Here is a 112725-nt window from a genome sequence, read left to right on the forward strand (position 1 = left end):
CGACCGATCCCATCAGCGCCGCATATTCGCGGTGGTCCGGGGTAACGGCGGCGCGAATGTCGTTCTTGTCATCGCCGTTGCTGTCGGTGCCGACATCGATGCGGGCGACGAACTCCAGTCCGTCGAGGTCGCCGAAGCCGCTGATGCGGCGTGCCGCCTGGGCCTGCGGGCTGTTGTCCTTGTCGGAAATCCCTCGCGCCGAGTTCAGCATCGAGCGCACCAGGCCGCGCCCCATATTGGCCCAGTCGGGACCCTTCGGGCTGTAGAGCCCGATCATGCTGAAGACCTTGCGCTTGGCAAAGGGGCCTTCGACCACCGTGTACTCGGTGTTCAGATAGACTGAGCCGGTGGTGCCGCGGGTGGCATAGCCGCCCGTCCAGCCCTGGCTGGGATCGTCATGACCACCGGGCCGGATGGTCACACGAACCTTGGCGAGCGTGCCCTTGGGGATGATGTTCGAGGTCTGTTTGGCGTCGTTAAAATCGTTCCAGCTACCCATGATGGGGCTCCTTGTTCAGGTCAGTTTGGGGGGATTGCGTGTCAGTGGCCGGCAGTGCAGGCAGGCCGAATTCCAGCCGTTCGCCGGCGGGCATCACGGGGCCGCGGATCTTGGCCATGAGGCGGCCCAAGTGCGGTTCCTCGACCAGTGCGAGGCGGCCGGACCGGTCCTTGGCCGGGTAGGACCAGGGGTTGATCGTCTGGCAGATGAAGGCACGCGAAGCGTTTCCGGCCTCGTCCTTCACCTCGGCCATCGTCAGGACTTCATCGACGATGCCCGGCAGCTCGAGTCCGGTCTTGGAACCGTCGATCTGCGGCTGGAAAACCTTGCGATTGAAGTCGTCCAGCTTCTCGTCGAGGATGCCGACGAACCAGACATTCTTCGTCCGGGTGTGCTGAAGGTGGGTCAGCCAGGCGATCATTTCCCGGCCGTGCAGACCATAGGCACCGCGCATGTCAGGCTTGCCGGTCTTGTCGGAAAATGCCTCGGGCTGCCCCTTGCACCACTGGAAGCACAGGCGCCCGGCAACCGTGATCGAGTCGATGAAGACTGTCTCGTACCGGTCGATCGCCGCGGCATCGCCGAACCGGGCGCACACCGCATTGTAATGCGCCTGGCTGTAGACCTGATCGTCGCGCAGTGCCGGGTTCGGCCCGCCGATGAACACCGCAAAGTCCCGGCATTCCTCCCAGGTGCGGGGACGGATGCTGTCGCCGGTCCACCCTTCGATGGCGAGGTCACCCGCCTCGAGGTCGAAGAACAGGGTCGTCGTTGCAGGAAGCGTCCAGAGCAGACTGGTCTTGCCGATGCCGGATTTGCCGAAGATCACGCCCTTGATGCCGCGGTTTTCTGCGAGACGCTGATCCGCCGAAATGATCGGGAGAGTCATGCTGCGCCCTCCAGCTTGAGCTTGAAGCTGGGGGAGCCGTTGCGCACCGTCCGGGCGGTAGTGAAGGCGCTGCGAATATGGCTGGGCCAGGCCGCAAACTTGCGCTCAGAGACCTTGAAGCTGATGTCGACATATTCGCGAGGGTCTTCGCCGTCGGCCTTGATACGCTCGACCAGCTGGGCCAGTTCGAACTGATCCCAGTCGACCTTCTTCGGCAGGTCCGCGACGATCGTTACATCGCCGTCGGTAAAGCGGGCAGCGCCAAAATCCTTACCGGCATCGCCGCGCGCCTGCTGAGCGCGATCGGCATATTTGAGGGCAAGCGCACCATTGAGCCAGTCGCTGGCCAACTTGGCAAAACGCAGGCGCTCCTCGATCTCCTGCTGGAGATTGGCGAGCACCTCGGCCGGCAGGGCGACGATCTCGCCGACGGCCATGTGAACGAAATCGTCCACGCCGATGTAGTTGGGGATGGTCATGTCGGCCGCCCTCACGCCACGGCCGGCGCATCAGCGCGGGCGGTGTTGTGCCGGGCCTGGGCAGCTTCGAACGCCTCGACATCTTCGAGGCGATAAACGACGCGACCGCCGAGCTTGATGAATTGCGGGCCTTCGCCCGTCCACCGCCAGCGCTCGAGCGTGCGGTGGGAAAGGTTCCAGCGAGCGGCAAGCTCGATCTGGGAAAGGTGTCTGGTAGCCATTGGCGTCTCCTTGGGTTCGGTTCGAAAACCTGCGGAGACATTGGCGCTGGCGAAGGTAGGAGCCGGGAAGGAGAGAGGTAGGGCTTAGGGTAGGAATCAACGATTGAGCCCGCCGGACACAAAAAAGCCGCCCGAAGGCGGCTTTCGATGACGGATTCTGCGACTGGTCAGCACTGGATCCAGCAGCGACCACCCTCCACCTTGATGAACTCCTGCCAGTCCTTTCGGCCGGAAAAGGCCTTGGTCAGCGTGTTCACGCTATTAGCGCATTCGGCCGCCTCCAGCACCGCTTCGGTCAGGCATTCGGGTTCCCCGTTCTTCCAGGCGTCATGGAGATGTCGAATAATGGCCCGATGCTTCTGGCCGGTGAATGTGTAGCGTTTCCCGCGCACCGTGACAGATCCTCCGTCTGCGGACACGGCAATTGGCACATCGGTCTGTGGCGATCCGTTTGTGATCCGAGCTGCCAACAGCGCAGGATCGACGGCAATCCCGGCCGCGTGGTCGGCCACATCGCCGATGCTGATGATCTCATGACCCTCGAACATCTGCTTTTGAAGGCGGCTGGTCGGCGTTGTACTCAACACGATTCTCAGCCCCGGCGCCGGACGCAAGCGCGTAGCGGCCACGAACGCGGACCAGCAATCTGGATCAGACAGGCGCCGCGCGACCCACAGCGGAACGGGCTTACTGCGCCCGGGCAAACGGACATTGCCGATTTCCCAGACGGCATCAGGCACCAAAGCAAGAGGTTCGGCCCCGCCCACGACCTCCAGCTGCGCCAGCATCCGCGCCAACAGCACCGGCATATTGACGCTGAACATGGTCAGGCTTTCCAGGGGCACTGTGATCCAGACCGCGGCCGGGTTGTAATAGCCAAAACAACCGTGCTCGCCCGACCAGATCAAAGGTAGCGGTTCATCACCGTGATCCAGATCCAGTGGCGCCGCGAAGGTATTTCCTAGCGGCGCCAGCAGATTGGTCTGCATCAGTTGCTTGCCTTGACGGGGATAAAAGTCGTCGAGGACCGAACCCGCGATTTTTCCGCCCGGCGTTTCAGCAATCGTCATCAGCAGCCGGGCAGCAGCCTGATCAATCATCGCCGCCGGTATCCCCGGACAGGATGCCCCAGCGGCGCAGATACTTCTCGCCGATCAACTGCTCTTCCGGCGTCAGGTCCTTGAGATTGCAGCCGTGCGGCATCGTGATCGTCAGCGCCAGCACACGCCCACGCCGCGCATCCCCCTTGGGTTGGAAAGCGATGCTAAGCTTTGCCTGGGTAACCACCCAGCCGCCGAGAAGCGGATTACGGTCGCCAAAATGCCTCGCGGCCATCTCCCAGATGGTCTCCTCACTGCCGCGCATGCACTCCAGAGTCACGCGCTGGCCCTGATTGTCCATCGGCATCAGGCGCAGCTGTTTCAAAGTGACGGACTCGATCCCGTCGGAAGCATCCCGGGGGAAAGCATGGGGCTGCTGAAGCGAGTTCAGATCATAATTGCGGGACGGCATTTTTTCGCTGGTGAACTCGATCTCGAGCAGATCACGCACCATGATCCGGGCCATGGCTTCACGGCTCTTGCTGTCGTTCGCGACCACCTCGACCACGCCGGTGGCGGGTTCATACGTCAGGGCGGCCTCGAACACCGGGCTGCGCACGCGGCGAACCAGATCGCCTGCGTCAAACTCCAGAACATCATCCGGCAAGCCCTCGCGGTACACCGCGATCTGGATCAGTTCGCAATCCTCACCGTCGAAGGTGGGGCGGCGGCGGTCAAAGATATCGATGTGGATATTGGGCGAGGCGAAGCATTCGCGCAGCGCCGCCTTGAATGCGTCGAGAGCGGCTGGATCCTTGTTCAACGGCTGATCGGCGGCAACAATGAAACCCGCCCATGAACGCCCACGGCGACGTTCATCGGTGTAGCGGACCTCCTCGGCACGACGGAAGCGGTCCGGATGATTGAGAAACATCCAGAAAGCGCGGTCGTGCGCGCCGCCAAGGCTATCCAGAACGGCCTTGTCTTCGGCAACGCTGTAAAGTGCAATCTGGCCAACGTCGCTGACCAGCTCGCCAATCCGACCGGCGTCGAGCGCCAGGCGGGCCTTTTCGGTATCGGTCAGTTCATCGACCGCCTTCAGAAGGGGCGGCAGGATTTCGGGCTCGGGGACCGCCCAGTCGATATTTGCAGGGAGGCCAATCCCGCTGTGCTCAAAATAGGCACGGAGGGTGGGGGTGGAGGTTTTCCGAATGATGGTGGCAATCGAGGTCATGGGGGACTCCTTGAGCAGAATCAGGCGTCATTGCACGCCGATCTGCTAAAGAGCGTATTTGCGCCCATGTGGCGGGTCAATCGAAAATCTACGCAGATTAGCGGATTTGCTGTGGATCACCCGAACAGCGATCCCTGACGATCAGATTCCCCAAGTAGTTTGAGTACCTTGAGCCTGACTTGAGCAGCCTCCTCGGAAACCTGAAACGTCTCCATCACTGCACCAACGATCTGTCGACCATGGTCTGACCGCACTGCCACGGCAGCGTGGAGATCACGCTCCTGGCAATAATCGGACACCAGCCGGCGTATGGATGTGACCGGCATCAGTATCGCGCCGCTCACATAACCGGCTTGCCACTCCATCCAGTCATAGTTCGCGGCTTGAATGATGGTGTCGCGCTTGCAGATCGCCTTGTTTTCATGGCTGCTGCGGTCGAACAGTTGGCCATGCTGAAACTTGCCCGCCCACAGGTGCCGGTGGAAATGCACATGGCCAAACTCATGGGCCAACGTCGTGCGCAGCCGGTTCTCGCGGCGGGAATCGTTAGCCAGCCGGTCTGAGATTGCGACTTCGGGATCCCTGTCTGGATGGAAGGCGGTCACGCCTTCGACATCGTCGCCATAGATTGTCAGGTCGGCAGAGGAATCCAGGCTGGCGTCGTTGAGCTCGATCAGCAGATGGAGTTCATCGGTCGTGATACGTGGACGTGCTTCCTGGTTCCGCTTGCGGTGCAGATCCCTGACAAGCCGCTCACACTCCCGATCGAGCTCGTCGTTCGTGTAATAGGGGCGCTCTGGAAATCGGCCTTTTGGATCCCGTATCATCCTCATCGCCGTCGATCCGTCAGTTGGTAATGGCGCGACGGAAATTGACGAATGCCTCGGCCGCCTTGGCTGGGTCACTGACCTGGCTGCGGAGGTCGTCGGGAATCTTCCCTGCCAGCAAGAACAGAACGCCTTCGTCGATGTTCAACACCTCCGCAAACTGCCGGATCAGGTGATCCGAGGTGGGACTGCGCCGGTCATGCTCGATGTCGTTGAGGTATTGCGGCGAGATCGGTGTGCCGTCTTCCTCTTTCATGATCCTTGCCGCCAGCTCCTTCTGGCTGAGAGCCATGGCCTTCCTGGCTTTGGAAATCTGACGTCCAAAACTCGTCCCGTCAGTGGTCATCGGTTCATCATGGCTTGGGCCAACCCTCAAAATCACGCATCTATGCGGATCAGCGTAGTTGCGAGGATTTCCGGGGTCAAGAACGCATTGCCGTGAACTCCGGCCGCACACTCGGGCGCCGAGGTCAGATGTAGCCGACCGGCGACCCCGCGCGAATCAAATTACGAAGAACTTCGCAGGCGTTCCGAGCGACTTTTCAAAGGCCCGGATCGCATCACCAAGCAATGCTCATGATTTCGCAAGACTACGATAAACTCATGATTTTGCTTGTTTAAAGATAGTTCTCAAACCTACCGTGTCGCCACCCACCCAGTATTGCGAACGGTCTCCATGTCCACCGACACATTCAACCCAAACGGGCTTTGCCCATCCAAGATGTCGCCAGAAGCCCGACTTTCAGAGTTGGGCCGCATCGTCGCCACCGGCGTCCTGCGGCTGCGCGAACAGTCCAGTTCTTTATCTGCCTATGGTGGAGATAGTTCACTCGCAATCTCGCCGGCCAAGAGCGTCAGTCGTCCCCGGGCAAAGGCCCGGATCGGAGGACGATAATGCACAAACAGGATGACAATGCGCAGGTGCTGGCCAGGCTGGCGGCGCTGAAGGACATGCCGGTCAGGGAACTGAAGGCCGAATGGGCAAAGCTGTTCGAGACAGAGGCGCCCAACAACAGCCGGTCGTTCCTCAAGCAGCGGCTGGCCTACCGGATCCAGGAGCTGACGTTCGGCGGCCTGTCAAAGCCGGCACGCCAGCTGCTCGATGCCCTGGCCGACGAGGTCGAGGGCAAGAAGGTCAGGAAGTCGGTGATTTCCGACCCGCGCAACCCGGTGATCGGCACCCGACTGGTGCGCGAATGGAACGGGACTGAGCACGTCATCACCGTGCTGAAGGACGGGTTCGACTGGCAGGGGCGCCGTTACAAATCGTTGTCGGCCATCGCACGGGACATCACCGGCACGCAGTGGAATGGCTACAGGTTCTTCGGCCTGCGGGAACGGAAGGACGCGGCATGACCGATACAGCACCCCGGCGCCGCCTGCGCTGCGCCGTCTACACCCGCAAATCCAGCGAGGAAGGGTTGGACATGGAGTTCAACAGCCTCGACGCCCAGCGCGAGTCCTGCGAGGCCTATGTCGCCAGCCAACGCGCCGAAGGCTGGGTCTGCATGCGCGAACGCTACGACGACGGCGGGTACTCGGGTGGCACTCTCGACCGCCCCGGCCTCAAGGCCCTGCTGGAAGACGTCGAGGCCGGCCTGGTCGACGTGATCGTCGTCTACAAGATCGACCGCCTGTCGCGCTCGCTGATGGACTTCGCCAAGCTGGTCGAGGCCTTCGACCGCAATAACGTGACGTTCGTGTCGGTGACGCAGGCGTTCAACACCACGACCAGCATGGGCCGGCTGACGCTCAACATCCTGCTGTCGTTCGCCCAGTTCGAACGCGAGGTCACCGGCGAGCGCATCCGTGACAAGTTCGCTGCCAGTCGCGCCAAGGGCATGTGGATGGGCGGGTTCGTGCCGATGGGCTACGATGTCGTCGATCGCAAGCTCGTGATCAACGAGGCCGAAGCCGCCACGGTCCGGCACATGTTCCAGCGGTTTGTCGAGCTGGGATCGGCCACCCTGCTGACCCGGGAGCTGGTGGCGGGCGGCACCCTCAACAAGCGGGGCAAGCCGATCGACAAGGGGTTCCTCTACAAGCTATTCCGCAACCGGCTCTATATCGGCGAAGCGGTGCACAAGGGCACCAGCTATCCCGGCGAGCATCAGGCCATCATTGACCAGCCGCTGTGGGATCAGGTCCATGCCATCCTGCAGGAGAGCCCGCGCCAGCGGGCGGCCAACACCCGCACCCAGACCCCGGCGCTGCTCAAAGGCTTGATCTTCACGGATCGCGGCATCGCCATGACGCCAACTGTCACAAAGAAGGGCAGCCGGCATTACCGCTACTACACCTCGATGGATGCGATCAGAAACCGAGCCTGCGAAGGCCGGGACAGCTTTGTACGATTGAATGCCGGCATGGTGGAAACGGCCGTCGTCCAGCACATCCGGTCGCTGCTGCGCACGCCGGAAATCGCGGCGCGGGCGATGGAGGCGATCGGCCGAACGGCACCGGATGTGGATGAGCACGACGTGGTCAACGCGCTTGCTGGGTTCGATGGCCTATGGGAATCGCTGTTCCCGGCCGAACAGGCCCGCATCGCCCGCCTGCTGATCGAGCGGGTCACGGTCAGCGCCGATGGCCTTGCGGTTGACCTGCGCACCGAGGGCCTTGGATCGGTCATCCGCGAAATGGTCACACCGAAACAGGAGCTGGCGGCATGAGCGCGCCCACCACCATGCGGGTGTTCATCCCGCTCACCATCCGCAAGCGGAACGGGCGGCCGAAAATCGTCCCGCCCGCCGATTTGACCTTGCGGGATGGGCGGGCGCAGGATCCACATGTTCTTCGCGCCATCGCCCGTGCTTGGAGCTGGCGGCGGCAGTTGGAAACGGGCGCCGCTTCTACGATTCAGGACATCGCGGCAGCCGAGAAGGTCTCCGACCGGTTCGTAAGCCGGATGATGCGGCTCGCCTACCTGTCGCCAGAGGTGCTTGAACACCTCGTGATCAGACGCGAGCCGCCGGCACTTTCGTTGAACGACCTCGTTGCGGTGTCCGACCGACCATGGATGGAGCAGATGCAAATGGTGTTCGAACGGAGCCCATCAGACCGAAAAGGACTCAGACATGGCGGCTAGTGCCTGGAGCTGAATATTTCTTCGAGCCTTTCGCACATCCAATCGAATGCTTCGTGGGCCATCATGCCGGTTGGCATCTCTATACCCGGGTCAAAAATGGCTTTCAGTATGTATGTGGCGTTCTCCAATCCGGCGCTTCGGGCACCCATATTGAAGTGGGCAATTGCATCCCGAAACCGCAGTATCGCTGCGGGGTGATCGGATCCTTGACCTTTGGCCTGCTCGTGGAGGAACAGCCACGCTAGGGCGACTGACACTGCGAGAACCCGGAACTCTCGTTGTAAGCCGTTCCCCGCATCATCGAGGACCCACATAGTAGCAAAGGCGTCGGCCTGATACTCTTGACCTACTTTCATGGAGGCGGGGATCAGGTGTGTCAAACGGCGTTCAAAAGGGACCCCCGATCGGCGTCGAAGAGGGACCCCCTTTTCGGATAATATGATGCTGGTTTGTTGAAGATGGCCTTGCGCTGCGTGCGGCGGAGGGCGGGCGTAGCCCGACCGGAGGCGCGCGCAGCGCAAGATAGATTTTTGAAGGCGCCGAAGGTGGCTGTCAGCTGCGGTTTTTGAAGCGCCAGCTGTCGTTGCCCGTCTCGACGATATCGCAGTGGTGGGTGACGCGGTCGAGCAGCGCCGTGGTCATCTTGGGATCGCCGAACACGGTCGGCCATTCGCCGAAGGCGAGGTTCGTGGTGATGATGACGCTGGTCCGCTCATAAAGCTTGCTGATGAGGTGGAACAGCAACTGCCCTCCCGAGCGGGCGAACGGCAGATAACCGAGCTCGTCGAGCACGATCAGGTCGAGCCGCGACAGCTGCGCCGCCAGGGTCCCGCCTTTGCCGATCCGGGTCTCCTCTTCGAGGCGTGTCACCAGATCGACGGTGTTGAAGTAGCGGGCGCGAGCGCCCCTTCGCACGACATTGGCGGTGATCGCGATGGCGAGGTGGGTCTTGCCTGTCCCCGTGCCGCCGACCAGCACGATATTGCGGCGAGGCGGGAGGAAGGAGCCATCGTGAAGGGAGCGGATCATCTCCTCATTGATCGGTGTGCCCTCGAAGCTGAACCGCTCCAGGTCCTTCACCACGGGCAGCCTCGCAGCCGTCATCCGATAGCGGATGGAGGCTGCATCCCGGTGGGTCGCCTCAGCACGGAGCAGGTCGGTCAGTATCTCCATGGTGGTGCGCTTGCGCTGGAGGCCGGTGGTGACCGCCTCGTCGAACGCCGCCGCCATGCCCTTGAGTCCGAGGCCGCGCATCGTGTCGATCATATCATGCCGCTGCATCATAGCCTCGCAGCAGATCATAGCGGGCACAGTCGGCGAGCGGAGGATGCTGCAGCATCCGGTCTTCCGAAGTGACGATGCTGTGGGGTGTCGCCGGCTCGCGGCGCCGGGAGAGGATGTTGAGGATCAGCTCGTCGCTGGCCGTTCCGTTCGCCAACGCTTCGCGCACGGCAGCCTCTACCGGCTCCAGGCCATCGGTGAGCACCGCCGAGAGGACCCGCACGAACCTGCGATCGGCCTCGTCCCCGGTGCCGAGCCTTCGCCGTAATCGGTGCAGGGCGGGCGGCAGATCCCAGTCCTGGAACGGTGCGCCGTTACGCAGCGCGCCGGGCTTGTGCGCGAGGACCGGCAGATAATGCCAGGGATCGTATATCGTGCGGTTCCGACCGAAGTGGCGCTCATGCTCCCCGACGATCGCATCGCCGCAGCGTATGACGATGCGATCGGCATAGGAGCGCACCTGAACGGTCCGGCGTGCGGCCGTCGACATGACCGAGTAGCGGTTGCGATCGAAGCTGATGAGGCAGGTGCCGGTGACGGCATGCTCGCTCTCATGGAAGCCGTCGAACGGTGCCAGGATCGGCTGCAGGGCCGGTCGCTCCATATCCAGCGCCTCGGCGACGGTAATATCCCCGCGTTCGGGATGGGCATGATGCTCGGCCCAGCGCCGGCACTCGGCCTCCAGCCACCCGTTGAGCTCGGCCAGGCTGGCGAACCGGAGTCGCGGCTGGAAGAAGCGGCCTCGGATCGTCTGGACCTGCTGCTCGACCTGGCCCTTCTCCCATCCCGCCGCCGGCGAGCAGGCGGTCGGCTCGACCATGTAATGATCGGTCATGATCAGGAAGCGGCGGTTGAACACACGCTCCTTGCCGGTGAACACGGCCGTCACCGCCGTCTTCATATTATCGTAGATACCGCGTCGCGGCACACCGCCGAAGAACGCGAACGCCCGGGCATGGGCATCGAACAGCATCTCCTGGCCCTCGCGCGGATAGGCTCGGACATAGGGTGCGCGCGAGTCGCAGAGACGCATATGCGCCACCTTCACCCGCATCGGCTTGCCGGCGATCTCCACATCCTCGTGGCTCCAGTCGAACTGGTAGGCCTCACCCGGCTGGAAGGTCATCGGGATGAACGCCGGTGCGCCTTCGCCAGCATCCTTCCGCCGCGCAGCACGCCAGCGCGCCGCATAGCGGCGCACCGCATCATAGGATCCATCGAACCCCTCGCGCACCAGCAGGTCATGGATACGCGTCATCCGTAGCCGATCGCGGCGGCCGCGACCTTCGTTCTCCTCAAGCAGCGCATCGAGACGATCCTGATAAGGACCGATCCGCGGCAGCGGCTGGACTTTGCGCTGATAGTTGAACGCCGCCTCCGGCGACCGGATCGCTTTGCGGACGACCTTCCGCGACAAACGAAGGTCACGAGCGATCGCCTTGATCGCCTTACCCGCTGCATGCTCACGCCGAATCCGAACCACTGTCTCCACGATCAACATCCCGTTCTCGCCAACTGATCAAAACCAGTCGGCCGACTAAATCCCCGGGATGAAGGGGTCCTTTTTGCACGCCGATCACCCCACGAAGGGGGTGCCTATTGCACGCTGATCCTCAATCAGGTGCGAGTGGCCGTGATGGACGTGAGCGATTTCGTGAAGCAAGATCCAGCTCAGCGCACCAAAAAACAGATTGTTGATCCTGCCTTCCATGGAGGCGAGGTCCGCGCCGGGCTTGGGCTCGCACATGTTTTCCGGCCACGGTTCATCCGCATGAAATAGCCGTCGAGCATAATCCAGGTATGCCTGCAGGTTCATTGATGCCCATTGGGCGCCGATGTCTATTTGCTCGCCCTTGAGTTCGACTGATCGAGCAGCACGGGACGAAAGGTCCGCCACGCAAAAAGCTACAAAGCTCAAACACCATAAGCTCGCCAAGCCCGCGTACGACGCATAAATGGCTCGATCAGGAACCACAGCATAAAAGTTTGCTTCGGTTCGGCTGTCCCGCAGTTCCCATCTTTCGGTCCCGAACACCTCCTCCGCGAGAGCTCGTGCTTTCTCTGGCGCGATGTTGATGGGTGTGCGCCGAGCTAGTGAAAGCATCAGTCGGGTAGCATCTTCAGTGGTGGCCATTCGAGGATCCCTGATTTGATCTGCGATAATGAAGACTTCCCATCACCGGCGCTCATTCTTCAGGACTACGCGAAATTGCGTGGCGCTTCACGGGGAAACGCCTACTTCGCGTTCTCTGGCAGCCATGCCAACCGGAGGAACGCTCGCTGAATGCATCGTAGAGCGATCTCAGTTACCTATTGAAAAAACTGCCATTCGCAAAGCCGAACCGGACTGGACGAGGTTCGCTCGGTTTGAGACAAAAGCCGATCAGAGACTGATTTTTGGCAATCCGGCAGTCTCCGAAGTTCGGGCGCGAACCGCAAAACCGCGCGGAAGCTAGGGATTTTCTGGCCCCGTGAGGCCCATCTCATTGATTCGCATTGAGATGTTGGCGGAGAGGGTGTCCGCCAAAAATAAGAAAATATCGTTTATTTTCCGATACTTTTATATGAATTGGGCGAATTTTGCTCCCACATTCACTCCCACACGACGCGGATCAACATCCAAACTACGCCTGAATTTAGGGCATCCGAAAGCGGAAAAAATCGTGAGCATCGCGAACTCGTCAGACCTGTTCTCATACGATGCAGTCAACGCATTCGCAATCGTGATGCCGTGAAACGCTATGCCGCTTCACGAAGCTGCACGATCCGCTGAAACTCGGCCAGCAGTTCGGGATGGTGGCGGGCCAGATGGTGAACCACGCGCACGTTCTCCGTCAAGCGGGCGAGATAGCCGGTCGCCAGCACCAAATCGAGGTGGTCCATGCCGTAGCTCTGTTCGATCATGCGGAACTCGCGGTCGATATTGGTCGCCTCGCGCTCCATATGCTCGATCTGTTCGTCACTGAGGCCGCGCACCGCTTTGCGCTTTTCGCTGGTCAACAGGTGCTGCGGTGTGGCGGCAACAAGCGATTTGGCATACGTCCAAGAAAACCGGTTCATCGCGATCATGGTTTCGGCGACTTCGATCTGGCGCATCGGGCGTAGCTTCTTCATTTCGCGAAAGGTGTTGAGCGGCACCATCCGGTCTTGCAGCAGCTTCGCCACTTCATCGCAAATGCCGTCCAGCAAGCGCCGTTTGCTGCGAATGCTCGAAATGTTGACGTTCAGCGCACGCGCAAGGCGCTCCTCCGAAACGCCCTTCTCAAGCGCCTTCAGGATCATCTTGTGCTCCTGAACGATAGCCATGCGGCTGATGCGCTTGTTGTAGGTGATGGCTTCATCATCGGTGGCCACAAGGCAGACAACATCGTCGTCACCGCGCGCTTTCAGAACGTCGATGCGGATATGTCCATCAAGCAGCCGGTATCGCTCCGCGTCTCCCGGCACGCGAACCACGACTGGCGGCTCTATGATACCGACTTCGCGGATAGACGCTGCGATCTGGCCATATTTGGGCGACTTCCGCGTTGATTCGGGAATTGTGCGCAGAAGCTCGATTTCGCCAAGCGGAATCCGCAGGCTGGTCGGCTCGAATGCCAGCTTGATTTTGCGCTGTCTATTGGCCCGGCTCATTGCACGCTGATCCTGACTTTCTGAATCCGATCCGCGAGGCTGGTCGGTATCGTCGCCAGACCTTCATCTTCGAGCAGCGCGACGAAACTTTCGTCGTTCGATAGCTGGCTCAATGCCTCGACGATAAAAACGAGGCGATTGCGGGTTGCCTCTGTCTTTCGGATCATCATGCGCTTGCGTTCGGTGTCTTCCTGAAATGCCTTGACCAGCCCCTCGGGCGTCGTTGCCGCATCCTTGCCGACAAGCCGGTTTAGCTTGGCCGCTTTGCCAGAGCGTTTGCGAACCTCGACCAAACGGCGTGCTGCGATAAGTGCGCGTCCGCGTAGCAGATTATCTTCATAAGCCTTGTGAAGCGCCGCCTGCACGCCCTGATCGTCGGCTTCGCAGATTTCGAGGGCGACGGATATGGGAAGATAGCCCGCCTCCACGGCGGCAACGAGTCGCCGCTCGCCGCGTTCCAACAGCCTTCCCACTATATAGACATAGTTGGCGGAAAGGCCGGTCATGGCGGCGATTTCGTTGTCGGAATAGCCGCGCCCGCGCATCCCGAGGATGTCTTGCAACAGGTCCACGGCCTGATGCTGACGGCGGGCGCAATTCTCGACGAGACTGGCAACGAAGCAATCTTCCTGATCGGCGGTCACGATCAGCGCGGGCACTTCGGCCTGACCGAGTTGGCGGAAGGCTTCAAGGCGGCCCTGACCACAGACAAGATCGTAGAGCGGTCCATCGTCTCCATGGCGGCTGGTGACGGTTATCGGGCGCTTGAGGCCGACTTCGGCGATGTTCTCGACGATGCCCTTGAAGACCTTCTTGTTGCGAAGGCGCGGATTGACGACGGTGATCCGGTCAATCGGGATCATCTCGACGCGCTGGGCGGGCAGTGCCACAGCTATGCCGCCTGCCGGAATGGCACGCGCTGCGCCAAGGCGAAAAAGCCGTCCAGCGTGTCGAAACGGAAAGCGTCAAGCGACAGGCCATTATGATCGGCCAACCGCAGGACGCCTTCGGCAAGGGTCATGCGCGGCAAAACATAGAAGTCGTGCGCGGTCATGTTGTCCTCATCCATCCTGACGCAGATAGTGAGGTCGGGGCGCAAGCTCTCGTCGAGTCGGATTTTCCAGCGACGAAAGCCGCCGCGGGTCAGCTTGCACCGGGCGATGACGATGGATGCGGAGATCTCATCGTTGATTGTCAGCGTGTCATCTTCGAGATTCTGGATCGCGCTGCCGCCAATGGCGCGCACGCCCTCGATCACGTTCCGAACAATCGACGGGTGCATCCGGCGCAAGGCGCGGTTGATCTCGATGTAGCGATAATCGTGGTCGGGAATGAACCCGACCAGCGAGTAGGCGCGCAACAGGCTGCCAAAGCGGGACTGATAGGCGCTGCTGGACGGCCCATCCTCGAACTCGTCGATGATAAGGCCTGACAAGTATCCGTTCTTTTTCAGAATCTCCGACAGCATCGCCAGCAGTTCATCGTCAGTCAGACGCTTCGACCGCCCCTCTATGATGCTCCCGGCTTGGTCGAATAGCTCCTGCGACACGATGGCGGGAAAAGCTTGGTCGTGCCTGATCCAGTCCGATGGATCGTTGCGAACGTGCCGGTTCTTCAGCTTGAAGGATGTGCGGCCCCAGACGTTGTGACCGGCATATTTGTCGTTGATGAGGATTTGGTGCACCGCACCGCGTGTCCATTCACGCCCCAGGTCGGACATGATGCCCTGCCCATTGAGCCACTCGGCAATCTGCCTTTCCGAATTGCTGTCCTCGACAAACAGGCGATAAATTTCGCGGACGGTGGCGACTTCCTCTTCTGGCCCATGCACCAGCACGACGCGATCCGTGGCAATGCTCTTGTGTTCGCCCCGCTCAAGCACGCCCTTGTGCTGGCCGCGCTCATCGACAAGCATTCGACGAAAACCGAAGCCGGGCGCGCCACCTTGCCGATAGCCAAGGCTGATGAGGCGGCATTGGCCCGCGAAAACCTTGACCGACAATTCGCGGCTATATTCCCCGGCCATCGCTCGCTTGACGGTCTTGATGATCGACGAACCTATGGTGCCGTCATTCTCGAATTGCTCGGCGATGTAATGAACGGTGATCCCGGCGCGCTTGCAGCGCAATTCGTAATAGGCGGCTTCGTCGGGGTCTTGGAAACGGCCCCAGCGGCTCACGTCATAAACAAGGATCGCCTCGAAATCGACGTTGCCGCTGTCAATATCGGCGAGAAGCTGTTGCAGGGAATCGCGCCCGCCAATCTGGAGGCCGCTTTTACCTTCATCGGCATAGGTGCGGACAATCTCGAATCCGCGCTTCTCGGCATAGGCGCGAATTGCTGTCGCCTGATTGTCAGTCGAATATTGCTGATGATCGGTGGACATACGGACATATTCAGCGGCCCGCTTTGGCGTCTGGCCGTCTGATTGAATATCGCCGGTTGTCCTCCATTCTATGACCATCACGGTCGCGCCTTCATTTTGCCCAGTTATTTTCTCGCTGTCTGCTCGGGCCTCCCTAACAGCAAATGGGTGGCAACATGTTTCCAAAGAAGGGCAGTTCTTTTCCGGTCGGGCGCGACGCACTGACCGATTCCGAATTCGCGCAAGTGATCGCCTCGGCTTTGAAGATCGAGTTCGGATCGACACGCAACGGCGCGAAGATGATTATGAAGTGGACAGGTGTTAGCCAGCGCACGGCAAAAAACTGGCTGAACGGCACCAACGCGCCGAACGGCGTGCATCTGATTCTATTGGCACGAGAATCCAATGCGGTGCTGAAAGCCATAATGCTTTTGGCCGAAAGACCTGAAATGTCATTAGGGGCCAGCCTGCTATCGTTGAGGCGCGTGCTGGCGGAAACGATGACCGCGCTCGATCAGATGATATGACCTGACCAAACTTCTTGCCGTAGGCGGCGACCAAGGGCCGCAGCCCAAACAAGGGTTGGGTGGGTGGGGCAAATGAAGTGGCCGCCCTTTGGGGCGGCCTCTATCATCGGCAGCGTTATGCCGCCTGTTGCACTTCCTCTGGGCTTGCAAGCTGGTGAAGATATGCAACGGCGCGTTCGGCGTAGGCGGCTGCCTGCACAATGGCGCGGGTGTCGTTTTGCAGCACCTTGATCCAACTCGCGATATAGCTGGCGTGATCCGGGCGCGGCTCGATGCAAAGCCCAAGGTCGGCAGCAAGATATGCCGCGCCAAGCTCAGCACAAAGTTCTTCGCGGGCATACCCTTCATCGCCCCATTTCTCGCGGCCAAAACTGCGATCAAGACGGCTCTCATGGCGAGTCCAATGCACTGTTTCATGGCCCCTTGTGGCGTAATATCCGTGGGCGTCATGGAAAGCTGCAAAGGGCGGTAGCTGGATGCGGTCGGCTGACGGCATATAATATGCCTTGTCGCCGCCGTGGTTCACGGTCGCGGGGATGCTGGCAAAGAATGCCTCGGCGGCTGCAATGCGCCCCACTTCCGGCGCGGGTTCCGGCACGATATGAAACCGTTCGGGCAAGCCGTCGATCTGCGCCACGTTGAACACGGTGTAGGTTTTGAGGAACCGGAACGCCTGTTCGCGATCCTCGCCGCTGGCATCATCATGCACGGTCTTGGTGCTATCGCCATAGTAGACCACGGTTGCCCCCGGTTCGCCCTTGCGCACCTGTGCGCCCAAGGCTTGCGCCTGCTTGTAGGTCATCCATGACGGGCTGACAAAGCCGGCCGCCTGCGCCTCTATCCACAACAACAGGACGTTGATTCCGCGATAGGGCTGGCCGGTGGCGCGCAAAGGGCGGGTCCGCCCCGATGCGGCCATATCGCCGCCGCTCCACGGTTTTGCCCAAGGGCACGTGCCCTGCTCAAGCTCGGTCAAAATGCGGTCGGTGATGCGGCTATGGGGGTCTTGCTTGGTCATGGTGTTTACTCCCTTCCAATCCGCGCAGCGGGTTATGCCGCGCATGACCCCTGCCGACCCGGCGAGGGGCGGAGAGAGAGGGAGCAAGGTCCGGTGCCGGGGGTGGTGCGGGCGCAGCGCAGCGAGCCACGGCCCCAAGGCGGCACCTTGCAGGGAGAGAGAGGCAGCGCCTCTTTCTTCCTCTGGTATGGGAAAGTTTGCGCCGCTGGCGGCGCTCAATGCAGGGCGGGCGTGCCCGCCCTATCCCGCGTCAGGGATGGCAACCCGCATGGGCGGAAACGGCACAGCCGGTTCCGTTGCGCCAGCGATACAGCCCGGCCCGAAGGGGGCGCTCAAAAAGCTGCTGAACTGAAATCCAGATTCAATCCGCAGCATCCGAAGTCAGCGAATAGCTCGTGCTGCGCCCGCCAGCAGCGTCTTTGACAAGAACGCCACGCTGCACCAGATCATTGATGTCCCGCAAGGCCGTGTCGGACGATGCCTTGGTGATCGCCGCCCATTTGGCATTGGTCAGCTTGCCCTCGAAGCCATCGAGTAGCCGGTTGATGACCTTGCGCTGACGGTCGTTCAAGGGCTGTCCCGCGACCGATTCCCAGAACCGCGCCTTACGCATGACGCTGGCAAGGATGGTTTCGGCTCCGTCGAACGCCCGATCAAGGCAGCCGATAAACCACAACAGCCAGGGCGTAATGTCCAAACCGCCCTTCTGCGTCGATTCCAACATATTGTAGTAAGCTTTGCGCTCGGTGCGGATTTGCGCGGACATGCTGTAGAATCGCTGCGCAGTGCCCTCCGCGCGTGCCAGTGCAAGATCGGCGATGGCCCGCGCGATGCGTCCGTTGCCATCATCGAAGGGGTGGATGGTGACAAACCATAGATGCGCGATTCCGGCTTTCAGGACCGGATCAGGCGTTGCCGTCTCAAACCACTCAAGGAAGCGCGCCATTTCATCATCCAGCCGGTCGGATGCCGGGGCTTCATAGTGGACGCGCTCACGGCCAATCGGCCCCGAGACAACCTGCATCGGCCCCCCTTCGGGTTTGCGCCACGCGCCCACGGTGATGCGGCTCATGCCGCTACGCCCGGTGGGGAACAGCGCCGCGTGCCAGCCGAATAGCCGTTCGGTGGTTAGTGGCTCGGCATAGTTCTGCGTAGCGTCCAGCATCATTTCCACGACGCCTTCGACATTGCGATCCGCTTCGACCAAGCCGCCGATGTCCATGCCGAGACGGCGGGCGATAGAGGAACGCACCTGCTCCCTGTCCAGCACCTCGCCCTCGATTTCGCTGGATTTGATAACGTCCTCGGTGAGCGCATGAAGCACGGCTTCCTCGCGTAGCGGGAAGCCAAGCGCCTCCATGCGTCCGATCAACCGCCCCTGCCGGTGACGCACGGCGGCAAGCGGCTGAGCAAGCTGCTCGTCGCTCCAATGCAGGTTAGGCCAATCTGACAGTTCATGGATATATGCCATTATCACCGCGTCCTTTGCGGTGATTGTAGCGGTCATTCACTGCAAAAGGCAAGAATATTCACCGGATAATGTGCGGTGAATAGATAGACTAATCGCCGCAACAAAGGTATCAAGATGACCTGCGCTGGAAGCCTGTCCTACCCCTTAGGGCAATCGGACCGAATTTTGCCGTTGTCGCAGATCGTTGGCCCAAACGGCCAGTGCGTTGATTTCATCGGCAAGGGCATCTGGTCTTGGAAGGGGCCGGTTCAATGCCGGTGCAGCGCTGTGCAGTAACTCCGAACACCGCTGAAATCCGTCGCGCATGGATTCACAGTCGGCGACTGTGATTGCGGTTAACTTGACGAGGCCGGGCGTTTTAACCTCGTTGGACAGACGGCGGATCACATGGCCGACGGCTTCCTCAACCGCGATTTCCCATGTGTCTCGCAGTGATCCGGCAATGGATTTCACTGTTTCACGCCACTTGTCCTGATCGCCCTGATCGAAGTGATAGCGTTCGTTGCCAAGCTGGTTGGTCAAGCTGGCGGTAATGTCTGTGACGCGCCGCGCCTTGAATGGAGGCTCACTGCGACAAAACCCGGCCTTGTCGCTCCCACGACTGACAGAACTGACCGCAACCTGCGGCGTCGGGTCCATCTCTTTCGCGGCTCGATCTAACTCGAACAGAAAAGCAAGGTCATGCGTGAACACGATAACCTGTCGGTTCGCGGCCTCCGCGATCAGCCGCTTGGCGACGGCCTCGCGATGCATGTGGTCGAGCGAAGACACAGGATCGTCAAAGACGATGCCAGATTTGTTCTCGGTCGTGGCGAGTTCCGCCATGAACGCGGCCAAGGCGACGCATCGATGCTCGCCCTCGCTCAAGACCTGCCCCACCGATGCAGTCGGTTTGCGAGTCAGTGCAACCTTGAAGCGTGGCACGCCCTGCACGCTGTTCTGCTGGCGCAACTCGACGGCAAGCCCTGCAATCTCGAAACTCGCCACCTCACGTGCAAACTGCGCGCGCAGCGCATCCGTTACCAATGCCTGCGCAACTTCCGTGCTTTTAGTGGTGATGCGGTTGGTTGCGGTATCGCGCTGTGCTGCTTCAAGCGCCTTGATCTGTTTCAGGCGCTCGATCTGCGCCAGCACGTCGGCCTTGATGCCGTTGAGCCATTGACGGTCGGCAAGCTCGGTGCGCTCGGCGATCAGCGCCGCGCGCGCTGGGGAATCGGCCTCTGCCACAAGTGCTTCGCCGCGCGCCTCAAGGTCTGCCACCTGATCGACCAACGCCTGACGCGGCAAGGCGACCAGTTTCACATTGATGATAGCGGTGGGGTCCGCATGACGGCGACCGATCTGGCGATGACGCCAGAGGGCGTGCAGGCCCGCACGTCTGACCTCGGTTGCCAGCGCATCCTGACGCAAATCGTCACGGATGGTCGCCACGATGGCGGCAAGTTCGGCCAGCGTCAGTCCGTTTCCTGCGAATGCCGTAACGGCGTCGTCATAGGCTGTGCGCGCGGTATCAGCTCGCTGCTGACTGTCGTCGCGCACGAAAGTCTCGAAGCGATTGAGGCGATCGGCGGCTTGTGGGGTCAGTTCCTGCTGGCACAGGACGCAAAGGCTGCCGGGATCGGTGACGGGAAAATCCCGCTCGGGATAGGCCGCCTCAACCGAAAAGGCCCGCGCGCTTTCCCACAGCGATTGCCACACCTCGGAGCCGATATGGGGTAACGGCTCGCCCGCAAACAGTGCACCGGAAGCGGCCTCCGCCGCTCGCCGCGCCGCTTCACTATCGGTCGCCAGTCGGCGCAGTGCGGCGGCGCTGTCATCACCGATGGCGGCAACCAGTCCGTCCAGCCGGGCAATGTATCCCTCGACCTTGGCTTTCAACGCGGCAAGCTGGCGGGCCGCGCGCGAGGGATCACCGGCCAGGTCGGCGGTGAGTTGCGCGAGCCTGTCCTGTTCGGCCTGCGTGAGAGTCGCTAGCGCTTCCACGGCGGTTGGATCGGTGTTTGCGGCAAGGCGCGCCAGAAGCTGACCAACTTTGCTGGTGGGGCTGCATGTCGGGGTCTTGATGCTCTGCGGCGTCTGCGCCTGTAGCTGGGTGATTTCAGCAGCGAGTTTGTCTTTGACCGACTTACAGAGCTGAGCCAGCGCGCTCAGCAGTTTGAGCGGGAACGGCGTGTAGGCCACGTCGTTGGTTTCATCGACGTGGATGTTGGCGGTGCGGGAATCAAAGACGCTTACAGCGGACAACGCCGTATCGGCAGGCTGGCCAAGCTGCCATGCGCATGTGCGGTTCTGTCCGCTGATCGCGTATTCAATGGTGGCGCTCGGGGTGCCGGGCTGAGCGTCGTAGATGTCGGGGATGATTTCCTCGCCACGCCCCGAGATGCGCGCCCTGCACGCGCGTTTCAGGATACGGGCGTAGCCGGATTTTCCGGATCCATTATCGCCATAGATGATGGTCAGACCAACACGGTGAAGGGACAGCCTCTGATCGGGAGCCAAGGCGTTGACATGGCGCACGTCATGCACCTGCCGCAGATAGACTTCGCCCTGATCGCGGTTGGGGTCGCGCAAGTGTGCCGCTTCCAACGGCACTGCGTGACCGCCGCCTTTGCAGATCAATACAAGTTCATCGAGCCCGGCGGCATCAACACTGCCCTCTGCCGCAAGCCTGCGCAACGCATCGCGTTGCCAGCCCGGACTGTCTGCGGTCCATGCAAGGATATTGGCCAGCGCCTCGGCTTCGGTCGTCATGCAGCCCCCAAAATCCATTCACTCCTTCGCCACCACAGTGTCATACAAGCCATAATGCGTCAGACCTTCGTGGCTTTCGATGCCGGTATAGCGCAGCGAAGCATCCTCGTAGCGGCGGAACGCGAACACCGCTTCGTTCATCCGCTCGGTGTTGAATACGCGTAGGCGAACCAGCAGGTGGAAATCCGCTACAGTCAGGCCGGTGACTGGATGGAACAGGTCCGGTTCCAGCTTGGTAATCACGTCCTGTAGCTTGTTCTCTCGGAAGTCGGTCAGATACATGAAGGCCGGGATGCGGGTGGCGAACTTTATCAGCTTTTCCTGAACCAGCTTCCGCTTGGATTTGAACTCCTTTTCCTCGGCTGTCAGTTCCTTCTTCTCTTTCGGGGTCAGCTCCCCGTCATTGGCTTTGGCCTTGTCCTTGATGTCCTTGATCTTCTCGCTTTTGTTGATGATCGTTTCGATGATGTTGTCGCCAAGGGCGCGCCAACCTTCGATCCGCTCCACAGCGGCCATTGCTTCGGGGTTTTCGAGAACACGGCGCAACGTGTCGTTGTCCACGTTGACCAGCATGGCAGATTCCCATTTACGGGCCAGCAGGGTCGCGGACGTTCCCGCCATCGCAATATCAAGGATGCCGCCCGCGTCGATCTGCATCATCTTCGCGCCGTCATAGGCGAGCACGGGCAGGAACGAGACAAGTTCCTTCACCGCGTTTTCCGGGTTTGCCTCTCTCGGCGAAAGGCCGATGCCATATTCCGACAACTGCCGTAGCGCCCTAGTCGGGGCGAAGTCGAACACGAAACAGACCGGCTTGATGATCTCTTCCTCGTTCGGATTGTCTCCGTTGGGGTTCTTGATCGACCAAGGCGACTGCACCCGGAACGCCGCCTGAAAATACGTCTCCGGCGATTGGAGATTGCGGAGCATCAGGATCGACGACCATTGCTTTACCGTGACCCCCGTGGTCAGCTTGCCGCAGGAAAGCGTGATGGTCTTGGTGTCGAACCCGCTGCCAACCTTGTCCCGAACGGGCGGCAAGGCATCAAGGCCAATGCCCGCCGATGCGCCCGCCGCCACGATCACCTGATAATCATGCCAAAAGGTATTGTGCTTCTCTTCCAGCAGATTCGCCATCGCATGGCAGGCCGCGACGTTGGGCAGGAACCAGAAGCTGTGCTGCAAATGGGGCAGAAGCCGAGTGTCCGAATAGGGCCATGGCGGCACAACGCCAGTCTTGATGCTGTCGAATGATCGCGGTGCATCGGGCGAATTGCGAATGACGTTCAGCCATTTCTGCACCTCATCCTTGTGCTTGAACTGCGCGAGAACGCCCGTGCCGTTGGCCGCGAAGAACTCGTTGAGGTCAAATTCGTCCAGCTCGCCGCCGCTAGCGATGTGGGTGATCTCAGGCGGCATCTGGTAAGTCAGCAGGCGCATTTGCGGCAACGCGCCGTAGGGATTGCGCTGCCCCGGATGCTGCGAGGCAAACTCTTCCTTGGCCCGCTGCTCGTCGGTGTAGGTCCAGTTGAATATCTGCTCTTCGATGAACTCGCCCGTGGCCAGCGCCTTGAACGGGGTTCCGGAAAGATAGAGGTAAGCCCGCGTGGTGATCGGCAGGAAGTCGGTTTCGCTCTCCGACATAACGCCAAGGTCTTCGTTCACATCGTCCAGACCATCGGCGTATTCCAGCTTGGCTTCCTTCTTCGCCTCGCCTGCATCCTCGCCCTCGAAAAGCTCCTTTGCCGTCTCGCGCCATGCGCCGAAATGGTATTCGTCGAACACGACCAAATCCCAGTTGATCGTGTGGAGCCATTCGTTGCGGGCCTTGATGTTCCCGGCCTTGTCGCGCCCCAGAAGGTCCTGGAACGAGCCGAAATAGACCACGGGCTTGTCACCATCGATCTGGCTTGGATCGCGCCCGGAATTGCGGGAGAGATACTGCCACCCGTCAAAATCGACATGAGATTCAAGGTCCGTCTGCCACGCATCTTCGACGGCAGGCTTGAAGGTCAGCACCAGCACCCGCTTCGCGCCAAGTTTCTTGGCAAGCTGGTAGCTGGTGAAGGTCTTGCCGAAACGCATCTTGGCGTTCCACAGAAAGCGGGGAACGGCATTGGCATCCTGCTGCCAGCGCGAATGGTAATAGGCGTAAGTTTGCTCGACCGCTTCCAACTGCTCCTTGCGCGGCGGAAAATCCTCGTGATGCGTGCCGGTGAATTGCTGTCCGCTGCGCAATTCGGCCAGCACGGTTTTTACATCGGACAGCGAACATTGCATCCATTCGAGTTGCGGATTGGCAAAACCCTTGCGCTTGAGCGCATCGCGCACGGCATGATCGGTGATGATCGACCCGTCATCGGCTTCGCCGGGTTCGTCGAGTTCGATGGTGTAATTGGCAATCGCCGCCGTCTTCAACTGCTCGGCAATCCGCTGCTTCACATCGCGCGTTGTCTGGCCAACCTTGAGCAAGCCGTCGTGCGCCTCATCCGCGATGGAGTAGGCGTAGATGCGCGGGCGCGCATCGGGCTTCGGGGTAAGGATGTCGTCGATTGACGGCTTATTCGCCATCGTCCGCGCTCATTGCTCGCACTTGAGATTCTATATAGGCCCGCTCGTCAGCCGATAATTCGTATTTCTCGTAAAGCGCCTCATCGGTCCAAATTTGATCCCAAGTTTGCATCGGAACCCATGCATATGTTGAGTTCAAGGCGTGCTGGGTAATTTTGCGTTGCGAAACAAGAAACCTGAAAAACCGGGTCATGTAATATGACTGGATGCTTTCGGCTTCGTCGCATGAAGCAACATCAAACACGAGAAACGACTGCGTGCAGACTGATGGTGCTGGTGCGATCACAGGTTTTCCCAGAATCTGGTGAGGAATCCCATCGCCACCATTGTAAGCTTCGGGAACGAGCAGCTTCCAACGGTCAATCAAATGAGTGTTTTTCGATATTGCGGCGCGCTGAACGTAACCGACACCCCTCTTCATCCTGCGAATATAGAAAAGTGGTATGTCACTCGGCTTCTCAGTTGCAGAATATCCGTCAAAGTTTGAGGCTAAGCCAAATGTCGTATCGCGGGAAAGTATGGAATTAATCGGTGCCTCCTCGCGCCCCAGAACCTTATGCAATATTGAGATCGCACGACCATCACGGACAAAAATGTCATACTCATCCAGCCTGCGCGAAAATGGGCCAAGCACTTCCCCGCCGCGAAAAGTGGTTACATTACAATCGCCTTTGTGCGCACTGTCCCAGAGGAAATAGCAAACACCCGCCTTGATCTCGACTCCCGGAAACACTTCGCTCGATGCAGGGAAATCCGATAGTTCCCGCAGATGTCCGCCACCAAGAAAAGACTGCCGAAATTCATCCATCCCTCGCCCGCCCGCCATCCAGCGGGAAGGGATAACCATGCTGACAAAGCGCGGTTCAAGTTTTGAAGCCTGCTCGACGAACAAGTGGTAGATTGAGGAGTCGCTTGTGCCGCCTGCGCCGCCAGTCATCTGATATGGTGGGTTTCCGATGATTACGTCGAATTGCATTTCGGCTCCGAACAGCTCGCCGATGCGAGCTTTTACGTCGTTGGTGTGGATGAAGGCGTAGGCATGGTTTTCCAATTCCGGTTCGCGATCAAAGATCGCGCGGGGAGCACCGCAAAATTGGCATTTCGAACCATCCCAAGAATGCTCGGTGCGCTCGAACCAGATATTGCCCTCGTCATTGGTAAATCCCGTGGCAACGGAATGCTCCCCTGTCGCGTGCTTGGAGCAGTAGAGGCTGCGACGTGCTAGCAGGCTGGTCAGCCGGGTGATGCCGATTCCGAAAACCTGCTGCGTCAGAATATGGTCAACGCGGGTCTGCAAATCCGGGATTTCGGTTTCCAGCCCAGCGATCAACCGCTTGGCGATCTCCCGCAGAAAGACACCGGATTTCGTGAACGGGTCCAGAAACCTGACCGAACTGTCCGCCCAGATGTTCGCGCCATCATTGTCCGCCGCCCATGCCTCCGCCAGCGTATCCAGCATCCGGTTGGCGAATTCCGGCGGGGTGAACACCTCGTCGTTGGACAGGTTGGCGATGCAGGTCAGCACATCGGGGTTGCGCCCGCGCAGTGCGAAGCTGGCCTGTTCGATCATGCGCTCGCTCCCGTTCCGTCATTCGCCGCCGCAAGATCGCGCACGCTCGTCGGCGGATATGTCTGCGCAGGCGTGAATATCTCGTGCTTACCCAGAGTCGAAAACAGGGAATCCTCTGCGCTGAAACTCGCCATTCCGGTCAGCACATCAAGCCGGAAATCGCGGCGCTGAAACTTCCCTTTGCCCAGATAGCCCCATTCGACCACGCGGATCGGCGCGTCATCAATCGCGCGCATCGTCATCGCATCGCCATGAACGAGGTTCAGCGAAAGGACGTGAGAGGCGGCGCGAAAAAGATCGTCGTCCGCATCCAGCGCCAAATAGGCCGCGAAAACCTCCAGCATATTGGCGCGGCATTCCGCGATATTGTCGGCCAGCAATTCAATGCCGTAGCAGCACATCAGGCCCAGCAGGGCGTGATGCCGCTTCTCGAAATCCGACTTGCCGAATTTCAATTCCACGGCGGCCAGCTTGCGTTGCAGGATCGGCACGAGGAAATTGCCGCTACCGCAGGCGGGTTCAAGGAATCGGGAATCAATCCGTTCAGTCTCACCCTTCACAAGGTCGAGCATCTTTTCGACCAGCCAGGGCGGTGTGAATACCTCCCCGTGATCGGCAACACGCTGTTTGGATTTGATAAGGTTCATGTGAGGTCAGGCCGCTGCATATGGCTCCAACGGCTTGCCCTTGAACGGCATCACCTTGATTTCCGCCTCCCGCTTGCGGGTCTGAGCGATGTCATAACTGTTCTGCATCCGCATGAGCGTGTCCATCGACACGCCGAATGCTTTTTCAATGCGCAGCGCCATTTCCGGCGAAAGGTGCGCCCGTTCGTTGAGCAAGGTGGACAGGGTTGCCCGCGTCACGCCCAGCGCCTGCGCCGCCGCCGTCACCGAAAGGCCCAGCGGTTCGACAATCTCATATTTGATGAAGCTGCCCGGATGCGCCGGGTTCTTCATGCGGATTCCTGAAAGCGCGGCCATCGCCACCTCCTAATGGTAATCTTCATAGTCGAGGTCGATGATCTCGATCTCGTCACGATCAATCCGAAACGTCATCCGCCAGTTCTTGGTGACAAACAGGCTCCACGTCCCCTTGCGGTTGCCGGTCAGCATATGCGCCTTCCAGCTTGGCACGGTGCGCAATTCCTCTTCGCGCTCCATATCCTGAAGGAAAGTGACCATACGCCGGACCTTGGCGACAACGGCAGGTTGTATGCCGCTTTCATCGTCATTCTCGATGAATCGCCGCAATCCCTTGTGGATCACGTTTCTGATTTTCATGGGTTTCCCTACTTTAATTTCTCGTTCGGCGTCAAGTGACGCCATACGATTTAGCCCAGCCCCGCACCCGCAGCTTTGCTGGCTGCTGGCGTCGGCATTGCCGCCTGCGCGATGGCGGTCTGCACCTGTCCGGCCCGTTCGTTGATCGCGGATATCAGCTTGCCGCGATCATTGGTGAAGATGGTGGCTGATTCCTTCGCACGGGAAATCCCGACATAGAATGACTTCTGATCGACAAGGTTTGTCGCCTTGCTGTCGGCATGGATCATCACATGATCGGCGGTGCGGCCTTGGGCGGCAAAGGCGGTATCGACATAGGCATGGGCAATGTGCTGGTCGCGGGCGGCATCAAGGTTCAAGGTCTGGGTCTGGCCGCGCGGATTGCGAATCTCCGCCGTGCGGGCCTGTTCGTCAATCGCCGTGACCTCGCCCCGCGCGCCGTTGATCCGGCCCGCTTCCCGGTCGTTGCGGGTGAACCGGATGCTGTCGCCGGTCTTGAGTTCGAGCGATTGCGGCGAGAATGTCTGGCTGTTGCCCGCGCCCCATTGCCGCAAGCGCCAATCCACCTCGCGCCCGTCCTCGGATTTCAGGGCGATGGCAGCTTTGGCCGGGTCGATGCCATCGACGCGGTAGGCTTCGCCGCGCACAACACCCTTGTCGGCATAATCGCGCGTAAACCGGACAACATCGCCCTTGTCGTAACTCAAGGGGTCGCGCGCCTCGGCACGGGTCAGCCCCTTGTTGGCAAGGCTCTGCATGGTGACGGCGGGGCCGGTAAGCGCCCCCGACTGTGTGAGTGCGGCGCGAATGTCGGCGGTCAACGCATCGCGCCCCTCGCGGGAAGGCTCGACAACAAGGGTGCGGGCACGGCTCGCCTTGTCCAGTTTGGCATATTGCTCGGCGATGGCGGCGAACCGTTCGGCACGGTCGGCATTCTCGACAATCTGGCCGCCGCCCCGGTCCAGCGCGACCAGCGCCTTGCGGGCGTCTCCTTCGATGGAGGCCAGCACCGCGTCCTTGGTCGCCGTATTGGTTTGCCGCACGATCTCGCCCAGCTTGGCGGTTTCCATGCCTGCGCCCTGCAACTGCGCGAAAGCCGCGCCCGCCTCGACCGACCCAAGCTGCTTTACGTCGCCGACAAGCACGATGCGGGCGTTCTGCTTCTCGGCCAGGTCGAACAGCCGCGCGGTATCGCGCGCCGATAACAGCGATGCCTCGTCCACGATCCATGCGGCGGGCCGGGTGGGATCGGGCCGCTCTGGCGATAACAGGTGCCGGGCAACGGTATCGCCGCGCGTGCCCAGCGCATCGCCCAGCACCATCGCTGCCGATGCGGTTGGCGCAAGCGCGACCACAGAAACCCCTCGCGCCTCGGCCTCGCGGGCAATGGTCGCCAGAACGGTCGTGGTCTTGGCCGTGCCTGCATAGCCCTGCAAGGCGGTGACGCGGTTGCGGCTGGTCAATAGCTGTTCGGTCGCGTTGCGCTGATCGCCGTTCCAGCCAAACCCCGCGCGCTCCGCCTGAGCCGATGCGCTGGCGACGGCCTTGGCGGCGGCAAGCGGTGTGGCAATCGGGGACAAGGTGCCGCGCCCCTCCACCTCGATCCGCAGCATCTTGGCTTCGGTTTCGACATTCTGGCGGGTGGTGAACCCGGTAAACTCCGCGCCGCGCCGGTCGATATGCGTGCGGTCGATCAAATCGCCCTGCTTGGTTGCCGCCGCGATGGCTTCGCCGATCTGCACATAACTGACCTTGCCCAGCCCGATCCGTCCGGCTTCTTCGTGCAGGGCCGCAACGGAAAACACCGATTGCCGCTCGCCGAGCTTGTCGGCGGCATGGGCAACGGCGCGGCTCGCGGCGCTGTCACTCTGCAATTCCGTGTTGGCGCGATGGTCGGCACTGACGGCTTTGGCCTCGGCGTCCCGAACCAATGTTAGCCTTGCCTCCGTGCCAAACCCGGCCTTGCCTGCGGTATCGCGCCAGTCCGCAACAAGGGAGGCAGGATCGGCGGCGATCTTCGCCTGCCGCGTGTCGAGCGCGGCAATCTGTTTTTCGACTGCGCTCGCAGCATCGCGGGACGTGCCGCGCTCATCAAGCGCGGCCTCGATCTCGGCGCTACGGGTGCTGAACGCGGCCAGCACGTCGGCTGATACGCCCTTGATCTCGAACATCGAGTCCTTGGCCGTCTCGATCTCATAGCCCAACTCGCGCACCTTCAACGCCAGCTCCTGCCGGTAGATCGCGCCGATCTGCTTTTGAAGCTGATAGATCGCGCGCGGTTCAAGGCTGCGCCATGTGCCGTCCTCGTGCCTAGTCGCGTTCAGGATGACATTGTGGGTGTGGAGTTGCGGGTCTTGGGCGCGGCTGGTGCCGTGCTGGAAGCTGGCGATCACCAGATTGCCGGTGGCTTCGCGGTTCACCGTTCCGCCATCCCGGACGCGGGTGGCGGCCATATGCTGCTCGACATGGGCAAGTGCGGTTTTCACCGCCGCACCGTGCGCCGCAATCAACCGCCGGTCGCCCGCCACCTCGGCCATAATCGATACGGACTTGGGCGCGCTCAAGGTCACGTCCCATCCGGGGCGGTGTTCCAGCTTGCCGTCGCGAGTGGTCCCAAGCTGCTGGTCGGCAACCTTGCCGTCCAGCAAATCGCGGAACTGGTCGCGGTCAACATCGCCGGACAGCCCAAGCGCCTCCGCGCCCTTGCCCTGCCATTCGGACGGGGACTGGCCGCCGTCCGCATAGTATTCGCCTGCGGATTCGTAGTAGCTGGCGGCCTGACCTGAACTGGTCAGCGCGGACACGGACGCAACCATCAGACCGGCCCCTCGTTGCTGGAAGATGATGTGGGCGGCGGTGATACCTTTGGCGCGACGGTTGACGCCTGTTCCCAAAGGGTGGTCTTGGGATCGCCGGGAAGGAAACCGGGCTGACGCGCTGGCCCGCGCCGTGCGACGTGATCGGCGGTCAACCTGATCGGCGCCACGGGCAGGCTATCCGGGAGCAGCAAATAGCCCTCGAACTTGGGCAAGCGCAGTTCGCTTTCGAGAATTGCAGGGCGCATCTTGCGGATTTTGCCAAGCGTGGTCCGGGGCTTGTCGTCACCCTCGGCCAGCGCATCGGTCATGGTCTGGATTTCGACCTCGCATTCCCCGATGGTCTGGCTGGCCCACGCGCGCGTTTCGGCGTCGATGGTTTGCAGGAACAGCTTGGTATTGCAGCAGCCCAGCATGGATTCGGCGATCTGCGGGCCGTAGCGGTGCCGCATCTGGCCCAGCGCCTGAAAGGTCAGCACGACCGCCGCGCCGAATTTGCGGCCTTCGGGCAGCAGGCGCGCCAGATTATCGACGCGGGGAAGATCGGCCAGCTCGTCGAGCACGAACCAGATGCGCCGGTCGGGCGATGGGGACAAGCCCAGCACGGCGCTGGCCGCGCATTCCAGCCAGCAGGCGAGCAAGGGCTTCGACGCCTCGAAATAGTCCTCCTTGCGCGGCACGAATATCCAAGGTTTCGCGCCCGCCCGCTTATCCAGCCCATGAATGAAATCCCGAAAGGCAAAGGGCGCGCTGCCGCTGTCTTCGGTGCGAAGAAACTGGATCAGGTTCGCGGCCTTCGACAGCATGAACAGCACGCTGCCTGTCGCCCGGTCGGCATCTTCGGCGAATGTCCGCGCCGACGAACTTCCTGCCAGCCACGTTTTGAGGTCGTCCTTTGTCCGGTCCTGCAAGGCGTTGAGCAAGTCGGGCAATGTGCATTTGCCCTCGCGCCACAAGGCCCGGATCATGTTGGCGACAAGGATGCGGCTGGTGTCCAGCCAAACGTCGCTGTCTTGCTGTCCGGTCTCGGTGATAAGCTGGTGCGCGATGCGGTCAGCATCGGCGGGGTGGGCGATTTCTGCGAACGGCGACCAGAATGCGCAGCGGGCATCAAATGGGTTGAGGATCACGTCGCCGCGTTCGGGGTTGTAATACTGCGCGATGAACTCGCCGGATGTATCATAAACCAGAGCCGCTTCGCCGCGCGCCTCGATCCCATCGAGCAACTGGCGCAAGGCTGTGGTCTTGCCGCTGCCAGTGGTGCCGATCATCGCCATGTGCCGGGTTTCCAACCGGTTCGGAATGGGAACCGTGCCAACGGCAAGCGCGCGAGCGTCGGCCTCCGCGCCGGTCAGATTGGCAAGCTGCTTCTCGGTCGTGACTAGGGTTCCCGCGATCACCCTGTCTTGCAAGGCGCGCTCGCGCCGCCGGGTCATCGCTCCACGCAGCAGGAACAGGCTCGCCAGCCATCCGGCAAAACCAAGCGCACCACCCCACATCGTGTAGGTGAGGATGCCGGATGCCGGATCGGCATAATAGGGATGCTCGACAACGGCGCGGGCTGGAACGGCATAGGTTTGACCGTCCACGGTGATCGTCATTGCCGGATCGACCACCGATCCTTGGGCAAACCACAGTTTCGCCTTGGCGACGGCATAGGTGCCTGCTGCCTTTATGGTCTGCTGGTCCAGCATCACATAGGGCGTGGCAACCGCGCCCAGGGCGATAGATGCCAGCATGATGCCGGTCTGCCGCCTGAACCGTGCGAGCTGATTGTTGCGGTTGTGGCGGCGCAAGGCATCGGCATGGGCGCGCCGGTCGTGGGACTGGTTCATTTGCGCCCCTCCTGCGAAAGCCGCCGCTGCCGATCATAGGCCGCGTTGATCTCGGCGGTGATGACTTCATCGCTTTTGCGCGTGGCTTGCGCCGCGCTGCGGGCGTAGCAATAGGCGGCGCAAGCGGTGAACAACGCCCGGTCCAGCATCCGCTCGACATCGACAATGCGCGTGCTGACCGACGCCAGTTCGGCGACGATCTCGCGGGTGTCAATGCTGGGCGCAGGTGGATTGGCGAGCGTGGCGATGCCGGTTTTCACGCTGCGCTGGAGCATCGCGTAAACGCTGATACCGTGCCGCTCGGCCAACGTCCGAAGCGCCTTGTCGTGCGAAACGGGCAGGCGAATGGAATGGTGGATCGGTTTCATCAGACCGTCTCCGTGAGGGTGCGCGGCGCACCCTCGAAAAGCGGCGGAAATGCGCCATTTCCGCAAACGGAAAATCCCGCGCACCCTTTGCGCACCCTCAAAAAATGGCAGAAAAGCTGGATGCACCCGTGCGTGAGGTGTGTATCCAAATTACTGGCTCGATGCGTAGCATCGCAGCCCCACAACATTGCCTTTTGCATTGCCGGTTCAGTCATTGTCCGAACCTTTCCGGCCACCAGTACATGGGGCATCGGTGGCCTCGTCCGAACAGCACTCGCCAGTATCGGCGCGACCGCTTTCGGGGGCGGAACCAGCTTCTTGTTCAGCCGCCCATGCGGCGATCATCGCTTTGGCTTTGCGGTCGGCCTTGCGCCTGTCGAACTGTTCCGGGACCGGCGGCAAGGAATAGAGGTCATGTTCCCTGACCCACACGACAATGGCATCTTCAATCGCCTGCTGCATATGATCGCGCAGCGCACCCGCCTCGAAAGGGTTGAGGTGCGCTGTCACGCCGGGCGAAAGGATCAACCCGCCCAAAGGCAATGGCGTATCGTCCGCCCATTGGAGCGGGCCGTCGATCCGGCAGAAAGATGTATGACCCTGAAAGATGTCGAGCGGCGGGCGCTCGGCGCGATGCCAAACGACAATCGCTGTCCGATAGGCGTCGCCGTCTTCGTCCTCGGCAAGCAACTTGTTGATGAGCGGCACCGCGTAGCAGGCGGTGCGGTATTCGGCGGAAAAGCGCAGAGTGACCTTGCGGCCTGTCCAGATGAAATCGGCAAGCCGGTCCATCGCGCGAAGGAAAATGGACATGGGAAATCCTTTCGTGAATCCACGATTGCGGTTGTTCGTGAGGTTGAGGTTGGGACGCAGGCGCGGAACGCTTCACCCGGTAATCAGGCTGGGTCCGTTGACCGTTTTCTGGTCAGGCGTATCGCTGGGTGGGTAAGCCCTGTAGCCACTGTTCGATCTCGCCGGATCGCCAGCGGACCCTGCCTCCCCCAATGACAACGGGCGGCGGACAACGGTTCTGACGGACGAGGCGATAAATGCTCGACCGGCTCTTGTAGCCGGTGAGGCGCATCACATCGTCAATAGTGAGCAATTGAGTCTGGGGATCGTGGGGCAGCATCGGGCATTTTCCTGTATGAGGGAGATGCCCCAAGCTGCACGCGCTCTGCCGCCACACGCAATTTGGCTACCGGAAAACTTGGCCTTGGTAATCTGGATGCCGTTGAATCAATTCGTATTATTTTCAATCATCCTACCTGATCGCTACCAAGTTGGGCCGCCTCCGCGCTTTTGCGCACCCAGTCGTAATCATGCTCGCCTGACTTCGCGATCAACTTGCGGATGGTTTCAGCGGAAAGTCGCGGCGTTTTGGCGTTCCTTGCAAAGCCATTGACGTTGAATTTCTTACCCGCCTGTGCGTCGCTTTCCGCCCTTCTGCGGGCGGCGTCCAGGACTTGCCCAACCTCGATCTGCGTCAGCACATCCCAAGGGCCGCGCTGCTGCACACGGGCGTTCCAATCCGCAAATCGATCTGACGGGATTTTTGCAATCCAGTGCATTTCGATCTTTGGCTCCGATGGCGACGGTTCCCGTTGTTCTTCGTCCGGCGCTTTGACCACGTAGATCGGTCGATCCAACGTGCCACCCCAAGGCATCCATAAGGCGGCATAATCTTTGGGATTGGCCAGCAACAGGATCGGCGCGAAACGATTGCCAAATGTGCCGGGCGCGATTTCCGTATCGAAGAGTTGGCCATCGTTCGCGCGCAGCGCACTCGTGCTGACTGGCCCATATCCTTTTGACATCACCGCCCGCAAGCGCCCGGCAGCAAGGTCGGTCAGCAACGTCTCTATTTCTGGCGGCAGGGGGGTGTCATAGGGACGCTTGGCGACGAAACGCCTGCGCCGCTGGATCAATCGTCCGCCCAACCAGCTCATCATGACCGTGGTTGCCCCGCCCACTGCCAAGGCTTGCGCGCCCCATTCGCTGGAATGCGGCGGGGAACCGGCGACAATGGCAAATCCCGCAACCGCCGCAATCGCGCCTATCGTTCCGATTACAGATCGCCCCGCATTGATCGCCCCCAGCCTCCGGCGAAGCGGCCTCACCAGCCTTTCAATCTCGGCCCGCCCGGTTTCGATATTGTCAGGCGCAAGGCGGAGCGCGGCGACATCGCTAAGCAGATCGACCTCGATCACGAGGACGGTTCCTGCGATCCCGGCAAGCAATACGCTCCCCATGCGTTCATAAGCGCCCGCCGCTTTTCCAGCAGATTGCCGCGCCGGTAAGCAGCTTCAACCTTGTTCTCGATGGTGTGCGCCAGCGCCATTTCCGCAACGTCACCGTCGAAGTCGGTTTCCTCGGCAACCCAATCGCGGAAGCTGGATCGGAAACCATGCGGCACGGCAGGGATTTCCAAGTCGCGGCAAATCTTGGTCAGAGTCATATCCGACAAGGGCTTGCCGTAGCGAGCGCCCGGAAACACAAGATCGTTGCGAACCTCCCGATAGGTTTCGGCCCGCAGGAAAGCACTGACGGCGGCATCCGACAGTGGCACCACATGTTCGCGCCCTGCCTTCATCCGGTCCGCCGGGATCGTCCAGAGCTTCTTTTCAAGATCAAGCTCACTCCATGCCGCACCGCGAATTTCGCCCGAACGCGAAGCGGTCAGAATCAACGCCTCGAAGGCGAGGCGGCCAACCGATTCTCGTTCACGCAACTTGGCGGCGAAGGCCGGAACATCGGCATAGGGCAAGGCACTGTGATGAACCGGCTTGACCTTCACCTTGGGTAGCGACTTGTTCATGGCCGCAATCGGCAAGGGCAAGTCCCGATAACCCTTGGCGATAGCCCAGTCGATCACGGCAACGATCTGCTGGCGCACGCGCCGGGCGGTTTCCGGCTTTTCGAGCCAGATGGCGACGAGCGCATCGCGGACATGCGGCCCCTCCACCTTGCTCACCGCCATGTCACCAAAAAAGGGAAAAGCATATGTCGTGAGGGTCGAAAGCCACTGATCGCGGTGCTTGGCGTTGCGCCAGTTCTTCTTGTTCTCTGCAAAGACGATAGCGGCGGCTTCGCGGAATGTCGGGATACCCGCTTCCTTGCGCCGCTCGGCGATGGGGTCGAGGCCGACTTCCACCTGACTGCGCACCTTGGCCGCGCGCTCGCGCGCCACGGCCAGCGAAACCTTCTTCGCGCTGCCAAGGCCGATGTCGCGTCGCTTGCCGTCTTTCTGCACCCGGCAGACCCATGAGCGGGCACCTGCGCGGCTGACCAGCAGATACAGACCGTCGCCGTCGCCATAGCGTCCGGGCAGCTTCGCCGCCTTCACCGCCGTAGCCGACAACCGGCCCATGATTTTTCTCCCACATTTATTACCACACGATGCGTGGGATACCATGCAATTCGGGAATACGCAATCAAACACGAATCCGCAGAAAATCGACTAAAAACAGCCGATTATGCTACGGTTTGGGTTATGGTGAGATAGGCTGCTGGCGGAGAGGGTGGGATTCGAACCCACGGTACGGTTGTCCGCACAACGGTTTTCGAGACCGTCCCAATCGACCTCTCTGGCACCTCTCCGCACCGGGTGGTGCAAGCGGCATGGCTGGCACCGGATCGACGAAGGCGGGCATATAGGCGAGGTTCCGGGGTCTTGCCAAGCCCGCAATCGTCGGTTTCGTCAGTTCAGCACCACGGTCTGGTTTCCGTTGCCGAGAATGCGGTGTTCCGCGTGCCAGCGCACGGCGCGGGCGAGGACGGAGGCTTCGACCTCGCGGCCGATGGCGACCATTTCTTCCGCGGTCATGGCGTGGCTCACGCGGCGTACGTCCTGCTCGATGATGGGGCCCTCGTCGAGGTCGGCGGTGACATAGTGCGCGGTGGCGCCGATCAGCTTCACGCCGCGCGCCTTCGCCTGATGATAGGGCTTCGCACCCTTGAAGCTCGGCAGGAAGCTGTGGTGGATGTTGATGCAGCGGCCCGCGAGCCTGCCTGCGAAGTCGTCCGAGAGAATCTGCATGTAGCGTGCGAGCACGGTGAGTTCGGCGCCGCTTTCCGCAATGATCTCGAGGAAACGGCGTTCCTGCGCGGCCTTGTCGGCGCGGTCGACCGGCAGGTGATGATAGGGGATGCTGTGCCACGCGACGCGCCCCCGCTCCTGCTCGTGGTTCGAGACGACGCCGACGATGCGGATCGGCAGCGCCCCGATCTCGACCTTGTGGAGCAGGTCGACGAGGCAGTGGTTGAACTTCGAGACGGCGATCAGCACCGGCATCGGCGCCGTGATGTCGTGGACCTCCCAGTCGAGCCCCAGCGCGGCGACGGCCGGGGCGATGTGCTGCGGCAGGTCGGCGATGCGGGCGCGGCCGCTCGCCAGTTCCATGCGCACGAAGAAGGTGGCGCTGTCGGGGTCGCCGTAGATGGCCGCCTCGCGGATGTCCCAGCCGTTTTCGGCGAGGAGCGGCGTCAGCCGGGCGAGGATGCCGGGCTGGTCGGGGCAGCGGAAGCGGAGCACGCAGCGGGCGTGGTTCGGTTCGGTCATGGCGGGGATTTCCGTTCTGGTGGGGGTCAGGCGGCGTTCGCGGCGTGGCCGATCAGGTGCAGGACATAGTCGGTGTAGCTCTGGTCCACGATCAGCAGGAACGCGGGCGCGTCGCCGGTGCGCGCGACGAACGCGCCGATGTCGCCGAGGCGGGTGCGGACCGCGGCGCCCACCGGAAAGCGATCCGGGCGGAGATCGAGCGGAGTGAGGGCGGCAAGGCACGCCTGCCCCGCAGGGCCTTCGAACCGCAGCGCGGTACGTCCGTGTGTCAGATCGAGCGCGAGCACGACGTCTTCCTGGAACGTCTCGTCCACGTACCCGAGGGCGGTCGCGACGGCATCGGCGGGGCCGGTCAGCAGCCATTCGCCCGGCGCGATCGCCGAGAGGGCGATGCTGCCGTTCTCGCTGTAGCGGTTCGGGGCGGGTGCACCGAGGCCGAGCGCCGCGGCCAGCCGTTGCGGCGTGTCGGCTCCGCCGCCGATCTGGACCTTGGCGACGCCGAGGTCCGCGTCGATACGGCACCCGGCCGGCATGTCGAGGATGTCAGGCATCGAGCCGGGCTCCTTCCGGATCATAGCGGCAAAGGCCGGTGATGCGGGCTTCGCGCCACGCCCCGAGGTCCCAGACGCGCACGCTTTCGCCGATCCGGTCCTGTCCGCGCGCGACAAGCGCGAGCGCGAGCGGGGCCTCCAGCGTGGGGGACCATGCGCTCGACGTCACCCAGCCCTCGCTCGGCTTCGGCGCGGCTGCCATTTCCGGGAGGACGTGCGCGCCCGCGACCAGCGGCGCGGGGTTGCCGTCCGTCACTTCGAGGCCGACGAGGCTGCGCCGGTCGCCCCTCAGCCCATCCGGGCGGAGCGCGGAGCGGCGGCCCACGAAATCCTGCGTTTTCTTCCGCATGATCCCGCCGAAGCCGATGTCCTGCGGCAGCGTGGTGCCGTCGGTGTCGGAGCCGACGTGCAGGAAGCCCTTCTCGATGCGCATCGTCATCAGCGCCTCGACGCCGAACGGGGTCAGGCCGTGGGGGGCGCCGGCTTCGACCAGCGCCGTCCAGAGCCGTTCGGCATCCCGCCACGGCACGGCGATCTCATAGGAAAGCTCGCCGGTGAAGCTGACGCGCGCGACTTGTGTGGGGATGCCGCAGATTCGTCCGGCGCGCGCGCTCATGTGCGGGAAGGCATCGCCGGAGATGTCGATGTCCGGCTCCAGCGCAGCGAGCACGTGGCGCGCCTTCGGCCCGGCGATGTTCGCGACCGCCCGGCAGGTGGTGACGTCCTCGACGAGCACGCGCATCTGCGTCCATTCGCATTGCAGCCATTCGCGGAAGGCTTCCGCGACAGCGGCGGCATGACCACTGGTCGTGCCGACGAGGAAGCGGTCGTCCGCCAGCCGCGTGACCACGCCGTCGTCGAACACGGTGCCGTTCTCGGTCAGCATGATCGCGTAGCGGCAGCGGCCGACCTTCAGCGTGCTGATCGTGTTCACGTACATGCGGTCGAGGAAGGCGGCGGCGTCCGGCCCCTTCACCTTGATCTTGCCGAGCGGCGAGGCCTCGAAGAGGCCGACGCCGCTGCGCACGGCCAGCACCTCGCGGCGGACGGCGTCCGCCTCCTGCTCACCGGGACGAAGGTAGGCCGCAGGGCGCATCCAGCCGCCGTACTCGTCGAGCAGGGCGCCGCGTTCGACATGCCAGTCGTGGAGCGCGAGGCGGCGGCGCGGGTGCAGCCCTTCGCCGACGCGGTGCCCGGCGAAGACGCCGAACGGTGTCGGGTCATAGGGCGGGCGGAATTTCGTGGTGCCGATCGCCTCCATCGGCTTGTCCAGCAATGTGCCGAGGATGCCGATGCCGTTGACGTTCGAGGTCTTGCCCTGATCGGAGGCCATGCCGAGCGTCGTGTAGCGCTTCAGGTGCTCGACCGACCGGAAATTCTCGCGCGCGGCGAGCGCGACGTCTCCGGCGGTCACGTCGTTCTGGAAATCGACCCACGCTTCGGGGTCGGGCTCTCCGGTTTCGGAAATCGACCAGAGCGCCGGGATCGGCGATGCGGCCTTACGGGGCGCGTCGTCTCCGCGTGCGGCGGCAAGCGTACCGTCTGGCGTGAAATCGCCCGCTGCGCCGCCGATGCTCCTGTGTCCCGCAGCGGCGAGGGGAACGAAGCTCTGAAGGTTCGGGTCGAGCGTCAAACGCCCCGCACCATGCGAGTGCAGGTGGACGGCAGGGTTCCAGCCGCCCGACACGAGCAGCGTGTCGCAGCACAACTCGATCGTCTGGCCCTCGATCCGCCCGGCGGCGTTCACGCGCCCGAGGCGCACGCCCCGTATGATCCTGCCGCCGATCGCCGCCGATGGCGCCATGCCCGCGTGGACGGGGATGCCGAGGGCATCTGCGCGCGCTGTCAGCGCGGCGGAGGGAGTCCCGCGCGCATCGGCGATGGCCGCGATGCGCGTGCCTGCCTCGGCCAGATCGAACGCCGCCTGCCACGCGCTGTCGTTGTTGGTGGCGACGACGATCTCCCGCCCGGCGACGACGCCGTAGCGATGGAGATAGGCGCGTGCGGCGCCCGCCAGTATCACGCCCGGCCGGTCGTTGCCCCGGAACACCAGCGGGCGTTCGATGGCGCCCTGCGCGAGCACCAGTTCGTTCGCGCGGACCCGCCACAGCCGTTGGCGTGGGCCGGTGCGCTGCCCAAGCGGCAGATGGTCGGTCAGCCGCTCGCACAGCGCGACCATGCCGTGGTCGTAGTGCCCCGTGGCGAGCGTCCGCGTCTTCAGCGTGACGTTCGGCAGCGCCGCGAGCGCGCGGAGCGTATCCTCGATCCAGACGCGCGCGGGCTTGCCCTCGATCGCATCGCTCGTCCCGGCGAGCCTGCCGCCCCAATGCGCGCTGCCCGTCACCAGCATCACTGATTTCCCGGCCTGCGCGGCATGAAGCGCCGCCGCGAGCCCGGCGATGCCGCCGCCGACGACCAGAACGTCCATGTGCACGGAGACCTGCGCGTAGGTATCCGGATCGGGAAGGTCCGGCGCCTTGCCGAGGCCCGCGGCCTTGCGGATCGCGGGCTCGAACAGCAGCCAGTCCGGCCACATGAAGGTCTTGTAGTAGAACGCCGCCGGGATGAATCGCTTGAACAGGCCGTTCACCGCCATCAGGTCGAAGCGGAGGCTCGGCCACGCGTTCACCGGGTTCGCGTCGAGTCCCTCGTAAAGCTCTACGTAAGGCGCCTTGAGGTTCGGGATCGTGCCCGCGCCCTGTTCGAGCTGGACGATGGCGTTGGGCTCGTCGAGTCCTGCGGCGATGAGGCCGCGCGGGCGGTGGTATTTGAAGCTGCGCCCGACCATGCGCTCGCCGCTCGCGAGCAGTGCGGAGGCGAGCGTGTCGCCCGCGAACCCCGAATGGGTCCTGCCCTCCCAGCGGAAGGTGACGGGTCGGCTGCGGTCGATGTCGCCGCCGTGTTCGAGGCGATAGCCGCTCATGCCTCGCTCTCCAGCACGGGGCGGGGATCGGTCATGCCGTAGACGGCGAGGATACGATGCGAAACCGTGTCGCGCGCGACGTTGAACCAGAGGCCGCAGCCGAAGCGGTGGTGCCAGCGTTCGAAGCCGAGGCCCTTCACGTTGTCGCGGTAGAACATGTAGTCCGCCCATGCCGTGTCGTCGGTGGACGCCGGGGCGGCGGGGCGGACGATCGGGCTCTCGCCGCCGCAGCGGAACTCGCTCTCGGCGCGCGGCCCACACCAGGGACAGTCGATCAGCAGCATGGCATCCTCAATGGGCAATGCCGGAGGCGGCGGCTTCGTCGATGAGCGCGCCGGTCCGGAAACGGTCGAGCGAGAAGGGGGCGGCAAGCGGGTACGCTTCGCCGGTGGCGATGTGGTGGGCAAGGCAGAAGCCGCCGCCGGGGATCGCCTTGAAGCCGCCGGTGCCCCAGCCGCAGTTGAGGTACAGGCCCTTGACCGGGCTTTCGCCGAGGATCGGCGTCGAATCGTGCACGACATCGACGATGCCCGCCCATTGCCGGAGCAGGCGCACGCGCGAGAAGTGCGGGAACAGGTCTATGAGGCCCGCCGCCGTGTGTTCGAGCACGGGCAGGCTGCCGCGCTGGGCATAGGAGGGGAACAGGTCGAGCGTGCCCCCCACCACGATCTCGCCCTTGTCGGACTGGCTGAGGTAGGTGCCGGTGGAGGGCGCCAGTACCACGGTGTCCAGAACCGGTTTCATCGGCTCCGAGACGAACGCCTGAAGCGCGTAGGAGACGATCGGCAGGCGGAAGCCCGCGCGTTTCGCCATCACGCTGCTGTGTCCCGCGACCGCGAGGCCGACGCGCTCCGCCGCGATGTCGCCGAGCGAGGTCTGGACGCCGGTGATGCGTCCCTCGCGAATGTCGAAGCCGGTTACTTCGCAGTTCTGGATGATGTCGACGCCGAGCCTGTCCGCGGCGCGTGCGTAGCCCCACGCGACGGCGTCGTGGCGGGCGGTGCCGCCGCGCGGCTGCAGCAGGCCTGCAAGGATCGGGAAGCGCGGGGTGGGGTTGAGGCCGGGAATGCGGCGAAGCACGTCCGCGCCCTCGTGATATTCGGCGTCGGCGCCGTTGAGGCGCATCGCGTTCACCGAGCGGCGCAGCATCTCCACGCCGTGGCGGTCGTGCGCGAAGGTCCACATGCCGCGCCGCGAGAACATGATGTTGTAGTTGAGCTCGCGCGATAACCCCTCATAGAGCGACAGCGAGAAATCGTAGAAGCGCGTGCTTTCCGGGAAGAAATAGTTGGACCGGATCACGGTGGTGTTGCGCCCCGTGTTGCCGCCGCCGATCCAGCCGCGCTCCAGCACCGCGATGTCCTTCATGCCGTGCTTGCTGGCGAGATAATAGGCCGTCGCAAGGCCATGCCCGCCGCCGCCGATGATGACGGCCTGATAGCGTTTCCGGGGTTTCCCCTCGCGCCATGCGGGCGTCCACGTCCGCTGCCCCGAAAGGCCCGCGCGCAGCAGCGACCACGCCGAATATCGTGTCACTTGCTCCGTCTCCCGCCTCTCGACCCTCGTTACGCCGTCCGGGAAGCAATAGATACACTAGTGTTTGGAATCAACCCTTCGGAATGTATGGTGATCGAAAGAATCACGGTCCTGGGCGCTGATGCCCCCGGGATGACGGTACAGGTTTGCACTGTGGAGCGGCTAGCCGGCGGCCTTGCGCCCCGCGCGCCTGGGGGCGGGCGTTTCGCGGACGAGATCGTCGAGGACCTTGATCAGCTTCGCCGTCGGTTCGCGTCCGGTGAGGACACGGTAGTACAGCGGCACGAGGCGAAGCCGCTCCGCGTGCGGCTCGCGGAAGCCGAGCGCGTAGTAGCCGATCTGGTGGAAATGGGTGATGCGCGCCCGGACGAGGCTTTCGTCGCTGTCGTAGCCGCTCTTCTCGAACAGCTCCTGCAGCAGCGCGATCCACGCGGCATCGGCGCGTTCGACTGCCTCGGCGACCTCGTTGCTCTTGCGCGCCCACGCGCGCACGGCGACGTCGAAGGAGGGGAAAGCGGGGTCGGCTTCCAGCCAGCTCGCCACGACCTCGGTGAGATCGGGCGCGTTCTTCGCCCAGCGCGCGCGGATCTGCGCGATCTCGAAATAGTTGCGCGCTTCCCAGTCGGTCAGCAGCGCGTCGAGAAGGTCGCGGCGGTGCTGGAAATGCCAGTAGAAGCTGCCGCGCGTCACGCGCATCTGCTTCGCCAGCCGATCGACCTTCACGTCGTCGACGCCGCGTTCGACCAGCGTCTTGCGCGCGCTCGCGATCCAGTCCTCCCGGGTGAGACGGCGCGGCGCGCGCGCCTTGGGCGTAGCGGTCATGGGCCGAAGCGATGCGCGTTGCAGCCCGGATTGTCCAGTGCTTCCTTGCAGATGCCGGGCCTCACACCCAGCCTGCCGTCTGCGCGACCACCCATATGCCGATCGCGAGGAACAGGAGCGCCGCGGTGCTATGAACGGCGCGCATCGGCACGCGGCGGATCAGCGCGTCGCCGAGGAACACGGCGGGCACGTTCGCGATCATCATGCCGAAGGTCGTGCCCATCGTGACGGGGACCACGCTTTCGAAGCGGGCGCCGAGCGCGACGGTAGCGACCTGCGTCTTGTCGCCCATCTCGACGAGGAAGAAGGCGATGAGCGTCGTCAGGAAGGCGCCGAAGCGGGCGGGCCTGTTCTCGATGTTGTCGAACTTGTCGGGGACGAGCGTCCAGATCGCCATGGCGATGAACGAGGCGCCGACCGCGTAGCGGAACCACGGGCCGTCGAGGATCGAGGCGGCCTCGCTGCCGACGAGGGCGGCGAGGAAGTGGTTGGCGAGCGTGGCGGCGAAGATGCCCGCGATGATCGGCCAGGGACGCGCGAAGCGGGCGGCGAGGACGATGGCGAGCAGCTGGGTCTTGTCGCCGATCTCGGCGAGCGCGACCACGGCGGTCGAAACGAACAGGGCTTCCAAGGGACATCTCCGGGGTCGGGCGGAACGCAGATCCAACGACATCGCTCCCCCCGCCCGACCGGACGGGAAAGCGACGTCATTGGTCTCGCCCGAACGGTGGTCCCGTTCCCCTCGCGCCACGGCCTCTCGACCGAGTATGTTGACACGAAGGCCCGCCTCGTCGGCGGCTGGCTACTCCCCAGATGACGGTGTGCTGCTAGCCCGGTTCGCGCGCGGGCGCAAGCCGATCAACCGCACAGGCTGGAAAATCCCGCGAGCCAGAGCATGGCGCCCTCGCTCTCCCAGAGCGCCCAGCCGCCGGCCGCTGCCAGCACGCCGAGCGCGACGGCGAGGAGGTGCGCGCGGCGGGTCATGCGGGCTGCAACCGCGCGACCGGAACGGCGCGGATCGGCAGGTGCAGCAGCGCGGCGATCACCGCGAGCGCGATCGAGGCGCCCCATGCGGCATCGTAGCTGCCGGAGAGGTCGTAGAGCGCGCCCGATAGCCACGCGCCGAAGAAGCTGCCGACCTGATGGCTGAGGAACACGATGCCGTAGAGCATGGAGAGATAGCGCACGCCGAAGATCTGCCCGATGAGGCCGCTCGTCAGCGGCACGGTGCCGAGCCAGAGGAAGCCCATCGCCGCCGCGAAGACCAGAGTCGAGGCGGGTGAAACCGGTAGCAGCAGGTAGACGACGATGATGAGGCCGCGCGCCGCGTAGAGGCCGCTCAGCAGCAGCTTCTTCGGCGCATGGTCGCCCCACAGGCCGAAGACGTAGGAGCCGAAGATGTTGAACAGGCCGACGAGCGCCAGCACCGTCGCGCCGATCGACGCGCCGAGGCCCTTGTCGGCGAGATAGGCGGGGAAATGGGTGGCGATGAACGCGATGTGGAAGCCGCAGACGAAGAAGCCCGCGGTCAGCAGCTGGAAGCTGCGGTTGGACGCCGCCTCGGCAAGGGCGCTTCCGAGCGGCTGGTCGGGACCCTCGCCGCGCGCCGGCTGCGGCTTTCCGGCGACGCCGACCGACAGCGCCGCGGCGACGGCGACGACGCCGGCGAGCACCATGAGCGCGGTGCGGTAGCCGAAGTCGCCGAGCAGCATCTGCCCGGCGGGCACGACGAGGAACTGACCGAGCGAGCCGCCCGCCGTGACCATCCCGAAGGCGAGCGAGCGCTGCGCCTCCGGCACGACGCGGCCGACTGCGCCCAGCACGACCACGAAGGTCGTCGCCGACTGCGCCATGCCGACGATCACGCCGAACGTGATGTGAAGGCCGAGCGCGCTGCCGGTCATCGCCGCGCCGATCAGGCCGAGCGCATAAACGAGCGCACCGACGGCGACGACCCGCCCGGCACCGTGGCGGTCGGCTATGGCGCCGACGAACGGCTGCACGAGCCCGAACAGCAGGTTCTGGATGGCGAGCGCCAGCCCGAAGGTGCCGCGCCCGATGTCGAGCGCGGCGCTCATCTCGGGAAGGAACAGCCCGAAGGTCTGCCGGACGCCCATGGCGAGCGTGACGATCAGCGCCCCGCAGACGATGACGACGGCGGGGCGCTTCATGCGCGCACCGCCGATTCGACGCGGTCGAGCAGCGCGAACAGCGTCTCCGTGTCGACCTGCCGCGCCATCTCCGCCTGCGCGCGTTCCCAGAGCGGCGAGGCGCGGTCGATGGCGGCGCGGCCCGCATCGGTCAGGGAAACCATGCGCCGGCGCTTGTCGTCGCCCGCGCAGGATTGCACGAGGCCCTCGCGCTCGAGCGCGCCGACGGTGCGGTTCAGCGTCGTCCGGTCATGGCCCGTGGCGGCGCCGAACGCCGTCAGCGAGCAGGCGCCGGTGCGCGCCAGCGTGCGCAGCAGCGCGAACTGCGGCGTGGTGAGACCGGCCGGTGCCAGCGCGGCATCGTAGAGCGTGTTCGCGGCGCGCGCGGCGCGGCGCAGGCGTGTGCAAACGCAGGGGGAGGACATGATACGTGCATATGCACGCATCTGCCGTGCCGATCAACCCGTCTTATTCGGCAGCGGGCTGGGCGCTGGGTTGGGCGGCGGGTCCGGCCCCCATCGGGGTGCGGTACAGCAATGTCACGCTGATGCGCCGGTTGCGCGGATCGTAGGGGTTCGCCTTGTTGAAGGGCTCGCGGTCGGCGACGCCTTCGAGGCGCGAGAAGCGCGTCGGATCGACGCCGCCCGCGGCAAGGGCGGCGCGCGTCGCCTCGGCGCGCTGCGCGGAAAGCACCCAGTTGTTCATGCCGCCCGCTGGTCCGCCGATCGAGCCGCCCGCATAGGGCAGGCTGTCGGTGTGGCCGCGCATGGCGATCGGGTTGGGCATCGTCTGCACGGCCGTGGCGACGGCGCGCACGAGGTCCTGCGCCTGCGGCGAAAGCCGGTTGGTGCCGACCGCGAACATCGCGAAATCGGCTTCGTCGAGGATGTCGATGCGCAGCCCCTCCGGCGTCACCGACAGGCGAATCTGGTCGCGGAGCCGGGCGAGGTTCCTGTCGCTCGCCATGCGCTTCTCGAGGTCCTCTGCGGCCGCCTCGAAGCGTTTCACGTCTTCCCTCTGCAACTGGTCGGCGAGCGCGCGTTCCTCGGGCGTCGGCGGGGTCACGCGCGAGAAGCTGGTGACGGGCATCAGCCGCTGCGTGCCCTTGGGCACGGCGTTCGGCGCGTTTCCATCGGGCGCCAGCATGGCGCGGCCGCCCATGACGCCGTTGGAGCCGCCCGCCTTGGTGTGCTGGACGAGCGTCGGCGAGAAATAGTCGGCGATGCCCTTGCGCTGGTCCTCGTTGGTGGCGCCGACGATCCAGAGCAGCAGGAAGAACGCCATCATCGCGGTCACGAAGTCGGCGTAGGCGACCTTCCACGCGCCGCCGTGGTGGCCGCCGTGCGCCTCTATGGTGATCTTCTTGATGATGATCGGCGGCGGGACTTCCGCCTCGGCGACCAGCGGCTTGATCGGTTCCGCGCTCATCGGCCGCGAAGCCCGTCGAACACCTCGGCGAAGCCGGGCTGGTTCTTGATGCTGATGCTGGTGCGCGCGGCCTCGATGACCATCGCGGGCGCGTTGCCGTGCAGCGAGGAGATGATGATCGCCTTGGCGACGTGGTAGATCTCGCCGTCTTCCTCGAGAATCTGCTCCAGCCGGTTCGCCATCGGCGAGACGATGCCGTAGGCGAGCAGCACGCCGAGGAAGGTGCCGACGAGCGCCGAGCCGATCATGCCGCCGAGGATGGCGGGCGGCTGGTCGATGGAGCCCATCGTCTTCACGACGCCGAGCACGGCGGCGACGATGCCGAGCGCGGGGAGGGCGTCACCCGTGGATTGCAGCACCTTCACCGGCTTCATCGCCGTGTGGTGGTGGGTCTTCAGCGCGTTGTCCATGATCTCCTCGACCGCGTGCACGTTGAGCGTGCCCGAGGAGACGACGACGAGGCGGATGGCGTCGGCCATGAAGTCGATGAGGAAATGGTCCTTCAGCAGCTTGGGATACTCGGCGAAGATGCTGCTCGACTTGGGGTCCTCGATGTGCGCTTCCATCGCGACCGGGCCTTCGACCTTCATGGTCTTCATCAGCTTGGAGGCGAGGAAGATCGCGTCGAGATAGTCCTTCCTGTTGTAGGTCGCGCCCTTGAAGATCTTGCCGACGCCGCCGCCGACCTGCTTCAGGACGACAAAGCTGTTGCCCAGCAGCAGCGAGCCCGCGGCGGCGCCGCCGATGATGAGCATTTCGTGCGGAATCGCATGGAAGACCGGCTCGAGATTGCCCCCGGTGATGGCGAAACCACCGAAGACCATCGCGAATAGGACAATGAGACCGATCGCCGCCAACATCTAACGCACAACTCCATTGCCTGCCGGTATCGCCGGATCCTTGCGACGCCGCCCGCCCATCTTGCTTAACGACCCCGACTGACGGTCATTTAGGCACCCAAAGGTTGAGAAAGGCTTCCCCCGGCACAGATTTGTTGCGGTGCAGCACATGCGCCGCCGCCAGCCTACAAGTAGCTGAACAGCGACAGTTTCTTGATCTGGGCGAAGCTCTGCTGGGAAGCGTCGAGCAGCGTCATCGCGCTCTTCAGCTGGACGATGGCGGCGGCGACATCGAGGCTCTCGATATTGCTCTTCGCGGTCGTCATCGTGGTCTCCAGCGCCTTCAGCCGATCGGTTTCCGTTCCCACCTGCGCGAGCCGCGAGCCGAAGGTCGCGCGCTGGTCGGCGAGGCGGTCGACGCCCGCGGTGGTGTCGCGCAGCGCCTTCTCCATGCCGCTCGCGAAGGTCGCGGCATCGACGGCGGGGTCGTCGAGCAGCGCCTTGAACTCGGTGAGCGCGGCAAGGATCGTCTGGCGGCCGCCGCTCGTGTCGATGGAGAGCATCGAAAGGCCGTTCGCGCCCGTCGAGACCGCGACGTCGGCGCTGATCGGCACCTTCGGCGGCTCGCCGCTGCCCTGCCAGACGATGGCGCCGGCCGCATCGCGCACGAACGGCGCCGTGCCGACGGACGCGCCTGAAAACAAATAGTTGCCCGCCGCGTCGCGCGTGTTCGAAAGCGACAGCATCTGGTCGATGATCTGCCCGAGCTCGGTGCTGATCACCTGCCGGTCGGCATCGGTGAGCGTGGCGTTCGCGGCCTGTATGGCGAGCTCCTTGGCGCGCACCATCTGGTTCGACATGGCGTCCACGGCGCTGTCGGCGAGCGAGAGCTGCGTGGTGATCGCGTCCATGTTGCGGATGAACTGCTGGTTGTCGTCGATGCTGCGCTGAAGATCGGCGACGCGGCTCGACCCCAGCGGATCGTCCGACGGATCGAGGATGCGCTTGCCCGAGGCGATCTGCGCCTCGAGCTGCGCGAGCGTCGATTGCAGCGCGCCCATGCGGCTGATCTGCGACTGGAAGGACTGGAAGGTGCCGACGCGCATATGCGGTTCCCCGAAAAAGCTCAGCGGATGTCGATGATGGTCTGGAAGATCTCGCGGGCGGCCGCGATGATCTTCGCCGAGGCCTGATAGGCCTGCTGGAAGCGGATGAGATCGGCGGCTTCCTCGTCGAGATTGACCGCGGACGCCGCATCGCGCGCTTCGAGCGCCTTGTCGCGCATCGCGAGCGTCGCGGAGGCAAGCGCCTTCGTGTCGTTGAGGCTCGTCGCGACGCGCGTCACCTCGCGCGCGAAACGGCCCTCGAAGCCGGGGCTGCCGAGGCGCGTGTCGATCATACGCAGCATGTTGGCGTTGTCGGCCATGCCCGCCGCCGTCGGCACGACGACGAAGCTGTCGCCTTCCGCGACGGCGCCCGAAAGCTGCACGTCGAAGCCGTTCACCGGGATCCATGCGCCCGGCACGTAGGGGCCGCTCGCCAGCACGGCGGGCGGCACGGCCGTGTCGGCGGTGTCGATGATCTCGTAGGTGTTGCCCGCGCCCATGCGGACCGTGAAGCTCGTCGGCACCGGCGCGGGAATCGTCGCGGCGGCCAGATTGCTGCGGACCGCGGCGGTGCCCGTGCCCTGATTGGCCGCGGAAATATCGGCCGACCACGGCGCTGCGGCGGCGACGTCCGCGCCGTCCCCGACGAGGACGCGCATACCCGCGGCGCCGCTGACGCCACTCACCTGGAACCAGTCGCCGCCCCTCGGCGCGCCGCCGAGCTCGAGGTGGATGCCGTCGAGATCGAGCGTGCCGCTGCCGGTGACGGAGGCGCTGCCGTCGGCGCGCGAGAGCGTCCACTGGCTGGTCGCGCCGTCGTACCAGAGCTCGTAGCCGCCGGCGAAGACGAGGGATTCGTCTGTCACCTGCATGTCGAGCGTGGCCTGCCCGGTGTTGGTCCGCGACGGCGTCGCCACCAGCGAGCTTGCCGCGAACAGGTCGCCGCCGGCCACGCCGTTCAGGTCGACGCCCTGCCGGTGCGCGGCGTTGACGCTGGTGATGAACTGCTGGGCGAGCGTGTCGATCGCCGCCGTGCTGTCGCTGTTCTGCGTGTAGGCGTCGGAAAGGCCCGCGAGCACGCCGCTGCCGGGCACCGGGATCGTGCCGCTGCTCCCGAACGGATCGAGCGTCAGCCTGATCTTGCCGTTCGCCTCGGTGGCGCCGAGCAGCTTCGCGCCCATCTGGTCGAGCAGGATGGGGCCGTTCGCATTGTCGAGCCGCAGGTCGACCGTGCCGTCGCCGCGCACGGTGACGTCGATCTTCGTCAGCGTCGCAAGCTCGTTCAGCAGGCGGTCGCGCTCGTCCGCGAGGCTCGCGGAGGCGGAGGTGCCGGCGGCCGTGCGGCGGATGGTGCCGTTCAGCGTCGAGAGCGCGCTGGTGAGGTCGTTGATGCGGTCGACGGTCTGGTCGACGTCCTGCTTGATGCCGACGCGCGTCGCGTCGAAGGATTGCGCGAGGCTGCGGAACTGCGCGGCGACCTCTCCCGCCGCCGACAGGAAGGCGTCGCGCGCGGACAGCGCGGTCGGATCGGCGGCGACGTCCTGCGCGGCGTTGTAGAAGGCGGTCAGCCGGCCGGAAAGGCCCTGCGAGCCGGTGTTGAGGAACGACTGGATCTCGCTCAGCCAGTATTGCCGCGTCTGGGCGCGGGCGTAGTCGCCCGAGGCGGTGCGCGCATCGCTGGCGAGGAAGGCGTCGTAGGCGCGGGCGACGCCGCTCACGTTGACGCCGCTTCCCGCCGCGGTCTGCCGGACCAGCGGGAAGCCGCCGCCCGCGGACGGGTTTTCCGTCACCATCGCGGTGCGCCGCGAGTAGCCCGCGACATTGGCGTTAGCGATGTTCTCGCCGACGATGTCGAGCGCGGTCTGGTAGGCGCGGACGCCCGATGCGCCGAGGCTGAGGAGGTCGCTCATTTCGCTTCGCCTTCGTTCGTCGCGGTCGCCGCGGTTTTCTGGCCGCGGGCGAGAAAGTCCTTCAGCGCCTCGGCGATGCCGAGCGGGCTGTGCTTGGCGAGGGTTCCCGCAAGCTCGCGGTCCTGCATCTCGCGGAAGGTCTTCAGGGCCTCGCTCCGGAACAGGCCGCCGTCGGGCACGGACTGCCGCGCCTGCTTCAGCATCAGGTTCACGAACACGGCCTCGAACTGCTGTGCGGCCTTGTCGAGGTTCGCCTGCGTGTTCCGGCGGCTGTCGTCGACAGCCGCGGTTCCGCCGTTCTGAAGGCCGCCGATCGTACTCATATCACGATCAGCTCCGCCTTGAGCGCGCCCGCCTGCTTCAAGGCTTCGAGGATGGCGACGAGATCGGCCGGGGTGGCGCCGAGGGCGTTCACCGACTTCACGATGTCGTCGAGCGCGACGCCGGGATTGAACAGGAACATGTGCGCGCCGCCCTGCTCGACCTCGATGCCGCTGTCCGGCACCACGGCGGTCTGCCCGCGCGAGAAGGGGCCGGGCTGGCTGACCTGCGGGTTCTCCGTCACCTTCACCACCATGCTGCCGTGGCTGACGGCGGCGGGCGAGACGCGGACGTTGGCGCCGATCACCACCGTGCCGGTGCGCGAGTTGATGACGACGCGCGCGGCGGGGGCGGCGGGCTGCACCTCGATGTTCTCGATGATCGAGACGAGGCTGATGCGCTGGTCGGCCTGCATCGGCGCGGTCACTTCGATGGAAACCGCGTCGATCGGCGTGGCGGTGCCGCCGCCGAGCGTTTTGTTGATGGCGTCGGCGACGCGCTGCGTCGTCGTGAAATCGGCCTCGCGGAGGTTGAGGACGAGGCTCGGCGAAGTGGCGAACGGCGTGTCGACCATGCGCTCGACGGACGCGCCCTGCGGGATGCGGCCGGTGGAGGGCACGTTCACCGTCACCTTCGATCCGTCCTGCCCCTCGACGCCGAGGCCGCCGACGGCGAGGCTGCCCTGCGACATCGCGTAGACCTCGCCGTCCGCGCCGACGAGGGGCGTCAGCAGCAGGTTGCCGCCGCGAAGCGACTTCGCCTTGCCGATCGCCGAGACGGTCACGTCGATCTTCTGGCCGGGCTTCGCGAACGGCGGCAGGTCCGCCGTCACCATCACGGCGGCGGCGTTCTTGAGGCTGGCCTTTACCCCCGGCGGGATGACGACGCCGAAGCGCGCGATGGCGCTCCTCATGCTCTGGATCGTGTATTCGAGGTTGTCGTCGCCGGTGCCGTTCAAACCCACGACGATGCCGTAGCCGACGAGCTGGTTCGAGCGGATGCCGGCGAAGTCGCCGAGGTCCTTGACGCGCTCCGCAGACGCCGGTGCGGTGAAACCGCAGGCGAGGACAAGAGCGATGAGGAAGCGGCGAAGGCGCATAGCGAGTCCTTTGGACCTAGAAGGGTGTAATTGCGGTGAAGAAGCGTTGCAGCCAGCCCATGCGGGTCTGCTGCGCGAGCTCGCCGGTGCCCGAATAGGCGATGCGGGCGTCGGCGACGCGCGTGGAGGCGACGCGGTTCTCCGGCGTCACGTCCTGCGGGCGCACGATGCCGGAGATCTGGAGGTACTCCTCGCCGCGGTTGAGCTTGATGAGCTTCTGGCCGCGCACGAGCATGGTGCCGTTGGGGTAGACCTGCGCCACGGTGACGGTCATCTCGCCGGTCAGCTGGTTCGACTGCGCGGCCGATCCCTGTCCCGCGAAGCTCTGGCCGCTGCCGCCCGAAAGCAGCCCGTCCGGCACCCACGAGAAGGGCTTCGCGTTCGGCAGGGTGAGCGCCATGTCGCTGTTGCGCGAGCTTGCGCTCGACACCGACTTCGCCGCCTGCGTCTTCTCGACGAGCACGATGGTCAGCACGTCGCCGACACGCCGCGCGCGGTTGTCCTCGACGAGGCTCGCGAAGCGGCCGGACTGGTAGATCGCGCCCGTCGCCTGCACCGGCTGCTGCGGCGTCGGCGCGTAGCTCGGCGAGAATTCCGCCATCGGCCGCTCGTAGGGCGCCGCGCACGCCGTGGTGGCGGCGAGCAGCGAGAACGCCGCGGCCTTAAAGGTTCTGCGTGACATACTGCATCATCCCGTCGACGGTGGAGATCACCTTCGAGTTCACCTCGTAGGCGCGCTGCGTCTCGATCATGTTGACCATTTCCTCGACCATGTTGACGTTCGAGGTTTCGAGCATGTTCTGGTTGATCTCGCCGAGGCCGTCGACGCCGGGCGTGCCGACGATCGGCGCGCCGCTCGCCGCGGTTTCGGCGAAGAGGTTGTCGCCGAGCGGCTGGAGACCGGCCGGGTTCAGGAAGTTGGCGATCTGGATCTGGCCGATCTGGCTCGGCGTCGCATCGCCCGGATTGACGATGCTGACGGTGCCGTCCTTGCCGATGGTGAGCGACTGAGCGCCTTCCGGGATCGTGATGTCGGGCTGCAGCGGATAGCCGTCGTTGGTGACGAGCAGGCCCTCGCTGCTCACCGTGAACGAGCCGTCGCGCGTGTAGGTGATCGTGCCGTCCGGCTTCAGCACCTGGAAATAGCCGTCGCCGTTGATCGCCATGTCGGTCGGGTTGTCGGTCGCCTGCATCGAGCCCTGCGTGTTGATGCGCTCGGTGCCGACGACGCGCACGCCCGTGCCGATGTTGAGACCGGTCGCATACTGCGTGGCCTGCTCGCTGTTGGCGCCCGCCTGGCGGTAGTTCTGGTACATCAGGCTCTGGAATTCGGCGCGGTCGCGCTTGAAGCCCGTGGTGTTCACGTTGGCGAGGTTGTTGGAGATGACCCGCATACGCATGTCCTGCGCGTCGAGGCCGCTCCGTGCCGTGTGCAGTGCCGAGCTCATGTGCCGGACTCCTTCCTTGCTATTCCAGACGCAGCAGCGACGTGCTGCTCATGTCCATGTCGCGGACGCTAGTGACGAGCTGCATCTGCACCTCGTAGGCGCGCGCCTGCTCGATCATGTCGACCATCGAGGCCATCATGTTGACGTTCGAGCCTTCAAGCCCGCCGGTCGAAAGCCGCGCCGCGTCATCCTGCGCGATCTCGCCGCCATTCGCAGTGCGCATCAGGTTGTCGAGGCCCTTCTTCAGCGCGCCCTGCTCGGGCGTCACCAGCTTGATGCGGCCGATCTCGGTCATCTCGTTGAGCTGGCCGCCCTGCGGGCGGATGCTGACCGTGCCGTCGGCGCCGATCTCCACCGTGTTCGCAGGCGGCACCGTGATCGGTCCGCCCTCGCCGACGACGACGAGGCCGTCCCCGGTTTCAAGAATGCCGGTCGCGCTGATGCGAAGATCGCCGCGGCGCGTGTAGGCCTCGGTCCCGTCCGGGGCCTGAACCGCCATCATCGCCTCGCCCGTCATCGCGACGTCGAGCGCGCGGCCGGTCTGGTTCACCGTGCCGGGGGCCTGATCGGCGGCAAGCGTGCCTTCCGCCGCCTGGATGCGGCTGGCGAAGCTTTGCCCGCCGACGAGGTGGCGGCTCTGCGCTTCGCTGACGTCGCGCTTGAAGCCGATCGTGCTCGCGTTCGCAATGTTGTGCGCCGTCACGTCCTGCGCAGCCATGGCGCTGCGCAGGCCGGAGAGGGCGGTGTAGACGAGACGGTCCATCGGCGGTTCCGGTCAGATCAATCCGCTTAGCTGCGGATGTTGATGATGGCGCTGGTCATGACGCTGTCCGTCTCGATCGCTTTCGCGTTCGCCTGGAAGTTGCGCTGCGCGGTGATGAGGTTGACGAGCTCCTCGGTGATGTCGACGTTCGCCATTTCGAGCGCGCCCGAACGGATCGTGCCGACGCCGCTCGCGCCCGCCTCGCCGAGGATCGGCTCGCCGGAGAGGCCCGTGGCGGTGTAGTGCGCGTCGCCGGTCTGCTTGAGGCCGTTGGCATTCGCGAAGGTCGCCACCGCCACCTTGCCGAGCGCCTGTGTCTGGCCGTTGGTGAAGCTGGCGCGCACGACGCCGTTGTTGTCGACGGTCACGCTGTCGAGGCGGCCCGAGGGGTAGCCGTCCTGCGTCAGCGAGACGATCGAGAACGGGTCCGAATACTGGGTGGTCGACGTGCCGTGGTTGATCGAGACCAGCAGCGGATCGCCGCCGGGAATGGTCAGCGGGTCGAAGGCGACGCCGCCGGTCGGCGAAACGATCTGCCCGAAGTTGTCGAAGCGGAGCTGCATCGGCGACGGCCCCGACGAGGGCGTCAGTTCCGTGCCGTCGACGATCACGTGGACATTCCAGTCGTTCGTCGTCGCTGACGAGTTGGAGCTCGACATGCGCACATAGTAGATCTCGGCCGCCATCGGATTGCCGAGCGAATCGTAGACGGTCGTCGATGTCGACCGGTTGTACGTCGCCGGGTTGCCGGGGTTGAACGCGTAGGGGTTCGCAGGCGTGAAGATCGGGTTGTTCGGGATCACCTCCGCATCCGACGGCAGGTTGAGCGCAAGGTTGATGCCGGTCGTCGCGCGCGGCTGGCCCGAGGTTAGCGGCAGGCGCAGCGCGCGCGTGTCGTTGATGCTCGTCGAGATCACAGTGCCCGAATCGTTCACCGGATAGACCTGAAGCGCCTGGCCGCCGCTATCCACGACGAAACGCTCGTTGTTCACGCTGAACGATCCGTTGCGCGTGAACTGCATGTCGGTGGTGCCCGAGGTCGACTTCACCATGAAGAAGCCTTCGCCCATCATCGCGAGGTCCATGACGTTGAGGCTCGACTGGATCGCGCCCTGCGTGAACTGCTGCTTGATGGTCTTGAGCGCGGTGCCCGAGCCGGCGACGCGGCCGGCGCTCTGCAGCGCGGAGCTGGAGATGATGTCCCCGAACTCGGCGCGCGAGCGCTTGAAGCCGACCGTGCCGACGTTCGCGATGTTGTTGGACGTCGTCGAGAGATCGGTCTGCGCGGCGTTGAGGCCGGTGAGCGAGGTGTACATGGCCATGGGTAGGGTCTCCTGTCGAAACGGTGAAAACTAGCTGCTGACTTTCTGAACCTTGTCGAAGGTGACGGAGCCGATGCCGAGCAGGTCGAGCGTCATCGGGCTGTTCGCCGTCGCCATGCTGACGGACTGGACGAGGGCATAGACGGAGGTGGAGAGCGCTTCGCGCTTGCCGCCGACGCTCGCCGTCGCCTCGATGGTCACGGGTCCCGGCTCCACGGCTTCGCCCGCGTCGTTCTTGCCGTCCCACGCGAACTCGTGGATGCCGTCCTCGACGGCGCCGAGCTTCAGCGTGCGGACCGTCGCGCCGGTGGAATCCTTGATCGCGATCGTCGTGTCGGTCGCGCCCTCGGGGATCGCGATGGCGCCGTACACGGCGCCGGTCGCGTCCGGCACCGCCTTGGCGCCCGAGGTCAGCACGTATTTGCCGACAAGGCCGGTGGCGGTCGAAAGCTGGTTGTTGTTCAGCGAATCGAGGATGCTGCCGAGCTTGGTGTTCATCTCGGTGATGCCCGCCAGCGACGAGAACTGCGCCATCTGCGCGACGAACGCCTCGTTCTCCATCGGGTTCAGCGGGTCCTGGTTCTTGAGCTGCGTGGTGAGCAGCTTCAGGAAATCGCTCTGGTCGAGCTGGCTCTTCTGCGTGACGGTGCTTCCCGTCTCGTAGCCCTTGATGCCGAGCGCGTTGAGATCGAGGCTGCTGCCGGTGCCGGTCGTTGTCATGCCCGCCTCACTGTCCGAGTTTCAGCGTGTTCAGCATCAGCGACTTCGCGGTCTGGATGACCTCGACGTTGTTCTGATACTGGCGCGAGGCCTCGAGCAGCTCGACCATCTCCTGCGTCTGGTCGACCGCGGCCTCGTAGATGTAGCCGTCCTTGTCCGCGAGCGGGTGGCCCGGATCGTAGCGCTTCACGGGCGTGCCGCCGGCGGAAACGACATCGACGACGTCCACCGTGGCCGCGGCCCCGCCGCTCGCCTGATCGAAGTAGGTCTCGAACACGGGCTTGCGCGCCTTGTAGGCTTCCGCCTCGCTGCGCGCGACGGAGCCCGCGTTCGCGAGGTTGCTCGCCGTGGTGTTGAGCCGCACGAGCTGCGCCGACATGGCGCGGCCGGAAATGTCGAAGATCGAAAGGCCGGCCATCGTCATTCGCCTTTCAGCGCGCGGGTGAGGGTGTTGATGCGGCCGTTCAGGAACGCCAGCGTCGTCTGGTACTGAACGGCGTTCTCGCCGAAGCGCGTCTGCTCGGTGGAAAGCTCGACCGTGTTGCCGTCGAGCGACGCCTGGTTCGGGATGCGGTAGAGCGCGCCGCCCGCCGGGCCGGGGCCGCCGACGCCGATGTGATTGCTCGTCGTGACGGTGAGCGCGCCGCCGCTTTCGGCCGCCTTCAGCTGCGCGGCGAAATCAATGTCGCGCGCCTTGTAGCCGGGCGTCGCCGCGTTGGCGATGTTCGAGGCGAGCAACTCGAGGCGCTTCGAACGCAATTCGAGCGCTTGCGCGTGCACACCGAAATAATTGTCGAGTACGTCCATTGCGGCACGTCCTGATGCTTTTGTCCGCTGCCGCTCCAGCAAGCCGCGTGCCAGATCGGTAAGATCATGATTTTCATGGAGATATTTTGCGCCCAAACGCGCCTTGTCGGGGCCTTGACGGCCTTCCGTCGGTTTCCCGACGCGGCGGCGGCGCCCACTTAATCTTAACCCGAAGCTGTCGTTATTCCTGCCATGAGACTCATGACGTCCCGGTCCGTCCTTGCGGCGCTTGCCCTGTTTGCCCTGCCCGCGCGCGCGCAGGAGGCGGTGCCCGCCGTGCTCACCGGCGTCGGCTTCGCGCCGATCTCGTCGCAGCCCGCGAAGACGGACGAGGAGCGGCGCCTGCTGGCGATCCGCGCCTCGCACCTCGCCGCGCTGCGCAACCTCGCCGAGCAGGTCTACGGCGTGAAGCTCCAGTCGCAGTCGTCCGCGGCGAACACGTCGCTCCAGTCGGATTCGATCCGCGCGACCGTCAGCGGCACGGTCGCCGGGGCGCGCATCGTCAAGATCACGCCGAAGGGCGACGACACCTACGAAACCATCGTCGAGATGAAGCGCCCGGCGGGCGGGGCCGACTGATGCGCCGCGGGGCCGTTCTTCTTGCCGCTCTCGCGCTTGCGGCCTTTCCCGCCGCCGCGGACGTGCGCGTGGACGTGGAAGGCGCCGCGCCGCTCGGCGCCGATGCGGCGCGCGCGCGGCGCGCGGCGATCGGTGACGCGCTCAGGCAGGCGGTCGCGGCGGGGGGCATGGATGTCGAGGCGCGGACGGTCATCGACCGGAACATCGTGCGCTCCGATACGCTCTGGGCGACCGCGCGCGCGAAGGTGACGGGGTTCGAGGTGACGGACGAATGGCGCGACGGCGGCCTGCTGCGGGTTGCGGTATCCGCAACGCTTGCACCGCTCGAAGCCCACAAGTGCAACGCGGCGGTGCGGCCGGCGATGCACGTCGGCGCGCTCCGGGTGGAGATCGACCCGGCCATTGATCCCGCCATCGCGGAGCCGGTGCGCGCCGATGCCGAGCGCGCGTTCCGGCGCGCCTACGGCGATGCCGCCGCGCCGCCGCTCGTCGCCGCGCGGCGATCCTCCGAGCGTTACGCGGCGCTCGCGCACGGCGGCGCGCCCGGCTACGGCCTGTTCGTCCAGCCCTTCGTCGAGATACGGCCGCGCCGGGTCGAAGGCATCGGCCTCGTGACGGGCGAGCGCGCCGAGGCGGTGCTCGGCGTCGAGGTGTTCGACGCCGTGCGCGGCACGCTGCTTGGGCGCATCACGCGGGGCAGCGACTGGACGCTGGCGGCGCGGACGTGGGAATATGCGCCCGCCGACTACCGGCCGTCGCGGCGCGCCGTCGCGCCGGATTTCGGCGGCAAGCTCGCCGATCTCGTGGAGGAAGCGGGCGCGTTCGCGCGCTGCCGCCCGCTCGAAGTGGCCGTGAACGGGGCCTCGGGCGACGAGCTCCTGATCTCGGCGGCGGGCGGCGATCTCGTCGTCGGCGATCTCCTTGGGCTCGGCGACGTACGCGTCGCGGCGGGGGCGGGGCCAGAGGCGATGCTGGGCTGGACCTTCGCCGAGGTGGTCTCGGTGTCGGGCAGCGCCGCGCGGGCGCGCGTGCTCGGCGACGGCGTGCCGCCGGGGACGCGGACGGCGGTGCGTCTGCGCTGATTTCCGGCGCTCGTTTCCGGCCTTGGCATGGACATTGCTTGGAAATGTGTCATGCAAGGCTGGATGAACAAAGCGACGGTTTCCCGACGCCGGTTGGCATTGGCGGCAATGATTGCCGTCGCCGCGCCCGCGGCTGCCGCGCAGCCGGTGATCTTCGAAAACCTCGATCTCCTCGAAGCGCACATCGGCGCGTTCACGGGGCCGGAGCGCACGCCGCGCGTCGACAGGCGCCTGAAGCTTGGCGCCTGCGCGGTGCGGCCGGAACTCGTCTGGTACGGTACCGGGCAGACCACCGTGCTCGTCCGCTGCGGCGGGCCGAACGGCTGGCAGATCTACGTGCCCGTGCACATGAACCCCGCAGGGCAGGGGGCCGTGCAGGGCGGCAGCGGCAGCGTGGTCGTCGTTCGCCCGGTGCCGCGCGGCGGCACGATCACGGCGGGCGACGTCGATTTCCGGCCCGATACCTACGTGCCCGGCGGCGTCACGGCGGTCGACCAGGTGGTCGGCAAGGTGGTGATCCGCGCGCTGGGTCCCGGCGAGGCGGTGCGCGCCAACATGCTGATCGCCGCCAATGCCGTGAAACGCGGCGATCCCGTGCAGATCAAAAGCGGCGGGACGGGGATCGAGGTCGCGGTCGAGGGCGTCGCCGAGCAGGACGCGCCCGTGGGCGGCCGCGTGCGGGTTCGCAACGTCGCGTCGGGCAGCCGGATGCAGGCGATCGTGGTCGGACCGGGAATTGTTGCGCTTCCGGGCTATAAAAATCCGGAAGACGGTCGTGAATGAATTCATAACGGGCTTTTTGCGCTGCTCAGGCGATGATGAGGCGATAGGATGGTAGACGGAATTTCTGGCCGCCCGGCGGGGCTGAACGGAGCATCGGTGCTGCTTGACCCGGCTGCGGCGAAGGCGGCGGGCGCGGCGAAGACCGCGAAGGCCGAAACCGCGCCGACGCCTGCGCGCGCCGAGCTTTCCGAGCTTGCCACCGCCGCGCGGGACGCCGCCTCCGCGCCGGTCGATGCCGCGCGCGTCGCCGAGCTTCGCGCCGCCATCGCCAATGGCAGCTACAAGGTCGACCCCGAGCAGATCGCCCGCAAGATGGTCGATCTCGATTTCGGCTGGGCGGCCGAATGACGGACGCCCCTGCCTACCGGCAGACGCTGAAGACCCTGAACGACACGCTGCGCGCAGAGATCGCGGCGCTGGAAAGCGGGGACATCAGCGTCCTCGAATCGTCGACGCCCGCGAAGCTCGCCGCCATTTCGGCGCTCCAGCTCTCGCCGATCGTCGCCAGCGACGCCGAGACCGACGCGCTGATCCGCGAAGGCGCCGAGCTTTGCGAGCAGGCGGCGCTGCGCGTGAACCTGCTGCTCGCGGGCGTCGAGCGCCGCCTCGCCGTGTTGTCGCGCGCGGCCGGACACGCGCCGCAGGTCCGCTACGGCCGCAACGGCCGCATGGACGGCGGCTACCGCACACTGGACCTCGACTGCGCCTGAGGGTGTGTGAAGATTCAGCCCATGCCGGGCTGCAAAAGGCGGCTTTCTGCGCTTCCGGTGCTCACGTACCTTGAGTACGCTGCGCTCCGGTTCTCGAAATCCACCATTTTCGCCTCGCCCTGAGCTGAATCTCCACACACCCTTGATCTCTGCCACCTGAACACTGGCACGGCCCTTGCTTCGTCCCCTTCGAAGGAGACGAAGCCGTCATGAATCCGACGCCCCTTTCTACGATCGCTGCAGGCGCTGATCGCGTCCGCACGGCGATTGCCGAGGCGAGCCGGCGCACCGGGGTCGATTTCGACTATCTCTACAACCAGGCGAAGGTCGAAAGCGGCCTCAGGCCCGATGCGAAGGCGCGCACGAGCAGCGCCACCGGGCTTTACCAGTTCATCGACCAGAGCTGGCTCGGCGCGCTGAAGCGCCACGGCGCGGAGCACGGCCTTGCGTGGGCCGCGAACGCGATCAGGACCGACGCGCGCGGACGGCTCACCATCGCCGACCCCGGCCTTCGCACGGCGATCATGAACCTCAGGAACGAGCCCGAAGCCTCCGCGCTGATGGCGGCGGAGACGGCGCGCGAGAACGGCGCGGCCATCGCGGCGGCGACGGGGCGCACGGCGAACGCGACCGACCTCTACATGGGCCATTTCCTCGGGCCGCGCGGCGCCGCGAAGTTCCTCGGCGCCATGGCCGCCGACCCCGGCCAGCGCGCCGACCGCGTGATGCCCGCCGCCGCCGCCGCGAACCGCGCGGTGTTCTACGCATCGAACGGCACGCCGCGCTCGCTGTCGGACGTCTACGAGCGCTTCGCCGCCAAGATGGGCGACGATACCCCGGATCAGGCGCTTGCCGCGGCGACGCCCATGCCATCCCCCGAACCGCCGCTGCCGATGAGCCTTGCGCTCGCGCTCGCCGGTGAGGACGCCGCCGCGCTCGACGGCCTGCTCGGGACCACGAAACCGGAAGCCGCCCGGCTTGCCTATCTCACGCTCGCCAGCCTCGGCTGAGCGCCTTCACATGGAGTTTGACGTCTTGAAGACCAGCGCCCGGAGCCGTTCGTGACCGCCGCAACGCTCCAGATGAACCGCTCGATCTGGGCCGGCGCGGGCCGCGCGGCGTTCCTGCCGGTCGGCATCCTGCTGCTCGTCGTGCTGATGGTGGTGCCGATCCCGCCGTTCATGCTCGACACGTTCTTCATCTTCAACATCATGATCTCGCTCGCCGTGCTCATGGTGGCGCTGAACACGCAGAAGCCGCTCGATTTCTCGTCCTTCCCGACCGTGCTGCTGTTCGCGACGCTGCTCCGCCTCGCGCTCAACGTCGCCTCGACGCGCGTCGTGCTGGTGAACGGCCACGAAGGGCCGCACGCGGCGGGCCACGTCATCGAGGCGTTCGGCAACTTCCTCGTCGGCGGCGACTACATCGTCGGCATCTTCGTGTTCTCGATCCTCGTCATCATCAACCTCGTCGTCATCACCAAGGGCGCGGGGCGCGTCTCCGAAGTGTCGGCGCGCTTCACGCTCGATGCGCTGCCCGGCAAGCAGATGGCGATCGACGCCGACCTGAACGCCGGCCTGCTCAGCCCCGACGAGGCCAAGGCGCGGCGTCAGGAGGTCGCGACCGAGGCGGATTTCTACGGCTCGATGGACGGCGCCTCCAAGTTCGTGAAGGGCGACGCCATCGCGGGCATCCTCATCCTGTTCGTGAACATCATCGGCGGCCTGATCCTCGGCACGGTGCAGCACGACCTCACGCTCGCCGAAGCCGGGTCGAACTACATCCTGCTCGCCATCGGCGACGGCCTCGTCGCGCAGATCCCCGCGCTGCTGCTTTCGATCGCGGCGGCGATCATCGTCACGCGCGTGTCCTCGCCGCTCGATCTCACCGGGCAGGTGTCGAGCCAGTTCGGCTCGGCGGGCGCGTGGATGCCGGTCGCGGTGATCCTGACGCTGCTCGGCGTCGTGCCGGGGATGCCGCACGGCATCATCCTGCCCGCCGCCGCCATCGCCGGTGTCGTCGCGTGGCGCCTGAAACGGGCCAAGACCATCGCCGACACGGCCCCGGTCATCGAGACGCCGGTCGTCGATCCCAACGCGGAATCGCAGATCAGCTGGGAGGACGTCACCGACAACGTCCAGATCAGCGTCGAGATCGGCTACGGCCTCATCGGCCTCGTCGACGAAAAGCTCGGCGCGCCGCTGATGGGCCGCCTCACCGGCATCCGCCGGCAGCTCTCGCGCGAGCTCGGCTTCGTCATCCCGATGATCCGCGTGCGCGACAACATGGCGCTGCCGCCGCACGCCTACCGCGTGCTCGTGTCGGGCGTCGTCTACGGCGAGGACGAGGTGGCGCCGCAGGAGCTGCTCGCGCTCGATTCCGGCCTCGTCCACGCGTCGGTTTCCGGACGCGCCGTCAAGGATCCGACGTTCGGGCTCGACGCGCTGTGGATTCCGCCGGAGGAGAAGGACCAGGCGGTCGCCAACGGCTACACCGTCGTCGACCCGTCGACGGTGATGGCGACGCACGTCAACCAGATCCTCAGCAGCCAGTCGCGCCAGCTTCTGGGGCAGGACGAGGTGCAGAAATTGCTCGACACCTTGCAGACGTCCGCGCCGCAGCTCGTCGGCGCCGTCACCAAGACGCTGTCGTTGCAGACGATCACGCAGGTCTTGCAGAACCTGCTCGACGAGGCCGTGCCGGTCCGCGATTTCCGGCGGATTATCGAGGCCTTGTCGGCGGTCGCGCATCGCACGCAGGACGCGGGCGAGCTGACCGAACTGGTGCGCCCGGCGCTCGGCGGGCTCATCGTCCAGAAGCTCTGCGGCATCCGCGAGCAGCTGAAGATCATCACGCTCGACGGCGAGCTGGAGCAGCTTCTCGTCGCCTCCGTACGCGCAGATCCCACCGGCGCCTATCCGCTCGACCCGGCATTGTCGCAGCGCATCCTCACCGCGCTCGGCGAGGCGGCGCGTCCGCTGCTGTCGGATGGCACGACATTTGCAGTCGTCACGACGCCGCTCGTGCGCAGGCCGCTGTTCCAGCTCCTGCGCCAGCATCTGCCGGATGTGACGGTGCTGTCCTTCTACGAGATCCCGGACAGCCGTCAGGTCCAGGTGGTGGCCGTCGTCGGCCGCGGCAACGAACAGGGAGTTTAAGGTAGCGTCATGCAGACCACGACCATCGTAGCGCCGAGCAGCCGCATCGCGCTTGAACGCGTCGCCGAGATGTTCGGCCCAGACGCCGTCGTTTACGAGACCCGCCGCACCCGCCACGGCGTCGAGATCGTCGCGGGCGGCATCGAGCGGCAGGCGCCGCGGATGCCGCAGGCGGCAACGCCTGCGCCCGCGCCGCAGCCCAGAGGCCGCGATCCGATGGTCCGCTTCATCGCGCAGGCGCGGGCGGTCGGCATCGACCCCGAGTTCCTGACCGGCGAAATGGCCGCGGCCGGAACCGACCTCGCCGACGCGTGGTCGCGCTTCCTCATCCGCGTCGAGCGCGAGGTGAAGATCGTGCCGCCGCCGCACACCGACCTCGCGCACGTCTGCGTGGTGGGGGACAGCGGCAGCGCCAAGACGACGACGCTGGCGCAGCTTGCCGCGATGGCGCGCGCCTCCCGCCCCGGCGAGCGCATCACGCTGCTCAGCGGAGACCGCCGCCCCGGCGCGCGCGAGCAGCTTCGGGTGATCGGCGCCCTGCTGAAGATTCCGGTCGCCGAACCGGCGCGCGGCGAGAGCCTCGCCGAAGCGGCGCGGCGCCTCGCGCGCAAGGAGCGCCTGTTCATCGACATGCCGAGCGACCCCCGGCTCGCCGCCTGCGAGGTGGAGGAACTGCGCGCCTCGCTCGAACGCGCGGGCAGGCTCACCGTGCTCTGCACGGTGCCGCTCAGCGGCCAGCTCGCCCGGCATCGCCAGATCGCGGAGATGTTTTCGCAAGGTTTCGATGCCTATGTTCTCACCCATGCGGGTGAAACCCTGCCGCCGGGGGCGGTGTTGACCATGCTGCTTTCGAGTGGAGTGCCGCTCGCCGGGATCGGGCGTTCGGCCGATTTCGCAGGCGGCTACGATGCCGCGCGGGCGACGGGCCTCTGCCGCATGGTCGCGGCGGCGCTCTCCACCGGCGCGACGGCGACCCTGCAATGATCGCCGCCGTGCAGCGTGCGCCAACCGAAGGCTTTTCCCACATGACATCGTTCGCGCCGACCGGCCAGGATCTCCGCAACCGCCCCGTCGTCGTGGCGGTGGCGAGCGGCAAGGGCGGCGTCGGCAAGACGCATGTGTCCGTCAATCTCTCGGTCGCGCTCGCGCGGTCCGGCAAGCGGGTGATGCTGTTCGACGCCGACCTCGGCCTCGCGAACGCGGGCGTCATGCTCGGCCGCCCGGCGGGCCGCACCGTGCGCGACGCCCTGAAGGACGGCGTGCCGCTCACCGAGATCGTGCAGCCGGGACCGGCGGGGATCGGGCTCGTCAGCGGCGGATCGGGCGATGCCAGCCTCGCGGTGATCGAGGACGAGGTGCTCGACGGCTTCTGCCGCGAGTTCCGCGTCTTCGAGGATGCGCTCGACTATCTCGTCATCGACACCGCCGCAGGCATCGCGCCCAACGTCACCGGGCTCGTCGAGAAGAGCGATTTCGCGGTCGTCGTGCTCACCGACGAGCCCGCCTCGTTCATCGACGCCTACGGCCTCCTGAAGGCGCTCGCGCAGCGCGGCCGCTGCCGGGAGGTGCTCGTCGTCACCAACATGGTGGCGAACGCGCTCGCGGGCCGCAGGCTGTTCGCGCGCTTCAAGCAGGTCGCGGGCACGTTCCTCGACATCGGCATCGAGCATCTGGGCTCGATCCCGCACGACAACCACGTGCACAGCGCCGCGATGCGCAAGCGCTGCCTCGTGGAGGCCTATCCGCTGTCGGCGGCCGGGCGGGCGGTGAGCAGCCTCGCGCTCGACATCGCGAAGCGCACGCGCACGGACATCCTCGCGGCGCCCAACACCGCCTTCTTCGGAGAGGACCGCGATGCACGCGCGGGCTGAGCTTGCCGGAGGCCTCGTCTATGGCCGGCGCCAGGCGGCGCCGACGCCGCAGCAGCTCGTCGAGGCCAATCTCGGCCTCGTCCGCAAGATCGCGTGGCATGTGTTCGGACGCGTGAGTTCGGCGATCGAGATCGGCGATCTCGTGCAGATCGGCACGATCGCGCTGCTCGAGGCCGCCCGCAATTTCGAGGAGCGCGGCACCGCCGCCTTCTCCTCCTACGCCACCACGCGCATCCGCGGCGCGATGATCGACCAGCTCCGGCGGCAGGCGAACATGTGCCGCAGCGCGCTCGTGCGCCGCAAGCAGCTGAACGACGCGCGCCGCGAGGCGGAACTCGCGCTCGGGCGCCCGCCCGCGCAGGCGGAGCTCGCCGCGCACATGGGCATCACGCGCGAGGCGTTGCAGGCGGAAATCGACGCGACGCAGGGCGTGCGCTACGAGAACATCGACGAGGTCTATTCCGACCATTCGCAGTGGTTCGCCGACGAGGGCGAGACGCCGGACGAAACGCTGGAGCGCAAGGACCTCGAACGCGCGCTTGCCGAGGGTATCAGGAACCTCCCCGAGCGCGAGGCGATGGTGCTCCAGCTCTACTATGTCGAGGAGCTGAACCTCGACGAGATCGGCGCCGTGCTCGGCGTCGGCGCCGCGCGCGTCTGCCAGATCAAGAAGGCCGCGCTCGACCGGATGCGCCACGGCCTTTCGGAGTGGGCGGAATAAGTTGCCGCAAGGCGGCGCGTTGAGTGTTCGCGAAATACCGGCAGAATGGTCGCGGGACTTTCCCGAGTCCCGATGGATCCTTTCGGCGGGAGCGGGCGTCATGACCAACGGCTTGCGGGACCAGGGTTTCGAAGGCGGCTTCGTCTATGTGGCCATGAGCGACAGGCTCACCGAATGGGCGCTTGCCAACGATCGCCTTCATCTGTTCAAGATCGGCTATTCGGCGGGCTGGTCCGATCGGCTCGCCTATCTGAACGGGGTCGCCCCCTGGCCGAAGCGTGTTCGGCCGTGCCTCAACTGCACCGACTGGCGTTTCGTGGGGCAATGGTCGTTCCCGGCCCTCGGTACGACAAAAAGCACCGAGAAATGGCTGAAGAAGATCTTCGATCGGGTGTTCGAAAGTTTCGATCGGGACGAGCTGGTCAAGGATTTTCCGGCCGGCAATGGCGAAACCGAGATCTACCGGCTACGCCTCCGCACACTACCGCGCTTGCCCGAACTGTTTCAGACGCACGGCATCAAGGGGCCGATCGCAGACAAGGCGCTGCGCGTCATCGAGACGGCCGTCGTCGAGATTTCCCGTCAGCGGTCCGAACGGTGGGCGGCGCTGCTTGCCGAACAGCCCGGCGGGTACGGCGACACATGGGAGGACGATTGGCCGGAAGAGGATTTCGAGCGCGACTGCGACGACGATTATCGCCGCCTTGTCGAACAGCTGGACGAGGATCTGGAAGCCATTGCGCGTGCCGATGAAGAGGGCTGGCCCTATTGAAAGACCGCGCGTCTCACGGATAGCTGATCGCTTCGCCTGCGGGTCGTTTCTTCTCGACCGGCGCGGGAACGATCGGCGTGCTGAGGACTTTCGTCGCTTCGGCGGTCTGCTCCGGCGCGCGCTTCGGGGCTGCGCTGCGCTGCACGGCGGGGCGGGCGGCTTGCGGCCGGGGGCCCGGCGCGGGCGCCGCGCGGCGGGTCTCTACGCGCGCGAGGCGGTCGTCGACCTGCTTCATCACGACTGAAGGAAGCTGCTCGGCCATCTGCTGGTTGGCCTTGACCGCCGCGGCGAGCGCATTGATCTGGCCGTCGAGCGACTGCGGCGATGCCGATGCGGCGGCGAGGCCGGGCCGCGTCGCCAGTTCGTCGATGGCGTCCCGCTGCTGCTCCATCAATGTCTGGAGCGCGTTCAGCTTGGCGATCACGTCCTTCGTGGAACCGCTGCCGCCGGCCGCCGCGGCGAGGCTCGCGGCGCGCCATGACTGCACGGCCGCAAGGGTGGAGGTGATCACGCAGATGCCGAGACACGCGGCGATCGCCATGCCGGAACGCGACGGCTTGCGCGACGGCGCGGCGGCGGCGGATTCGGCGGGCTTCGCTTCGGCATCGGGCGCCGCTGTCGGCGCGGGTTCCGGGGCCGGGGCCTCTGCCTCGGCTTCGGTCTTGGCGGGCGCCGGTTCGGGCTGCGGTTCGGCTTTCGGCTTTTCCGCCTGCGGCTGCTCGGCGTCGAACGTCAGCTCCTCGTCGTCGTCTTCGGTCGCCACGGAAAACCCCCAACTTGTCTCGTCTTCAGGAAAACGGCCCCGGCGTTCGGATGAGCGCCGGGGCCGAACCCGTACTACTTTACGACGCTAACCCTTAACGAAGCAGCGACAGCACGTTCTGCTGCGTCTGGTTCGCCTGGGCCAGCATGGCGGTCGCCGCCTGGCTCAGAACCTGCGCGCGGGCGAGGTTGGTGCTCTCCGCCGAGAAGTCCGCGTCTTCGATACGCGAGCGGGCTTCCGTGAGGTTCGTCGAGGTCGTCGACAGGTTGCTGACGGTCGATTCGAGGCGGTTCTGGAGCGCACCGAGATCGCCGCGGCTCGACACGATCGAGTCGATCGCCTTGTCGAGGACCGTGAGCGCCGCCACCGCAGCTTCCTGGCTGCTGATGTCGAGCGTCGAGGTCATGTTGGCGCTGCCGCCCTGCTCGACGAAGCCGATCGCCGCTGCGCCGGCGCCTTCGACGCGGACGCCGCTGCCGTCAACCGAGGTCAGCACGAGGCTCGTGCCGCTCACCGTCGCTTTGACGCCGGTGTTGCCGGTCTGGGCGTTGATCGCCGTCGCCTTGTCGGCCGCCGAAGCTGTCGCCGAAGCACCGATCTTCACGCCGTTGATGACAAGTGCGTCGGCTGCCAGAGCCGCACCCGAAACCGCGCCGCCCGAGAAGGACACGCCGTCCGAAGCCACGTTGAGGCCCATCAGCTGCACGTCAGCGATCGCGGTCGCAGCCGTCGAGTTCGTACCGACGACCTTGATGTCGCTGCCGTTGATGCTCTGGAGGCTCACGAAGCCCTGCTGGGGACCCGCCGGGAAGCCCAGCGCGCCGCCGACCTCGATTGCCTTGCCGGTGGTGTTCGACAGGGTGATCGTCTTGTCGGCGTTCAGCGTCGCGGTGACGCCGAAGTCGTTGCGGTTGATGTTGGCGACCAGTTCCTCGACGCTGGCGGCCGCACCCACGGCGACGCCGCCGATGGTGATGTCGCCGACCGCAAAGGTCTCGGCTGTGATCTTGGCGCTGGTGACGTTGTTGGAGGCAGTCGCCTTGACGCCGTGCTTGTCGCTGTTCTCGTTGATCGCGGCGGCAAGCGCTTCGGCGGTGTCGGCGGTCGGCACGCTGCCGAGCGCATTGACGCCGTTGAACGTCACGTCGCCGACGGCGAGGCCGGAGACGGCGCCGACGCGGCCCGTCGTGATCTGGCCCGGCGCGCCGCCGCTGGTGAGGCCGAGGGCGTTCGACGACACGTTCACCATCGAGATGCCGACGGTGTCGCCGGCGTTCACGCCGGTTTGCAGCTTCAGATCCTTGACCGAGCCGTCGAGCAGCTTGAGGCCGTTGAAGTTCGCCGTCTTCGCGATGTTGTTGACTTCGGCGAGCAGCTGGTTGGTTTCCGCCTGCAGGCTCGAACGGTCGGCCGTGCTGAACGTGCCGTTCGCCGACTGCACGGTCAACTCGCGGATGCGCTGCAGGATATTGGTGACTTCGCCGAGCGCGCCTTCCGCCGTCTGCGCCATCGAGATACCGTCGTTGGCGTTGCGGATGGCGACGGCCATGCCGCGGATGTTCGCGGTCATGCGCTGCGAAATGGCGAGGCCGGCGGCGTCGTCCTTCGCGGAGTTGATGCGCTTGCCCGTGGACAGGCGCTCCATGGCCTTCGACAGCGCGGATCTGGCGGCGGCGCCGCCGCTCTGGGCGCGAAGGGCTGAGATATTCGTATTGATAACAGTCATGGCTCTCTCTCTTTCCCGCTCTTAAAGCCGGCTCGGTCCTGCGCCGTGACTGGCGTAGCGTCTGCCGTACCCCTTTTGACGACCGGCCCGCGGCAAAGTTTAATCGCGAAAATCCGGCCTCCGTTTTTCCGTCGGATTTCCGACGTCGCCCCGCTCGGCACGCGTCCGGATTTCGACGGGTGCGCCGCGATGCCCCTGTTTTCCGCGATTGGCACGGCGGTTGCATTGCGATGCCGGCTATGACGATTGACGCAAAAGGCCTGCTCGCGATCCGCTCCCAGATCCTGGAGCGGAACGACGTGCTTTCCCGCGCCGCGGCACCGCAAACGGCGGCGAAACCCGATTTCGGCGCCGTGATGCAGGGCGCGATGCAGGCCGTGAACACGCAGCAGACGCGCGCCGCCGAAGCCTCCGCCGCCTACGAGCGCGGCGAGACGACGGACATCGCCGCCGTGATGCTGCAGCGCCAGAAGGCGTCGATCGGCTTCGAGGCGACGCTGCAAGTGAGAAACCGCCTGCTGACCGCCTACAAGGACATCATGAACATGCCCGTCTGATCCCGCCTGCTGACCCCGTCCAAACTTCTGCAAGAGATTGACGAGCCCCATTCATGAGTGACGCCGCTTCATCGCCAGCCGTATCCGCGCCGCCGCCCGCCGCACCGTTCGGTGGTCCGGGCTTCGGCCGCTTTCAGGCGCAGCTCAAGGCGATGCTCGCGCAGCCCGCGGTGCGCCGCAGCCTGCCGATGGTGATCGGCACGCTGGTGATCGCCGCCGTCGCCATCGCCTATATCCTCACGCGCACGCCCGAGATGCGGACGCTGTTCCCGGGGCTTCCCGAGGGAGACAAGGCCGCCGTGGTCGATGCGCTGCGGTCGGCGGGCATCTCGCCCGGCATCGACACCATGACCGGCAGCGTGCAGGTTCCCGCCTCCGACTATCACCGCGCGCGGATGCTGCTCGCGGGGCAGGGGCTGCCGAAGGCGGCGCCCGAGGGCTATGCGCTGCTCGACGACATGCCGCTCGGCACCAGCCGCGCCATCGAGCAGGCCCGTCTCAAGCAGAGCCAGGAAAGCGAGCTCGCGCGCAGCGTCGCGGAGATCGCCGCGGTCGAATCCGCGCGCGTCCACCTCGCGCTTCCCGAACAGTCCGTGTTCGTGCGCGATCAGGCGCAGCCGACGGCCTCCGTGTTCGTGAAGCTGGCGCCGGGCCGCGCGCTCGGCGAGGCGCAGGTACGCTCCATCGTCAATCTCGTCGCCTCCTCGGTGCCGGGCCTCCCGGCGGACCGCGTTTCGGTGGTCGACCAGATGGGCACGCTCCTGACGCCCGACGCCGCCGGCGACGAGTTCGGCGAAAGCCGCCGCCGCATCGCCTTCCAGTCCAAGATGGAAAGCATGTACCGCGAGCGGCTGCTCGCGCTGCTGACGCCGATCCTCGGGCCCGACAACTTCACCGCCGAGGTGCATCTCGACCTCGATTTCACCGAGACCCAGCAGACGAACGAGGCGTGGGACAAGGACAACGCCGTCATCCGCAGCGAGCAGGGCGCCTCGCAGTCGAGCGGCGGCGAACTCGCCCCGCGCGGCATTCCCGGCGCGCTCTCCAACGTCGCGCCGCCTGCGGCCACGGTCGCCACGCCCGAACAGGTGCAGGCGCAGAACGCGAACGCGGACTCCAATACCGCCCCCGCCGCGCCGCCGGCCGGCCCGCGCAGCGAGAGCTACACGCGCAATTACGAGATTGGAAAGCAGGTCTCGGTTACGAAGGCGCCCGTCGGCGAGGTCCGGCGCGTTTCGGCGGCGGTCGTGCTGCGCGAAACCGGCAAGGCCATGACCGAAGCGGAGACCAAGACCATCGAGAAGCTCGTGCAAAGCAGCATCGGTTTCAACGCGGAGCGGGGCGACATCGTCGCCGTCACGTCGCGGCCGTTCGCCGAGGCGGCGGCGGAAACGCAGGCGTGGTATCAGTTCGATTTCCAGAGCAACGCGTGGATCGGCGACGTGCTGAAGATCGTCGCCGCGTTCCTCATCTTCATCGTGGTGTTCTTCGCCGTGCTGCGGCCCTTCCTGAAGAAGGCGCTCGCCGCCGCCGATGCCGCGCCCATGCCGGGCATTCCCGGCGCGCCGCGCCCGATCGTTCTCGACGGCGGCGACCTGCAGACGATGGAGGCGCTGAAGGCGCGCCTGAAGCCGCGCAGCGGCCTGCCGCCCGAGGTGCTGACGATGGCGAACAGCTATGACGACAAGGTCGCCGTGGTCCGCATGTTCGTCGCCGAGGACACGGCCCGCGCCTCCAACGTCGTCCGCCAGCTGATCCGGTCCGAAACCGCAACACAGGGAGCCGCCCATGAGTGAGGAACTCGCCCTTGCGCCGCGACATCTGTCGGGCACCCAGAAGAGCGCCATATTGATGCTGCTGCTGGGTGAGGACGAGGCGGCCGATCTCCTGAAGCACATGGGCCCGCGCGAGGTGCAGAACCTCGGCCAGGCGATGTATTCGGTGGCGGATGTCGATCAGGACACGGTGAACGTCGTCCTCGACGAGTTCATCCTTGCCGCGCGCGAGCAGACCAGCCTCGGCCTCGGCACCGGGCCCTACGTGAAGAACGTGTTCGTGAAGGCGCTCGGCGAGGAGAAGGCGGGCAGCGTGCTCGGCCGCATGAGCTCCTCGTCGCCGCAGAAGGGCATCGAGATCCTCGACTGGATGGACGCCCGCTCGATCGCCGCGACGATTGCATCCGAGCATCCGCAGGTGATCGCCGCCGTGCTCTGCCATCTGGAGCCGGGGCTTGCCGCCGAGGTGCTGCAACTGCTTCCCGAGGAGATGCAGCCCGACATGATGCTGCGCGTCGCGACGCTCGATTCCATCCAGCCCGATGCGCTCGCCGAACTCGAGCGCGTCATGCAGAAGCAGATCAAGACGAACGCCGCCGTGCGCTCCGCGACCGCGGGCGGCACGACGACCGCGGCGCGCATCATGAACTACGTGCGCGGCGGCGCCGACCGCCGCATCATCGAGCAGCTCAGCACGCTCAACGAGAATATCGGCCAGAGCATCCAGGACCAGATGTTCGTGTTCGAGAACCTGCTCGCGCTCGACGACCGCAGTATGCAGACGCTGCTCCGCTCCGTGGACAACACGCTGCTCGTCGCCGCGCTCAAGGGCTCGGACGAGCGGATGCGCACCAAGATGTTCGCCGCCATGTCGCAGCGCGCCGCGCAGAGCGTGCAGGACGAGATCGAAACGCGCGGCCCGATGAAGGTGAGCGAGGTGCAGGACGCGCAGAAGCGCATCCTTGCGATCGTGCGCCAGCTCGGCGAAAGCGGTGCGATCATGCTCGGCGGTTCGGGAGACGACTATGTCTAGTGTTCTCGGTGCAGACCCCCGTCCCGTCGCGCTTGCCGATCTGTTCGCGACCGGCCGCGGCGATTTTACCCCGATGTTCGCGCCGCGCCCAGCGGGCGACTTCGTGCCGCGCGTGGATTTCGCTCACCCCTCGTCGGAATTCACGCGCGGCACAATTCAGGTTGAAACCATCGAAACGACGGAGGCCGAGCTTGCCGCCGCGCTCGCCGAGGCGGAAGCGCAGGGGCACGCCGCGGGCCTCGAGGCCGGACGCACCGAGGTGCGCGCCGAGGCGGAACGCGCCCGCACGGAATGCCGCGCGCTGCTGCGCAGCCTCGACGAGGCGCGCGCCATCGACAAGGCGGCGCTGGGGCCGAAGCTGCGCCGCGCCGTGCTCGATCTCGTCGAGCGCATCGTCGGCGCGCACGTCGCCGTCGAGCCCGCATTCGTCAACGGCTGCATCACGCGCGCGCTCGATACGCTGAAGGAAACCAGCGAGGCGGCCCGGCTGTTCCTGCATCCGGACGATCTTGCCGTCATCGACGACGGCAGCCTCAAGGACTACACGAACCTCACGCTTGCCGCCGATCCCGAATTGCAACGCGGCAGCGTGAGGTTGGAGGCCGGGGGCGGCGAGGTGGAGGACGGCGTCCGTCCCCGCATCGCCAAGCTCGAACAGGCGCTGCGCGCCGCCGGCATCGCCGCGTGAACACCGCGACCGAGGACATAGCGGGCCTGCTCGGCGGCATCGGCAGGACGCCGATCGACACGGCGCCGCTCCAGATCGGGCGGCTCACCAGCTACGACGGCCTGCTGCTCGAAGCCTCGGGCCTGTCCGCGCCGGTCGGCACCGTCTGCCGCATCGAGACGGCCAGCGACGAGGCGGCCGAGGCCGAGGTCATCGGATTCCGGAACGGCCGCTGCATCCTGATGTCGCTCGGCCAGCGCGCCGACGTGCTGCCCGATGCGCGCGTGTACCCGCAAAGCAACCAGTCGCGCGTCGAGGTCGGCGACGGCCTGCTCGGCCGCGTCATCGACGGCTCGGGCCTGCCGCTCGACGGGCTCGGCCCGATCGAGACGGAGCGGGACTGGCCGCTCGTCGGCAGGCTCCAGAACCCGCTGGAGCGCGCCCGCGTGACGGAAGCCTTCGATGTCGGCGTGCGTGCGCTCAACGGCCTTTTCACCTTCGGGCGCGGCCAGCGCGTCGGCATCATCGCGGGCTCGGGCGTCGGCAAGTCGGTGCTGCTCGGCATGATGACGCGCTATTCGAAAGCGGATGTCGTCGTCGTCGGGCTGATCGGCGAGCGCAGCCGCGAGGTCACCGATTTCCTTGCGACCAAGCTGCACGGCCCCGCGCGCCAGCGCTCCGTCGTCGTCGCCGTTCCCGCGAACCATTCGCCGATCATGCGCATCCGCGCCGCGCACCGCGCCACGGCGATCGCCGAATACTACCGCGGGCAGGGCAAGAACGTCCTGCTCATCATCGACAGCCTCACGCGCGTCGCGCACGCGCAGCGCGAGATCGGCCTCGCGCTCGGCGAGCAGCCGACCGCGAAGGGCTATCCGCCGTCCGTCATCTCGCTGCTGCCGAACCTCATCGAGCGCGCGGGCAACGACGCGACGTCGGGCGGCTCGATCACCGCCTTCTACACCGTGCTCGCCGACGGCGACGACACGGTGGGCGATCCCGTCGTTGACACCGCGCGCGCGATCCTCGACGGGCATATCGTGCTCTCCCGCAAGCAGGCGGAGCGCGGCGTCTATCCGGCGGTGGACATCGCCGCCTCGATCAGCCGCGTGATGAGCGATGTCGCCGAGCGCCCGCACATCCGCGCCGCGCAGATGCTGAAGCGCCTGTTCTCGCTCTACGAGGAGAACCGCGACCTCGTCTTGATGGGCGCCTACAGCCGCGGCAGCGACCCGGCGCTCGACGCCGCCATCGCCGCGCAGGCGAACGTCACCGCCTACATCATGCAGGCCGAGGATGCCCCGGTCGATCTCGCCGCGTCGGTCGCGGAGTTGACCGCGCAGTTCGGCGAGCACTGAGATGGCGAAGGCGGAGCGGCTGGCGCGTGTCGCGCGCATTCGCGGCCTTCAGAAGCAGCGCGCGCTCGCCGACGAGGCGAAGGCCGCGGCCGATCTCGACCAGCTCCGCCAGATGCACAACCGCATCGAGGCGCTGCGCCATTCCTACACGCCCGTTGCCGACGACGCGGCCGCCTTCGCGCTGAAGTCGATGGCGCACCAGTACGACCGGCTCGGCAAGGCGCTCGCCGCGACGCTCGACCGCGCGGCGCGCGCCGAGGTGCGGCTGGAGGATGCCCGGCAGGTGACGCTCGGCGCGCACCGCCGCAAGCGCGCCGCCGAGGAACTCGCGGACCGCGCCGGCGCCGCCGAGGCCCGCGAGGCCGAACAGCGGCTGGAACGCGCCGCCCCGCCGCGGCGCGTCACGCGCGCCTGAAGGCCTTCGCACCGACCCGCCCCAAAATGGCACGCTTATTGCTGAGTGTTCGCCCGAGAGAGTAACGGGGGTCAAATGTCCGTCAACGCGACTGGTCTTGGTGAGATGCTGACGATGCCCGAATTGTCGGTGCAGGCGGCCGTTCGCCCCGGAATTCCGGCATCCGTGCCCGATTTCCTGACGATCATGGCCCTGAAGGCCGCGCCGCATGCCAAGGGCGTCGCTGTCGGGCTGCCGTCGGCCGGTGACGGAAACCCGACGGCGGAGGGAGCGCAGCCCCTCGTCGTGCCGGGTGCCGACGCGAGCGAAACTGCCGAAAGCGATGTGGATATGGCCTTCGACCTCCCGCTTCCCGCGATGCCCGCGCCGCAGCCGTCCGCGTCCGAACCGAAGGCGTCCGGCGCGCGTTTCGCGGCGGTGGCGGCGCGGCATCTGGCCCCTGCGGATACGGAAACGCCGGTTCCGGCGACGATCGTGAACGGCGAGGGGGATGCGTCCGGCGATGCCGACGCCGAAACGCCCGTTTCCGCTGTCGCCGACAGTGAAGAGAATGCCGATGTGATTGTACCGGCGCTTGTCCAGACCGTGCAACTGCCCGTGCCTCCCACGGCCCCGGTGACCTCTGCCGAGGCAGCAGCCGTTGCTCCGGGCGAGCCGGAGGCCGCGCCGGTCGCGGTTGCCGGCCGGCCCCGGGCGGCTTCCGGCCACGGGACTCCTGACCCGGGGCTTGCCGATGCGCAGGGTGCGCCCGCCGGACGCGCGGGGGCGCCGCCCTTGCCGCAAGCCGTTGTCGATGCTGCGGCCGATACCGCCACACCGCCGGGGAGCACAGCCGGGGTAGCGGTTGCCGCCGCGCCCGCGATGCAGCGCACGGTGCTGCCGACGCCTCCGGCCGCGCGCGGGGACGACCTGCGCGCCGCCGTCGAGACGGCCGACGAGGCCGATCCGGCGCTGCGCGCGTTCCTGCGCGATCGTGCCGACCCCGAAACGGCGACTATTCCTGCGCCGCCGCGCGAGGCCGCGGCATCGCAGACGGCGCAGGCCGTGCTCGCCGCGATCCACGACGCTGCGCCCGCCGCGCGCGGGCCGCAAGCCGCCCACGCGGCGCAGGGTCAGGCCGTTGAGACCGAGGCGCTGCTCGACGACCTGTTCGTCGGCAACGCCGTCGAGGACGAATGGGTCGACCGGCTCGCCGCCGATGTCGAGACGCTGGTGAGCGGCGACCGCCGCGAGGCGCGGCTGCATCTGAAACCGCGCGAGCTTGGCGATCTCTTCATCCGCCTCGAAACGAACGGCAGCCAGGCCAAGGTGCATTTCACGGTGGAGACCGCCGCCGCGCAGGGCTTCATCGCCGACGCCGCGCCGCGTCTCCAGTCGATGATGGAAAGCCGGGGCGTCCGCCTCGAGGAAGCCTCCGTCGATGTCGGCGGCGGCCGTCAGGATCGCGGCGAGTCGCCGCGCGAGACGCCGTTCGGGCAGCCGCTCGGGGCGCGCCCGCGCAGCGCGGCATCGCAGGCCGAAACCGTTCGTGCCATTGTTCGCCAGACCGCCATCGAGCGATTTGCCTAGGAAAGATCGAAATGAGCGACACTCCCGCACCTCCCAAGAAGAAAGGCAAGCTCGCCGGCCTGCTCGTTCCCGTCGTCGGTGCCCTCGTCCTGCTGGGCGGCGGCGCGGCGGGCGGCTGGTACGCCACGACGAGCGGACTCATCGGCGGCGGCCACGGGCCCAAGGTGGACAAGAACAAGCCGAAGCTCGTGGAGCGCAAGGGCGCCGGGGAAACGCCGACGCAGACCGATGCCGACGGCGACGGCCATTACGAGACGACCTATTTCGAGATGAAGCGAGAGTTCACCGCGAACCTCACCGATCCCAACCGCTACATCCAGGTCGGGATCGGCGTCGCGACGAACTACGACAAGCGCGTGGTCGACGCGGTCGAGAAGAACGAACCGGCGATCCGCAGCGCCGTGCTCGGCGTGCTCGGCGAACAGTCCGCGGACCGCGTCGCCACGGTCGCGGGCAAGGAGGAGCTGCAACGCCGCCTGCGCGCCGCGATCAACAAGACGCTTCAGGACAAGGTCGGCTTCGGCGGCATTTCCCAGGTCTATTTCACCAGCTTCGTCATCCAGTAGGATTCCCATGAGTTCCGAACTCAATCTCAGCAAGGAAGAGATCGAAGCGCTGCAGGCGGGCATCGCCGACGGCAGCATCGCGTCCGGCGCGGGCGTGATGCCCGACGGCGTGATCGCGCCGTGGAGCTTCGACAGCGGCGACGAACGCGAGTTCGGCGATCTCCATGCGCTGCACCTGCTGAACGAACGCCTCGCGCGCGGGATGCGGCAGGTGTTCCAGCCGATGCTGCGCATCGCGCCCAAGGTGGATTGCGGGCTCACCTCGCTCGAATCCTTCGGCAGCTACGCGGAAGGTTTCGAGGATTTCCTCAGCCTCACCATCGTCCGCATGGAGCCGCTGCGCGGCCACGGCCTCGTGGTGATGAAGCCGGACCTGATCGGCGCGATCGTCGACGCTTACTACGGCGGCAGGGGCGAGCCGCCGACGATCCGCGCGAACGAGTTCACCGCCGCCGAGGACCGCGTGCTGCAATCGCTGCTCGGCCGCCTGTTCGCGCAGCTCGACGCGGCGTGGGCGGACATCTTCCACCTCCAGTTCAGCCGCATTTCGAGCGAGAGCCACCCGCAGTTCCTCTCGTTCCTCGAAAGCGCCGACATGGTGGTCGTCACGCGCTTCCTCGTGCACCTGCCGCGCGGCGGCACCTCGGCGGTCGACGTCGTCTATCCGCTGAACGCGCTGAAGCCGCTGATGCCGCTGCTGCGCCTGCGCGTCATCACCGAACAGAGCGAGACCGATCCCGGCTGGAAGGACCGCCTGAAGTCGGCGCTGCTCGACGTGGAGCTGCCGGTGCGCTCCATCCTTGCCGAGCCGACGCTGTCGCTGAGCGCCATCATGGCGCTGAAGGTCGGCGACGTGGTGCCCATCCACGTACCCGAGGAGCTGCACATGCTCGTCGAGAAAACCACGTTCGGGATCGGTGCGCCAGGCGAGGCCAACGGCAACGCCGCGCTCAAGATCCGTTCCATCGCGCGTCCCCGCGCCAGCACCAACCGATAGTTTCCCAAGGAGCCTCACATGAGCGAGACCGAAACCGCGAGCCCCGAAACCCCGAAGGCCGACGATCCGTGGAAGCCCGGATCGGCGAACCTCCGCCTGCTTCAGGAGATCGACGTCCGCCTCTCGGTCGAGGTCGGCACCAGCCAGGTGAAGATCCGCGATCTCCTCAACCTCAACGAGGGCAGCGTCGTCGAGCTGGACCGCCCGGCGGGCGCGCCGCTCGACCTGTTCGCAAATGGCACACTCTTTGCGAGGGGCGAGGTGGTGACGGTCGGCGGACGCTTCGGCGTGCGGATTACCGACATCGTGGCACCGGGAGAACGCGTCAAGGACATCTGACGCGTCAAGATTTTGACGGGGGATGAACCTTGATCGGGGACTACGTGTTGCGGCTGACGATCATGCTGCCGCTGGTGTGCGGAATGATCGTCGCGGGGCTCTGGCTCGCGAAACGCTATAACCTCGGCGGCATCGGGTCCGGCCTCAAGTCCCGCGCCGCTACCCGCTCCGCCGCCCGGCTTTCCGAGACCGTGTTCCTGACCCCGGCGGTGAAGCTCGCCGTCGTCGATTTCGAAGGCAAAAGGTTGCTGCTCGCGGTGACGAAGCAGGGCGCGAACCTTCTCAGCGAGGTGCCCGCGATCAGCTTCACCATCGAGGATGAAGACGATGCGCGCTGATCGCCTGATGCGCTTCGCCCCGTTCCTCGTCGCCGTGCTGCTCCTGTTCGCCGCGCCCGCGCTCGCGCAGACTGCGCCGCAGGGGCCGTCTCCCGTCCAGTTCGCCGCCGATGCGCTGAGCGGCTCTGCCGCGCCGGGCGCGCGCCAGCCGCTGTCGCTGTCGCTTCAGGTCCTCGTCCTGATGACATTGCTGTCGGTGCTGCCGGCGGTGATCCTGATGATGACGGCGTTCACGCGCATCATCATCGTGCTCTCGATCCTCCGGCAGGCGCTCGGCCTCGCGCAGACGCCGCCCAACCAGGTGCTGATCGGCCTGTCGCTGTTCCTCACCTTCTTCGTGATGAGCCCGGCGATCAGCGAGATCAACGATGTCGCCTTCAAGCCCTACGCCGCGAACGCCATGCCGATCGACACGGCGGTGGAGAAGGGCGGCACGGTGCTGCACCGCTTCATGATGGGGCAGACGCGGCAGAAGGACATCATCCTGTTCGCGAACCTCAAGAAGGACGGCGCCTACGAGAACGCGGAGGATGTGCCGTTCTCCGTGCTGCTTCCCGCGTTCGTCACCAGCGAGCTGAAGACGGCGTTCCAGATCGGCTTCCTCATCTTCCTGCCGTTCCTCGTCATCGACCTCGTCGTCGCCGCCGTGCTCATGTCGCTCGGCATGATGATGCTGTCGCCGACGCTGATCTCGCTTCCCTTCAAGCTGCTGCTGTTCGTTCTCGTCGACGGCTGGGCGCTCACCATGGGCTCGCTCGCCGGCAGCTTCTTCACGGCGACCTGAGGGGAGGACGATGGACGCAGCCTATTTCACCGCAGCAGCCGGTCAGGCGCTCTGGATCCTCGTGCTGGTGGCCGCGCCGGTCATCATCCCGGCGCTCGCCATCGGCGTGCTGCTCGGCATGGTGCAGGCGGCGACCTCGATCAACGAGGCGACGCTCAGCTTCGTGCCGAAGCTGCTCGGCGTGCTCGTCTGCCTCGGCCTATTCGGTGGGCTGATGATGGGCCTGCTCGTCGATTTCACGCAGGACATCTTCTCCCGGATCCCGGACCTCGTCAGATGACCGGCATCCTGTCGGTCGGCATCGAGGCGTGGCTGATGCAGCTGATGTTCGCCATGCTGCGCATCGGCGGCACGCTCGTCGCCGCGCCGATCTTCTCCGCGATCGGCGTGCCCTTGCAGGTGCGCGTCGTGCTCGCGGGCGCGATCGGCGTGCTCGTGCTCTCCGTGTATCCGGTGGACGTGCCCCACGACATCCTGTCGCTTCAGGGGTTCGTCATCGTCGTGCAGGAATTGATGATCGGGCTTTCGGTCGGGTTCATCCTCCAGCTCGCCTTCGCCGCGCCGCTGCTCGCGGGCGAGTACATCGCGAACTCGATCGGTCTCGGCTTCGCCAACATGGTCGATCCGCAGAGCGGCAAGAACAGCGCGGTCGTCGGCCAGTTCCTGATGATCCTGATGACGCTGCTGTTCCTCGCGCTGAACGGCCACCTGATCCTCGTGCGCCTGATCGTGGAAAGCTACGCCCTGATGCCGCTCGGCGGCGACTGGCTGACGCGCGACCATTTCTGGGGAATCGTGAAGTTCGGCGGCTTCGTGTTCGCGGGCGGGCTCGCCATCGCGCTTCCCGTCGGCTTCTCGCTGTTCGCGCTCAACCTGCTCGTCGGCGTGCTGACGCGCACCGCGCCGCAGCTCAACATCTTCGCGGTCGGCCTGCCGCTGACGCTGATGACCGGCTTCGTCGTGCTCGCCATCGCCTTCCCGGCGATGAGCGATCTCATGCAGTCCGCTGCCGACACCGGCCTCGACGAGGCCAAGAGCTGGCTGGGAGGGCGCTGACGTGTCCGACAAACCCGAAAAGGACCAGCAAACCGAGGCCCCGACCGAGAAGCGCAAGCGAGACGCGGCGGAAAAGGGCGACGTTCTCCGCTCGCGCGAGCTGACCACCGCGCTCGTCATGCTCGTCGGCGCGGCGTATCTGGCGCTTGCCGGCGGCTGGATGGTCTCCAGCCTCGAACTCATGCTGAAGACCGCGCTCGCCGGGCTGAAGCACGGCGGCGTCAACTTCCAGCCCGCGGCGATGACGTGGGCGCTCGCCAAGGTGATCGCGTTCCCGCTTGCGGGCCTGCTGTTCACCTGCTTCACGGCCGCGCTCGTCAGCCAGGCGCTGCTCGGCACGTTCCAGTTCAACATGACGCTGATCGCGCCGAAGGCGTCGCGCATGAACCCGATGAACTGGGTGAAGCGCACCTTCGGCCTTCAGGGCCTCACCGAACTCGGCAAGTCGATCCTGAAGGTCGTGCTCGTCGGCGCCATCGGCTGGTGGATGCTCTCGGACTATGCGCGCGAGATCGCCTCGCTCGGCACCGAGGACGTCGGCAACGCCATCGCGCACACCGGCCGTCTCGCCGCCGTTTTCCTGCTCGTCCTGTCGTTCGGGCTGGTGGTGGTGGCGGGCGTCGACATCCCGCTTCAGGCGATCCAGCTCATGCGCAAGCTCAAGATGTCGCGGCAGGAGATCAAGGACGAGCTGAAGCAGACCGAAGGCTCGCCCGAGGTGAAGATGCAGCTTCGCCGCCGCCAGCGCGAGGCGACGCGCAACAACATGCGTGCGGGCATGAAGCAGGCGAACGTGGTGCTGACGAACCCGACGCACTTCGCCGTCGCGCTCCGCTACGACAAGACCCGCGATCTCGCACCGGTCGTCGTCGCCAAGGGCAAGGACCTCGTTGCCGAGGTGATTCGCGATCTCGCGGCGGAGAACGACGTGCCGGTGCTGTCCTATCCGCTGCTCGCCCGCGCGGTGTTCTTCACCTCGAAGATCGGGCAGGAAATCCGCGACGACCTCTATGTCGCCGTGGCGGGCGTGCTGGCGTTCGTGTTCAGCGTCGAGCGCGATCGCCTGACCCAGCCCGAGATCGAGGTGCCCGAGGGCGCGCGTTTCGACGAGACCGGGCGGCCGCTATGATCGGAACGCCCGCGAATCTTTACCGATTATTCCCTAAATCCGGCGCAGAATCGGTCGTGAACAGTCTGAGCGGCCGGCGCGCGTCCGCACGAACGAGAAGGCAGGTGCAATGTCCATTCTGACGGCGCTCGGCAGCGGGTCGGGAATCGATACCAAGCAGCTCATCGCTGACCTCGTCGCCGCGCAGCGCGCGGGCAGCGACAAGGTGCTGGCCGCGCGCCAGACCGCCGTCGACGCCAGGATTTCCAGCCTTTCGACGATCAGCTCGGCGCTCAGCGCCTTCTCGACGGCGCTCGGTTCGCTGGTCGGCAGCGGCGCGCTCGGCCGCCAGGTGATCAGCAGCGACACCTCGTCGATCGCGCTCTCGCTCAGCGGTTCGTCGAGCCCGCCCTCGCTTTCGCACACGCTCGAGGCGACGCAGCTCGCGCAGCGGCAGACGGTGGCGTCGGCGCCGGTCGCCGACCGCAACGCGCCCATCGGCGAGGGCACGCTCACGATCAATTTCGGCACGCTGTCCGGCACGTTCCCGACGCCCTCCGGTTTCACGGCGGGCACGGCCGCGCCCGTCACCATCACGATCGGGCCGGACAACAACAGCCTCGTCGGGCTCCAGCAGGCGATCAACGCGTCGAACGCCGGGGTCACGGCCTCGATCGTCGAGGATGCGAGCGGCGCGCGTCTCGTGATTCGGGGCGAGACCGGCGCGGCGAAGGCGTTCACGATCGACGCCGATGCGGGCCTCGAGGCGTTCGCGTTCGGCCCCGGCGCGACCGGCATGACATGGACGGCCGAGGCGAAGAACGCCGTCGTCGTCATCGACGGCATCACCGTCGAGCGGCCGACGAACAGCATCTCGGACCTCGTCTCCGGCCTGAAGCTCGATCTTCTGAAGGTCACCGACGGCCCGGTGACGATCTCCAGCGACTATGACGCCGCCACGCTGAAAACGGCGGTCGGCAACTACGTCGATGTCTACAACCAGCTCGTCTCGATGCTCGCGGAGGAAACCCGGCCCGGCAAGGACGGCGCGGCCGCGGGCGCGCTCGCGGGAGACCGCACGACGCGCGACCTCAAGCGGATGCTCGCCGACCTCAGCACGAAGATGCTGCTGACGGACGGCGGCGGGCCCTCCAGCCTCGCCGAGATCGGCATCAAGACCAACCGCGACGGCACGCTCAGCATCGACGATGCGATGCTGACGAAGGCGGTGACGAACCACCCGGGCCGCGTCCACGACATGTTCGTGCCGGGGCAGACCAGCAGCTCGCCGCTCGTCGAGATCGCCAGCAGCCTCGGCGCCGCGAAACCGGGCACCTACGCCGTCACCGACATCGTCGCGGCGACCTCCGGCAGGCTCTCCGGCGCGGCGGCGCCTTCGGCGTTCGACGTGCCGGTCGTCATCGACGCCACGAATAGGAGCTTCACCGTCACGCTCGACGGCCGCACCTCGCTCACCATCAACCTGCCCGAGGGCAGCTACGCGAGCGGCGCCGCGCTCGCTGCCGCGTTCCAGACCGCGATCAACGACGATTCGGTGCTGAAGTCGTTCGGCCTGTCGCTGACCGCCGCGTGGGACGGATCGGCGTTCACCTTCACCTCGAAGGGCGTGGGCAGCACGTCGGGCGTCACCATCGTCGGCCTCGACGGCGCGCTCGCCGCGACGCTCGGCCTCGACGTGCCCATGGCGACGGCGGGCACCAACGCGTCCGGCAAGATCGGCGGCGTCGACGCCATCGGCATCGGCAACCGCCTGATCGCGGCGTCGTCCTCGGCGGCGTCGGGTCTTGCCGTCAACATCCTCGGCGGGGTGTCGTCGTCGACGGTGGTCGTGCGCTCGACCGTCGCGGGCCTCATCGCCGACATGCAGAAGCAGCTTGCCGCGTCCGGCGGCGGCTTCACGACGACGTCGGAGCGGCTGGCGAAGGAAGCCAAGGCCATCGCCGAGGAGCAGGACCGCGTCGAGGCGCGCAGCCTCGCGCTGGAGGAGCGGCTCACGATCCAGTTCGCGGCGATGGAGCGCGCCATTGCCGCCTTCAACAGCACGCAGGCGTATATGAAGCAGCAGATCGACCTCTGGACGCGGGATCTCGGATGATGATGCAGGCCATGCGCGCGCGGCAGCAGTATGCCGCCATCGACACCGCCACCCGCACCGAGCAGGCGAGCCCGCACCGCCTGATCGAGATGCTGTACGACGAGCTGCTCTCCGCGCTCCGGCAGGCGGGGATCGCGGTCGAGCGCGGCGACCTGCCCCTAAAGAGCAGCCGGATCAGCCGTGCGCTCTCCATCCTGCACGGCCTCGAATCGAGCCTCGATTTCAATCGCGGCGGGCCGGTCGCCGAATCGCTTTCGTCGGCCTACGCCTACCTCCGTCAGGAGACCATCGCCGCCGGCCGCGACAACGATACGCGGCGTCTCGCCGCCGCCACGGAGGCCGCCTCCGGCCTTGCCGACGCCTGGCGGCAGATTCGTCCGTGACGGCGATCCCGGCGCTTCTCGGCGACATCGAATCGCTGTCCGGCATGACCGCGCACGCGGCGGCGGGCGGCGACTGGACCGCGGTCGAACGCTACGAGACGGTGCGCCTCGCGCTCGTGAAGACGCTGTCGGGGCTCGCCGCCGATCCGGCGCTGCGCGCCGAGGCGCTGGCGGCGCTGCGTCAGGCCGAATCGCATTCGGTGACGATCGGCCACGCCATCGCGGTCGGCCGCCGCGCGCACGACCGCAGCGCCCAGACGCTGCGCCAGTCCGGCACGGCGCGCAGGCTCTACGGGAAAGCGAGAACCGCTTAGGGCTATCCTAGGCGACGGCGCGTTCGCCGCGGCCGATCTGGTACTTGCGCATCTTCTCGATGAGCGAGGTGCGTTGCAGGCCGAGCACGCGCGCCGCGTCGGCGACGATGTCGCCGCTCTGTTCGAGCGCGGCGTGGATCAGCGACTGTTCGAGCTTGGCGACGAGCGCGCGCATGTCGCAGCTTCCGGCGCCGAGCAGCGCGCGGGGATCCATGTCGAAGCTGTTGCCGTAGGGGCGCAGCGGCACGACCGCAGCTTCCGGCAGGCGCGTGTCGGCCTCTTCCTCGGAAACCGTGGTCGCTTCCCAGAGCGCCGCGTCCTCGTTCGGCAGCGCGCGGCGGTCGAGCGCCGCGCCGAGCAGCAGCTCGACATCGCCGACGCCGATCTCGCCCTCGCCGAACAGCACGACCGCGCGCTCCACGACGTTGCGCAGCTCGCGGATGTTGCCCGGCCAGCCGTGCTGGCACAGCGCGCGCAGCGCCGGGGCGTCGAAGCGCAGCTTCGCGCCCGCCTGCTTCAGGAAGTGCGCGACCAGCATCGGGATGTCCTCGCGGCGGTCGGCGAGCGCCGGCAGGTGCAGCGGGAAGATGTTGAGGCGGTAGAACAGGTCCTCGCGGAAGCGGCCCTCGGCGATCGCCTGTTCGAGGTCCCTGTGCGTGGCGGAGACGACGCGGACGTCGACGGCCATCGTCCTGTTGCTGCCGACGCGCTCGATCTTGCGCTCCTCGAGGACGCGCAGCAGCTTCACCTGCATGTCGGCGGGCATGTCGCCGATCTCGTCGAGGAAGATGGTGCCGCCGTCGGCAGCCTCGAAGCGGCCCTTGCGGCTTTGCAGCGCGCCGGTGAAGGCGCCCTTCTCGTGGCCGAAGAGTTCCGATTCGATGAGTTCGCGCGGGATGGCGCCGCAGTTCACGGCGACGAATTCGTTGTTCCGGCGGGGGGAGGCGAGGTGCAGGCAGCGCGCCACGACTTCCTTGCCGGTGCCGGACGGGCCCGTGACCAGTACGGAAGCCTGCGAACCGGCGAGACGCATGATGAGATTACGGACCCTGACGATCGCTTCGCTTCGACCGATGAGCAGCGTTTCCAGTTCGGCCAATGCGCCGCCCGCTGCAGCCCCCGTTGCAACCGTCATCCATGTTCCCCCTGGGCATCACCCCGATGCCGTGAAACGAGATGTAACGGTGAAATGGTTAACGAAATTCATACGCGGAATCCTTAATTCTCAGTAGATTACGAAAAATCACGGTTTCGTCGTGAAAGCGTAGCGATTCCGTCATTTCCGGGGCGAAACGAGCGGGTGGCGGTCTGCCGTTCGAGGCCCGCGCGGTTCCCCGGCGGCCGCCTTTCCCATCGCCCGCGTTCACAAAGATTGACGCAACCTCTACGCGCGGGCGGTCGCCGTCGCGGCTGCCGGGTGTCCTACCAGCCCTTCGCGGCAATCCAGTAGGGGCCGGTGCAGGCGCGCGGGATGGCCTCCAGCAGATAGCCGGGCGGCGGCGGCTCGGCGGTGCCGCCGCCCGAAAGCGACACGGCACTGCCGACCGTGAGCGTGCCGCCCGCCGCGCCGTCGCGCACCACGAGCTTGCCGGCCTCTTCGTCGAGCCGGGCCGAGGACGGCCAGAGTACGAGGCGGCTCTCGCCGGTCTCGTCGCCGACGCGCAGGCACCCGTCCTTCACGAACAGCGTGCCGGTGAACAGCGCCTGCATCGCCGCGCCCGAGGGATCGCGGGCCTGCGGGAAGTGCGTGACGGCGCCCGCCTTTTGCGGCTGCGGGATGCTGTCGTCGCCCACCACGTTCAGCACGGCGGCGGGGGAGAGTTTCAGCCTGCCTGCGGCGATGGCAGCCTTCGCCGCCGCATCGTCGACGACATGGAGCAGCACGCGGTTCGCCTCGATGTCCCGCTCCGTGCCGACGAGCGTCAGCCCGGCGGCCTTGAAGGCGTCCTTCGCCTGCGTTTCGGCGGCGGCGAGGTCGGCGAGCGAATAGTCCACGCTGCGCGGCACGAAGGCGTCGTCACCGACGTAGCGTTTCAGCTTTTCGGCGGCGTCGCCCTTGAACAGCACCACGGCCTGCGCCTTCGGCTCGTGTTCGAGGTAGAGCCCCGCGAAATCGGGGTCCGAGCGCACGCGGAGCTGGAAGACGGCGAGCCGGTCGGCGAGCCGCATCCGCGCCTCGGCTTCCTCGAGGCTGATGCCGAGCGTACGCGACAGGTGCAGCGCGGAATCCGCCGCGCTCGTCGGCTCGGGTTGCTGCGCGGCTGCACCCGCCGCGGCAAACAGCGGAAACACGGCCAACATCAGGCGTTGCAAGGTCTTCACGGCGTCCCCTTGTATTATGTGGGCAACACACCCAATATGGTGATAAGCATAGGACAGGAAACGGATCATTAGGAGCGGTAATGCAGACCGAAACCGAGCTGAAGCTTCAGGCCCCCGATCCCGTGATCACCGTGGCGCCCGAAAAGGCCGCCGGGCTCGTGCCGATCAGCGACGAGAAGAAGACCAAGCTGGAAGCGACGGTGGACAGCTTCGTCGACGACCTGCTGGCGCAGGACGCGAACAGCCCCGCCTTCGGCAAGCTCGTCGATGAGGTGACGGCGCTCGGCCGCCGCGAGATCGCGGAGGCGGCGCAGCATTCGAACCGCTTCCTCGACCGCCCGGTGAAGGCGATCAACGCCGAAGGCAACATCGGCAAGGACCTCGTGGCGCTGCGCCGCACGGTGGAGGACCTCGACCCCGGCACGGACGGCAGGAAGCTGGCGCCGCGCAAGATTCTCGGCGTCATCCCGTTCGGAAGCCGCGCCAACCGCTATTTCGACAAGTACCGCTCCGCGCAGAGCCACATCTCCGGCATCCTCGACAACCTCGCGAACAGCCGCGAGGAGCTGTTCCGCGACAACGCTGCCATCGACGTCGAGCGCCAGAACCTCTGGAAGACGATGGAGAAGCTGGAGCAGATGATCCACGTCTCCAAGACGCTGGACGCGAAGCTGGAGGCCGCCGCCGCCGAGCTCGAGGTCTCCGATCCCGCGAAGGCGAAGGCGGTCCGCGAAAGCGCGCTGTTCTACGCGCGCCAGCGCACGACCGACCTGCTCACGCAAATGGCGGTGAGCGTGCAGGGCTATCTCGCGCTCGATCTCGTCAAGAAGAACAATGTCGAGCTGACGAAGGGCGTGGACCGCGCCTCGACCACGACCGTTTCGGCGCTGCGGACGGCGGTGACGGTGGCGCAGGCGCTGACCAGCCAGCGCCTCGTCCTCGACCAGATCACCGCGCTCAACACGACGACGGCGGGCGTGATCGACTCGACGAGCACGATGCTGAGGAACCAGACCGGCGAGATCCACAAGCAGGCGGCGTCCGCGACCATTCCCATCGAGACGCTGAGGCGCGCCTTCGAGAACATCTACGCGACGATGGACTCGATCGACACGTTCAAGATGGAGGCGCTCGCCTCGATGAAGGAGACGGTCGAGACGCTGTCGGGCGAGGTCGAGAAGTCGCGCGGCTACATCGCGCGCGCCGAGGGCGCGGCGCAGGCGCAGATCAAGGGGCCGGCGTCGACGTTCAAGGCGATCGAAGGCTGAGCGGATGGCGCGTGAAGTCTCCGAGATCCTGAGGCGCGCCGACGACATGTTCGGCCGACTCGCGCGCACGCCGGAAGGCCGGGCGGCGGTGATGCGGCGTGCGCGGCGGCAGACGCAGTCGCTGGTGCGCCGCGTGACGAACGCTGTGATCGCGGTGGTCGCCGTCGTCGTCGCGGCACTGCTGTTCGGCATCTTCGTGGGGCCGCTCGGCATCAACGGGCTGCTGCTGCTCGCGCTTGCGGCGCTCGGGCTCGGCGGCTTCTTCCTGCTGCGCACGCCGCGCATGGACATGCCGACGCCGCAGGCCATGAAGAACGCCGACCTCGCCGCGATCCCGCGCCGCGTCGAGGACTGGCTGGAGCGCCAGCGCCGGAGCCTGCCGTCGCGCGCGGCGAAGCAGATCGACGAGATCCTGCTGCGCCTCGAAGTGCTCGGCGAACAGCTCGCGCAGGTGCCCTCCGGCCAGCCCATCGCGGGCGACGCGCGCCGCCTGATCGGCGAGCATCTGCCGCGCCTCGTCGACACCTATCTCAAGGTTCCGCAGGCCTACCGCGCGCCGGGCAGCGAGCCGGAGCAGCAGCTTCTGGAGGGGCTCGTCACCATCGCCGACGAGCTTCGGCGGCTTTCCGAGCAGCTCGTGCGCGGCGATCTCGATGCGCTCGCCGTCGAGGGCAAGTTCCTCGAACAGCGCTACAGGGACAACGGCGCACTTACTTAGAAATCTAACGACCTCTCAATCCCGTGTGGTGGACGCGCGCCTCGGCGCGTGTCTATCTGGCAGGGAAGGAGAGTGCCCATGGATTTCGATCTGCCCGCCGACCTCGTCGCCTACCTCGCCGAACTTGACGCCTTCATCGAGTCCGAGATCAGGCCGCTCGAGCGCGCGGACGATAACATCCGCTACTTCGACCACCGCCGCGAGTGGGCGCGCACCGATTTCGAGAACGGCGGCCTCCCCCGCCACGAATGGGAAGCCCTGCTCGCCGAGGCGCAGCGCCGCGCCGACGCCGCCGGGCACTGGCGCTTCTCCGCGCCGAAAAAATACGGCGGCAAGGACGGCTCCAACCTCTGGATGGCGGTGATCCGCGAGCATTTCGCCGCCAAGGGCCTCGGCCTCCATAACGACCTCCAGAACGAGCACTCGATCGTCGGCAACTTCCCGTTCGTCGCCATGTTCGAGGAGTTCGGCACCGAGGCGCAGAAGCAGGAGTTCATTCCCGGCGGCTTCCGGCGCGAGCGCATTGTCGCCTTCGGCCTCACCGAGCCCGAGCACGGCTCCGACGCGACCCATATGGAGACGCGCGCCGTGCCGGAGACGCGCGACGGCGTACCCGGCTGGCGCATCGACGGCGAGAAGATGTGGACGACGCTGATGCACGTCGCCACGCACTGCGCCACCTTCGCGCGCACGGACGGCGCGGACGGCGACGCGCGCGGCATCACCTGCTTCCTCGTGCCCTCGGACGCGTCGGGCGTGAAGGTGGAGGAGTATCTCTGGACCTTCAACATGCCGACCGACCACCCGCGCGTGTCGTTCACCAACGTCTGGGTGCCGGAAACCGCCGTGCTCGGCGCGCCGGGCGCGGGCCTCGCGCTCGCGCAGTCGTTCGTCCACCAGAACCGCATCCGGCAGGCGGCCTCGTCGCTCGGCGCGGCCGTTTTCTGTATCGAGGAGAGCGTGAAATACGCGCGGGCGCGCAAGCCCTTCGGCAAGGCGCTCGCGGAGAACCAGGCGATCCAGTTCCCGCTCGTCGAGCTCGCGACGCAGGCGGAGATGCTGCGGCTCCTGATCCGCAAGACGGCGTGGGAGATGGACCGGATGCCGCACAAGGCGATCGAGCGCGAGCTTTCTGACCGGGTCTCCATGTGCAACTACTGGGCGAACCGCCTCGTCTGCGAGGCGGCCGACCGCGCTATGCAGGTGCACGGCGGCATCGGCTATTCGCGGCACAAGCCGTTCGAGCACATCTACCGCCACCACCGCCGCTACCGCATCACCGAGGGCGCCGAGGAAATCCAGATGCGCAAGGTGGCCGGATTCCTGTTCGGCTACATGGGGCCGAAGAAGGCGGCGTTTGAAGGCTAGGATGGCGAAGACGCTCCTCATCGTCTGGCATTCGCTGACCGGCGGCGCGCGGCAGATGGCCGAGGCGGCGGCGGAGGGCGCGTGCCGCGAGGACGGCGTTGCGGTCGTGCTGAAACCGGCGTCCGAGGCGGGACCCGACGACCTGCTGGCGGCGGACGGCTACATCTTCGCGTGCCCGGAGAACCTCGCCGCGATCGCGGGCGTGATGAAGGCTTTCTTCGATCGCTGCTACTATCCCGTGCTCGGCCGCATCGAGGGGCGGCCCTACGCGACGCTCGTCTGCGCGGGCACGGACGGCGCGAACGCCGTGCGCCAGATCGCGAGGATCGCGACCGGCTGGCGGCTGAAACCCGCCGCCGAGCCGCGCATCGTCCTCACCCACGCCGATACGCCGGAGGCGATCCTCGCGCCGAAGCGGATCGGGTCGGGAGACCTTGAGACGTGCCGCGATCTGGGTCATGCACTGGCTGCGGGCCTTGCAATGGGAATAGTCTAGGGGAGGGATGATGGCGGATTTCTCGTTCGACCTTTCGGGACGCATCGCGCTGGTGACGGGCGCGTCGTCGGGCTTCGGGGCGCGGTTCGCGCGGCAGCTCGCGGCGAGCGGCGCGAAGGTCGCGCTCGGCGCGCGGCGCGTCGATCTGCTCGACGACCTCGCCGACGAGATCGCAGGTGCGGGCGGCGAGGCGCTTGCGGTCGAGATGGATGTCAGCGACGAAGCTTCGGTGATCGCCGCCTACGACCGCATCGAGGAGGAATTCGGCACGCCGGACAGCATCGTCGCCAACGCGGGCATGAACGTCGAAGGCCCCGCGACCGAGCTTTCGGCGGACGATTTCAACCGGCTGATGGGGGTGAACCTGACCGGCGTGTTCCTCACCGTGCGCGAAGGCGCGCGGCGGCTGATGGCGGCGGGCTCGCGCGAACGCGGGCACGGCCGCATCGTCATCGTCTCCTCGATCACCGCGAACACGGTGGAGCCCGGCCTCGCCGCTTACTCGGCCTCGAAGGCGGCGGTGCAGCAGATGGGCAAGGTGCTGGCGCGCGACTGGGTGCGGCAGGGCATCAACGTCAATTCGATCTGCCCCGGCTACGTGCGCACCGAGATCAACAGCGACTGGTTCGACACCGAGCCCGGTCAGAAGCAGATCGCGAAATTCCACCGCCGCCGTCTGATGCCGGAGGACAGCCTCGACGCGATGCTGCTCTACCTCGCTTCCGACGCGAGCGCGGCGATCACCGGCTCCAGCTTTACGCTCGACGACGGCCAGTCGCTTTAGCGCTACTTTGGTAGAATGTTGATTTTTGGGATTCCCTTGTCGGGGTTTCGGTGGTTCATAGGGAGCCAGCTTTTGGGAGGCTGGCGATGGACGCGGATTGGATGGGCGACCTCGAGCGCTGGCTTGAGCCGTTTCTCAACGGGCTGGGGCACAAGGCGCGGCGTCGGATGTGCCCCGCTTATATCGCCGGATTGATCGGTCCGGGCGATCGCAAGAGCATCCAGCCGATGGCGGCGCGCGACGATGCGATCAGCTACGACCGGCTGCATCATTTCATTGGTGCCGGACTGTGGGACAGCAAGCCGCTTGAGGCAGCGCTGTGGCAGCATGCCGAGGGACTGGTCGGCGGTGAGGATGCTTGGCTGATCATCGACGATACAGCCTTGCCGAAGAAGGGCATGAGTTCGGTCGGCGTTGCTCCCCAATATGCATCGGCGCTGGGCAAGAGAGCCAACTGTCAGACACTGGTTTCCACGACTCTCGCGAACGGTGAAGTGCCTGTCATGCTGAGCTTGCGCCTCTTTCTACCCGAGAGCTGGATGGGTGACGACGCGCGGATGGCGAAGGCCGGCGTACCGCAAGGGTATCGCCAGCCCAGGACCAAACCGGAAATCGCGATCGAGGAGATCGACCGGATCATCGCGGCCGGTGTGCGATTTGGCTGCGTGCTTGCCGATGCCGGCTATGGGCTTTCAGCGTCATTCCGACAGGCCTTGAGTACGCGGGAACTGTGCTGGGCGGTGGGCATTCCCAAGCACCAGAAAGTTTATCCTGCCGATGTGGAACTGGTCTTCCCTGTCGCTGGCCGCGGGCGGCCGCGTCAACGCCACGTTCCCGACTGCAAGTCGATCGCTGCCCATCTAATATTGGAAGGTGCCAGATGGCGGCAGGTCAGTTGGCGGCGTGGCACGAAGCGACGTCTCTCCGCCCGCTTTGCGGCGATGCGGGTGCGAATCGCTGACGGGGCGCCGCAACGTATCGGCAGTATGGGATCGCAGCATATGCCCGGCGAAGAGGCTTGGCTGGTGGGCGAGCATCGCTCGAATGAAGAACGCAAATATTATCTCTCGAACCTTCCTGCCGATACGCCGATCAAGAAGTTGGCCGGTGCCATCAAGGCCCGCTGGATCTGCGAACAGGCCCATCAGCAACTCAAGGAAGAGCTGGGGCTCGACCACTTCGAAGGTCGATCATGGACTGGCTTGCACCGACACGCGCTCATGACAATGATCGCCTATGCCTTCCTCCAATCCCGCCGCCTCGCAGCAGCGGGGCGGGAAAAAAAGAATCGGCGGCCCGCCGCCACAGCCCAGCTTGCCAGCAGTCAGGCAAGCCATCCTTGATCACCTCTCACGACCTCCGCCGAGCCATTGCCCCAACTGCGGATACAACCTTCGACCCCCTACAAGACAGAATCTGCCAAAGTAGTGCTAGGCCATCTCGAAGTCCGAAGGATCGGGCTTCAGCGTCGCCGCCCAGTAGTCGACGAGCGCGAACGGCCAGTTCTGGCTGACGCGGCCGGTGGCGTTCTTGTACCAGCTCGAAACGCCCGGCTGGCCCCACGCCATCCGCGCGTTCCCGGCATCGACGCGGCGGTTGAAGATGTCGTGCACGTCCTCGCGCACGTCGAGCGTCCGCGCGCCTTCCTCGCCGAGCATGGCGAGCGCGCGCACGATGTAGCGCACCGAGCATTCCGAGAAGAAGATGATGCTGCCGTTGACGACGATGTTGGTGTTCGGCCCGTAGAGCATGAAGAAGTTCGGGAAGCCCGGCACCGTCATGCCGAGATAGGCGCGCGCGTCGCCCTGCCAGCGGTCGTGGAGTTCGGTGCCGCCCCGGCCCACGACCTTGAAGGTCGAGAGGAAGTCGCTCGCCTTGAAGCCGGTGCCGTAGACGATGACGTCGAAATCGCGGGTTGTGCCGTCCGCGGTCTCGATGCCGGTTTCGGTGATGCGCGCGATCGGCGTCTGTTCCAGATGCACGTTGTCGCGGCGCAGCGCGGCGATCCACACGCCGTTGTCGCGAAGGCTGCGCTTGCCGCCGATCGGATAGTCCGGGATCACCGCCGAAAGCAGGTCCGGCCGCCCCTCGCATTGCAGGCCGATCTGCTGCACGAGCGCGGTCCGGAGTTCGAGGTTCATCGCGCCGATCGTGCCTGGCGGGCCGCTCCAGCCCTCCTCGGCCTTCACGAACGGCAGGATGCCATCGGTCAGCATCCAGAACAGCCAGAAGCGATACCATTTCTCGTAGAAGGGCACGTTTTCGAGCAGCCACTGGACATTGCCGGTGACGGGATCGTGGTAGTTCGGCGTCGGCCCCGCCCACGGCGGCGTGCGTTGGAAGACGGTGAGGCTTCCCGCCTCGGGCGCGATTTCGGGGACGAACTGGTAGGCGCTCGCGCCCGTGCCGATCACCGCGACACGCTTGCCTTTCAGGTCCACGTCGTGCCGCCAGCGCGCGCTGTGGAAGGCCGGCCCCTTGAACGTGCCGACGCCCGGAATGTCGGGCAGACGCGGCTGGTTGAGCTGCCCGACCGCGCTGACGAGCGCGTCGGCCTCTATGCTGCCTGCGTGCCGCCCGGACAGCGTCAGGCGCCAGACGGCGGCGGCCTCGTCCCATTCCGCGCGGTCGACGCTCGTCCCGAAGCGGATCAGCGGGCGGAGGTCGTACTTGTCGGCGATGTCCCGGAAATAGGCGAGCAGCGTCGGCTGCGTCGAATAATGCGCGGGCCAGTGGTGATTCGCCTCGAACGAGTAGGAATAGAGGTGGCTCGGGTTGTCGACGCGGCAGCCGGGATAGGTGTTCTCCAGCCACGTCCCGCCCACGTCCTCGTTCTTCTCGACGACCACCACCTCGTGCCCGGCCTGACGCAGCCGGATCGCGGCGAGCAGCCCCGACATGCCCGCGCCGACTATGGCGACGCGCTTCTCCGCCGGGGCGGGCTCGGGCCGCTTCGGATCGGCGCTTTCGAGGCCGAGTTCCTCCCTCAGGAACGGCACGTAGTGCTTCGGGATGTCGGCCCCGGCGATGAAATCCATCATGCGGCGCACGGTCGCGGCATCGGGCGGCGGCGGTAGGGGAGCACCCGCGAGATGGGCGCTGATCGCCTCCGCCGCGCGCCGCCGCACTTCGTCCTGAAACGCGGGCGGCAGGTTGCCCTGCCCGTCGCCGAAGAAGTCGTAGGTCGGCCGGTTTCCGGTGAGCAGGCCCGTATCCCCGGTCAGGTGGACGAGCGCGCAGATCAGCGACGGGACATGCGCCTCGGTGAGCGCGGCTTCGATTCGGCCTGTGGTCATGGCGGTCTCTCCCCGAAAGACGTGCCATCATTGCGCCAAACGGTCCCCGGTGCAGGCCCCTCAACTTGAGAGCGTGTCGCTTTTGAGAGGGGATTGACCTTGCCGCCGAAATGCCCAAGTCGGACGCGCGAGGTTTTGCAGGAGAGACGGCATGGCAAACGTGACGATCGTTGAGGTGGGCGCGCGCGACGGCCTTCAGAACGAGCCGGAGATCGTCTCCACCGAAAACAAGCTCGGCCTCATCACGCGCATGATCGACGCGGGCGTGCGGCGCCTCGAGGTCGCGAGCTTCGTGAACCCCAAGCGCGTGCCGCAGATGGCGGACGCGGAGGCCGTGATCGCGGGCCTGCCCGATCGCCGCGACGTCTCCTACATCGGCCTCTGCCTCAACAAGCGCGGCGTGCTGCGCGCCATCGAGAGCCGCGAGGGCAACAAGCGCGGCGTCGACGAGGCGGGCTGCGTGCTCGTCGCCTCGAACACGTTCGGCCAGCGCAACCAGGGCCAGACCATCGACGAGGGCATCGCCGAGAACCGCGAGATGCTGCGGCTCGCGCGCGAGAACGGCCTCGTCGCGCAGGTGACGATCTCGGCGGCGTTCGGCTGCCCGTTCGAGGGCCATGTGCCGCCCGAGACCGTCGTGCGCTGCGCCGAGGCGATGGCCGAGGCGGGCGCCGAGGAGATCGCGCTCGCCGACACCATCGGCGTCGGCGTGCCCGCGCAGGTGACGGACCTGTTCGGCCGCGTGCGCGCTGCGGTCGGCGACCGCGTCCGCCTGCGCGCGCACTTCCACAACACGCGCGGCACCGGCATCGCCAACGCGTGGGCGGCCTATGCGGCGGGCGTCAATGTGCTCGATTCCTCGCTCGGCGGGCTCGGCGGCTGCCCGTTCGCGCCGAAGGCGACCGGCAACATCTCGACCGAGGACCTGCTGTTCATGCTGGACGGCTCGGGCGTCTCGACCGGCGTCGATCTCGCCGCCGCCATCGCCACCAACCACTGGTTCGAGACCGTGATGGGCAAGGCGCTGCCCTCGATGGTCGCGAAGGCGGGGCCGCCCGCGGGCGCTTACCCCGCCGCCAATTACTGCGTCTGAATCTCGTCGCGGTCGAGGTCCGCGCCGAGCAGCGGGTTCCTCAGCGAATAGACGAGCATGGCGAGCAGCAGCACCGCGCTCAGCAGGTAGGGCAGCGGCTGCCAGACCTGATAGAGCGCGATGCCGATGGTCGGCGCGATGATGAACGCGGCGCCGTTCACCGCCGTGATCGCGCCCGCCGCGGCGCCCTGATCCTCCAGCCCCACGGCGAGCGAGGCGCCCGCGCTGAACCCCGGCCGCGCGAAGCCGTAGCCGAGCGAGGCGATCGCGAACGACAGCACGATCCCGTAGAAATCGGTCGAAACCGCGAGCAGGATCGAGCCCGCGGCGGCAAGGCCCGCGCCCCAGCGCATCAGCAGCTTCGGCCCCAGATGGAACATCGGAATCAGCGCCCACTGCGCGAGCAGCGTCGCGGCGGCGGCGGCCATCAGCGCGATGCCGATGAAGGTCTGCGCCTCGATGGGCGGCAGGCCGAGCCGGTCGATGATGAAGAAGCCGAGCGACTGGCCGCTCGCCGCCTGCGCGTTGCCGATGGCGAGGCCGTAGATCGAGAACGGCAGGATGCGCGGATCGTGCCACGACAGGCGGCGGTGCGTGCGCGTGCGCGCGCCGTGCGTGCTGCGCGGGCCGGTGGCGACGGTCGGCTCGAGGTTGGCGATCGGCCGTTCCTCGCTCGCGCCCGGCGCGTCGGCGGGCAGGCGGCGCGAGACGACGATCAGCGTCGCGAGCGCGAACACCGCGAAGGCGAACATCGGCCCCGAAAGCGTCACGAACGGCAGCACGAAGAACGGCGCCACCGCCGGTCCCACGATCGTGCCGAGCCCGAACGCCGAGGCGAGCACGGCGAGCGCGCGAGTGCGCTCCGAAGGGCCGGTCCGCGAGGCGACATAGGCCTGCGCCGCCGGGTTGGATGCCGATCCGAACAGGCCGAACAGCGAACGTGCCGCGGCGAAGATGATGAACACCGCGACCGGCGCGATCAGCTTCTCGAGCCCGGCGAGGATCACGAACGCGCAGATCAGCTTCGAGACGAAATAGCCGCCGAGGCCCAGCAGGATCAGCGCCTTGCGGCCGTAGCGGTCGGAGGCGTCGGCCCAGCGCGGTGCGGCGAAGGTCCAGATCAGCGCCGAAAACGAGAAGATCGTCGCCACCAGCAGGTCGGGGATGCCGATCTCGCGGCCGATGGTGGGCAGCACGGATTGCAGCGCGGTGTTGCCCGCCGCCACGACGAACAGCACGAGGAACAGCAGCGCGAAATCGCCGCGCGTGCCGCCGCCCGGCGGGTTCATGCAGCGGCCGCCTTGCGCCGCTCCGACCATGCCGCCATCAGGCAGGCGCCCGCCACGATCGCGCCGCCCACGATCACCTGCGGGCGCACGCTCTCGCCGAACAGCAACCAGCCGAGCAGCGCGCCCCAGCCGAGCGCCGTGTACTCGAACACCACGAGCTTCTGCGCCTCGGCGCGCGCGTAGGCATAGGCCAGAAGCAGGATGCCGCCCGTGCCGAGCGCGCCCATCAGCGCGAACAGCGGGATGGCGCCGGGCGCGGGCAGGGGCGCGGCGAGCAGCGCGAAGGGCGCCGTGTAGAGCGCGGGGAAGGCGGCGGCGAGGAAGCTGATGACCTGCGGATCGTCGCGCGTCGCCCGCTGCCGCAGGAGGACGACGGAGAGCGCGTAGAGCACCGCCGACACGAACACGGCGGCGACCCCCTCGGTGCGGTTCGGTGTCGGCATGGAGACGTGCCCCGTCACCGTCACGAGGACACCGCCGAACCCCACGAGGCAGGCCGCGACGTTGATAAGGCGCATCCGCTCGCCGAGCAGCACGCGCGCGATGAGCGGCACCAGCAGCGGCGCGATGAAGGAGATCGCGATCGCCTCGGCGATCGGGATGGCCCAGAGCCCGTAGAAGAACAGGTACGCCGCGGCGGCGATCACGAGGCCGCGGACCGCATGGCCCTGCAAGGCATCGCGCGACACCGGCGCCTTGCCGAAGCGCAGCATCAGCGGCAGCGCGAGCAGCGCGCCCGCAGCATAGCGCATGAAGGTGACGGTGATGATCGTATGCGTCTGCGCGCCGAACTTGATCGCGGCGTCCATCGCGCAAAGCAGCGCGATGGCGAGAAACGCGAGCAGCATCGGCGGGGCGGAGGACGGGCGCATGGCGCCGCTGCTTGCCGAGGTCCGGCGGGCGCTGTCAATCCGCGCGAAGTGTGAGGGGCGCTATTTCCCCGGCTTCGGCGGGCAGCGCGTCTTGTCGCCGTCCACGCAGGCCTGCCAGTCGGCGATCTCGCGCTGGCGCTGCTCGTAGGCGGCGCGCGCGGCTTCGTACTCCGCCTGCGCCCGCGCCGTGCTCTCCACCGCCGCCTCGTGTTCACGCATTTGCGCCTGGTACGCGGCCTGTGCGGCGGCATACTGGGCATCGGTGGCGTCGGTGCGTGCCTTCACTTCGGCGTTCAGCCGCTTGCGGGCGCTGATGGCGGCCGCGTCTTCCGGCGTGGCGGCGGCTTCGTCGACCGCCGGGGGCGTCGCTGGCGCCGGTTCGGGCACCGGCGCCGGTTGCAGCACCTGTGCGGCCATCGCGAGCATGACGTGTAGAAAAGGCATCGACATTCCTTTCGGATCAGCGGTGTCGGTCTCGGATGACCCATCCGTTCGGCCGGGTATCGTCGGAATTCGCGTTTATTATCACCTCAATGCTTCTACGCTGAACAATTTAAGCGTAGTTATGTTTCGCAATCACACTGTGGGAGGACCCTTGCCGCGGTCGCGGCGCGCAGCAAGGGTCGCAACAGGGAACGCCGCGGGGGAGCTGCTGATGGGCAAAATTCTTGAAAATCTGCACTTTACGCTGGGGCTGGGGCTTGTCCTCGCGCTCGTCCTGATCTTCGGGCTGCACGGCGATTTCGCTACCAACGGCGCCCTTTTCGGACAGACCGTGCTGCGCTGGCTGCACGTGTTCGCGGGCATCACCTGGATCGGGCTGCTCTACTACTTCAATTTCGTCCAGATTCCCACCATGCCGTCGATCCCGGCCGAGCAGAAGCCGGCGGTGAGCAAGCACATCGCCCCCAAGGCGCTGTTCTTCTTCCGCTGGGGCGCGGCCTTCACCGTGCTGTTCGGCCTCCTGCTCGCAGGCCACCTCGGCTACCTCGTCGAGGCGCTGACGCTGCAGTCGCCGTTCCGCCTGATCGGCATCGGCATGTGGCTGGCGCTCATCATGGCGTTCAACGTCTGGTTCATCATCTGGCCGAACCAGAAGAAGGCGCTCGGGCTCGTGGAGGCGGACGACGCGACGAAGGCGAAAGCCGGGCGCGCGGCGATGCTGGCGAGCCGCACCAACACGCTGCTGTCGATCCCGATGCTCTACGCGATGGCGGCCTACCAGTCCTGGGCGGTCTGACCCGCTCACGCGGCGGAAAGCCGGGCAAGGAAGGGCGGTCCTGACGGGCCGCCCTTTCTCGTTCGGGCGCCGCGGGTTGGCGGGCGTGGCTTAGAGAATGTTTACCTTATCCTGCGAGTGTCCGCTGAGCCCCGCACGACCGGTCCGCGCGGGGGGCACGGAGTACTCGGATTGTTCGAAACACAGTTGCGCATCCGTTCGCTTGCCTATGCCGGCGCGGCGTCCGCCGTGATTGCCGTGCTCGTGTTCGCCTACAGCCTCGGCTGGCCGCCGGCGCTGCCATCGGTGGGCGCGCTCGTCGTGCTCGGCGGCATCGTCGCTGCCAGCGCGGCCGCGGTCTTCGCGGCCGTCTACTACACGGTGGCGCCGGTGGTGATCGCCGTGGAGCGGATCACCGATTTCGTGCGCCCGCGCCGCGACGGCGACGTCGCGCCGCCGATCCCGCGCTCGGTGCGCCGCACGCTGCCGAAGCTGACGGCGGCGATCGAGCTGTTCAAGAAGCGTATCCAGACCAACATCGACACCATCCAGCAGACCGCGCTGCAGGACCCCGTCACGGACCTTCCGAACCGGCTGAGCTTCCGCCGCACGGTCGAACGCCACCTGCGCAGCATGGCGCGCCGGGAAGGTGCGAAGAGCGCGATCCTGTTCATCGACCTCGACCGCTTCAAGTCCGTCAACGACAGCCTCGGCCACGCGCAGGGCGACGTGCTGCTGGCGATGTTCGCGGCGCGGATGCGCGTGCTGCTCTCCGCCGAATCGAACCGCCGGGGCGCGGGCTGCGGCGAAGCCGTGCTCGCGCGTCTCGCGGGTGACGAGTTCACCGTGCTGCTCCCGGACGTTTCCGGCCCGGCCGACGCCACCAAGCTCGCGCGGCAGATCCTGCGCGCCATGCAGGAGCCGTTCGAGTTCGCGGGCCAGTCGATCGTGATCGGCGCCAGCATCGGCATCTGCATCGCGCCCGACGACGGCGAGACCTACGAGACGCTGACGCGCAACGCCGACACGGCGATGTACTACGCGAAGGACAGCGGGCGGAACCAGTACCACCTGTTCGAAGCGGCGATGCACGAGCGCGTGCGCGACCGCCTTCAGCTCGAAACCATGCTGCGCGCGGCGATCGCGGGCGGCCAGTTCGAGCTGCACATGCAGCCGCAGATCAATGCCGAGAGCGGCAGGCTCGTGTCGGCGGAGGCGCTGATCCGCTGGCGCCACCCGGACAAGTCGCTGCGCGCCCCGGCCTCGTTCATCGACATCGCCGAGGACAGCGGCCTTATCGTCGATGTCGGCCGCTGGGTGATCGCGGAGGCCGCGCGCATCGTCGGCGAATGGCACGCCCGCGGCGACAGGTTGCGGCTCAGCGTCAACGTCTCGCCGCAGCAGGTCGAGCGCGCCGATTTCGTGCGGCACGTCCGCGCGTGCATCGAGGCGGCGTCGGCACCGCCGGAGATGCTGGAGATCGAGATCACCGAATCGACGGTGATGTCGTCCGATCCCGTGATCGTCGATCGCCTCGCGGAAGTGCGCGGGCTCGGCATCAGCATCGCCATCGACGATTTCGGCACCGGCTATTCGAACCTCGCGCGGCTGAAGGACCTGCCGATCGACCGGCTGAAGATCGACCGGTCACTCGTCAAGGACGTCGCCACCAGCGCGGACTCGCGCACCATCATCCAGGCGATCGTCAGCCTTGCCGGCGGGCTCGGCTACGAGTGCGTCGCGGAAGGCGTGGAGAGCGAGATTCAGGCCGACATCCTCAGCGTCATCGGTTGCGAGACGCTTCAGGGCTACTGGATCTCGAAGCCGATCCCGCTCGCCGAATTCGAAACCTGGCGCGACGCGCATGAGCCGGAGCACGTCGGAGCGGCGTTTTGACCAGACCCCTGAAGACGCGCCCGGGTTTCAGGGCACGGCTTGAGCGTCTGCCCTTCCGCGTCAAGCTCGCTGCGGCGGTGCTGTTCGCCTGCACGGTGGCGCTGGCGCTCGCCAGTTCGGTGTTCGCCTATCTCCAGTACCAGACCGTCGTCGCGGCGACCTACAAGATCCAGGAGCTGACGACGCAGGGCGTCGCCAGCATCGCTGCCGGGCCGATCCTCGCCGGCGACACCGACGAGACGCTGCGCGTGCTGCGCCAGCTCGATTCGGTGCAGGTGATCCGGCAGGTGCGCGTGCGCGACGTGGCGGGCCGCGACATCATCACGCTGAAACGCACCTCGCCCGATCCCAAGGGCCGCAAGGCGGTGTCGTCCGCACCCATCGTCGCCAAGGGCAGGATGCTCGGCTCGATCGAGATCACCACGGTCGAGGAATTCGATACAAGGCCGTCGTTCGCCTATCTGTTCGCCGTCATCGGCATCATCGCCGTGGCGTTCCTCGTCTCGCTGTTCTTCGCGGCGGGGATCAGCGTCCTGCTGTTCCGGCCGCTCAAGGTGATGACGCTGGCGATGGAGCGCATCCGCGACAGCGGCGACTACAGCCAGCGCGTCGAGCGGCTCGGCGACGACGAGACGCGGCGCGTCATTGATCTGCTGAACGCCATGCTCGACGAGGTGGAACGCCGCGACAGCGAGCTCGCCACCGCCGCCACGGAGCTTGCCGAGGCGCGCGACGTCGCGCAGCACGCGAGCGAGGCCAAGTCGCAGTTCCTCGCCAACATGAGCCACGAGCTGCGCACGCCGCTCAACGCCATCATCGGCTATGCCGACGTGCTCAGGCAGGACCTCGCCGAGCAGGGGCAGGCGCAGCTCTCCGAGGACGCGCGCTGGATCGACGGTTCGGCGCGGCACCTGCTCTCCATGATCAACGAGCTGCTCGACATGGCCAAGATCGAGGCGGGCCGCATGGAGATCGACGTGCACGAGTTCAGCGTGCAGGGCCTCCTCGAAGAGGTCCGCTCGACGCTGGAGCCGCTCGCGCAGCAGCAGGGCAACCGGCTGGAGCTGCGTATCGCGCCCGATGTCGGCATTGCCGAGCACGATTCCATGAAGCTGCGCCAGTGCCTGATCAACCTCGGCGGCAATGCCTGCAAGTTCACGAAGCAGGGCCATGTCATCCTGTCGGCGCGGTCGCTCACCATCGCGCGGCGCGACTGGATCGAGATCAGCGTTTCGGATTCGGGCATCGGCATGACGCCCGAGCAGATCGAGAAGCTGTTCGAGCCCTTCGTGCAGGCCGACGCCTCGACGACGCGCCGCTTCGGCGGCACCGGCCTCGGCCTTGCCATCACGGCGCGTCTTGCCGAGCTGATGGGCGCGCGCCTTTCGGTCGACAGCCTGCCGGGCGTCGGCTCCACGTTCAACCTGCGCCTGCCCCGCAAGCATCAGGAATCCCTGCGCGAATGGGACGATGCGACCGGCACGCAAAAAGGGTCAATCAATAATCAACCAAATCCTGAGACCATCGCGGCATAAAGAACAAGACATGGGCGTATTGATGACTGTGAACGCAGGAGACCGGAACGGGTGCCGAATCCTCGTCGTGGACGACGTGGAGGCGAACCGTTCCGTGGTGTGCAGGCGGCTCGAACGCCTGAATTATACGGTGGTTTCGGCCGAGAGCGGCGAGGCCGCGCTCCAGATCATCGAGAAATCGCCGCCCGATCTCGTGCTGCTCGACTACATGATGCCGAACATGAACGGCATCGACGTGCTGCGCGAGCTTCGCACCAATTCGCGCGTCAGCGAGGTACCGGTGATCATGCTGACGGCGCGCGCGGACGCGCAGACCGTGGTCGCCTCGCTGGAAGCGGGCGCCGACGACTATGTCTCGAAGCCCATCGACTTCGACGTGCTCGCCGCGCGCATCGAGGCGCAGCTCCAGCGCCGCCAGCACGCCGCCAACCTGAAGCTCGCCAACGCCAAGCTCGACGAGCGGGTGACGCGCCGCGCCATCGAGCTTTCGGAGCTCGAGGAGCAACTCGAACTCGAAAGCGAGCAGCGCCGCGTGCTGCAAAGCGAGGTCGAGCGCCTGATCGCCGACCGCAAGGCCGTGCTGACCGGCGGCATCAACCCCGATCTCATCGAGCCGCCGCTCCAGCGTATCGCGCAGATCGCCGACAGCCTCGCCGATCCGGGGCGCGCCGACCTGCCGGTGAACCCGGCCGCGATTGCCGAGATCGCGGCGCTGGCGCGGCAGGCGCTGGGCGCCGTTCGCTAGCGGAACCATCCCCTCGCGCGCAGCCACGTGAGGACGCCGACGGCAAGCGCGACGTTGAAGCCGACGATGGCGTAGAAGGCCCACGCCTCGTCGGCGTAGGGGATGCCTGCGACGTTCATGCCGATGAGCCCGGTGATGAACGTGAGCGGCAGGAACACCGCCGAGACGATCGACAGCACGAGCGTGCGGTTGCCGACCGCCTCCTGACGGAGATCCGAAAGCTGGTCGGAAAGCACCGCCGCCTGATCGCGGACGGCGTCGATCTCCTCGATGATGCGGGTCACGCTGTTGGCGGCGGCGGCGAGGTTGATCCGATCGCTTTCGTCGAAGAACCCGAACGGCCCGCTCGCAAGCTGCGAGAGCGCGTCGCGCTGCGGCGAGATATAGCGCCTGAGGCCGATCGCCGTGCGGCGCACCTTGCCGATGCGTGGGCGCAGATGCCGCCGCCGCTCGTCGATCACGTCCTCCTCCAGCAGGTCGAGGCTTTGCGAGAGGTCGTCGAGCGTATGGTCGATCCGCCGGATCAGCACGTCGGCGAGCTCCACGATGAAATCGCCCGCGTCGCGCACCGCGCGGTCGCGCAGCACGTGCTCCATGTCGGCGATGGCGAGCAGCGGCCGGAAGTTGATGCTGAGCACCTCGCCCGCCGTCACCCACAGGCGGATCGAGACGAGATCGTCGGGATCGGCGTCGGGGTTCTCGTTGACGCCGCGCAGGATGACGAGCGCGCCGTCGCCGATCTTCACGGCGCGCGGCCGCGTCTCGAGCTCGAGCAGCGCCCAGACCGCCGCTTCGGGGATGCCGGAGCGGCGCTCCAGCCATTCGCGGCACGCCGCGTCGTTGCCGTCGATGTGGCGCCAGAGCAGCGCGCAGGACGGTGCCGCATCGGAGTCCGGCGGCGTGTCGATGCGCGTCGCCGCGCCGTCCGGCATGATCGTGTAGGCGAAACTGCCGTTCTCGACTGCGTTCACGGCGATCTCCGCAGGATGACGGTCAGCCCCGGGCGGACGTCGCCTGTCTCGCGGGTGAGGCGGACGGCGTCGCGGCGGCTGCGGTCGAGAACGGCGGCCGGAACATCTTCGCCGTGCACGATCGTGTCCGCGCGGGACAGGAGCCGAACCTGCCGGAGCGTCAGGTCGTCGGGATCGTCGCTCGTCAGCACGATCTCGTGGCGTTCGGCAGCGTGCGTGTCGCTGAGGGCGAGCGCGGCGTCGATCCGCGCCGCGGCGTCGGGCACGTCGCCGAAAGGGTCGAGCGCCGCGCCGGGAGCGAGCAGCCGGTCCCAGAACCGGCGCCGTCCCGATGGCGTCGGCCGGGCGTCCGTCACCCGCGCGCGCGCCGCGCGGATGTTGCGGGCAAGCGTGCCGAGCGACGCCGGGAGCAGCACTTCCAGCCGTTCGCGCAGCGCCTTCGCGAGCGTTGCGGATGCCCCGCCCGTGCCGATGGCGACGAGCACGGGGGAGCGGTCGACGATGGCAGGCACGGTGAAGTCGCAGAGATCGGGACGATCGACGACGTTGACGAGCAGCCCCTGCGCGTGAAGCGCGGCGACCTCGGCCGGGCTCGTCTCCTCAGCGATGAAGGCGATGCGCGCCGCATCGGGATCGTCGGTCAGGCGCCCGCCCGCGCTTTCGATCAGCCGCCGCCTCGCCTCCGCCGCCTCGCCCTCGCCGACGAGCAGCACGGACATGCCCTTCAGGTTCAGGAAGACGGGAAGCTGGTCCATCGGCGGCATGGATGCCACGCCCGCGCCGGACTGGAAAGTGGCAGGCGTGTTGAAGGTTGTGCGCCCCTCGACTTCGCTCGGGATGATGGATGTAGCGTAAAAGCCTATTTCATCCCGAGCGAAGTCGAGGGACGCACCACGGCGCCACGGCCGTCAGAAGCTCGGCAGCTCGCTGACGCCGGTGTGGATGCCGCACTCGGTCTTGTCCCAGCCGCGCCAGCGCCCGGCGCGCGGGTCCTCGCCCGGCTTCACGACGCTCGTGCAGGGCTGGCAGCCGATCGAGAGATAGCCTTCCGCCTCCAGCGGATGGCGCGGCAGGTCGCGCTCCGCGAAATAGGCGTCGAGGTCGGCCTTCACCCAGTCGCCGAGCGGGTTCAGCTTCAGGCGCCCGTCCTCGATCTCGAAGCGGGGCAGGGCGGCGCGCGTCTGCGACTGGAACGCCTTGCGGCCGGAAATCCAGCTGTCGAGGCCCTGCTTGGCGCGGGCCAGCGGCTCCACCTTGCGGATCGCGCAGCAGCCGTCCGGGTCGTAGGACCAGCGCAGGCCCGTCGCGTCCTTCGCTTCGAGCACGACGGGGTCGGGCGTCACCACCGCGCGGTTCGTCATGCCCAGCCGGTCGAGCAGCTGTTCGCGGTAACGCTCGGTTTCCGGGAACATCTTCAGCGTGTCGACGAACACCACCGGCACGTCCGGATCGACGCGTGCGACGAGATCGAGCAGCACGGCGCTCTCGGTACCGAACGAGGAGACAACCGCCGTCCGCCCGAGCAGCTTTTCCGCGAACACCGCGCGCAGCATGTCGAGCGTGCCGACGCCCGCGAAGCGCGCATTCAGCGCGTCGGCGTCCTCTTGCGTGTAGGCCGGGCGCACGTCGATGGTGTCGAGCTTGCGGGCGGCCGCTTCAGCCATGACGCAAGGCCCAGATCGGCACGGCGTCGTCCGCCGCGTGCTGATAGACGTGCGGATAGCGCGCAAGGGAGGCGTTCACGTCGTCCATGTCGAAGGGCGCGTTAGGCGCGAAACTGTCGAAGCCGCAGCGGCGCATGAACCAGAGGAGGTCCACCAGAACGTCGCCGGTGGCCTTGATCTCGCCAGTATAACCCATTTCGCGCAGGATGCGCGCGCTCGAAAAGCCGCGCCCGTCGCGGAAGCGCGGGAAGTCGATCTCCACCAGCCGCACCCGTTCGAGCGTAGGCTCGAGGCGGCGCACATCGTCGCCCGCCTCGATGCGGACGGAGCCGGCGTTCGACTGGTCGAGGAAGGCGTCGAGCGTCACCGCCGGCTCGTCGGCCTGCGGGTCGTCGCGGAAGCGCAGGACATCAACCATAGATCGCCTCCTTGAAGCCGTCCATGCCGACGCGGCGATAGGTGTCGAGGAAGCGTTCGCCCGGCGCGCGGATCTCGCAATAGCGCTCGATCGCGCGTTCCACCGCATCGACGATGCCCGCTTCATCGAAGCCGGGGCCGGTGATCTTGGCCTGGCTTGCATCCTCCGCGCCCGACCCGCCGAGCAGGAGCTGGTAGTTCTCCGTGCCCTTGCGGTCGACGCCGAGGATGCCGATGTGGCCGGCGTGGTGGTGGCCGCAGGCGTTGATGCAGCCGGAGACCTTGATCTTCAGCTCGCCGAGGTCGCGCTGGCGCGCCGGATCGGCGAAGCGCTTGGCGATCTTCTGCGCCACCGGGATCGAGCGCGCGTTGGCGAGGCTGCAATAGTCGAGGCCGGGGCAGGCGATGATGTCGGTCACGAGGTCGAGGTTCGCCTCGCCGAGCCCGGCCTCGCTGAGCGCCCGCCACACCGCGTAGAGGTCCTGCTTGCGGACGTGCGGCAGCACGAGGTTCTGCGCGTGCGTCGCCCGCAGCTCGTCGAAACTGTAGCGCTCGGCGAGATCGGCCACGATCTCCATCTGCTCGGCTGAGATGTCGCCGGGAATCTGGCCGATCGGCTTCAGGCTGATGTTGACGATCGCGTAGCCGGGGGCCTTGTGCGCGGCCACCTGCCGGTCGACCCACAGCGCGAAATCGGGGTCGGAGCGGTCGATGTCCTCGGCAAGCCCGCTCTCGAACAGCGGCGGCGCGAAATAGGCGGCGACGCGGTCGTATTCGGCCTGCGGGAAATCCTGGTCCAGCGTCAGGAAGTGCGCGAACTCCTCCTCCACCTGGCGGCGGAATTCCTCCTCGCCCAGTTCATGGACGAGGATCTTCATGCGCTGCTTGTGGATGTTGTCGCGCCGGGCGTGGCGGTTCCACACCCTGAGGATCGCCTGAAGATAGGAGAAAATCTGGCCCGCGGGCAGGAAGTCGCGAATCTTGTAGGCGATGATCGGGGTGCGGCCCATGCCGCCGCCCGAATAGACCTCGAAGCCGATCTCGCCGGCGTCCGATTTCACAATCCTGAGCGCGGTGTCGTGCCAGCGCAGCGCCGCGCGGTCCTCGGGCGTCGCGACGACGGCGATCTTGAACTTGCGCGGCAGATAGCTGAACTCCGGCATGAACGTGGTCATCTGCCGGATCATCTCGGCCCACGGACGCGGGTCGATCACCTCGCCCGCCGCGGCGCCGGCGTACTGGTCGGCGGAGATGTTGCGGATGCTCTCGCCGCTGGTCTGGATGGCGTGCATCTCCACCGTGGCGAGCTCGGCCAGGATGTCGGGCGCTTCCTCCAGCTTGATCCAGTTGTACTGGATGTTCTGCCGGGTGGTGAAATGGCCGTAGCCGCGGTCGTAGGTGCGCGCGATGTGCGCCAGCTTGCGCATCTGGCGGCTGTCCAGCGTGCCGTAGGGGATCGCGACACGCAGCATGTAGGCGTGGAGCTGAAGATAAAGTCCGTTCTTGAGCCTCAGGGGCTTGAACTGGTCGTCGGTCAGCTTGCCTTCGATGCGGCGGCGCGTCTGGTCGCGGAATTCCTCGACCCGCGCATCGACCATCGCGCGGTCATACTGGTCGTACCTGTACATCAGATCACCCATCCCCCCGCCGTCGGATCGGCGGGCTTGATGTTGAGGTCGGGGCGCACGGTCGGGCCGGCGGCGCGGATGCGGTCCTTGATATGGCCGGGGCGCGGGCCTTCGGGCGTCGCCTCGCCGTCCACCACATAGGGCGCGTTCACGCGGCACGCGGCTTCCTCCGCGGCGGCGATGGCCTCGCCGTGGCCGTCGACGTCGGCCGCCTCGGCGATGTGGCGCGACCAGTCGCTGCCCGTCCACCAGACGACATCGCCGGTCTTGAGGTCGTTTCCCGTCAGCAGCTTCACGCCTGCATCTCCAGTGTCCTGATGTCCACGTCCGTGCCGAGCGCGGCGACCGCGCCGACGACGATCAGCGCCGGGCTCTTCACCGCGTGCCGCGCGACCGTGCCCTCGAGGTCTGCAAGGATGCTGCGGATGACGCGCGCGCCCGGCAGCGTGCCGCGTTCGAGGATCGCGACCGGCACGTCCGGCGTCAGCCCGTCCGCCATCAGCTTCTCGGCGATCGCGGCGGAGGTGGCGACGCCCATGTAGATGACGAGCGTGCGGCCCTTGCCGGCAAGCCCGGCCCAGTTCTGCTCGGTGAGGCTCTTGCACTGGCCGGCGACGAAGCTGACGATCGAGGCGTGGTCGCGGTGTGTCAGCGGCATCAGCGCTTCCGCCGCCGCGCCGAGCGGCGACGAGATGCCGGGGACGACCTCGACGGGCACGCCCGCGGCCCGCGCCGCCTCCACTTCCTCGCCGCCGCGTCCGAAGATGAACGGATCGCCGCCCTTCACGCGCACGACGACATGCCCCGCCTTCGCCTCGGCGACGAGGAGCGCGTTGATTTCCGCCTGCGGCATCGTGTGGCGCGCGCGCCGCTTGGCGACGCTGATGCGGCGCGCATCGCGCGGCGCGAGGTCGAGCACGCGCGGGTCGACGAGCCCGTCGTGGACGACGACGTCTGCAAGCCCGAGCGCCCGCGCCGCGCGCAGCGCCAGAAGGTCCGGATCTCCCGGCCCGGCGCCGACGAGGATGAGTTTGCCCATGATCATGGGTGCTAGATGGTCTCCTCGCGCGCGCAGGCCAAGCAAGGCTTTCTTTGGCAGGGCCAAGGCGGGCTTGATGCGCGCGGATCAGCCGAAGTTCGGCGGCCGCTTCTGCATGAAGGCGGTGGCGGCCTCCATGAACTCCGGCGATTTCAGCCGCTCGGTGAAAAGCGCGCTTTCATGCGCCATGCGCGCGCCGGTTTCCTCGCGGTTCCGGCGCAGCAGGCCTTTCGTCAGTCGCACCGCCTCGGGCGCCTTGGCGGCGATGCCGTGCGCGATGCGGCGCGCCTCGGTTTCAAGCTCTGCGTGCGGTGCGAAGCGCGAGGCAAGGCCGATCTTCACCGCCTCCTCGCCGGAAAGCCGCCGCCCGGTCAGGAACATGTCGCTGGCGAGTGCCGTGCCGACCACCTGCGGCAGCAGCAGCGACGACCCGGCTTCCGGCACCAGCGCGAGGTCGGCGAACGGCGTTTGCAGCATGGCGTTCCCGGAGACGACGACGATGTCACAGTGCAGCAGCATCGTGGTGCCGACGCCCACGGCGACGCCGCCCACGGCCGCCATCAGCGGCTTCTCGGCGTTCAGGATCGCGCGCAGGAACCGCGCCACCGGCGTGTCCGTGCCGCGCGGCGGGTTCGACTGGAAGTCGACGAGGTCGTTGCCGGCCGTGAACGCGTCGCCCGCGCCGGTCAGCAGCACGACGCGGATGCCGTCGTCCTCCTGCGCGCCGTCGATCGCGTCCGCCATCGCGGCGTACATGGCGTGCGTCAGCGCGTTCTTCTTGTCGGGGCGGTTCATGGTGACGACGAGCACGCGGCCGTCGCGTTCGATGCGGATAGTGTCGGTCATGCGGGGCTCAATGCCGGAAACGCACGGCGACGGGTAGCTCGGAGAGAGGACAGGGTGGTGCGTCCTCCGGCCTTCGCCCGTCCCGGGGTGCCCGCGTTGGCAGGCGTCCGAAGGGCTCGGGACGCAAGCCCCTGTTGCTCCACGATCATCATCCCGGGCGAAGTCGAGGGATGTCCGGCCAACCCGGCTTGACTTCGCGGCTCCGCGCGGGCACCGATCCGACCATGCCGAGCGTGGCCGAAACCATCGCCGAAACTCTCGTCCTTCAGGGCACCAGCCACGTATTCTGCGTCCCGGGCGAATCCTACCTCGCCGTGCTCGATGCGCTGCACGGCGTGCAGAACAGGATCGCGCTCATCACCTGCCGCCACGAGGCCGCCGCCGCCAACATGGCAGAGGCCTACGGCAAGCTGAACGGCAGGCCGGGCGTCGCGATGGTGACGCGCGGGCCGGGCGCTACGCACGCCTCGATCGGCGTGCACACCGCCTTTCAGGATTCGACGCCGATGCTGCTGTTCGTCGGTGATGTCGGCACCGACATGATCGGGCGCGAGGCGTTTCAGGAGGTCGATTACCGCCGCATGTTCGGCGCGCTCGCCAAGGGCGTGTTCGTGCTCGACCGTGCCGACCGCGCGCACGAGATCGTCGCCTCGGCCTATGCGCTCAGCCTCTCGGGGCGGCCGGGTCCGGTGGTGATCGCGCTGCCGGAGGATGTCCTGACCCACGAGGCGCAGCCCGCCGTCGCCGCGCGCATCGAGCCGCCGCAGGCGTCGCCCGACGCGTCCGCCGTCGCCGCGCTCGCCAACATGCTCGATGCCGCCGAACGCCCGCTGCTGTGGCTCGGCGGACCGGGTTGGACCGCCGATGACGTCGCCGCGGTGCAGGGCTTCGCGGAAAGCGCGGGGCTCCCCGTCATCACCTCGTGGCGCCGCAAGGACCGGTTCGACAACACGCACCCGAATTATGCGGGCGAACTCGGCCTCGGCTCCAACCCGAAGCTCATCGAGCGGGTCAACGCCGCCGACCTCATCATCGCGCTCGGCACGCGGCTCGGCGAGGTGGCGAGCCAGGGCTACACGGTGCCCGCCGTGCCGACCCCGGCGCAGAGCCTCGTCCATATCCATCCCGACGCCGATACGCTGGGGCGCGTCCGCCGTCCGGCGTTGGCGATCCAGTCCTCGATCCGCCTCGCCTGCGCGGCGCTCGGCGAGCTCGGCTTCGCCGTCGACGGCACGCGCTGGGCGGACTGGACCCGCGCGGCGCGCGCCGATTACGAAGCGTGGGTGCAGCCCACCAGCGTTGTGAACGGCGTTAACATGGCCGCGGTGATCGGCCATCTGGACGCGGTGTTCGGCGGGGACGCCATCTATTGCAACGGCGCGGGCAACTTCGCGGGATGGCTGCACCGCTTCCACCAGCACAGCCGCATCGGCACGCAGCTTGCGCCGACCTCCGGCGCGATGGGCTACGGCGTTCCGGCGGGCATCGCCGCGAAGCTGCTCCAGCCGGAACGCGAGGTGATCGTGCTTGCGGGCGACGGCGACTTCCTGATGTCGGGAAACGAACTCATCACCGCCGCGCGCTACGGCGCGAACGTCATCTTCATCGTCGTCGACAACGGCCAGTACGGCACGATCCGGATGCACCAGGCGCGCGACTTTCCGGGGCGGCAATCGGGCACGGCGCTGGCGAACCCGGATTTCGCGGCCTTCGCGCGCAGCTTCGGCTGCCACGGCGAAACCGTGGAGCGTGACGAGGACTTCCCCGCCGCGCTCGCCCGCGCCCGCGAAAGCGGCGTGCCTGCGCTCATCAGCGTGAAGACCGACCCGCGCGAGATCGCTCCCGGCAGGCGGTTGGACGAGACGGCATGACACGACTGACCGATGTTGAAGTCGAGGCGCTCGCGTTCCTCGACGATACGCACGCGCCCATGCTCGCTGCGATCGAAAGCTGGGCGGCGATCAACACGGGAAGCCGCAATCTCATGGGCCTCGCGCAGTACGCGGACGTGCTGGCGGAGGCCTTCGCGCCGCTCGGCGGCGAGATCCGCCGCGTGCCGCCCGCGCCCGTCGAGGCGGTGGACGCGGCGGGGCGTACCTATGCGCTGGCGCACGGCGACAATCTCCACATCGTCATGGACCGCCCGGCGAACAAGCGCGCGCTGCTCACCGGCCACATGGACACGGTGTTTCCCGCCGATCACCCGTTCCAGGCGCTGCGCTGGCTGGCGGACGGCGTGCTGAACGGCCCCGGCGTCGCCGACATGAAGGGCGGCATCGCCGTCATGCTCTGGGCGCTCAAATGCTTCGAGGCGTCGCCGTTCGCGTCGCAGCTCGGCTGGGAGATCGTGCTCAACAGCGACGAGGAGGTGTCCTCGCTCGGCTCCGGGCCGCTGCTCGCCGAGGCCGGGCGGCGCTGCCAGATCGGTCTCACCTTCGAGCCCGCCTCGCTGCCGGACGGCACGCTCGCGGGCGCGCGCAAGGGCAGCGGCAACTTCGCCGCCGCTGTCGCCGGAAAGGCCGCCCACGCGGGCCGCAACCCCGAAGAGGGGCGCAACGCGGTGATCGCCGCCGCAGACCTCGCGCTCCGGCTCGATGCGCTGAAAGGCCCCACGCTCTCCGTGAACGTCGCGAAGATGGAGGGCGGCGGGCCGAACAACGTGGTGCCCGATACCGCCGTGCTGCGCTGGAACATGCGCCCCTCGACCTTCGAGGACCAGCACCGCGCCTCCCACGCCGTCGCCGACGCGATCAGTGCCGTGGCTGCGGCCCACGACGTCTCGATCCAGCTTTCCGGCGGCTTCGCGCGCCCGCCGAAGCCGATGGACGCGCACCAGCGGAAACTCTTCGATCTCGTGCGCGCCTGCGGCCTCGATCTCGGTCTCGACATCGGCTGGCGCGACACCGGCGGCGTCTGCGACGGCAACAATCTTGCCGCGGCGGGGCTTGCGGTCGTCGATACGCTTGGAGTACGAGGTGGCTCGATCCACTCGGATCAAGAGTATCTGCTTACCGCGTCCCTTGTTGAAAGGGCGCGGCTGTCGGCACTGATCCTGATGCGTCTCGCGCAGGGTGCCTGGGACGGCCACGGGGCCTGATCGGCGCCGGATCCGTGTCCGGACCGATATCGTCCCCGACAACACGACAACACGTGTGAAGGCGCGGCCGCGCCGGGGGAGATATTATGGTCTGGTTCATTCGGCCCGCGCGCGCGGACGATGTCGATGCCCTGCTCGTGCTTGCCGGGCAGACGGGCGGCGGTTTCACCAACCTGCCGCCGGACCGGGAGGCGCTGGCGCGCCGCATCGGCTGGAGCTGCGAGAGCTTCGCGCGTGAAGGCGCGCTGCCGCAGGACGAGCTTTACATGCTGCTGATGGAGGAGGCGGAGACGGGCCGCATCGGCGGCAGCGCGATGATCTTCTCGCGTCTCGGCGGCGAGTGGCCGTTCTACACCTACAAGCTCGCCACCGTGAACCAGACCTCGAAGGAACTCGGGCGCAACATCACGATGGAGGTGCTGCACCTTACCAACGATTTCAACGGCGCTGCGGAGGTCGGCGGGCTGTTCCTGCTGCCGGAGCTTCGCGCCGAGGGGCTCGGGCGCCTGCTCGCGCGCAGCCGCTATCTGTTCATGGCGCGCCACCGCGC

115 protein-coding genes, 1 tRNA gene and 1 riboswitch (2 of these 117 running past the window's edge) are annotated in these 112725 nt (G+C 66.3%); of the genes, 47 read left to right on the forward strand and 69 right to left on the reverse strand.

Going from position 1 to position 112725, the window contains the following annotated elements:
• From PE061_RS10760 to PE061_RS10795, 8 genes are all read right to left on the reverse strand, one after another.
• On the reverse strand, positions 1-499 hold the 5' portion of the coding sequence (locus tag PE061_RS10760) for a hypothetical protein (protein ID WP_271259077.1). It extends 77 nt beyond the left edge of the window; the window shows 499 of its 576 coding nt (coding positions 1-499); the start codon lies at positions 497-499; the stop codon falls past the left edge of the window.
• The gene (locus PE061_RS10765) at positions 492-1388 is read right to left on the reverse strand and encodes an ATP-binding protein (protein ID WP_271259078.1); all 897 of its coding nucleotides are present in this window, start codon (positions 1386-1388) and stop codon (positions 492-494) included. Before PE061_RS10765 ends, PE061_RS10760 begins: the two co-directional genes overlap by 8 nt.
• Positions 1385-1867, reverse strand: coding sequence for a hypothetical protein (locus PE061_RS10770; protein WP_271259079.1), 483 nt, complete (start codon positions 1865-1867; stop codon positions 1385-1387). The genes PE061_RS10765 and PE061_RS10770 overlap by 4 nt, the downstream gene beginning before the upstream one ends.
• 11 nt (positions 1868-1878) lie before the next feature.
• Complete coding sequence (locus PE061_RS10775) at positions 1879-2088, reverse strand: helix-turn-helix transcriptional regulator (protein WP_271259080.1); 210 nt, start codon at positions 2086-2088, stop codon at positions 1879-1881.
• 167 nt (positions 2089-2255) lie between these two features.
• Positions 2256-3188 (reverse strand): hypothetical protein, encoded by a 933-nt coding sequence (locus tag PE061_RS10780; protein WP_271259081.1) that lies wholly within the window; start codon positions 3186-3188, stop codon positions 2256-2258.
• Positions 3181-4362: a hypothetical protein gene (locus tag PE061_RS10785; RefSeq protein ID WP_271259082.1), complete on the reverse strand. Its 1182-nt coding sequence runs from the start codon at positions 4360-4362 to the stop codon at positions 3181-3183. Before PE061_RS10785 ends, PE061_RS10780 begins: the two co-directional genes overlap by 8 nt.
• Positions 4363-4478: 116 nt before the next feature.
• Positions 4479-5189, reverse strand: coding sequence for an ImmA/IrrE family metallo-endopeptidase (locus PE061_RS10790; RefSeq protein ID WP_271259083.1), 711 nt, complete (start codon positions 5187-5189; stop codon positions 4479-4481).
• A gap of 19 nt (positions 5190-5208) precedes the next feature.
• Positions 5209-5535 (reverse strand): helix-turn-helix domain-containing protein, encoded by a 327-nt coding sequence (locus tag PE061_RS10795; RefSeq protein WP_271259084.1) that lies wholly within the window; start codon positions 5533-5535, stop codon positions 5209-5211.
• Positions 5536-6083: 548 nt separating this feature from the next.
• Here PE061_RS10795 and PE061_RS10800 point away from each other — a divergent pair.
• The 3 genes from PE061_RS10800 to PE061_RS10810 are packed head-to-tail and all read left to right on the forward strand — an operon-like array spanning position 6084 to position 8277.
• On the forward strand, positions 6084-6545 hold the full coding sequence (locus PE061_RS10800) for a DUF2924 domain-containing protein (protein ID WP_271259085.1): 462 nt from the start codon (positions 6084-6086) through the stop codon (positions 6543-6545).
• The gene (locus tag PE061_RS10805) at positions 6542-7861 is read left to right on the forward strand and encodes a recombinase family protein (protein WP_271259086.1); all 1320 of its coding nucleotides are present in this window, start codon (positions 6542-6544) and stop codon (positions 7859-7861) included. The genes PE061_RS10800 and PE061_RS10805 overlap by 4 nt, the downstream gene beginning before the upstream one ends.
• On the forward strand, positions 7858-8277 hold the full coding sequence (locus PE061_RS10810) for a hypothetical protein (RefSeq protein ID WP_271259087.1): 420 nt from the start codon (positions 7858-7860) through the stop codon (positions 8275-8277). The genes PE061_RS10805 and PE061_RS10810 overlap by 4 nt, the downstream gene beginning before the upstream one ends.
• 552 nt (positions 8278-8829) lie before the next feature.
• Here PE061_RS10810 and istB read toward each other — a convergent pair.
• The 6 genes from istB to PE061_RS10840 form a co-directional block, all read right to left on the reverse strand.
• A complete protein-coding gene (gene istB, locus PE061_RS10815; protein ID WP_031304487.1) occupies positions 8830-9558 on the reverse strand; it encodes an IS21-like element helper ATPase IstB in 729 nt (242 codons plus the stop codon).
• Entirely contained in the window at positions 9545-11059 is a 1515-nt protein-coding gene (istA, locus tag PE061_RS10820; protein WP_021238707.1) for an IS21 family transposase, read from the reverse strand. The genes istB and istA overlap by 14 nt, the downstream gene beginning before the upstream one ends.
• A 75-nt stretch (positions 11060-11134) precedes the next feature.
• Positions 11135-11692, reverse strand: coding sequence for a phage exclusion protein Lit family protein (locus PE061_RS10825; RefSeq protein WP_271259088.1), 558 nt, complete (start codon positions 11690-11692; stop codon positions 11135-11137).
• A gap of 605 nt (positions 11693-12297) precedes the next feature.
• The gene (locus PE061_RS10830; protein WP_271259089.1) at positions 12298-13191 is read right to left on the reverse strand and encodes a plasmid partitioning protein RepB C-terminal domain-containing protein; all 894 of its coding nucleotides are present in this window, start codon (positions 13189-13191) and stop codon (positions 12298-12300) included.
• On the reverse strand, positions 13188-14081 hold the full coding sequence (locus PE061_RS10835; protein WP_271259090.1) for a plasmid partitioning protein RepB C-terminal domain-containing protein: 894 nt from the start codon (positions 14079-14081) through the stop codon (positions 13188-13190). Before PE061_RS10835 ends, PE061_RS10830 begins: the two co-directional genes overlap by 4 nt.
• A gap of 2 nt (positions 14082-14083) precedes the next feature.
• Entirely contained in the window at positions 14084-15655 is a 1572-nt protein-coding gene (locus PE061_RS10840) for a recombinase family protein (RefSeq protein ID WP_271259175.1), read from the reverse strand.
• 65 nt (positions 15656-15720) lie between these two features.
• On the opposite strand from PE061_RS10840, the gene PE061_RS10845 reads away from it, so the two are divergent.
• Complete coding sequence (locus tag PE061_RS10845) at positions 15721-16083, forward strand: hypothetical protein (RefSeq protein ID WP_271259091.1); 363 nt, start codon at positions 15721-15723, stop codon at positions 16081-16083.
• A gap of 115 nt (positions 16084-16198) precedes the next feature.
• Here the strand turns inward: PE061_RS10845 and PE061_RS10850 are convergent, their stop codons facing one another.
• From PE061_RS10850 to flgB, 39 genes are all read right to left on the reverse strand, one after another.
• Positions 16199-17101, reverse strand: a complete 903-nt coding sequence (locus PE061_RS10850) for an ArdC family protein (protein WP_271259092.1) — start codon at positions 17099-17101, stop codon at positions 16199-16201.
• Positions 17102-17462: 361 nt separating this feature from the next.
• Entirely contained in the window at positions 17463-18572 is a 1110-nt protein-coding gene (locus tag PE061_RS10855) for a Fic family protein (RefSeq protein ID WP_271259093.1), read from the reverse strand.
• 144 nt (positions 18573-18716) lie between these two features.
• A complete protein-coding gene (locus PE061_RS10860; protein ID WP_271259094.1) occupies positions 18717-21323 on the reverse strand; it encodes an AAA family ATPase in 2607 nt (868 codons plus the stop codon).
• 18 nt (positions 21324-21341) lie between these two features.
• A complete protein-coding gene (locus PE061_RS10865) occupies positions 21342-23894 on the reverse strand; it encodes a GIY-YIG nuclease family protein (RefSeq protein WP_271255306.1) in 2553 nt (850 codons plus the stop codon).
• The gene (locus PE061_RS10870; protein WP_271255307.1) at positions 23884-25464 is read right to left on the reverse strand and encodes an Eco57I restriction-modification methylase domain-containing protein; all 1581 of its coding nucleotides are present in this window, start codon (positions 25462-25464) and stop codon (positions 23884-23886) included. Before PE061_RS10870 ends, PE061_RS10865 begins: the two co-directional genes overlap by 11 nt.
• Entirely contained in the window at positions 25461-26111 is a 651-nt protein-coding gene (locus tag PE061_RS10875) for an N-6 DNA methylase (protein ID WP_271255308.1), read from the reverse strand. The genes PE061_RS10870 and PE061_RS10875 overlap by 4 nt, the downstream gene beginning before the upstream one ends.
• Positions 26112-26117: 6 nt before the next feature.
• Positions 26118-26447, reverse strand: coding sequence for a HigA family addiction module antitoxin (locus tag PE061_RS10880; RefSeq protein ID WP_047819585.1), 330 nt, complete (start codon positions 26445-26447; stop codon positions 26118-26120).
• A 9-nt stretch (positions 26448-26456) separates the two neighbouring features.
• Positions 26457-26747 carry a type II toxin-antitoxin system RelE/ParE family toxin gene (locus PE061_RS10885; protein ID WP_271255309.1) on the reverse strand — a complete coding sequence of 97 codons (291 nt, stop codon included), beginning with the start codon at positions 26745-26747 and terminating at the stop codon, positions 26457-26459.
• A gap of 50 nt (positions 26748-26797) precedes the next feature.
• A complete protein-coding gene (mobF, locus tag PE061_RS10890; protein WP_271255310.1) occupies positions 26798-29563 on the reverse strand; it encodes a MobF family relaxase in 2766 nt (921 codons plus the stop codon).
• The gene (locus tag PE061_RS10895; protein WP_271255311.1) at positions 29563-31398 is read right to left on the reverse strand and encodes a type IV secretion system DNA-binding domain-containing protein; all 1836 of its coding nucleotides are present in this window, start codon (positions 31396-31398) and stop codon (positions 29563-29565) included. The genes mobF and PE061_RS10895 overlap by 1 nt, the downstream gene beginning before the upstream one ends.
• The gene (locus tag PE061_RS10900; protein WP_271255312.1) at positions 31395-31766 is read right to left on the reverse strand and encodes a hypothetical protein; all 372 of its coding nucleotides are present in this window, start codon (positions 31764-31766) and stop codon (positions 31395-31397) included. The genes PE061_RS10895 and PE061_RS10900 overlap by 4 nt, the downstream gene beginning before the upstream one ends.
• 207 nt (positions 31767-31973) lie before the next feature.
• A complete protein-coding gene (locus PE061_RS10905) occupies positions 31974-32579 on the reverse strand; it encodes a hypothetical protein (protein WP_271255313.1) in 606 nt (201 codons plus the stop codon).
• A gap of 112 nt (positions 32580-32691) precedes the next feature.
• Positions 32692-32898 (reverse strand): helix-turn-helix transcriptional regulator, encoded by a 207-nt coding sequence (locus tag PE061_RS21770; RefSeq protein ID WP_420794297.1) that lies wholly within the window; start codon positions 32896-32898, stop codon positions 32692-32694.
• Between the two features lie 127 nt (positions 32899-33025).
• Positions 33026-33976 (reverse strand): hypothetical protein, encoded by a 951-nt coding sequence (locus PE061_RS10910; RefSeq protein WP_271255314.1) that lies wholly within the window; start codon positions 33974-33976, stop codon positions 33026-33028.
• Positions 33973-35136 (reverse strand): tyrosine-type recombinase/integrase, encoded by a 1164-nt coding sequence (locus tag PE061_RS10915; RefSeq protein ID WP_271255315.1) that lies wholly within the window; start codon positions 35134-35136, stop codon positions 33973-33975. Before PE061_RS10915 ends, PE061_RS10910 begins: the two co-directional genes overlap by 4 nt.
• Before the next feature lie 140 nt (positions 35137-35276).
• A tRNA-Ser gene (locus PE061_RS10920) sits at positions 35277-35366 on the reverse strand.
• A gap of 100 nt (positions 35367-35466) precedes the next feature.
• On the reverse strand, positions 35467-36327 hold the full coding sequence (gene purU / locus PE061_RS10925) for a formyltetrahydrofolate deformylase (RefSeq protein ID WP_271255316.1): 861 nt from the start codon (positions 36325-36327) through the stop codon (positions 35467-35469).
• A 26-nt stretch (positions 36328-36353) separates the two neighbouring features.
• The gene (locus PE061_RS10930; RefSeq protein WP_271255317.1) at positions 36354-36878 is read right to left on the reverse strand and encodes a sarcosine oxidase subunit gamma; all 525 of its coding nucleotides are present in this window, start codon (positions 36876-36878) and stop codon (positions 36354-36356) included.
• On the reverse strand, positions 36871-39801 hold the full coding sequence (locus tag PE061_RS10935; protein WP_271255318.1) for a sarcosine oxidase subunit alpha family protein: 2931 nt from the start codon (positions 39799-39801) through the stop codon (positions 36871-36873). Before PE061_RS10935 ends, PE061_RS10930 begins: the two co-directional genes overlap by 8 nt.
• On the reverse strand, positions 39798-40085 hold the full coding sequence (locus PE061_RS10940) for a sarcosine oxidase subunit delta (protein ID WP_271255319.1): 288 nt from the start codon (positions 40083-40085) through the stop codon (positions 39798-39800). The genes PE061_RS10935 and PE061_RS10940 overlap by 4 nt, the downstream gene beginning before the upstream one ends.
• Before the next feature lie 7 nt (positions 40086-40092).
• A complete protein-coding gene (locus PE061_RS10945; RefSeq protein ID WP_271255320.1) occupies positions 40093-41337 on the reverse strand; it encodes a sarcosine oxidase subunit beta family protein in 1245 nt (414 codons plus the stop codon).
• 162 nt (positions 41338-41499) lie between these two features.
• Positions 41500-42159 carry a TetR/AcrR family transcriptional regulator gene (locus PE061_RS10950; protein ID WP_271255321.1) on the reverse strand — a complete coding sequence of 220 codons (660 nt, stop codon included), beginning with the start codon at positions 42157-42159 and terminating at the stop codon, positions 41500-41502.
• A 61-nt stretch (positions 42160-42220) separates the two neighbouring features.
• Entirely contained in the window at positions 42221-42790 is a 570-nt protein-coding gene (locus PE061_RS10955; RefSeq protein WP_271255322.1) for a TMEM165/GDT1 family protein, read from the reverse strand.
• Between the two features lie 12 nt (positions 42791-42802).
• Positions 42803-42983: riboswitch (yybP-ykoY riboswitch) on the reverse strand.
• A gap of 34 nt (positions 42984-43017) precedes the next feature.
• Positions 43018-43143: a hypothetical protein gene (locus PE061_RS10960; RefSeq protein ID WP_271255323.1), complete on the reverse strand. Its 126-nt coding sequence runs from the start codon at positions 43141-43143 to the stop codon at positions 43018-43020.
• A complete protein-coding gene (locus tag PE061_RS10965) occupies positions 43140-44330 on the reverse strand; it encodes an MFS transporter (RefSeq protein ID WP_271255324.1) in 1191 nt (396 codons plus the stop codon). Before PE061_RS10965 ends, PE061_RS10960 begins: the two co-directional genes overlap by 4 nt.
• On the reverse strand, positions 44327-44734 hold the full coding sequence (locus tag PE061_RS10970; RefSeq protein ID WP_271255325.1) for a MarR family winged helix-turn-helix transcriptional regulator: 408 nt from the start codon (positions 44732-44734) through the stop codon (positions 44327-44329). Before PE061_RS10970 ends, PE061_RS10965 begins: the two co-directional genes overlap by 4 nt.
• A 43-nt stretch (positions 44735-44777) precedes the next feature.
• On the reverse strand, positions 44778-45737 hold the full coding sequence (locus PE061_RS10975; RefSeq protein WP_271255326.1) for a flagellar motor protein MotB: 960 nt from the start codon (positions 45735-45737) through the stop codon (positions 44778-44780).
• Positions 45734-46597, reverse strand: coding sequence for a flagellar motor stator protein MotA (motA, locus tag PE061_RS10980; protein ID WP_271255327.1), 864 nt, complete (start codon positions 46595-46597; stop codon positions 45734-45736). The genes PE061_RS10975 and motA overlap by 4 nt, the downstream gene beginning before the upstream one ends.
• 164 nt (positions 46598-46761) lie before the next feature.
• Positions 46762-47682: a flagellar hook-associated protein FlgL gene (flgL, locus tag PE061_RS10985; protein ID WP_271255328.1), complete on the reverse strand. Its 921-nt coding sequence runs from the start codon at positions 47680-47682 to the stop codon at positions 46762-46764.
• Between the two features lie 20 nt (positions 47683-47702).
• Positions 47703-49592: a flagellar hook-associated protein FlgK gene (flgK, locus tag PE061_RS10990; RefSeq protein ID WP_271255329.1), complete on the reverse strand. Its 1890-nt coding sequence runs from the start codon at positions 49590-49592 to the stop codon at positions 47703-47705.
• On the reverse strand, positions 49589-49915 hold the full coding sequence (locus PE061_RS10995; protein ID WP_271255330.1) for a rod-binding protein: 327 nt from the start codon (positions 49913-49915) through the stop codon (positions 49589-49591). The genes flgK and PE061_RS10995 overlap by 4 nt, the downstream gene beginning before the upstream one ends.
• Positions 49912-51012: a flagellar basal body P-ring protein FlgI gene (locus PE061_RS11000; protein WP_271255331.1), complete on the reverse strand. Its 1101-nt coding sequence runs from the start codon at positions 51010-51012 to the stop codon at positions 49912-49914. Before PE061_RS11000 ends, PE061_RS10995 begins: the two co-directional genes overlap by 4 nt.
• A 16-nt stretch (positions 51013-51028) precedes the next feature.
• Complete coding sequence (locus tag PE061_RS11005) at positions 51029-51694, reverse strand: flagellar basal body L-ring protein FlgH (RefSeq protein ID WP_271255332.1); 666 nt, start codon at positions 51692-51694, stop codon at positions 51029-51031.
• Positions 51675-52460 carry a flagellar basal-body rod protein FlgG gene (gene flgG / locus PE061_RS11010; RefSeq protein WP_271255333.1) on the reverse strand — a complete coding sequence of 262 codons (786 nt, stop codon included), beginning with the start codon at positions 52458-52460 and terminating at the stop codon, positions 51675-51677. The genes PE061_RS11005 and flgG overlap by 20 nt, the downstream gene beginning before the upstream one ends.
• A gap of 19 nt (positions 52461-52479) precedes the next feature.
• Positions 52480-53223, reverse strand: a complete 744-nt coding sequence (locus PE061_RS11015; protein WP_271255334.1) for a flagellar basal body rod protein FlgF — start codon at positions 53221-53223, stop codon at positions 52480-52482.
• 26 nt (positions 53224-53249) lie between these two features.
• On the reverse strand, positions 53250-54545 hold the full coding sequence (locus tag PE061_RS11020; protein WP_271255335.1) for a flagellar hook protein FlgE: 1296 nt from the start codon (positions 54543-54545) through the stop codon (positions 53250-53252).
• Between the two features lie 30 nt (positions 54546-54575).
• Positions 54576-55265, reverse strand: a complete 690-nt coding sequence (locus tag PE061_RS11025; RefSeq protein ID WP_271255336.1) for a flagellar hook assembly protein FlgD — start codon at positions 55263-55265, stop codon at positions 54576-54578.
• A gap of 7 nt (positions 55266-55272) precedes the next feature.
• Positions 55273-55683: a flagellar basal body rod protein FlgC gene (gene flgC, locus PE061_RS11030; RefSeq protein ID WP_271255337.1), complete on the reverse strand. Its 411-nt coding sequence runs from the start codon at positions 55681-55683 to the stop codon at positions 55273-55275.
• 2 nt (positions 55684-55685) lie between these two features.
• Positions 55686-56072, reverse strand: coding sequence for a flagellar basal body rod protein FlgB (gene flgB / locus PE061_RS11035; protein ID WP_271255338.1), 387 nt, complete (start codon positions 56070-56072; stop codon positions 55686-55688).
• A gap of 201 nt (positions 56073-56273) precedes the next feature.
• On the opposite strand from flgB, the gene PE061_RS11040 reads away from it, so the two are divergent.
• From PE061_RS11040 to PE061_RS11090, 11 genes are all read left to right on the forward strand, one after another.
• On the forward strand, positions 56274-56651 hold the full coding sequence (locus PE061_RS11040) for an LPP20 family lipoprotein (protein WP_271255339.1): 378 nt from the start codon (positions 56274-56276) through the stop codon (positions 56649-56651).
• On the forward strand, positions 56651-57733 hold the full coding sequence (locus PE061_RS11045; protein ID WP_271255340.1) for a flagellar assembly protein T N-terminal domain-containing protein: 1083 nt from the start codon (positions 56651-56653) through the stop codon (positions 57731-57733). Before PE061_RS11040 ends, PE061_RS11045 begins: the two co-directional genes overlap by 1 nt.
• Positions 57734-57796: 63 nt before the next feature.
• Positions 57797-58516, forward strand: coding sequence for a flagellar basal body P-ring formation chaperone FlgA (flgA, locus tag PE061_RS11050; protein ID WP_271255341.1), 720 nt, complete (start codon positions 57797-57799; stop codon positions 58514-58516).
• Between the two features lie 48 nt (positions 58517-58564).
• Positions 58565-58864, forward strand: coding sequence for a flagellar biosynthesis anti-sigma factor FlgM (flgM, locus tag PE061_RS11055; protein WP_271255342.1), 300 nt, complete (start codon positions 58565-58567; stop codon positions 58862-58864).
• Positions 58861-59226 carry a hypothetical protein gene (locus PE061_RS11060; protein WP_271255343.1) on the forward strand — a complete coding sequence of 122 codons (366 nt, stop codon included), beginning with the start codon at positions 58861-58863 and terminating at the stop codon, positions 59224-59226. Before flgM ends, PE061_RS11060 begins: the two co-directional genes overlap by 4 nt.
• A gap of 209 nt (positions 59227-59435) precedes the next feature.
• On the forward strand, positions 59436-60236 hold the full coding sequence (locus PE061_RS11065; RefSeq protein ID WP_271255344.1) for a lytic transglycosylase domain-containing protein: 801 nt from the start codon (positions 59436-59438) through the stop codon (positions 60234-60236).
• A 72-nt stretch (positions 60237-60308) separates the two neighbouring features.
• Positions 60309-62384, forward strand: a complete 2076-nt coding sequence (gene flhA / locus PE061_RS11070; protein ID WP_271259176.1) for a flagellar biosynthesis protein FlhA — start codon at positions 60309-60311, stop codon at positions 62382-62384.
• Between the two features lie 9 nt (positions 62385-62393).
• Positions 62394-63368 carry a hypothetical protein gene (locus PE061_RS11075; protein ID WP_271255345.1) on the forward strand — a complete coding sequence of 325 codons (975 nt, stop codon included), beginning with the start codon at positions 62394-62396 and terminating at the stop codon, positions 63366-63368.
• A 41-nt stretch (positions 63369-63409) separates the two neighbouring features.
• Positions 63410-64255: a P-loop NTPase gene (locus PE061_RS11080; RefSeq protein ID WP_271255346.1), complete on the forward strand. Its 846-nt coding sequence runs from the start codon at positions 63410-63412 to the stop codon at positions 64253-64255.
• Positions 64239-64976 (forward strand): sigma-70 family RNA polymerase sigma factor, encoded by a 738-nt coding sequence (locus PE061_RS11085; protein WP_271255347.1) that lies wholly within the window; start codon positions 64239-64241, stop codon positions 64974-64976. The genes PE061_RS11080 and PE061_RS11085 overlap by 17 nt, the downstream gene beginning before the upstream one ends.
• A gap of 100 nt (positions 64977-65076) precedes the next feature.
• On the forward strand, positions 65077-65748 hold the full coding sequence (locus tag PE061_RS11090; protein WP_271255348.1) for a hypothetical protein: 672 nt from the start codon (positions 65077-65079) through the stop codon (positions 65746-65748).
• Between the two features lie 13 nt (positions 65749-65761).
• Here the strand turns inward: PE061_RS11090 and PE061_RS11095 are convergent, their stop codons facing one another.
• Together PE061_RS11095 and PE061_RS11100 are read right to left on the reverse strand one after the other, a co-directional pair.
• Positions 65762-66511, reverse strand: a complete 750-nt coding sequence (locus PE061_RS11095; protein WP_271255349.1) for a hypothetical protein — start codon at positions 66509-66511, stop codon at positions 65762-65764.
• A gap of 94 nt (positions 66512-66605) precedes the next feature.
• A complete protein-coding gene (locus PE061_RS11100) occupies positions 66606-68237 on the reverse strand; it encodes a flagellin (RefSeq protein WP_271255350.1) in 1632 nt (543 codons plus the stop codon).
• Between the two features lie 239 nt (positions 68238-68476).
• On the opposite strand from PE061_RS11100, the gene fliE reads away from it, so the two are divergent.
• The 18 genes from fliE to PE061_RS11190 all read left to right on the forward strand — a co-directional run bounded on the left by fliE (position 68477) and on the right by PE061_RS11190 (position 83612).
• Positions 68477-68794, forward strand: a complete 318-nt coding sequence (fliE, locus tag PE061_RS11105) for a flagellar hook-basal body complex protein FliE (protein WP_271255351.1) — start codon at positions 68477-68479, stop codon at positions 68792-68794.
• Positions 68795-68847: 53 nt separating this feature from the next.
• Positions 68848-70590, forward strand: coding sequence for a flagellar basal-body MS-ring/collar protein FliF (gene fliF, locus PE061_RS11110; RefSeq protein WP_271255352.1), 1743 nt, complete (start codon positions 68848-68850; stop codon positions 70588-70590).
• Positions 70583-71602: a flagellar motor switch protein FliG gene (gene fliG / locus PE061_RS11115; protein ID WP_271255353.1), complete on the forward strand. Its 1020-nt coding sequence runs from the start codon at positions 70583-70585 to the stop codon at positions 71600-71602. The genes fliF and fliG overlap by 8 nt, the downstream gene beginning before the upstream one ends.
• Positions 71595-72290 (forward strand): FliH/SctL family protein, encoded by a 696-nt coding sequence (locus PE061_RS11120; RefSeq protein WP_271255354.1) that lies wholly within the window; start codon positions 71595-71597, stop codon positions 72288-72290. The genes fliG and PE061_RS11120 overlap by 8 nt, the downstream gene beginning before the upstream one ends.
• A gap of 17 nt (positions 72291-72307) precedes the next feature.
• On the forward strand, positions 72308-73627 hold the full coding sequence (locus PE061_RS11125; RefSeq protein WP_271259177.1) for a FliI/YscN family ATPase: 1320 nt from the start codon (positions 72308-72310) through the stop codon (positions 73625-73627).
• A 1-nt stretch (position 73628) separates the two neighbouring features.
• Positions 73629-74042 (forward strand): hypothetical protein, encoded by a 414-nt coding sequence (locus PE061_RS11130; RefSeq protein ID WP_271255355.1) that lies wholly within the window; start codon positions 73629-73631, stop codon positions 74040-74042.
• A 75-nt stretch (positions 74043-74117) separates the two neighbouring features.
• Positions 74118-75611, forward strand: coding sequence for a flagellar hook-length control protein FliK (locus PE061_RS11135; protein WP_271255356.1), 1494 nt, complete (start codon positions 74118-74120; stop codon positions 75609-75611).
• Positions 75612-75622: 11 nt separating this feature from the next.
• Positions 75623-76177, forward strand: a complete 555-nt coding sequence (locus PE061_RS11140) for a flagellar basal body-associated FliL family protein (protein ID WP_271255357.1) — start codon at positions 75623-75625, stop codon at positions 76175-76177.
• Positions 76178-76184: 7 nt separating this feature from the next.
• Positions 76185-77174: a flagellar motor switch protein FliM gene (gene fliM / locus PE061_RS11145; RefSeq protein ID WP_271255358.1), complete on the forward strand. Its 990-nt coding sequence runs from the start codon at positions 76185-76187 to the stop codon at positions 77172-77174.
• Positions 77175-77192: 18 nt separating this feature from the next.
• Complete coding sequence (gene fliN, locus PE061_RS11150) at positions 77193-77513, forward strand: flagellar motor switch protein FliN (RefSeq protein WP_271255359.1); 321 nt, start codon at positions 77193-77195, stop codon at positions 77511-77513.
• A gap of 29 nt (positions 77514-77542) precedes the next feature.
• Entirely contained in the window at positions 77543-77851 is a 309-nt protein-coding gene (locus PE061_RS11155) for a flagellar biosynthetic protein FliO (RefSeq protein ID WP_271255360.1), read from the forward strand.
• Positions 77841-78635 carry a flagellar type III secretion system pore protein FliP gene (fliP, locus tag PE061_RS11160; protein WP_271255361.1) on the forward strand — a complete coding sequence of 265 codons (795 nt, stop codon included), beginning with the start codon at positions 77841-77843 and terminating at the stop codon, positions 78633-78635. Before PE061_RS11155 ends, fliP begins: the two co-directional genes overlap by 11 nt.
• 10 nt (positions 78636-78645) lie before the next feature.
• Positions 78646-78915, forward strand: a complete 270-nt coding sequence (locus PE061_RS11165) for a flagellar biosynthetic protein FliQ (RefSeq protein ID WP_271255362.1) — start codon at positions 78646-78648, stop codon at positions 78913-78915.
• A complete protein-coding gene (gene fliR, locus PE061_RS11170; protein WP_271255363.1) occupies positions 78912-79691 on the forward strand; it encodes a flagellar biosynthetic protein FliR in 780 nt (259 codons plus the stop codon). The genes PE061_RS11165 and fliR overlap by 4 nt, the downstream gene beginning before the upstream one ends.
• Position 79692: 1 nt before the next feature.
• Complete coding sequence (gene flhB / locus PE061_RS11175) at positions 79693-80820, forward strand: flagellar biosynthesis protein FlhB (protein ID WP_271255364.1); 1128 nt, start codon at positions 79693-79695, stop codon at positions 80818-80820.
• A 109-nt stretch (positions 80821-80929) separates the two neighbouring features.
• The gene (gene fliD / locus PE061_RS11180) at positions 80930-82915 is read left to right on the forward strand and encodes a flagellar filament capping protein FliD (RefSeq protein ID WP_271255365.1); all 1986 of its coding nucleotides are present in this window, start codon (positions 80930-80932) and stop codon (positions 82913-82915) included.
• A complete protein-coding gene (gene fliS / locus PE061_RS11185; protein ID WP_271255366.1) occupies positions 82912-83298 on the forward strand; it encodes a flagellar export chaperone FliS in 387 nt (128 codons plus the stop codon). Before fliD ends, fliS begins: the two co-directional genes overlap by 4 nt.
• A complete protein-coding gene (locus PE061_RS11190; protein WP_271255367.1) occupies positions 83295-83612 on the forward strand; it encodes a hypothetical protein in 318 nt (105 codons plus the stop codon). The genes fliS and PE061_RS11190 overlap by 4 nt, the downstream gene beginning before the upstream one ends.
• Positions 83613-83619: 7 nt before the next feature.
• Here PE061_RS11190 and PE061_RS11195 read toward each other — a convergent pair whose 3' ends face one another.
• Both PE061_RS11195 and PE061_RS11200 read right to left on the reverse strand, forming a co-directional pair.
• Positions 83620-84747, reverse strand: coding sequence for a sigma-54 interaction domain-containing protein (locus PE061_RS11195; protein WP_271255368.1), 1128 nt, complete (start codon positions 84745-84747; stop codon positions 83620-83622).
• Between the two features lie 287 nt (positions 84748-85034).
• Positions 85035-85934, reverse strand: coding sequence for a hypothetical protein (locus PE061_RS11200; RefSeq protein ID WP_271255369.1), 900 nt, complete (start codon positions 85932-85934; stop codon positions 85035-85037).
• 80 nt (positions 85935-86014) lie between these two features.
• On the opposite strand from PE061_RS11200, the gene PE061_RS11205 reads away from it, so the two are divergent.
• The 6 genes from PE061_RS11205 (at position 86015) to PE061_RS11230 (ending at position 91911) form a co-directional block, all read left to right on the forward strand.
• On the forward strand, positions 86015-87202 hold the full coding sequence (locus PE061_RS11205) for a toxic anion resistance protein (protein ID WP_271255370.1): 1188 nt from the start codon (positions 86015-86017) through the stop codon (positions 87200-87202).
• A 4-nt stretch (positions 87203-87206) separates the two neighbouring features.
• Positions 87207-87920 (forward strand): hypothetical protein, encoded by a 714-nt coding sequence (locus tag PE061_RS11210; RefSeq protein WP_271255371.1) that lies wholly within the window; start codon positions 87207-87209, stop codon positions 87918-87920.
• A 78-nt stretch (positions 87921-87998) separates the two neighbouring features.
• Positions 87999-89288, forward strand: coding sequence for an acyl-CoA dehydrogenase family protein (locus tag PE061_RS11215; protein WP_271255372.1), 1290 nt, complete (start codon positions 87999-88001; stop codon positions 89286-89288).
• A 1-nt stretch (position 89289) separates the two neighbouring features.
• Positions 89290-89784: a flavodoxin family protein gene (locus PE061_RS11220; protein WP_271255373.1), complete on the forward strand. Its 495-nt coding sequence runs from the start codon at positions 89290-89292 to the stop codon at positions 89782-89784.
• 10 nt (positions 89785-89794) lie between these two features.
• Positions 89795-90568 carry an SDR family NAD(P)-dependent oxidoreductase gene (locus tag PE061_RS11225; RefSeq protein WP_271255374.1) on the forward strand — a complete coding sequence of 258 codons (774 nt, stop codon included), beginning with the start codon at positions 89795-89797 and terminating at the stop codon, positions 90566-90568.
• An 86-nt stretch (positions 90569-90654) separates the two neighbouring features.
• A complete protein-coding gene (locus tag PE061_RS11230) occupies positions 90655-91911 on the forward strand; it encodes an IS701 family transposase (RefSeq protein ID WP_271255375.1) in 1257 nt (418 codons plus the stop codon).
• Between the two features lie 87 nt (positions 91912-91998).
• On the opposite strand, the gene PE061_RS11235 is transcribed toward PE061_RS11230, so the two are convergent.
• On the reverse strand, positions 91999-93864 hold the full coding sequence (locus tag PE061_RS11235) for a flavin-containing monooxygenase (protein ID WP_271255376.1): 1866 nt from the start codon (positions 93862-93864) through the stop codon (positions 91999-92001).
• A 151-nt stretch (positions 93865-94015) separates the two neighbouring features.
• Between PE061_RS11235 and PE061_RS11240 the strand changes: the two genes are divergently transcribed.
• Positions 94016-94957: a hydroxymethylglutaryl-CoA lyase gene (locus tag PE061_RS11240; protein ID WP_271255377.1), complete on the forward strand. Its 942-nt coding sequence runs from the start codon at positions 94016-94018 to the stop codon at positions 94955-94957.
• Here the strand turns inward: PE061_RS11240 and PE061_RS11245 are convergent.
• From PE061_RS11245 to PE061_RS11255, 3 genes are read right to left on the reverse strand one after another with little or no spacing between them, the layout of a single operon-like run.
• Entirely contained in the window at positions 94945-96246 is a 1302-nt protein-coding gene (locus tag PE061_RS11245; protein WP_271255378.1) for an MFS transporter, read from the reverse strand. The two genes, PE061_RS11240 and PE061_RS11245, sit on opposite strands and share 13 nt — an antisense overlap.
• Positions 96243-97118, reverse strand: coding sequence for a DMT family transporter (locus PE061_RS11250; protein ID WP_271255379.1), 876 nt, complete (start codon positions 97116-97118; stop codon positions 96243-96245). Before PE061_RS11250 ends, PE061_RS11245 begins: the two co-directional genes overlap by 4 nt.
• A gap of 60 nt (positions 97119-97178) precedes the next feature.
• Positions 97179-97562: a hypothetical protein gene (locus PE061_RS11255; protein ID WP_271255380.1), complete on the reverse strand. Its 384-nt coding sequence runs from the start codon at positions 97560-97562 to the stop codon at positions 97179-97181.
• A gap of 211 nt (positions 97563-97773) precedes the next feature.
• Between PE061_RS11255 and PE061_RS11260 the strand changes: the two genes are divergently transcribed.
• The 4 genes from PE061_RS11260 to PE061_RS11275 all read left to right on the forward strand — a co-directional run bounded on the left by PE061_RS11260 (position 97774) and on the right by PE061_RS11275 (position 102513).
• Positions 97774-98358, forward strand: a complete 585-nt coding sequence (locus PE061_RS11260) for a urate hydroxylase PuuD (RefSeq protein ID WP_271255381.1) — start codon at positions 97774-97776, stop codon at positions 98356-98358.
• A gap of 186 nt (positions 98359-98544) precedes the next feature.
• Positions 98545-100233: a putative bifunctional diguanylate cyclase/phosphodiesterase gene (locus PE061_RS11265; protein WP_271255382.1), complete on the forward strand. Its 1689-nt coding sequence runs from the start codon at positions 98545-98547 to the stop codon at positions 100231-100233.
• On the forward strand, positions 100230-101768 hold the full coding sequence (locus tag PE061_RS11270) for a sensor histidine kinase (protein ID WP_271255383.1): 1539 nt from the start codon (positions 100230-100232) through the stop codon (positions 101766-101768). Before PE061_RS11265 ends, PE061_RS11270 begins: the two co-directional genes overlap by 4 nt.
• A 22-nt stretch (positions 101769-101790) precedes the next feature.
• Positions 101791-102513: a response regulator transcription factor gene (locus PE061_RS11275; RefSeq protein ID WP_271255384.1), complete on the forward strand. Its 723-nt coding sequence runs from the start codon at positions 101791-101793 to the stop codon at positions 102511-102513.
• On the opposite strand, the gene PE061_RS11280 is transcribed toward PE061_RS11275, so the two are convergent.
• From PE061_RS11280 to PE061_RS11315, 8 genes are all read right to left on the reverse strand, one after another.
• A complete protein-coding gene (locus PE061_RS11280) occupies positions 102510-103484 on the reverse strand; it encodes a zinc transporter ZntB (protein WP_271255385.1) in 975 nt (324 codons plus the stop codon). The two genes, PE061_RS11275 and PE061_RS11280, sit on opposite strands and share 4 nt — an antisense overlap.
• The gene (locus tag PE061_RS11285; RefSeq protein WP_271255386.1) at positions 103481-104248 is read right to left on the reverse strand and encodes a precorrin-2 dehydrogenase/sirohydrochlorin ferrochelatase family protein; all 768 of its coding nucleotides are present in this window, start codon (positions 104246-104248) and stop codon (positions 103481-103483) included. Before PE061_RS11285 ends, PE061_RS11280 begins: the two co-directional genes overlap by 4 nt.
• 144 nt (positions 104249-104392) lie before the next feature.
• Positions 104393-105148 carry a phosphoadenylyl-sulfate reductase gene (locus tag PE061_RS11290; protein WP_271255387.1) on the reverse strand — a complete coding sequence of 252 codons (756 nt, stop codon included), beginning with the start codon at positions 105146-105148 and terminating at the stop codon, positions 104393-104395.
• On the reverse strand, positions 105141-105566 hold the full coding sequence (locus tag PE061_RS11295; protein WP_271255388.1) for a DUF934 domain-containing protein: 426 nt from the start codon (positions 105564-105566) through the stop codon (positions 105141-105143). The genes PE061_RS11290 and PE061_RS11295 overlap by 8 nt, the downstream gene beginning before the upstream one ends.
• The gene (locus PE061_RS11300) at positions 105559-107193 is read right to left on the reverse strand and encodes a nitrite/sulfite reductase (protein ID WP_271259178.1); all 1635 of its coding nucleotides are present in this window, start codon (positions 107191-107193) and stop codon (positions 105559-105561) included. The genes PE061_RS11295 and PE061_RS11300 overlap by 8 nt, the downstream gene beginning before the upstream one ends.
• Positions 107193-107489, reverse strand: coding sequence for a DUF2849 domain-containing protein (locus PE061_RS11305; protein ID WP_271255389.1), 297 nt, complete (start codon positions 107487-107489; stop codon positions 107193-107195). The genes PE061_RS11300 and PE061_RS11305 overlap by 1 nt, the downstream gene beginning before the upstream one ends.
• A complete protein-coding gene (cobA, locus tag PE061_RS11310) occupies positions 107486-108238 on the reverse strand; it encodes a uroporphyrinogen-III C-methyltransferase (RefSeq protein WP_271255390.1) in 753 nt (250 codons plus the stop codon). The genes PE061_RS11305 and cobA overlap by 4 nt, the downstream gene beginning before the upstream one ends.
• An 81-nt stretch (positions 108239-108319) precedes the next feature.
• Positions 108320-109078 carry an enoyl-CoA hydratase gene (locus PE061_RS11315; protein WP_271255391.1) on the reverse strand — a complete coding sequence of 253 codons (759 nt, stop codon included), beginning with the start codon at positions 109076-109078 and terminating at the stop codon, positions 108320-108322.
• 170 nt (positions 109079-109248) lie between these two features.
• Here PE061_RS11315 and PE061_RS11320 point away from each other — a divergent pair, with 170 nt between their 5' ends.
• The 3 genes from PE061_RS11320 to PE061_RS11330 all read left to right on the forward strand — a co-directional run.
• On the forward strand, positions 109249-110949 hold the full coding sequence (locus PE061_RS11320) for a thiamine pyrophosphate-binding protein (RefSeq protein ID WP_271255392.1): 1701 nt from the start codon (positions 109249-109251) through the stop codon (positions 110947-110949).
• On the forward strand, positions 110946-112175 hold the full coding sequence (locus PE061_RS11325; RefSeq protein WP_271255393.1) for a hydrolase: 1230 nt from the start codon (positions 110946-110948) through the stop codon (positions 112173-112175). The genes PE061_RS11320 and PE061_RS11325 overlap by 4 nt, the downstream gene beginning before the upstream one ends.
• An 86-nt stretch (positions 112176-112261) precedes the next feature.
• A protein-coding gene (locus PE061_RS11330) for an arginine N-succinyltransferase (RefSeq protein ID WP_271255394.1) crosses the window boundary here: on the forward strand, positions 112262-112725 show its start. Its footprint extends 556 nt past the window's final position; the window shows 464 of its 1020 coding nt (coding positions 1-464); the start codon lies at positions 112262-112264; its stop codon lies off the right edge, out of view.

It is taken from the genome of Sphingosinicella microcystinivorans, assembly GCF_027941835.1.
Taxonomy (GTDB): Bacteria; Pseudomonadota; Alphaproteobacteria; order Sphingomonadales; family Sphingomonadaceae; genus Sphingosinicella.

Bases quoted from the DNA above. Each gene is read 5' to 3' on its own strand.
- PE061_RS10765 (WP_271259078.1), bottom strand. From the start codon at position 1,388: ATGACTCTCCCGATCATTTCGGCGGATCAGCGTCTCGCAGAAAACCGC.
- PE061_RS10770 (WP_271259079.1), bottom strand. From the start codon at position 1,867: ATGACCATCCCCAACTACATCGGCGTGGACGATTTCGTTCACATGGCC.
- PE061_RS10775 (WP_271259080.1), bottom strand. From the start codon at position 2,088: ATGGCTACCAGACACCTTTCCCAGATCGAGCTTGCCGCTCGCTGGAAC.
- PE061_RS10780 (WP_271259081.1), bottom strand. From the start codon at position 3,188: ATGATTGATCAGGCTGCTGCCCGGCTGCTGATGACGATTGCTGAAACG.
- PE061_RS10785 (WP_271259082.1), bottom strand. From the start codon at position 4,362: ATGACCTCGATTGCCACCATCATTCGGAAAACCTCCACCCCCACCCTC.
- PE061_RS10790 (WP_271259083.1), bottom strand. From the start codon at position 5,189: ATGATACGGGATCCAAAAGGCCGATTTCCAGAGCGCCCCTATTACACG.
- PE061_RS10795 (WP_271259084.1), bottom strand. From the start codon at position 5,535: ATGACCACTGACGGGACGAGTTTTGGACGTCAGATTTCCAAAGCCAGG.
- PE061_RS10800 (WP_271259085.1), top strand. From the start codon at position 6,084: ATGCACAAACAGGATGACAATGCGCAGGTGCTGGCCAGGCTGGCGGCG.
- PE061_RS10805 (WP_271259086.1), top strand. From the start codon at position 6,542: ATGACCGATACAGCACCCCGGCGCCGCCTGCGCTGCGCCGTCTACACC.
- PE061_RS10810 (WP_271259087.1), top strand. From the start codon at position 7,858: ATGAGCGCGCCCACCACCATGCGGGTGTTCATCCCGCTCACCATCCGC.
- istB (WP_031304487.1), bottom strand. From the start codon at position 9,558: ATGCAGCGGCATGATATGATCGACACGATGCGCGGCCTCGGACTCAAG.
- istA (WP_021238707.1), bottom strand. From the start codon at position 11,059: ATGTTGATCGTGGAGACAGTGGTTCGGATTCGGCGTGAGCATGCAGCG.
- PE061_RS10825 (WP_271259088.1), bottom strand. From the start codon at position 11,692: ATGGCCACCACTGAAGATGCTACCCGACTGATGCTTTCACTAGCTCGG.
- PE061_RS10830 (WP_271259089.1), bottom strand. From the start codon at position 13,191: ATGAGCCGGGCCAATAGACAGCGCAAAATCAAGCTGGCATTCGAGCCG.
- PE061_RS10840 (WP_271259175.1), bottom strand. From the start codon at position 15,655: ATGGTCATAGAATGGAGGACAACCGGCGATATTCAATCAGACGGCCAG.
- PE061_RS10845 (WP_271259091.1), top strand. From the start codon at position 15,721: ATGGGTGGCAACATGTTTCCAAAGAAGGGCAGTTCTTTTCCGGTCGGG.
- PE061_RS10850 (WP_271259092.1), bottom strand. From the start codon at position 17,101: ATGACCAAGCAAGACCCCCATAGCCGCATCACCGACCGCATTTTGACC.
- PE061_RS10855 (WP_271259093.1), bottom strand. From the start codon at position 18,572: ATGGCATATATCCATGAACTGTCAGATTGGCCTAACCTGCATTGGAGC.
- PE061_RS10860 (WP_271259094.1), bottom strand. From the start codon at position 21,323: ATGACGACCGAAGCCGAGGCGCTGGCCAATATCCTTGCATGGACCGCA.
- PE061_RS10865 (WP_271255306.1), bottom strand. From the start codon at position 23,894: ATGGCGAATAAGCCGTCAATCGACGACATCCTTACCCCGAAGCCCGAT.
- PE061_RS10870 (WP_271255307.1), bottom strand. From the start codon at position 25,464: ATGATCGAACAGGCCAGCTTCGCACTGCGCGGGCGCAACCCCGATGTG.
- PE061_RS10875 (WP_271255308.1), bottom strand. From the start codon at position 26,111: ATGAACCTTATCAAATCCAAACAGCGTGTTGCCGATCACGGGGAGGTA.
- PE061_RS10880 (WP_047819585.1), bottom strand. From the start codon at position 26,447: ATGGCCGCGCTTTCAGGAATCCGCATGAAGAACCCGGCGCATCCGGGC.
- PE061_RS10885 (WP_271255309.1), bottom strand. From the start codon at position 26,747: ATGAAAATCAGAAACGTGATCCACAAGGGATTGCGGCGATTCATCGAG.
- mobF (WP_271255310.1), bottom strand. From the start codon at position 29,563: ATGGTTGCGTCCGTGTCCGCGCTGACCAGTTCAGGTCAGGCCGCCAGC.
- PE061_RS10895 (WP_271255311.1), bottom strand. From the start codon at position 31,398: ATGAACCAGTCCCACGACCGGCGCGCCCATGCCGATGCCTTGCGCCGC.
- PE061_RS10900 (WP_271255312.1), bottom strand. From the start codon at position 31,766: ATGAAACCGATCCACCATTCCATTCGCCTGCCCGTTTCGCACGACAAG.
- PE061_RS10905 (WP_271255313.1), bottom strand. From the start codon at position 32,579: ATGTCCATTTTCCTTCGCGCGATGGACCGGCTTGCCGATTTCATCTGG.
- PE061_RS21770 (WP_420794297.1), bottom strand. From the start codon at position 32,898: ATGCTGCCCCACGATCCCCAGACTCAATTGCTCACTATTGACGATGTG.
- PE061_RS10915 (WP_271255315.1), bottom strand. From the start codon at position 35,136: ATGGGCCGGTTGTCGGCTACGGCGGTGAAGGCGGCGAAGCTGCCCGGA.
- purU (WP_271255316.1), bottom strand. From the start codon at position 36,327: ATGACCGAACCGAACCACGCCCGCTGCGTGCTCCGCTTCCGCTGCCCC.
- PE061_RS10930 (WP_271255317.1), bottom strand. From the start codon at position 36,878: ATGCCTGACATCCTCGACATGCCGGCCGGGTGCCGTATCGACGCGGAC.
- PE061_RS10935 (WP_271255318.1), bottom strand. From the start codon at position 39,801: ATGAGCGGCTATCGCCTCGAACACGGCGGCGACATCGACCGCAGCCGA.
- PE061_RS10940 (WP_271255319.1), bottom strand. From the start codon at position 40,085: ATGCTGCTGATCGACTGTCCCTGGTGTGGGCCGCGCGCCGAGAGCGAG.
- PE061_RS10950 (WP_271255321.1), bottom strand. From the start codon at position 42,159: ATGACCGCTACGCCCAAGGCGCGCGCGCCGCGCCGTCTCACCCGGGAG.
- PE061_RS10960 (WP_271255323.1), bottom strand. From the start codon at position 43,143: ATGACCCGCCGCGCGCACCTCCTCGCCGTCGCGCTCGGCGTGCTGGCA.
- PE061_RS10965 (WP_271255324.1), bottom strand. From the start codon at position 44,330: ATGAAGCGCCCCGCCGTCGTCATCGTCTGCGGGGCGCTGATCGTCACG.
- PE061_RS10970 (WP_271255325.1), bottom strand. From the start codon at position 44,734: ATGTCCTCCCCCTGCGTTTGCACACGCCTGCGCCGCGCCGCGCGCGCC.
- PE061_RS10975 (WP_271255326.1), bottom strand. From the start codon at position 45,737: ATGAGCGCGGAACCGATCAAGCCGCTGGTCGCCGAGGCGGAAGTCCCG.
- motA (WP_271255327.1), bottom strand. From the start codon at position 46,597: ATGTTGGCGGCGATCGGTCTCATTGTCCTATTCGCGATGGTCTTCGGT.
- flgL (WP_271255328.1), bottom strand. From the start codon at position 47,682: ATGCGCGTCGGCACCTTCCAGTCCTTCCAGTCGCAGATCAGCCGCATG.
- flgK (WP_271255329.1), bottom strand. From the start codon at position 49,592: ATGAGCGACCTCCTCAGCCTCGGCGCATCGGGCGTCCGCGCCTACCAG.
- PE061_RS10995 (WP_271255330.1), bottom strand. From the start codon at position 49,915: ATGAGTACGATCGGCGGCCTTCAGAACGGCGGAACCGCGGCTGTCGAC.
- PE061_RS11000 (WP_271255331.1), bottom strand. From the start codon at position 51,012: ATGCGCCTTCGCCGCTTCCTCATCGCTCTTGTCCTCGCCTGCGGTTTC.
- PE061_RS11005 (WP_271255332.1), bottom strand. From the start codon at position 51,694: ATGTCACGCAGAACCTTTAAGGCCGCGGCGTTCTCGCTGCTCGCCGCC.
- flgG (WP_271255333.1), bottom strand. From the start codon at position 52,460: ATGAGCTCGGCACTGCACACGGCACGGAGCGGCCTCGACGCGCAGGAC.
- PE061_RS11015 (WP_271255334.1), bottom strand. From the start codon at position 53,223: ATGGACCGTCTCGTCTACACCGCCCTCTCCGGCCTGCGCAGCGCCATG.
- PE061_RS11020 (WP_271255335.1), bottom strand. From the start codon at position 54,545: ATGGCCATGTACACCTCGCTCACCGGCCTCAACGCCGCGCAGACCGAT.
- PE061_RS11025 (WP_271255336.1), bottom strand. From the start codon at position 55,265: ATGACAACGACCGGCACCGGCAGCAGCCTCGATCTCAACGCGCTCGGC.
- flgC (WP_271255337.1), bottom strand. From the start codon at position 55,683: ATGGCCGGCCTTTCGATCTTCGACATTTCCGGCCGCGCCATGTCGGCG.
- flgB (WP_271255338.1), bottom strand. From the start codon at position 56,072: ATGGACGTACTCGACAATTATTTCGGTGTGCACGCGCAAGCGCTCGAA.
- PE061_RS11040 (WP_271255339.1), top strand. From the start codon at position 56,274: ATGACGTCCCGGTCCGTCCTTGCGGCGCTTGCCCTGTTTGCCCTGCCC.
- PE061_RS11045 (WP_271255340.1), top strand. From the start codon at position 56,651: ATGCGCCGCGGGGCCGTTCTTCTTGCCGCTCTCGCGCTTGCGGCCTTT.
- flgA (WP_271255341.1), top strand. From the start codon at position 57,797: ATGAACAAAGCGACGGTTTCCCGACGCCGGTTGGCATTGGCGGCAATG.
- flgM (WP_271255342.1), top strand. From the start codon at position 58,565: ATGGTAGACGGAATTTCTGGCCGCCCGGCGGGGCTGAACGGAGCATCG.
- PE061_RS11060 (WP_271255343.1), top strand. From the start codon at position 58,861: ATGACGGACGCCCCTGCCTACCGGCAGACGCTGAAGACCCTGAACGAC.
- PE061_RS11065 (WP_271255344.1), top strand. From the start codon at position 59,436: ATGAATCCGACGCCCCTTTCTACGATCGCTGCAGGCGCTGATCGCGTC.
- flhA (WP_271259176.1), top strand. From the start codon at position 60,309: ATGAACCGCTCGATCTGGGCCGGCGCGGGCCGCGCGGCGTTCCTGCCG.
- PE061_RS11075 (WP_271255345.1), top strand. From the start codon at position 62,394: ATGCAGACCACGACCATCGTAGCGCCGAGCAGCCGCATCGCGCTTGAA.
- PE061_RS11080 (WP_271255346.1), top strand. From the start codon at position 63,410: ATGACATCGTTCGCGCCGACCGGCCAGGATCTCCGCAACCGCCCCGTC.
- PE061_RS11085 (WP_271255347.1), top strand. From the start codon at position 64,239: ATGCACGCGCGGGCTGAGCTTGCCGGAGGCCTCGTCTATGGCCGGCGC.
- PE061_RS11090 (WP_271255348.1), top strand. From the start codon at position 65,077: ATGACCAACGGCTTGCGGGACCAGGGTTTCGAAGGCGGCTTCGTCTAT.
- PE061_RS11100 (WP_271255350.1), bottom strand. From the start codon at position 68,237: ATGACTGTTATCAATACGAATATCTCAGCCCTTCGCGCCCAGAGCGGC.
- fliE (WP_271255351.1), top strand. From the start codon at position 68,477: ATGACGATTGACGCAAAAGGCCTGCTCGCGATCCGCTCCCAGATCCTG.
- fliF (WP_271255352.1), top strand. From the start codon at position 68,848: ATGAGTGACGCCGCTTCATCGCCAGCCGTATCCGCGCCGCCGCCCGCC.
- fliG (WP_271255353.1), top strand. From the start codon at position 70,583: ATGAGTGAGGAACTCGCCCTTGCGCCGCGACATCTGTCGGGCACCCAG.
- PE061_RS11120 (WP_271255354.1), top strand. From the start codon at position 71,595: ATGTCTAGTGTTCTCGGTGCAGACCCCCGTCCCGTCGCGCTTGCCGAT.
- PE061_RS11130 (WP_271255355.1), top strand. From the start codon at position 73,629: ATGGCGAAGGCGGAGCGGCTGGCGCGTGTCGCGCGCATTCGCGGCCTT.
- PE061_RS11135 (WP_271255356.1), top strand. From the start codon at position 74,118: ATGTCCGTCAACGCGACTGGTCTTGGTGAGATGCTGACGATGCCCGAA.
- PE061_RS11140 (WP_271255357.1), top strand. From the start codon at position 75,623: ATGAGCGACACTCCCGCACCTCCCAAGAAGAAAGGCAAGCTCGCCGGC.
- fliM (WP_271255358.1), top strand. From the start codon at position 76,185: ATGAGTTCCGAACTCAATCTCAGCAAGGAAGAGATCGAAGCGCTGCAG.
- fliN (WP_271255359.1), top strand. From the start codon at position 77,193: ATGAGCGAGACCGAAACCGCGAGCCCCGAAACCCCGAAGGCCGACGAT.
- fliP (WP_271255361.1), top strand. From the start codon at position 77,841: ATGCGCGCTGATCGCCTGATGCGCTTCGCCCCGTTCCTCGTCGCCGTG.
- PE061_RS11165 (WP_271255362.1), top strand. From the start codon at position 78,646: ATGGACGCAGCCTATTTCACCGCAGCAGCCGGTCAGGCGCTCTGGATC.
- fliR (WP_271255363.1), top strand. From the start codon at position 78,912: ATGACCGGCATCCTGTCGGTCGGCATCGAGGCGTGGCTGATGCAGCTG.
- fliD (WP_271255365.1), top strand. From the start codon at position 80,930: ATGTCCATTCTGACGGCGCTCGGCAGCGGGTCGGGAATCGATACCAAG.
- fliS (WP_271255366.1), top strand. From the start codon at position 82,912: ATGATGATGCAGGCCATGCGCGCGCGGCAGCAGTATGCCGCCATCGAC.
- PE061_RS11195 (WP_271255368.1), bottom strand. From the start codon at position 84,747: ATGACGGTTGCAACGGGGGCTGCAGCGGGCGGCGCATTGGCCGAACTG.
- PE061_RS11205 (WP_271255370.1), top strand. From the start codon at position 86,015: ATGCAGACCGAAACCGAGCTGAAGCTTCAGGCCCCCGATCCCGTGATC.
- PE061_RS11210 (WP_271255371.1), top strand. From the start codon at position 87,207: ATGGCGCGTGAAGTCTCCGAGATCCTGAGGCGCGCCGACGACATGTTC.
- PE061_RS11215 (WP_271255372.1), top strand. From the start codon at position 87,999: ATGGATTTCGATCTGCCCGCCGACCTCGTCGCCTACCTCGCCGAACTT.
- PE061_RS11220 (WP_271255373.1), top strand. From the start codon at position 89,290: ATGGCGAAGACGCTCCTCATCGTCTGGCATTCGCTGACCGGCGGCGCG.
- PE061_RS11225 (WP_271255374.1), top strand. From the start codon at position 89,795: ATGGCGGATTTCTCGTTCGACCTTTCGGGACGCATCGCGCTGGTGACG.
- PE061_RS11230 (WP_271255375.1), top strand. From the start codon at position 90,655: ATGGACGCGGATTGGATGGGCGACCTCGAGCGCTGGCTTGAGCCGTTT.
- PE061_RS11235 (WP_271255376.1), bottom strand. From the start codon at position 93,864: ATGACCACAGGCCGAATCGAAGCCGCGCTCACCGAGGCGCATGTCCCG.
- PE061_RS11240 (WP_271255377.1), top strand. From the start codon at position 94,016: ATGGCAAACGTGACGATCGTTGAGGTGGGCGCGCGCGACGGCCTTCAG.
- PE061_RS11245 (WP_271255378.1), bottom strand. From the start codon at position 96,246: ATGAACCCGCCGGGCGGCGGCACGCGCGGCGATTTCGCGCTGCTGTTC.
- PE061_RS11250 (WP_271255379.1), bottom strand. From the start codon at position 97,118: ATGCGCCCGTCCTCCGCCCCGCCGATGCTGCTCGCGTTTCTCGCCATC.
- PE061_RS11255 (WP_271255380.1), bottom strand. From the start codon at position 97,562: ATGCCTTTTCTACACGTCATGCTCGCGATGGCCGCACAGGTGCTGCAA.
- PE061_RS11260 (WP_271255381.1), top strand. From the start codon at position 97,774: ATGGGCAAAATTCTTGAAAATCTGCACTTTACGCTGGGGCTGGGGCTT.
- PE061_RS11275 (WP_271255384.1), top strand. From the start codon at position 101,791: ATGACTGTGAACGCAGGAGACCGGAACGGGTGCCGAATCCTCGTCGTG.
- PE061_RS11285 (WP_271255386.1), bottom strand. From the start codon at position 104,248: ATGCCGCCGATGGACCAGCTTCCCGTCTTCCTGAACCTGAAGGGCATG.
- PE061_RS11290 (WP_271255387.1), bottom strand. From the start codon at position 105,148: ATGGCTGAAGCGGCCGCCCGCAAGCTCGACACCATCGACGTGCGCCCG.
- PE061_RS11295 (WP_271255388.1), bottom strand. From the start codon at position 105,566: ATGGTTGATGTCCTGCGCTTCCGCGACGACCCGCAGGCCGACGAGCCG.
- PE061_RS11300 (WP_271259178.1), bottom strand. From the start codon at position 107,193: ATGTACAGGTACGACCAGTATGACCGCGCGATGGTCGATGCGCGGGTC.
- cobA (WP_271255390.1), bottom strand. From the start codon at position 108,238: ATGATCATGGGCAAACTCATCCTCGTCGGCGCCGGGCCGGGAGATCCG.
- PE061_RS11315 (WP_271255391.1), bottom strand. From the start codon at position 109,078: ATGACCGACACTATCCGCATCGAACGCGACGGCCGCGTGCTCGTCGTC.
- PE061_RS11320 (WP_271255392.1), top strand. From the start codon at position 109,249: ATGTCCGGCCAACCCGGCTTGACTTCGCGGCTCCGCGCGGGCACCGAT.
- PE061_RS11325 (WP_271255393.1), top strand. From the start codon at position 110,946: ATGACACGACTGACCGATGTTGAAGTCGAGGCGCTCGCGTTCCTCGAC.